The organism is Microcoleus sp. bin48.metabat.b7b8b9.023, assembly GCF_013299185.1.
Taxonomy (GTDB): domain Bacteria; phylum Cyanobacteriota; class Cyanobacteriia; order Cyanobacteriales; family Microcoleaceae; genus Microcoleus.
Genome location: NZ_JAAFKG010000007.1, coordinates 57,672 through 162,478 on the forward strand (window position 1 = coordinate 57,672; position 104,807 = coordinate 162,478).

Here is a 104,807-nt window from a genome sequence, read left to right on the forward strand (position 1 = left end):
TGAGCTTCCATATATTTTACCACGCGATCGCGCGACAGGTATCGCCCGATCAGAAAAGCAAAGGTCGCCCCTAAGGTGGCGGCGATTAACACGTATATCGAACCCCACCACAGCCCAAACAGCACTCCGCCTCCCAAGGTCAGCACGGAACCAGGTATAAATAGTATCGTAGCGAAGTTGTAGGTAGCGATAAAGGCGATCGGGCCCCAGACGCCTAAATGCTCGATTTGGATTAAAACGGCTCTTAACAGTGCTTGAACGTAGGCGGATCTAGTTGCTACAATTAAAAGAGGGACTGCAAGGGCGATCGACAAAAACAACAATCTGCGTTTAAACATATCCCTAGTAGAAATTTTATTGGGTGGTTCTGCCATAATTAATCTGCAAACAGAGACCAACATTATATAACAGTCTTCTACAAACTGATGTAATTCCTAGTCAGCATTCAACGACCAATTAGCAATCATATCGAGCATGACAGCACAAACGCAACTTCCAATCCCTGAGTATTTCGACACCACAAAAATTAGTGAATTCTGGCGAGTACCCTATCAACAACGCGCCGCTGAAGCTCAAAACTGGGCAAAGCAACACAGCATTCAGCCCGCATCCAGCGACGAAAAGCGAATTTGTTTGCTGATAATTGATGCCCAAAATACATTTTGCGTACCGGAATTTGAACTATTTGTCGGCGGGCGTTCCGGTAGCGGCGCAATTGATGACAACTTGCGGCTGTGCGAATTCATCTATCGCAACTTAAACGCCATTACCACGATTGCGCCGACAATGGACACGCACACCGCCATGCAAATTTTCCATCCCATCTTTTGGATAAATGCAGCAGGCGAACACCCGCAACCAGCGGCCACTTCCATTACTTTAGAAGATGTGCAAACCGGAATTTGGAAAGTCAATCCAGCCGTCGCCGACAGCATCGCAGGTGGCAACTTTGACGCCTTGGAAACACACGCTTTCCACTACGTCAAAAAACTCAGCGACGATGGGAAATATCCCCTGACAATTTGGCCATATCACTCGATGCTGGGCGGCATCGGGCACGCCTTAGTCTCGGCTGTGGAAGAAGCTATATTTTTTCATACTATCGCCCGCGAAAGTCAAGCACTTTTTGAAATCAAAGGTGGCAATCCGCTAACAGAAAACTATTCGGTTTTGCGCCCGGAAGTTTTGGACGGATTCGACGGCAATCCGATTGCCGAAAAAAATGCTAAGTTTATGGATAAACTGCTGGAATTTGATGCCGTAATTATTGCGGGGCAAGCCAAAAGTCACTGCGTTGCTTGGACGATTGATGATTTGCTAACGGAAATTTTGGCGCGAGATTCGCAGTTGGCTAAGAAGGTTTATTTGCTCGAAGATTGCACTTCGCCTGTGGTGGTTCCGGGTGTTGTTGATTTTACGGAAGCAGCAGATGCGGCTTATCAAAGATTTGCGGCCGCGGGAATGAATGTGGTTAAATCTACTGAGTTATTTCTGGGCGATTTAAATCTTTAACCTGCGTAGCAGCTAAATTTAATTTAACTTAAATCGAGCCAACACGATCGCCCTGACAAATTTGTATGAGCGGTAGAAAAAGATGAACAGCACCTGGCACAAGGGACAGTCAAGACTTGCGCCACTCACCTACTCAGCCGTCAGACGCTTCGCCATCGATCGCAACTCGCCACCGATCGAGCAATTGGCTTTAAAACCCCGTCCTTGTCTTGAGAGGACGGCTTTTTTCCTAATTTTTGTAATTAAGTAATGTAACATAGTCTTGACTTTGGGGCAAATCAATTATACTCTAAAAATAGATTTCAAAGATAATAAAACAGACTTTGACCAGAGTTTGCAAACTGCAACCACAAGCTACGAGCAAGTCGCCAAAATAGATGACTTGCTCCCGCCTGTGAACTTGGCTTACAAATAGACCAAGCAGCAAGTCAAATCAGAAAGCGAAGTTAAAATGGCTCAAAGCTGCGTCAGCCGACTTCAACAAAAGACTTAAGGCTAAATGCTTAACTAATTTACGAAAAGTAGCAAACACAATTCTCTTTTGTAAATGGGGAAATCAACACGTTTTTCAGATGTTTTGGGTGAGTGAAATCTCTACGATCCGACGGTTAAGCTCATTGCTTAAGTCCAAACAAAACGAATGAAACACCAAGGAGAAAAATCATGGTTGACTCTCACTTCTCAGGGATGACTCCTCCAACTCGCTGGAGTTTCCGCACAGTCAATCCAGGTGACATCGTTAAACCCAATCAGACGCTGGAGGAAAAATCGCACCAAATTGCGGTAGATGCACCTGATATTACAGGCGATCGAGTTATAGTGCCGACTTACTTTGTCGTGGACTATCCGAATGGTGAAAAGAAGGCGCTACACCATGTTCGAGATGCGAAAGAAATTTCTGACGTGATTCGGCAAATGCGACTGCACGAAGAAGCGGACGAGCCCAAATTTGACACCCACCATCCAAATACGCTATCTGGTCTTGGGGTAACGCTGGGCGTGCTGATGCTGATTGTCACCCTGTTCACAGGCGCGATCGCGATCGGCATTTTTTAGACGCTGTGGCAGGGGTTGATGAGACTTCTCCCACAATTCTTGTGGAACAGGCATCCAGCCTGTTCAAAGCTTCGCGGTTCTGGATAAATCTATTGTAAAAACGAGTACGGCAAATGCCTGTACTCTTTGATTTTTGTTGCAAATTGTGCGATCGACAAAAATATCAACTAAATAGACTTCTCGATCCAAACAACTTTTTTCTGATTTATCTTGTTTAGGAGTTATAGCACGATTCACCACGTTTCACTGGCTGTTCGCAACCCGCTTCATGTTGCTGAGGTGGTTGCAGAATTGTGGCAGGGACGGGCAATTCCGTTCCCCAATCATCTATAGCAATCCTAAATGGATTGTAAAACCGCCCTAGGAGGAGAGAATTATGCCATCAGGAATGATGCTCGAAGGCACATGGATTGCCGACTGGAATCAGCGAGATCGAAGCGGTAAGTTCAATGAAACACCAACAACGTTTCGCGATCGCATTACCGCAGATGGATCTAGCGGGTTTAAGGCAGAACCAGGACGCTATCACCTCTACGTTGCCTTGGCTTGTCCGTGGGCGCATCGCACCTTAATTATGCGAGAACTCAAAGGGTTGCATGAGGCAATTTCGGTCTCTATTGTCGATCCGATTATGAGCGACAAGGGCTGGATGTTTTCTGATGCACCGGGAGCCATTCCTGACTCGGTGAATCACGCTCAATATTTGCAAGAGATCTATTTAAAAGCCGATCGCAAATACACCGGGCGAGTTACGGTTCCGGTGTTGTGGGACAAGCAAACTCAAACCATCGTCAACAACGAATCTCGCGAAATCGTGCGGATGTTTGACGTAGAGTTTGCCGAATTGGCTGCACAGAAAATCAACTTATATCCTGGCGATATACAATTGAAGATCGATGAAACGATCGATGCCATCTATCTGCCAATCAATCGTGGTGTATATGGCGCTGGTTTTGCGACTTCGCAAGCCGCCTACGAACAGGCAGTAATTGAACTTTTCGAGAGTTTAGATCGATGGGAAACCATTCTGAGCGAACAGCGCTATTTATGTGGAGATCGACTCACTGAAGCCGATATTTGTATGTTTGTAACGCTGTATCGATTCGACTCGGTGTATCACGGTCACTTTAAGTGCAATTTACGTCGAATTATCGACTATCCAAACCTCTGGAATTATCTCAAGGATCTCTATCAGCGTCCTGAGTTCAAAGCGACTTGCAATCTAGACGATATTAAGCGCGGCTATTACACGAGTATGACCGAGATTAATCCCAATCAAATTGTGCCCAAGGGGCCTATTATCGATTTTGACGAACCGCACGATCGCGATCGCTTCGGCAACGCTTAGTGGGTGTTTTCAAAGCCGGAGATCCCCCCCAGCCCCCCTTGAAAAGGGGGGAGCAAGAGCATTAAAGTCTCGCTTGGATCCGCACCCTACGATAACTACAGAACTCGATCGGCTCTAATTCCGAATCAACTGTATCTGTTTAAGTAATGTCTAGAAAATCTCTTGAACGTGATAGTTGACAGTGGACAATAGACAGCAAAAACCCCGATCAAATTTTCGCTACTAACTGTCAACTGTCAACTGTCAACTGTCAACTGTCAAAGGAGTTTATTTATGACTGAAATAGAAATTTATAGTGCTGTCCTGTGTCCTTTTGCCCATCGCTCGCGCTTGACATTGCTCGAAAAAAAAGTAGATTTTAAGCTAATCGAAATCGACTTGCAAAACAAGCCCGCAAACTTTGGAGAAATTTCGCCGTATGGCAAGGTTCCCGTGCTCAAGCATGGAAATCATCGGGTTTGGGAATCTGCCATTATTAATGAATATTTGGAGGAAGCTTTTCCAGAACCTCCTCTGTTACCCAAACAGCCTATTGGGCGCGCCCAAGCTCGAATTTGGATTAATTTTGCCGATACTCGACTGTTTGCGACTACTGGCAAATGGTTGCACAGCAAAGATCCGCAACAACACACCGATATAGCAAAGGAACTTAGCGAACACTTGCGATTCATCGAACAGGAGGGACTGCAAAAATTGTCAGCGGAGGGGCCATACTGGTTGGGGGCTGAGATTAGTTTAGTAGATCTGACATACTATCCTTGGTTCGAGCAGTTAACGGTTTTAGAGCATTTTCGAGAATTCCAATTGCCAACTGGACTCGATCGGCTCCAGCAATGGTGGCAAACAGTAGCAAATCGCGAATCTGTGCGTGCGATCGCCAATTCTCCAGAGTTTTATATCCAACATTATGCTCGGTTGGAACAGCTATTAGTTTAGTCTCTATTAAACTTATCCTAAAAAGCTGGTTTTGAACAGGTTTTCGTGGCTGTTACACAATAATTATGGGAGATGTCTGTTGACTTGAAATAGATTTCCATCCAACCTCGGTACGCCTTCCAAGAAAGGGCCGCTCAACATTAACTCAGTCATCCTATCTAATTTGCCGCTGACTTTCATTTGTTTATCTGTTTGAAAGCGCTCGATATCTGCTGGCAAATTACCAGAATTATATCCTAACTTAGTCAAATAATCAACAGCTTGCTTGTCACTTAACAAAATATCAGTCGCGGGAAAAATCGGCACGTATTCATTATTCAGCCAAAATCGAGCTAAAGTTGGCCTGTTCAAAGAAAAAATCTTCCCCCGCGCCGGATCGCCAATAATAGCTACACTGTCATTTATCGCCAGCAAAGCCACCGCGTGTGGCCGTTTGATAGCCCCAGTAGCCAGCGATATTGACAGCACTCCGGGGCGATTGATTTGCTGCATTTGCTCCCAAGTCGGCCTCAATTCTATTGCGTTCATTCCCAAGGCTCTTGTTGCTACAATTAACTGTGGCATCGAAGTTCCCAAACGACTTGTACCGGCCAAACGCGCTACACTCGATTCCGTCGCATCCATTCCCCACTTTCTCAATACTGTTGCTAAAGCCGCCGGCGCGCAACTGCTGTCAGAAGTTTGCTGAAACACGCCATTCGGCCGCAAATTATCGATTAAATCAGCATAAATTGGCGCCATAAAATAAGCTTCAGCGCTTGTAAATCCTCCCAAGCCCAACAAGCCAATTAAAATTACTGCGATTACTTGCGATCGCGCCGTCAGCCAACTTACAGTAAACCCAATACCGCAGACTCCCATCAACATCACCCGCAGCAGAGTCCAAGTAACTCGCATCCCGTGGAATCGCCACTCGATCGGCAAAACAGGCATTTGAGGCAGATTTAAGGCCAGCAGCAGCAAGCCAATATAAAAACCCAAAAACAGCAGGGCGATCGAGTTTCGGCCCTTAAACAGATCGTTAGCCGTCACTCCCGATCGCACTAACGCCTTTCCTGTCCGCATTCCCCAGACAAACAGCCCCGAACCCAGCAGCAGCGTTACCAATATTTCCATGAGATCAAAATTTTGTGGCTTAACTACGTTTTAACACGCACGCGCGATCGCCCGTGGGCGCAGGGCGCCAGTCGGAAAATCTCACAGCAGGAAACTGCCAAATAAACAAGACAAGGAAGACATATACCAGCGGACAGTTGACAGTGGACTTGACAGTTACAGAGTAGGAAAATCAAACTGTTTATGCTAAAGGGTTCAGGACTCTATACAACCTAAAACTTGCCATCTGTCAAGAAGTTGAGTAGCTTTTTTTACCTGTTCGGAAAACTCCCAAAAAAGATTTAGCACCGAAAAGAATTTCCCAAACCAATTGGCAAGAACAGACACATCTGTTGTAAGATAGATGGAAGTCACAACGCCTTCAAACAATTAATCAACCCTCTTGTCGCTCAATATATTCACCCTCCAACGAGCCAGGAGTTGTATTGAGCGCGCTGATTCAAGATCGATAAAAGAAAGCTCGCCAAACAACAAAAATCCAGGGAAAATCATGCCACCAAAAGCCGCCAACGATGTAGACGTAGCAGAGCAATATTGGCACTACTTAGAAAGATCCAAAGTTGCAAATCAATTAGAAACCAATCTGGAAAACGGTCTGGATCCAGCAGAAGCAGCCAGCCGCCAACAAAAATTTGGGCCAAACGAACTAACAGTCAAAGCAGGAAAACCAGCATGGCTAAAATTTATCCTGCAATTCAACCAACCTTTGCTGATTATCTTGCTGAGTGCAGGTTTAATCAAAGCAGTAATCGGAGAATGGCTCAACGCCAGCGTCATTTGGGGCGTCACCACCACCAACGCTACTATTAGTTTCATCCAAGAAGCCGGGGCTGAGAAAAAAATCGAAGCCCTAGCCCAAGCAGTCACCACAGAAGCTACAGTAATTCGGGGCGGCAAAAAATTAAGAGTTCCCTCAAAAGAACTCGTTGTGGGCGACTTAGTAACCCTGACTTCCGGCGACAAAGTACCCGCCGACTTGCGCTTAGTTAAAGTGCGCGACTTGCAAATAGATGAATCGGGACTTACGGGCGAATCCGTTGCTGTCGAAAAAGAACTCGGACAGTCGGGAGACTTGGTTTTGCCACAAGAAACGCCCCTGGCAGAACGCGATAACATGGCCTATGCTGGCAGTTTCGTTACCTTCGGCCAAGGTAGCGGTATCGTAATTGCGATCGCCAATAACACCGAAACCGGCAAAATCTCCCAATTACTCGATCGCCACATCGATCTCACCACACCCCTCACCCGCAAATTTAACCAATTCAGTCAAAACTGGCTGCTATTCGTCCTGGCAATGGCAACCTTAACCTTCGCCGTGCGCTTGGGAAAACCAGTCCCAGCGGGAGTTTCAGCCTTTAAAGAAGCCGTCGAACCAGCAGTCGCCCTCATCGTCGGCGCCATTCCCGAAGGACTTCCCGCCGTCATCACCGTCACCCTCGCCGTCGGTGTTTCCCGAATGGCCGCCAAACACGCGATCGTCCGCAAACTCCCCGCAGTAGAAACCCTAGGTGGCGCCACAGTCATTTGTTCCGACAAAACCGGAACTTTGACAGAAAATCAGATGACGGTGCAAGAAATCTATTCTGGTGGCAAATCCTACTCAATTACAGGTACAGGGTACAGTCCAGAAGGCGACATTGAACTCAACCAACTGCCAATTAGTGTCACTCAATCTCCAGCTTTGCAAGAATGTTTGCAAGCCGGAATGATCTGCAACGACTCTCACTTAGAATTCAAAGATAATGATTGGATTGTCGTCGGCGATCCGACAGAAGGAGCTTTAATTGCAGCAGGTAAAAAAGCAGAATTCAGCCAACAAGTCTTGGAAAAATCCATGCCGCGCCTAGATTCAATTCCCTTTGAATCTCAGTTTCAATACATGGCGACACTGCATCGAACTCCGACAAGCGACAAAATTTTGTATGTCAAAGGTTCTGTCGAATCAATTCTCACCCGCTGCGGTTCCAGTCTCGATACTGAAGGAAATCCGACAGAAGTCGATCGCCAGCAAATCCACCAGCAAGTCGATGCAATGGCCGATCGAGGCTTGCGCGTCCTAGCTTTTGCTAAAAAAATCGTTCCCCACGAACAGAGTTCCGTTGCTCACTCAGACGTAGAATCAGGGCTAGTTTTCCTCGGACTCCAAGGCATGATCGACCCACCGCGGGCCTCTGCGATCGCCGCCGTCCAAGCCTGCCAAACCGCCGGCATCCAAGTTAAAATGATTACCGGCGATCACATCGCTACCGCCAGGGCGATCGCCCGCCGCATGGGATTCCGCAAAACCAAACACAATAGAGAACTTGTAGCCTACACCGGCGCCCAACTCGCCGAAATGGACAAAAGCACCCTAGCCGAAGCCGTAGAAGCCGGCTCAGTTTTTGCCCGCGTCGCCCCAGAACAAAAACTGCGCCTTGTAGAAGCTTTACAGCAAAAAGGCGAAATAGTCGCCATGACAGGAGACGGCGTTAACGACGCCCCCGCCCTCAAACAAGCGGATATCGGCATCGCGATGGGTAGCGGTACGGAGGTTTCTAAGGAAGCCGCCGACATGATTTTGACCGATGATAACTTTGCGTCGATCGAGTATGCGGTAGAAGAAGGGCGATCGGTCTACAAAAACCTACTTAAATCCATCAGCTTCATTCTCCCAGTCAACGGCGGAGAATCAATGACAATTTTGCTCAGCACTCTACTGGGCAGAGAATTGCCGATTTTGTCGCTACAAATCCTCTGGCTGAATATGCTCAACTCCATCACCATGACTGTGCCCCTCGCCTTCGAGCCCAAGTCTCCCGGAGTGATGAAACAGCAGCCGCGCCCAGTCAACGAACCTTTCCTGACTGAAAATCGGATCAAACGCATCTTAGCTATTTCTCTGTACAATTGGACGATAATTTTCGGAATGTTTGAATGGGTGCGTCAAGCCGAGTGGGGAACTTTGCCGCTAGCCCGAACAATGGCGATTCAAGCTTTAGTAATGGGCAGAATTTTTTACCTGCTGAGTCTCAGCCAATTGTTGCCTTCTTTAATGGCTAAATTTAGCGGTTCTCAGGAAAAAGTTAGCGGAGCTCCCGCCCTCGGTGTCGGCATTGTCGTAGCTGTAATTTTGCAGATCATCTTTGCTAATTCTCCGTTTATCAATCGCATCTTCGAGACAGCCCCCATGAACCTAGATCAGTGGCTGATTTGCTTCGGCGTCGCCCTACCAATGATCGGTGTTGCGCTGTCTGTCAACCGTTTCGATCCGCCCAACTAACTCGATTCCGCATTCCCTAAAGGTTCGTAGTAAAGTTCGTAGTGAGGACTTTAGTCCGCAAAAATTAGAATTAAAGTCCTCACAAACGTTCGTAGTGAGGACTTTAGTCCGCATCCATGACAAAGGTTCGTAGTGAGGACTTTAGTCCGCATCCATGACGCCTAACTCGCATTCCTCACCCTCAAACCAATTATGGTTTACGATCAAAAGTGCGATCGCGTAATATCAATTCCATTAGCATCGCTATTATTCATCTCTCTCTTCACTCCCTCTGCATCCTCTGCGGTAAATTATTCCGATAAAAAAACAATTATTGTTCTATACATACACCGAAGCCAAAGTCAAGATCAGAATCAAGAATTAATACTCAAAATAAATTATAAATATCAACCAAATTAAAAAAATCCTGATATACTGCAAAGCAGTTGTAAAGATAATGAAGTTTCTGCTTCAGGAATCATTTTCTTGTCTCTACTCCATTAGGTATCTCTACATTCAGATCCATCAGGTCTGACAAATTCAGCAACTAATATCATGTCCAGTCGATTCGTGCTGGTTGAAATCGTGCATCATTTTCAACAATCTGTAGGGGCAGATTCATCAATATCCCAAAGCCCGCAAACAGGTTAAACAAACCCGCCTCTAACCACAAAAAAGTCCCGAACTATATTAGTCTACAATTTAAAATTCAACAAATCAAGCATATATTTAAACCGATTAACATCAATTTAAACAATGGTTCAGCAATTGATTTGCGTCGCGGGTTGCTCCGCCAACAGTTACCGCAAAGAATTGGTTTAAAGCCCCAAGCCCGATCGAGAGAAATTAAAATCAGACTATTCATTCCTCCAATTATCTTCCTTCCTTTGTCAAGTGCTATCAACTATCAACTATCAACTATCAACCGTCAACCGTCAACTGTCAACCGTCAACCGTCAACCGTCAACCGTCAACCGATTAACTACCATGTCTAAACCCGTTATTTTGTGTGTTGATGATAAAACTGTAATTTTGGAAAGTTTGAAAGCCCAATTGAGAAAAGCACTAGGCAGTTCCTATGCTTATGAATTTGCCCAAGATGCTGAAGAAGCACTAAATATTATTGATGAATTAAATATAGCGGTTATCAGAAAGATGAGGTATGTTGTTGGGCTTAAGCCCTCTTAGTCTAAGCGGTTATACCAGATCTCAGACGTACCTCATCTTTTTGAGAAAGGCTATAAACATCATATTAGCATTTTATTGGTTGTCTCTAATTGGCTAATGCCCGGAATGAAAGGCAACGAATTTCTAGTTTCAGTTAATGAGAAAATTACTAAAATTGTCAAAATCTTATTGACAGGACAAGCAGATAAAAAAGCTATCGAGCGGGCTTATGCAGCAGCTAAGGTAGATAAATGTTTGTTTAAACCCTGGTCGCCCAATCAGTCGATCGATATCGTCAAGTCTGGATTAAAAAAACTATGACAAAAGTTGCAAAAAAACCTGTCATTATTTGTGTAGATGATGAAATTATCATTTTGACGAGTTTGAAAGCGGAATTGAGAAAATCATTTGGAGAAGAGTATCGAGTCGAGATCGCTGAAGGGGGAGAGGATGCGTTAGAATTGCTTGGAGAATTACTTGAAGATGGAGATGAAATTCCCTTAATTATTTCCGATTACATTATGCCGGATATGAAGGGAGACGAACTTTTGCGCCGCGTTCACGAACTTTCCCCAAAAACGCTGAAAGTAATGCTGACGGGTCAAGCTACTATTGAAGCGGTTACTAATGCGGTCAAATACGCTAAACTCTATCGATACATCGGTAAACCTTGGCATAATGAAGATTTAAGACTAACGGTAGCAGAAGCTGTTCACAGTTACATTCAAGATAAGAAACTGGCAGAAAAAAATGCTAAACTTCTAGAAATGAATCAAGAGTTAGAAGCGCTGACTCGCCAGCAAGCTAAACTAATTGCCGAACTTCAAGAAAAAGAAAGTTATTTGCAAGCACTCAATGAATCTTTTTTACGGTTTGTACCCCGTCAGTTCCTTCAGTTATTGGAAAAAAAGAGTTTTCTTGATATTCAATTAGGCGAACATATTCAGCAAGAAATTTCGGTGTTGTTTTCTGATATTCGAGATTTTACAAGTCTATCAGAAAGGATGACGCCGGATGATAATTTTAAGTTTATTAATGGTTATCTCTCTCGGATGGAACCAGCAATTATTGAAAATCATGGGTTTATTGATAAATATATTGGTGATGCAATTATGGCTTTATTTAGTGGAGATGCAGATGGGGCAGTTAGGGGTGGAATTTCGATGCTACAAAGACTAGCTGACTATAATATCACGCGCACGAGACCGGAACGTCCGCCAATTAAAATTGGGATTGGTATTAATACTGGGACATTAATACTAGGAACTGTGGGTGGTGCATCTCGGATGGATGGTACTGCGATCGGGGATGCGGTGAATTTAGCATCTCGTTTGGAGGGATTAACCAAACAGTACGGTGTGCCTTTGTTGATTAGCAATCGCACATTTATGGTATTGAAAAATCCGGGAAAATATCACATTCGTTTGATCGATCGCGTTCGAGTCAAGGGGAAGTCCGAACAGGTAGCTGTGTATGAGGTTTTCGATGCAGATGTACCCGAATTGCGAGAGGGGAAGTTAGCCATGAAAAGCACTTTTGAACAGGCGATCGTTTTCTATCATTCCTCGGATAAAGAGACTGCCTTTCAACTGTTTGAGAAATGTTTGCAAGCTAATCCTGGAGATATGGTTGCGAGGATGTATCTGCAACGCTGTCGGTAATGTGGATTCAAGGGGCTGTGCCAAGAGGGCCCGCCTGGGTTGTTGGTGGCGACAAACCAGACTCGACTACTACTGCTGTTGGGTCGCTTTGTACAGGTTTTGACGATCGCCCTTAGGGATTGAATTCCCGATCGCCATTTCCATCCCTAAGGGCGATCGACTGTTTTTGATGATAAATTTTCCCTACAACATTATTGTACGATAATTCTGTATCGCAGAATACTTCTTTTCGGTTTTGCCAAAAATTAGAGATTTATTAAGCAATATTAATGACTGGCGGCAGCCTAATTTCCGGCTTATTGACAATGAGGTGGCATCCCCCCCAGAGGGCCTTACGCTAAAACCCTTATAAACAAGAGACTTTTATATGAACACTTCCCGAATTCAAACCCGACCTGCAAAAAACAGCTACTTATTGAGAACAACCGCCTAAAACATTTACTTATAATTTAAATTTAATATTTGTTTTATAATCACAACAAGAGTACGGTAAACTGAATAAACAAGCCAATTAAATGTAGAACTCGCTTTTGGCGAGTTAACACAACTTGGCCGATCGCAATATTGAGTTAATCAAAAGAGTCAAATCAGCAGGGATATCATAAAAGCTTATGGTAACAATAAGTTTTTTCATCCTTACTGCCAACCCGCGCTTAAAACAGTTCCCTAAGCCAAATTTAGCGAACAGCAAAAAGTGCTTTGATAAACTTCAGTGATGTCGTTACAGAAGATTATGTATTGGAGCAAGGCTAGGCTATGACCAAATTTTCTGAAAATTTTTCGCGGCGCAAATTTATAGTTACAGCAGGTGCATCTGCCGTCAGTTCCGTACTGCTCAAAGGCTGTTTGGGAAATCCGCCCGAGCCCGGTGGAACTGCTGACGGTGGTGCTGGTAAGGCTGGAGGCGCCCCTACTGCCACATCAGCAGTTGCGGTGGCAAACGAGAAAAGAGTAGAAGGCATCGAAAGCACGAAGATTACATTGGGATATATCCCGATCGTCGAATCAGCACCATTAATTATTGCCCAAGAAAAAGGCTTCTTTGCCAAATACGGGATGGTAGATGTCAAAGTCGCCAAACAAGCCAACTGGGGTTCCGCCCGAGACAACGTAGAAATCGGCTCAGCAGGCGGCGGCATTGATGGCGGCCAGTGGCAAATGCCCATGCCCTACTTGATTAGCAAAGGCCTGATCACCAAGGAGAAAGCCGGCATCCCGATGTACGTGCTGTTACAGCTAAACACTCAGGGAAATGGAATTGCGATCGCTGCCAAACATGAAGGTAAAGGCCTCGGACTCAAACTAGAAAAATCCGCCCAAGACTACATCCTCGGACTCAAGAAAGCAGGTACGCCCTTCAAAGCAGCCTACACCTTTCCCAAAGCCAACCAAGATTTGTGGATTCGCTACTGGCTAGCAGCTAACGGCATCAATCCCGACGTAGATGTCGAGTTGCTAACAGTACCAGCCGCCCAAACCGTGGCCAACATGAAAACCGGCAGCATGGACGGTTTCAGTACAGGTGACCCGTGGCCCCTACGGATTGTCAAAGAAAAAATTGGCTTCTTGTCCGCTTTAACTGCCGAAATGTGGAAAGGACATCCAGAAGAATACCTCGCAATTCGCGGCGACTGGGTAGACAAACACCCCAAAGCTACCGAAGCGCTGTTAGCAGGAATAATTGAAGCGCAGCAGTGGTGCGACAAACCAGAAAATCGTGCGGAATTGGTGTCGATTGTTTCTGGTAAAAACTTCTTTGACGTAGCTCCTGGAGTGTTGCTTCCTCCTTATGAAGGCAAGTATATCATGGGCGACGGCAAGCCCGAAATCAACGACTTCAAAATGAGTACGCTGTACTGGAATGATGGAGTCGGCAACGTTTCCTATCCCTACAAGAGCCATGATTTGTGGTTCTTAACTGAAAGCGTCCGCTGGGGTTTCTTGCCAACAAAAACTTTGGCAGATTCTAAGGCAATCATCGGCAAAGTCAACCGCGAAGATTTGTGGAAAGCAGCGGCTAAATTAGCCGGAGTTCCTGATGCTGATATTCCCCAAAAACCCACTCGTGGCGTTGAGAAGTTCTTCGACGGCAAAGAATTTAACCCGGACAAGCCCGAAGATTACCTCAAGAGTTTGGCAATTAAAAAAGCGTGATGGGTTAAACAGTTGACAGTTGACAGTTGACAGTTGACAGCGAGATTTTGTAATAGTTGACAGTTAATAGCGTGATGGGGTTCTAGCTTCCCATAATTCAGTCTCGAAAAATTAGTTCTGAAAAAACACCGCAGAAATAGAGGAGATTAGCAGAATGGCTGTAAGTACAAGTCGGAAAGGCAGCGATATCCAAGGAGTTTTTGGCGAGTTTTGGAAAAAAAATTCGTCAAATATATTGCCGCCAATTTTAGGACTGTTGGGGTTTCTGCTAATTTGGCAGTTCCTGTCGGGTACAGGAATCATCAAGTTGCCACCCCCAACTAGCGTTTGGACTGACGAACGGACGCGGATTTTGTTGATGTATCCTTTCATGAACTCCAAAACCTACGGAGTCGGCTTATTTTGGCAGACTATGGCTAGTTTGGAACGGGTAGCAAAAGGCTACACTCTTGCGGCCGCTGTGGGCATTAGCATGGGAGTTGTGGTAGGTACTAATCCCTTCCTGAACAAGGCTTTAGACCCGATTTTCCAGTTTTTGCGGATGGTAGCACCTTTGGCTTGGGTACCCATTGCCTTGGCTGCACTGCAACAAAACGAACCTGCTGCTTTGTTCGTGATTTTCATTACCTCTGTTTGGCCGATTTTAATCAACACGGCTGAAGGTGTCCGCCAAATTCCTGACGATTACAACAACGTAGCCAAAGTATTGCAACTTTCTCGGAAGGAATACTACATCAATATCTTGTTTCCGTCGGCGCTTCCTTATATCTTCACCGGATTGAGAATTGCGATCGGTTTGGCTTGGCTGGCGATTATTGCAGCAGAAATCGTGATGTCGGGGATTACAGGTATTGGCTTCTTTATTTGGAATGCTTACCAACAAAACTACATCAGTGAAATTCTATTAGCGGTGTTCTACATTGGGGCTGTTGGTTTGATGCTCGATCGCCTGATGGCATGGTTGCAGCAAAAAATTGCTCCCTCTCAAGGCAAATAACAACAGTTGACAGTTGACAGTTGACAGTTGACTGTTGACATTTGACATTTAAGTCGTTTTCAGGCTCTGCCCATTCGTGACAACTTAGTGTCAAACCGATCGTCTCTCTTGTTTGTAGCCAACTGCGAGATCCCCCCTAACCCCCCTTAAGAAGGGGGGAACAAGAGTGTAGTCAAAGTCCCCCTTCTTAAGAGGGGGCAAGAGTGTAGTCAAAGTCCCCCTTCTTAAGGGGGATTTAGGGGGATCTAGACTCGACTAAAAGCGACATTATCTATCGAAATAACAAACCTACAAAAAAGGCAAGAAAACCATGTCAGTTTTGATTGCGGTAGAACAAGTTGGAAAAACATTTAATTTAACAGACGGCGGCACCTACGTAGCCCTCAAAGGCATCGACTTAGAAATTAAAAAAGGAGAATTTATCTCCTTAGTCGGACACTCAGGCTGCGGTAAATCTACGCTACTAAATATGGTGGCAGGTTTGGATCTGCCCACAGAAGGATTGGTGACGATCGACGGACAAAGAATCACTCAGCCGGGCCCCGATCGCATGGTGGTGTTTCAAAACTATTCCCTGCTACCTTGGCGGACTGTCAGAGAAAATATTACCCTCGCCGTAGACTCAGTAATGAGCGGGTTAGCTAAAGCCGAGCGCCTCGAAATCATCCAAAAACACATCGACATGGTGGGCTTGACGCCCCACGCCGAGAAGCAACCCGCACTCCTCTCCGGCGGACAAAAACAGCGCGTGGCGATCGCCCGTGCCCTAGCCCTGCGTCCCAAACTGTTACTCTTAGACGAACCATTCGGCGCCCTAGACGCTTTGACTCGCGGCAACTTGCAAGAAAAGTTGATGGAAATCTGCCAAGAGTACGAAATTAGCGCCCTGATGGTAACGCACGACGTAGACGAAGCAGTGCTGCTGAGCGATCGCATCGTCATGCTCACCAACGGCCCAGAATCGAAAATTGGCGGCATCCTCGAAGTAGACATCCCCCGCCCCCGGGTACGCATGGAAGTGGTCTCGCACCCCAGCTACTACGCGCTGCGGAGCGAAATGATTTACTTCCTCAACCAGCAGAAACGGGTGAAAAAACTGCGCGCGCGCAAAGTACCGGCGATCGCCCGCCACGGCCTAGAAAAAGTCAACCTGGAACTCGGCTTTATCCCCCTCGCAGCCTGCGCTCCCCTAGCCGTCGCCAAAGAAAAAGGCTTATTCGCCAAACACGGCCTCGATGAAGTGCATCTCGTGCGCGAAACAAGCTGGCGCGGCATCGTAGACGGCATCGCCGCCGGATACCTAGACGCAGCCCAAATGCCCTCTGGGATGGCAGCGTGGTTGAGCTTGGGAGGGCACCAAGAGAAGCCCGTACCAACCGTTACAGCCCTCACCATGAGCCGCAACGGCAACGGAATTACCCTGGCCCGTCGTTTCTACGACCAAGGGATTTACACTCTGGCAGATTTCAAAGAAATGCTGCACAGAACTCCCGCCCAAACCCACCGCATGGGCATCGTTCACCCTTCATCGATGCACAACCTGTTGCTGCGGTACTGGCTGGCTTCCGGCGGAATTGACCCAGATCGTGATGTTTCACTAAAAAACATCCCTCCAGCCCAGATGATCGTGGACTTGCAAGGCGGAACGATTGACGGTTTCTGTGTCGGCGAACCTTGGAACTTGCGCGCGGCGATGGAAGGAGTCGGCTTTACCGTGGCTACGGATTTGGAACTGTGGCCTGGACACCCAGCAAAAATTCTGGGAGTTCGGGAAGACTGGGCAAATGCTTACCCCAACACTCACATTGCTCTGGTGAAAGCTTTGCTAGAAGCTTGTCACTATTGCAGCGATCCTGCCCACGCTCAAGAAGTTTCCGAAATTGTGGCGGGACGGGAGTACGTCGCCACTGACAAGAGTTACATCCAAATTGGCGATCCCAAATCTAGTGCTTGCAATTTGGAGACTCCAATGCGGGAATACGCTCACCACTTGTTTGCCGGCGACGGGGTGAACCGCCCAAGCCGTACCGAACAGTTGTGGCACATGGTACAGATGGCGCGTTGGGGCGATACAGTCTTCCCCCGCAACTGGGTAGAAATTCTGGAACGGGTGGTGCGAGTCGGCCCCTTCAGTACAGCGGCGCGCGAGCTGGGAATGTCTGATATTACTTACACTCGGGGTTCTCTCCGCTTGTTTGATGGCTCGGTGTTTAATGCTGAAGATCCGATCGGCTATCTCAACAATCTAGCGATTAAACGCGATTACACGATGGCTGAAGTGATTCTGGATTCGGGCCGCAGAGCTGCTTAGGATCTGTTGAGTCTCCGCCCCAGCCGGTGGACTACTGTCCACCGGCAAAATGTCTAATGGTGCTCTGCGAGTTTTGAGTTATCAAAAGGTGAAAAAATTGCTTAGTTCTCGATCGCCCTGTCAAAGACTTATTAACTCAGAAGTCAGACAAGAGGAATCAGAAATCACAGCGATTGATTGCATTGTTGAGAGCGAAGCGGCACAATTATATAATTGATGCAAAAGTCTTGCAATTTAAACTCAATACTCAAAATATACAGGGAACTCGCAAATCTACAGTCTCGACTCGCAGCTCACCATTCAAAACTCCATTATTTGCTATCGCTAATCACCTACTAACGGCTTCTCAAACCCATGATTAATACTGCTGTCAACCAGACGAACACCAAAACCCAGAGCCAGCAACCAAACGATCGCCGCCAGCCGTTTTTGGTGATGGACAATGTTTATAAAGTATATCCAAACGGTTACAGAGCATTAGAAAACGTTAACTTGACCGTAGCTGAGGGAGAGTTTATTACTCTGATCGGACACTCCGGCTGCGGTAAGTCAACACTGTTAAATATGGTGTCCGGTTTTAGCCATCCCAGCGATGGCACCGTGTCGATTAACGGGCAGCGGATCGAAAAGCCAGGCCCCGATCGCATGGTAGTGTTTCAAGGTTACGCTTTATTGCCTTGGCGGACTGTGTTTGAAAATGTTTACATTGCCGTTAATGCTGTATTTCCAGAGAAGTCGAAAGCCGAAAAAAATGCGATCGTCAAAGATCATTTGGCAATGGTGGGACTGACAGAAGCTGCTGAGAAAAGACCTCCGCAAATTTCCGGTGGTATGAAACAGCGGGTTTCCATCGCCCGCGCCTTAGCAATTCGTCCCAAGGTGCTGATTTTGGACGAACCCTTTGGTGCTCTCGACGCAATTACCAAGGAAGAATTGCAGGAAGAGTTGCTGAAAATCTGGAACGATCACCGCTGTACAGTGTTGATGATTACTCACGACATTGACGAAGCGCTGTTTTTAGCCGATCGACTGGTGATGATGACCAACGGCCCGTCAGCAACGATTGGCGAAGTTTTGGAGATTCCTTTCCCACGTCCGCGCGATCGGGTACAAATGATGGAAGATCCCGAATATTACAACTTGCGGAACTACGCCCTAGACTTCCTCTTCCGCCGTTTTGCTCACGATCACGACGCTTAAACCCTTTGAGATTGGGGATTGCTGGCAAAACAAAGCCCCAGCATTTCCCCAATTGCAGGGAAACATCGCTGCGTGCGAAATTTTCCCGATCTGCTTGGGTAAACTGAGGCTTAATAGTTGGGGATAAGTTTTTCCGGAAGATTAGGATCTTTTTCTCAACTTTTACGTCAATCCGCTAAGAGACCCAATTGCCTAGCTGTCGGTAAGCTGGCATGAATTTAGCCCACCTTTGACTGAAGGCGGGCTTCTTTCTTATCTTATTAACAGTTTTTCCTAAATTGATCGTTTGTGCATTCCACCATTTTAACTGGCACAGCGTCAATGTTGATTAGTGTTTTATGGATTAAGACGATCTAAAATCTTTAAGTTTGGACGCTAAATTGCTCTGGCTCGATATCCCAATTTACCCAACTAATTGCATCTTTAGCTGATTCTAGAGCGGGAGGCACTCGCAACGCGTGAATGTGTCCCGTACTCGGACAAGTCATTTTTAAAAGGTAAATCGGCTCGACATCGGCATTATCGATTTTTAAGAGCGTGTATTCTTGCCAAGAATCTAATTCTACTGCTTGGAGTTGTTGGCAAATGCGATCGTATCCAATTCTCTGGATTAACAATCGACGCAGTTCGGCATTTTCTTCGGATAACAGCCATTCTGCTTGCCACAAATCGGGGTGTACTTTTCCGTATTGTTCCGGCAATTTAACGCCGTGGTGAAAGTATAAACTGTAGCCGTCCGCAAAGGCGATCGCACTTTCTCCTTCAGCGTGCAGCCGATTTTCCCTGTCAAAGCGGATGTGCAAAGGGCGATCGCAAATTAGGCAAATTTTCTCAAACGGGAAGATCCACCCGCATTCCTCGAACAACTGTTGCTTGCAGCGAAATAGTTCTTGCGATCTGAGATCGAGAGTCATGCCAAATTTCGCGATCAAAAATTCAGTCAAATGGATTTCTTTCACCATATCCCTAGAGGTTAGTGGCTTTAGATAGTTAGAATCCGAGCGGAACTCATATTCCAGCGATTCTGGGTAATCTTCTAATAATTCCTCAAATTCTGACACGAGAATGCGATCGGCATTCGGTTCTAGTCTTATTTCATCGCATAGAACCTTCCACAACACCCGACTCAATCCTACATCCACCGATTGAAATAACTCCTTTAACAACCCATCTTCCGCACCCCCCAACAGCCACACTACGAATTTTAGGCATTTGAGTATCTTAGACTGCCGATCGTCAAAAAGATTTCTTTGTACTTTGTATAAAAAATCACTTAATTTCTGCTCAAACTTCCGATCGAACCGATTGTGACAGCCTAGAGTGCGGAAGGTGGGTAACAACGACTTTCCCCATCCTAAATTACCAGTCGCGATTTGCGATATACAGTCAATTTTGAGTGGTTCGATAAAATTTAAATAAGCTATCTGCGGACTGCTGCAAACAATAATTCGAGGTGCTTCGCGACCAATGGTTGTGTAGATTTTTCTCACGAGTTCTGTAGTTTTTTCAGAATCAATTGGCGCCGTGGAGAGGGTCAGGTACTTTTGTGTAAGTTCGATCGACAGATTTAAGTCAGTAATTGGATTGTTGTAGAGAGACAGTACGTTCAGATTGGTGAGTCCCAACAGCGGAGTTATATCAATAATTTGATTATTGCTGAGCTCCACGTATGTCAGATTGGTGAGTGCCGATAGCCCAGTGATACCGATAATTTGATTGCTTTCGAGATACAGTGTGTTCAGGTTGGTGAGTGCCGACAGTGGAGAGATATCGGTAATTTGATTGTGCCTGAAATAAAGTTGTGTCAGGTTGGTGAGTGCCGATAGCCCAGTGGTATCGGTAATTTGATTGCTGCAGAGATGCAGTGTGTTCAGGTTGGTGAGTGCCGATAGCCCAGTGATATCGGTAATTTGATTGTTGCAGAGATTCAGTTCGGTCAGGTTGGTGAGTGCCGATAGCCCAGTGGTATCGGTAATTTGATTGTTGCAGAGATTCAGTTCGGTCAGGTTGGTGAGTGCCGATAGCCCAGTGATATCGGTAATTTGATTGCTTTCGAGATTCAGTTCGGTCAGGTTGGTGAGTGCCGATAGCCCAGTGATATCGGTAATTTGATTGCAGTAGAGATGCAGTGTGTTCAGGTTGGTGAGTGCCGATAGCCCAGCGGTATCGGTAATTTGATTGCAGTAGAGATGCAGTGTGTTCAGGTTGGTGAGTGCCGATAGCCCAGCGGTATCGGTAATTTGATTGCAGTAGAGATGCAGTGTATTCAGGTTGGTGAGTGCCGATAGCCCAGTGATATCGGTAATTTGATTGTTGCTGAGAATCAGTGTTGTCAGATTGGTGAGTGTCGATAGCCCAGTGATATCGGTAATTAGATTGTTTCTGAGATCCAGGTATGTCAGGTTGGTGAGTGCCGACAATGGAGTGATATCTGTAATTTTATTGTTTTCGATATAAAGTTGTGTCAGGTTGGTGAGTGCCGACAGTGGAGTGATATCGGTAATTTCATTGTCGATGAAATAAAGTTGTGTCAGCTTGGTGAGTGCCGATAGTGGAGTGATATCGGTAATTTCATTGTGGATGAAATCAAGTTGTGTCAGGTTGGTGAGTGCCGACAGTGGAGTGATATCGGTAATTTCATTGTGGCAGAAATAAAGTTGTGTCAGGTTGGTGAGTGCTGACAGTGGAGTGATATCGGTAATTTCATTGCGGGTGAGATTTAGTTCAGTGAGTTTTAAAAGTATTTCCTCGGCTTCATTAGCGTCAGAAGTGCCAGATTGTTCTAATAACACTTCAACTGTATGTCTTGCCGCTTCTGAAAGACTATCTTTGTGCTTGCACCATTCGGCAAAGCTACTGAAATTAATTGGTTGGTTTGCTTGTAATTCTGACATGGTAAATTCCGATTCTATTTCTATTTTGGTAAAATTTCAGTCTGTGTGTCCGTCAGTTCCGCAGTCCGGCAGGGGTTTAAACCCCTGCCTCATAGCTTAAGTCGGTTGAAACCGACTGGAATTACATGATAACAAAGCGATATCGCACATAATACTTGCTGTCAATTTAGGCATTTATTCATTGTTTTAATATCCACAGTCAGTTTTAACTGACTTCAGCTTTGAGCCAGGGGTTTAAACCCCTGGCGGACTTTCGGGCTAGCGGGCTGGCGGCCTGTGCGGCAATGAAAAATCTTCATGTTTGTACGCTAAACTCCTCCGGCTCAATTCCCCAATTTACCCAATGAATTACCTCAATAGCCGTTAGCGAAATCCTCGAAGAGGATCACACTTCAGGAGGTACTCGCAAAGCGTGAATGTGTCCCATACTCGGACAGTCATTTTTAACAAAAAAACTGGTAACGGCTGCCCAGATTCGTCGAAATCGTCCTCAAAATCCATTTTTAACAGGGTATATTCCTGCCAAGTGTCTAATTCTGTGGCTGCTAGTTCTTGACAAATGCGATCGCACCCGAGGCATCGAGATGGATTGTTGGTAGTTGATGTGATTGATTGTTGAGTGGGATGATTTATTTAAAGAAACGAGACAGAGCCTTTGAATATGCGTTCCCAGGCAGAACCCGGGAACGAGGGATATCTAAAAACGCAGGATTTAATTACCCGCCAAAATCTCTGCTAGAGCTAACTTTAGCGTCGGATACTGATATTGAAAACCGCTAGCCAAAGTTTGTTTCGGCAAAACTTTTTGCCCTTCCAAAACAACTTTAGCGCCGTCTCCCAACAGCATTTCTAAAGCAAAACTTGGCACCGGCAACCAAGAAGGCCGACTTAAAACTTCCCCTAAAGTTTGGCACAATTCATTCATCCGCACAGGATTAGGTGCTGTCGCATTCAAAACGCCTTGAACTTGCGAATTTTGCAAACAATACAAAATTAAATCAACTACATCCTCGCGGTGAATCCAAGAAAACCACTGTTTTCCTGTGCCAATTGGGCCGCCAGCAAATAGTTTAAAAGGTGGCAGCATTTTTGCTAGCGCGCCTCCCATTCCCAAAACTATTCCCAATCGCAAAATTGCTAGCCTGGTGCCCGCATTTTTGGCAGGTTGGGCCGCAGCTTCCCAGTCTTTGCAAACTTCTGCTAAAAAATCGTTTCCCGCAGGGCTGTTTTCGTCAAACTCAGCGGTTTCGCTGGTTCCGTAATAGCCGATCGCCGATGCGCTCACAAACACCGATGGTTTAGGATTAGCATTGACGATCGCCTCTACTAATTTTCCTGTCGTCAATCTGCGACTGTCGAGAATCGCTTGCTGGCGGGCTTCCGTCCACCTTTCCTCCGCAATCGGCACCCCAGCTAAATTAACCACAGCATCGCAGCCCGCGATCGACTTTTGCCAATCACCAGACTCCGCCGGAGTGTAGGCGACAACTTCCAAATTCCGATAAGCCGAAGCCGGGAAAACTCGCCCAGCTTTCGCCGCATCCCTACTCAAAACTACCACTTGATGTCCGGCTGCTTGCAGCTTCTCCACCAGCCGGGTACCGACAAATCCCGTTGCTCCCGCGATCGCTACTTTCATCTTTCTTTCCGCACTTGATGTCAACAGCAGTTTACACGATCGCCCAAACCCGTTTTAAATTCTATAAAAATAAATAGCTTGTTCGATCGCCTCCCCACAAGCTCAGTGGATTTTCATTAAACTGATAAAGGACGCGAGGATCGAAAACAATGCCTGCAAAAAAACCAAAGCTTCTAATTGCTGCCGCCATCATCGCAGCAGGTAGCGCCGCGGTGTACCTTTACTTCCACGGTTTGAGCCAACAAGTATCCAACCCCCAAGACAGCGCCAAAGTTGTACCCGACGAAGCAATGATGGCCGCCTTCATCTCCCCCAATCCCCAAGCACTGTCACAGTTGCAGCAATTCGGCACCCCGGGCGCTCAAAAGTTGGTCGGTGCGGGTTTGAAGGCCTTTCAAGAACAAAGCTTGGCAGGCACTCAAATCGACTTTGAGAGAGACTTAAAGCCCTGGCTGGGGGGCGTGATGGTGGCTTTGTTACCCCCAGATGCTACGGCTAAAACAGAGCCTCCTAAACTGCTCGTTGTAGTCAGTGTCAAAAATAAAATTAGTGCTTGGAATTTTGCTAATAAATTAAAATCTCAGGAAGGTGCCACAACTCAAGAAACCGAGTACAAAGGAGTTAAAATTTCTGAAATTGCAGAGCCAACCGGCAAGCGCTACAGTGTGGCTTTGTTGAACGACCAATTAGTGATGGCTCCTTTGAGAAAGCCTGTGGAATTGGCGATCGATACTTTTAAAGGCTCACCCTCCCTTGCTACCCAGAAGAGTACAAGTAAGTATTTTGCTGAGAATGCTGGGGTGCCTAATCCGATCGCAACTGTTTACATTGCTGACTATCCTGCCGCGATGCAGCAATTGAAAGCTAATTTTCCAGATGATTTTCAATTGCCTTCGACAGTGCTTTCACAGTTTAAACAAGTCAAGTCTTTGGTAGCGGGAATAGGGGCCGACAGTTCGGGATTGAGGGTGAAAACTATCGCTCGGTTAGATCCTAAATTCGGACACCAAAAGCCGCCAGTCGGATCGAAATTGTTGCCCAGATTTCCCGGCGAAACCATTGCTTTAGTAGGCGGTAAGGGACTCGATCGCATTTGGTTGCAGGCGACGGCTGAAGCAAAAGATAGCCCGGAAGTTGACAGGGGCATTCAGCAAGTGAGGAGTAGTTTTAAGCGGTTGGATTTGGATGCAGATCGTGAGGTTTTTGGCTGGATGAATGGGGAATTTGCGATCGGGGCGATCGGTTCGGATCAAGGTATTTTGTCTCAGTTGGGGATGGGGGCGGCGATGATTTTTGAAACGAGCGATCGCCCCGCAGCCGAAGCAACCCTCAAAAAACTCGATGCGATCGCCAAAAGCAATCCTACAGTCAGCGTCGCCCCCAGACAAGTTCAGGGAAAAGAGGTTACAGAGTGGCAAATACCGCAGCAAGGCACTTTATTCGGGCACGGTTGGCTGAATGAAAATTCTGTATTTGTCGCTTTCGGCGGCCCTTTAGTTGATGTCATCACCACAGCGCCACCGCAACCGTTAAGCAGCAGTCCGAGTTTTCAGGCGATCGCCACTGCTGTACCGCAGGCCAACCAAGGTTACTTTTATATAGATATGGAAAAAACCATGTCATGGGCTAACCGTTATTTGCTCGCTGTACAGCCCAATTTAGTTTCGCCGCCCGTCGCTGAATTACTCAATTCTCTCCGAGGAGTCAGCGTAGCTACAACTTCGACAGAACCGACAACTGCTCAGCTCGATCTGCTTTTTGCCTTCAAATCTAGCAATTAGGCGATCGGGAATTGGGAACCGGGAATTGGGAATTTTTCTATCCGTTAAATCCCATACATTGCTCCTTGCTCAATATCTTCCGGATGAATGATGACTAATAACTGATATCATGTGCCGTCGATTATAATAACAATGAAAGTTCGTAGTGCGGACTTCAGTCCGCTCTTAAGTGGCGGACTGGGCGTTGTTGATTTACGGTATGAACGACTCAATGTGAAAAAATAAAACAAGCCAGCCAGTCAATCTTCTAAATTTTCAAGTTATCCATTTTCATACCCCGATTAAGCAACACCGCGGACTGAAGTCCGCACTACAAACGAATCTGATTGCGATCAATCGATCGCATACCATATGATGACTAATGACCGATCAAAAAAAAGTTGCTGCCTCTCCAGGGAGGGCAGCTACTCAAATAAAGCATTTTAATGTCTCTCAAAACTTCTGGATTAACCTTCAGACATTCCCGACTTATTCGGCAATTGTAAGTCATCAGGATCTACATAATGACAAACTGCTTTGTCCATGCAAATCAACGCCCAGCCGGATTTATCGATGCTCATCAATTTGTAAGAAGCAGGCTGAATAAAGAAACCTTTGTGGTTGCGGGTTGCTGGTTTGATGTTAACGTGGCTGTCAGTGCTCATGTTCTTACAACTCCTAGTATTTATGTTAGTCAAGTCTGAAAACCGCTGTGCCGGTTTGTCGATCGTCTAAGTTTTCAAATACTAGCACTGACTTCCTGAGTTTTCCATAAAGTTATTTATTGATTTATTACGAGATCGTAATAAACCACAAACCCGATTTCCTTGATCCCCACCACTAAATCGACTTGTTTGCGGGTTTACGGTTCCAGAAGCCACTGTTTCACGCGGGCGAGACTCTTCCAGTCCGGTTTGCGGCTTAATCCTTCTTCAAAATTTTTTGTAACTTCCTCTAACAACTCTTCGGAAGCCATCAGGAGTTGCTGAGCAACTTCTACGTGGGGGCGCACCCCTTTTTCTTTGAGATCCAGAATCGCGACAGCTAGGTTGATGCGAGCTTGGGGGTCGTGAGGGTTCAATTTAACGGCGGTTTTAGCTGCTTTTTGAGCCGATCCGGGTTTATTTTCCAAGAGGTAGAGCCACGCGAGGCTAGCCCAGGCATTGCCATTTTTGGGAGATTTCTCGCACAATTCTTTGAACACGGGGATCAAATTAGCAGGGGCTTCGCCAGCTTGGTAGCGATCGAAACCGTCTTTAAACATTTCTTCAGGGGTCATTCGATTTTGGATTTTGGATTTTAGATTTTAGATTGCTCGAAAGCATGGGTGCGGGACAAAGGAAACGGATCGGAAGCTGATTGTCGATCGCTCACGATCGCGAAGCAATTAGCTGGAGACCAATTACCAGAAAGAATTGGTTGAAAGCCGGAACCCTTCGAGGAAGGAATTAAGATCGGACTATTCATTACTCAATTCCTCGGACTTAAGGGTAGAGGTCGCTCTCAAACTGTCAACCGTCAACTGTCAACGAAGAGGGCGGGCCCGCACCATCCACCGCCCCTACAACTGTCAACTGTCAACTGTCAACTGTCAACTGTCAACTGTCAACTGTCAACTGTCAACTGTCAACTGTCAACTGTCAACTGTCAACTGTCAACTGTCAACTGTCAACTGTCAACTGTCAACTTTAAGCAGAAAAAGAACTGCCGCAACCGCAAGTTTGAGTAGCGTTGGGGTTGGTAAACTTAAAGCCGCCGCCGATCATCGAATCGCTGAAGTCGAGCACCAAACCGTAGAGATAAAGAATGCTCTTGCGATCGCACACTACCTGAAAACCCTCGTAGTCGAACACTTCATCGTCAGATTTCACAGTGCTGGGGTCTGCGAAATCCATCACGTAAGACATACCAGAACAGCCACCCTGCCGCACCCCTACGCGCAAGCAGAGGTCTTTACCTTGTTTTTCTCGAAGAGCTAAAACTTGACGAACAGCAGAGTCCGTCATTTGAATGCCCCGCTGTTGGGAAATCGCTTGAGTCATAATTTGTGGAACTCCTGAGACTGTCGAATGTTAAGAGTTTAATCTTATTCCTCCATTGTACAGGGAAGAACGAAGTCATTAAGTCATCAGTCATTAGTCAGAAGTGCTGTCCCCGCTCGCGAACGTTATCAGTCATTAGTCATCAGTGCGATCGTCCCGGTTCCCGAACATCCCGGTTCCCGAACGTTATCAGTCTGTCAACTGTCAACTGTCAACTGCCAACTGCCACAGGTCAACTGTCAACTGCCAACTGCCAACTGCCACAGGTCAACTGTCAACTGTCAACTGTCAACTGTCAACTGTCAACTGTCAACTGTGTTCCCAAGCTTGATGTCCTCTCCCCCTATAGGGTTTATGATTGAGAAGCAGCGGTTGACCCTTTGTGGCACCGCAACAATGCTTCACCCAACGGGCTTACTCTATGGCAGCGCTGAATCGCTCTACTCTTCGTCGGCTACAAAACTTACCTCAAATTCCCAGCGTGTGGGAGGGCGACCGCCGACCGTTATCAAATGCTGACTCGCACATGATGCTAGAGGACGACGACGATCCAGAAGCCGGTGGCGAGTGTATTCTCTGGGTGGACGGCTCTGAAGGCATCGTCAGAGCAATGGACATGGTAGGCCCAGATGCCGGCCCAGAGGCGATCGTCCGAGCTCTGCTGCGGGCAATGGAACATCCCCAAAGTCCGGCTCCCGCAGTCCGCCCCCAAAAAATCGTCGTCAAAAACCGAGAAATTCAATTTTACCTGCGGGGCGTGCTTCAAGATTTAGGCATTTCCATTGACTACGTACCGGAATTGCCCTTAATTGATGAAATCTTTCGGGGCATGGAAGAGGTCGCTGTGAATCGGCCTCCCGAATTACCGCCTGAGTACGCCGAAGTGCTAATGGAAAAAGCAGCTCAAATTTGGCACGATGCTCCGTGGCGGACTTTGAGCGAACATCAAATTATATCTATTGAAATCAATCAGTGGGATGTCGCCAGCCTCTACGTGTCCGTATTGGGCCAAGGGAGAATGGATTACGGAGTTTTGCTGTACCGTTCTCTAGAATCCTTGAAGCGGTTTCGAGAGCGAGTTGTCAACGATGACTCTTTTGAAGATTTAGAACAGGCTTTTTTAGGGCAAGACTGTTTGTTTCTCACCTTTGAAAGCGCCGGCGAGCTTGATGAGGATGACGATGACGAAATTGATTTAGCCGATTTGCCTCCATCGGAAATTGAACCGAATTTTGGCAACCTACATCCTTTAGAAGGATTGCGATCGATTCTTTACGAAGAAGAAGCCCTGACGATGTTAGTTGCTCTCGAAGCATTCCACCGCTTTTTCCACAACGGCCGCCGGAAATTGGCAGCAGACACATTTCCCGCTCTCAACAGTCGTTACCGCATCCCTGTTCCGCAGTCTGATGGAGAAATTCAACAGGTATCGGTTAAAGTTTCGACGATGCCTGAGGTGTCTGACGAATTATTACAGATGCTCGGTGATGACGATGACGATGACGATGATGAATTTGAAATGCCACGGCTGCGGGACGATTTGGTTCCGCAAAATTCATTCTTGAGTCTGGGTGCCGTACCTTGGGAAACGGTAGATTTTCTACGCGGAAGTGTCCAGTTTCACGAAGGTGCAGAAGTCGATATTAATACCGCTGGGGATGGTTTGCCTGTAGTGATGATTCAAACTTCCAATCCCAAGGCTAAAACTATGATTCAAGATTTGAAAGAAGCTGGAGGGGTGAAGGCAATTTGTTTTAATCCGGGCGAAGATCCTTTTCAAGACGAGCAATACGACTTGGGTATTTTGCAAACAAAAAATGGGGAATTGTATTTGTTTGGCGAGTTTAATGAAAACGACCCGGTGCATCAGGAAGCTCGCAAAAAGTGGGAGCGCCGCTGTAAATCAACTAACGGTTGGTGCGGTTTGGTGATTGCTAAAGGGTTGATGGGTGCTTCTCGCGGTCAGCCTCAGTTTAAGGATATGGTCGCTTTGTTTGAGGTGCGCTGGGTTTCTCCTAAAGACTTAGGAATTGGGCCACTTCAGTTGATGCCGATGTTTTAAAGTCAGTTATTAGTTGTTAGTTATTTGTTATTTGTTATTTGTTATTTGTTACTCGTGTGATGCTGCTAATAACCAATAACTAACAACCAATGATATTAGTCACCAGTCAACAGTTAGCAGTCATTTTTTTTAATTTGAATTAGGAAGGAGAACGAACGTGTCAAATTCTACTCAAAAGCGAGAAGTGTTAGTCGCCCTTGATGCCGAATTCGCTGAAAAAATAGACCAGTTGACTGATAATTGGACGGAGGCGATAGAACAGGCACTCCGTCTCGCATCTTAATTCCGGCTGGTGAGGGAGGATTGCAAGCTGATTCTTTAGCTGTTTGTTAAAATGTGTCTGCTTGGCGCCAAACTTATCTGGAACAAGGCCCTTACGGTGAAATTAGTGCGGATTTTTTGGCAAGAATTCAGAGAGGGGTGCAAGTGGCGATCGGCATTTACGCACTTTAGAATGTTTCGGAAACTCTAAAACTTGTTACAATTTGTAAAAATACTGGATAAGGATAGGTAAAATGCGGGTTGCGATCGCAGGTGCGGGACTGGCTGGAATGACCACAGCAGTGGATTTAGTGGATGCCGGCCACGAAGTAGAAATTTTTGAGTCCCGCCCTTTTGTCGGCGGCAAAGTCAGCAGTTGGGTAGATCCCGACGGGAATCACGTTGAAATGGGTTTGCACGTATTCTTCGGCTGCTATTATAACTTATTTGCCTTAATGAAAAAGGTGGGAGCTTTTGACGATTTGCTCCTCAAAGATCACGTCCACACTTTTATCAATCGAGGCGGCGAAACTGGTTCTTTGGATTTTCGCTTTCCCGTGGGTGCTCCTTTGCATGGTTTGAAGGCATTTTTTACGACATCCCAGCTAACGGTACAAGACAAAATTCAAAATGCGATCGCCCTGGGAACTAGCCCCATCGTCCGTGGTTTGATCGACTTTGACGGAGCAATGAAAACCATCCGCAATTTGGATAAAATTAGCTTTGCTGACTGGTTCCGCAGTCAAGGCGGCAACCAAAACTCCCTCAAAAGAATGTGGAACCCGATCGCCTACGCACTAGGTTTTATCGACACCGAAAATATTTCTGCTCGGTGTATGTTGACAATTTTCCAATTCTTTGCATCCAAAACCGAAGCCTCTGTCATGCGGATGCTGGCCGGTTCTCCCAACGAATATTTGCACAAACCAATTGTCGAATATTTGGAAAGTAAAGGAACCAAAATTCACACGCGGCGCAGAGTGCGAGAAATTCAGTTTCAAGAAGGTGCAGAAACTCGTGTCACAGGCTTAGCAGTAGCCAGCGGCGAAACTGAAGAAATTATTACCGCCGATGCTTATGTTTTTGCCTTAGATGTGCCTGGAATACAAAAAATATTGCCCCCAGCTTGGCGCAAATGGTCGGAATTTGACAACATTTATAAGTTAGATGCGGTACCTGTTGCGACAGTACAATTGCGGTTCGACGGTTGGGTAACGGAATTGGAAGATGAAGCCAAGCGCAAACAGTTGAGCCACGCTGTCGGAATTGATAATTTGCTATATTCAGCAGATGCAGATTTTTCTTGTTTTGCCGATTTGGCGCTGACAAGTCCCAAGGATTATTATAAGGAAGGACAAGGTTCTCTCTTGCAGTTGGTGTTGACTCCCGGCGATCCATTTATTAAACAAAGCAATGAGGCGATCGCCCAACACGTACTCAAGCAAGTTCAGGATTTATTCCCCTCAGCACGGGAATTAAACATGACTTGGTTCAGTGTGGTTAAGTTGGCTCAATCTTTGTACCGGGAAGCACCGGGTATGGATGTTTACCGCCCCGCTCAAAAAACGCCGATCGGCAATTTCTTTCTAGCAGGAAGTTACACTCAGCAAGACTATATCGACAGCATGGAAGGTGCGACTCTTTCCGGCCATCAAGCGGCGAAGGTAATTCTGGAAGCTTACAATCATTAGTCCATTGTTTCTCTGGATTCGATCACCCTGGCACCCCCCTTAATAAGGGGGGGACAAGAGTGTTTTCAAAGTCTCCCTGGATTCGATCACCCTGGCACCCTCCTTAACAAGGGGGGACAAGAGTGTTATCAAAGTCTGCCTTAATTAAGTGGGGGGATAAGAGTGCTCTCAAAGTCCCCCTTTTTAAGGGGGATTTAGGGGGATCTAGACTCGACAACAAACGAGAAATCGATAAACAAGAAATCCAAAATTCCAAATCCCAAATCTAAAATCCTATGACTGATTGGTTAGAACACAGCGTACAAGTAGAAGTAGCAATTCCTATCGAATTAGCGTGGGAACTTTGGTCTGACTTAGAGCAAATGCCGCGCTGGATGAAGTGGATAGACTCAGTTAACATTCTAGAAGAAGATCCAGAATTATCGCGCTGGAAACTTGCAACGGGGGGGTTAGAATTTAGCTGGCTTTCTCGGATTCTCAAATTAGTGCCAAATCAGATAATTCAGTGGGAATCGGTAGACGGTTTGCCCAATCGCGGTGCGGTGCGGTTTTACGATCGCAAAAACAGCAGCATTGTCAAACTAACGGTGGCTTACGGAATTCCCGGTTGGTTGGCAAAATTGATGGACAATTCATTTGTAGGGCGAGTTGTTGAATCGACTATTCAGGCTGATTTGGAAAGGTTTAAAGAGTATGCTCTGAATGTTAAAGCTAGATCTTAAATGCTGCGGACTGAAGTCCTCACTACAAACCAGTTTGTAGTGAGGACTTCAGTCCTGATAATTTTAAATTGTAATGCGAGAGATAAGACTCGGCGGTTGAAACCGCGACTACACAAACGATGTCCGCCTCCGCGGACTAAGAAATAAAGGGGATATTTAAGTCGGATTTGGTATTGCCTCAGTATCATAGACATATGCTGCTGATTGCCTCCCGGTTCAGTTATGAGTTATTGCCTAAACCCCGCCTGTCAAAACCCGCAAAATGCCGATCGAACTCAATTCTGCCTGAATTGTGGCACCAAACTGTTGCTCAGAGAGCGTTACCGCGCCATCAAACCCCTCGGTAGAGGCGGTTTTGGCCGTACTTTTTTAGCCGTAGACGAAGACAAACCCTCAAAACCGCGCTGTGCAATCAAGCAGTTTTTCCCGCTATCCCAAGGAACCAGCAGCGCCGAAAAAGCAGCAGAATTATTCAACCGAGAAGCCGTGCGGCTGGACGAATTGGGGAAACACCCGCAAATTCCCGAGTTGCTGGCGCACTTTCAGCAGGAACGCTATCAGTATTTGGTGCAAGAATTTATAGAAGGCGAGAATTTACAGCAAGAATTGGCGCGGAGTGGGCCTTTCAGCGAAAGTCAGGTTCTCCGGCTGCTGAAGGATTTATTGCCAGTATTGCAGTTCGTGCACGATCGCAATGTAATTCACCGAGACATCAAACCACCAAATATTATCCGCCGCCGCGTTTCTCAAACTCCGATTATTTATACTTACCCAACACTAACCGGGGAATTAGTTTTAGTTGATTTTGGTGCTGCAAAACTTGTGGAGGGTTTGAGAGAAACAGGTACAGTGATTGGTTCGCCTGAATTCGTGGCGCCGGAACAAATTCGAGGTCAAGCGGTTTATGCTAGCGATTTGTATAGTTTGGGCGTAACTTGCATTTATTTACTGACTCAAATATCTCCGTTTGATTTGTTCGATATCAATCAAGATGTTTGGGTTTGGCGAGATTTTTTGAAGGTTCAAATCGATCCGAAATTAAGCCGCATCCTCGACAAAGCGATCGAACCGAGTCTCAGTCGCCGTTACAAATCTGTAGCTGAAGTTCTCCAAGATTTGCAGCCGCAGCAGTCGGGGGCGGGCACGGGGGCACCGCAGCAGAGGGCGGGCACGGGGGCACCGCAGCAGAGGGCGGGCACGGGGGCACCGCAGCAGAGGGCGGGCACGGGGGCACCGCAGCAGAGGGCGGGCACGGGGGCACCGCCCCTACAAGTGCCAGTGCCGGCAACGATTGCAGGCACTATTATACCTGTGCCACCGATGCAGCGGGTTGTTCCTGTACGCGCGCCTAGTTGGAGGTGCGTTCATACTCTGGTAGGGCATTCCCATGCTGTCACGTCAGTAGCTTTTAGTCCCGATGGCGCGACTTTAGCTAGCGGGAGTGAGGATAAGACAATTGAGATGTGGAATTTGCACGGGGGTAAGCGGTGGTACACTCTCACAGGTCATTCTGACTGGGTGACTTCTGTGGCTTTTAGTCCTGATGGCGCGACTTTGGCTAGCGGCGGCCGGGATAAAACAATTCAAATTTGGGATTTGAATAAGGGTAAGTGGTGGTACGCTTTGCGCGGTCACGAGGATCGGGTTTATGCTGTGGCCTTTAGTCCCGACGGTCAGGTTTTGGCTAGCGGGAGTCGGGACAAGACTGTCCAGTTGTGGAATTTGAATAAGGGTAGGCCGATGTCGGCTTTAAGCGGTCACGCTGGTGGGGTGGAGGCGGTGGCTTTTAGTCCTGGTGGGGAGTTTTTGGCGACGGGGAGTCGGGATAAGAGTTTGCAGTTGTGGGATTGGCGCAATGGTCGATCGATTTGTACTTTAGCAGAGCACGGGGATTGGGTGCGGGCGATCGTTTTTAGTCCGATTTCCCTTGCCGGTCAGACCCCCCCCAGCCCCCCCTTGGTAAGGGGGGGAGCAGGAGCAGGATCATCGATTTTGGCGACGGGGAGTCGGGATGGTACGGCGAAGCTGTGGCGGGTGGATGCACAAGGGCAAGGTACGCTGTTGCGGAGTTTCAGGGACAATTCTGGGGATGTTTTGTGTGTGGCTTTCAGCCGGGATGGTGGTTTTTTGGCGACGGGGAGTCGGGATGGTTCGATTTATTTGTGGGATACGGCTACAGGCGGTTTGCTGGAACTTCTGACGGGGCACGGGGGGGAGGTTTTGTCGGTGGCGTTTAGTGCTGATGGGGGGTGTTTGGCTAGCGGTTCGGGCGATCGAACTGTGAAGATTTGGCGGGTTGGGAATTAGGGCGGTTGCTGTGGGTGGCTGGAAAAATTTTATATTTATGCTTGACAGGCGATCGAAGGTTGTGCTAAGTTAGTAATTCGTGAGGACGCATAGCTCAGTTGGTTAGAGCACTACGTTGACATCGTAGGGGTCACTGGTTCGAGTCCAGTTGTGTCCATCTTATAAAACCCGCTGGTTGTAGCGGGTTTTGTTGTTTTTGGTGTAACAAATTATTTGTCACTGATAAAGTTTTATAATTAAATAAATTGTTTTATGATCGGCTTGTGTAGAATAAATTGGATGCAGAATACTTTGTAAAGCCTGAAGATCCTTTCGATACACTCAGTAACACAAGTAAGGAGTAAGGAAATAATTTGGTGTCCCCAGCTCAAGAAACTAACTCTGGTAGCTATTACGTTGGCAAAAGTGAACATATACTTAAGACTCCCTCTTGTCAACAGCTAAACGGTCAAGTCAATCTAATTATGACATCTCCACCTTTTCCTCTTAATAGTAAAAAAAGCTATGGCAATATGTTAGGAGATGAATATCTTAAGTGGTTTACTGAGTTAGCACCAATCTTTTCTGAAATGCTGACAGACGATGGCTCTATTGTTATCGAACTTGGTAACAGTTGGGAACCAGGCCGTCCTGTTCAATCTTTACTACCTTTACAATCTCTATTGAATTTTGTTTCTCATCCCGAATGTCAACTTCGTTTAATACAAGAGTTCGTCTGCTATAATCCATCCAGGCTTCCCTCCCCAGCTCACTGGGTTACAGTTAAGCGAATTAGAACTGTAGATAGTTATACTCGCCTTTGGTGGATTGCTAAAAGTGATTTTCCAAAAGCAAACAACTCTAAAGTTTTGCGTCCTTATAGTGAACGCATGAAATATCTCCTTTCCACAGGACGCTATAATTCAGGTAAAAGACCTTCTCAACATAAAATTGGTGAAACAAGTTTTCTAAGAGACTGCGGAGGTTCTATTGCTCATAACTTATTTGAGCTAGAAAATATGGACGATAAAAGACAAGTTCGCTTGCCTCACTTACCAAATTGTTTTTCTTTTTCCAATAGTAACTCTAATGATTTCTTTTCACAAACTTGTAAAAAAAAAGGAATTACTCCTCATCCTGCTAGGATGCCAATGGGTTTAGCGGCTTTTTTTATTGAATTTCTAACAGACTCGGGAGATTTAGTCCTAGACCCTTTTGCGGGAAGTAATACTACTGGATATGCCGCAGCTCGACTAGATCGTAAATGGATAGCCATAGATGCTGAGGAAAAATATGTAGAACAGTCTAGAATTCGCTTTCAAGATCCTGCCCTTACCAACCAACATCAGTAATAACATCATGAGCATTAGCCAACAACTCACACAGACTAAAATTTTTAAGCGCAAGTCAAATGGAGATTGGGATACGGGATTTTTTGTTGGTCGTCCCTTCCGACTTAGCTATAATAAAGCAGAAATTTTAGTAGCCGATGCTTGGAAGCAGAGAGCTAAAGGCATTCCTCAAGGTTGCTTCCTTCTGGCTTACTATGACAACGAACTTGACAACAAGAATAATGCCGAAGCAATTCTTCTTCGTGTTATTCAACCAAGTAAGCTACCAACTGACCAAAACGTTATTAGTAGTATGGTGGAATATTACAAGGATGATATTAAAACAGGAGAGAATAAACACTCCCAGCTAGATACTTTTACTCGTTACGAATTTTCTTTCAGTGGGCTAGAGTGTTCGGTTCTAGGATCTTTCTACGTTGATATAGATGGAAGAACTCGCTTCGGTGCTGACTTAGAAAACTTCTATAGCGCCCATAATTACTCAGTAATTAAACCATCATCTGATATCTTAAAGGCGATTGTTAACTATAGAGAAAACGGGTCTCCTGGAGGATCTGGAGATATCAAAATCGGAAAAGTTCGCTACAGTTCCAGCCGTCGCTTTCAGCAAACTGAACAGGAAGTTCCTGTGTATGTCCAAGCACCAGATTTTGCCGGAAAACGGACAGCTCTTTTTGGTATGACTCGAACAGGTAAATCCAACACGGTTAAGAAGATTATTCAGGCTTGTGTTGACATGAGCAACAATGCACCACTGAAGCTAGACGAAAGAAAAGAAACTCCAGAGGAAGTCCTTAATAATCTTACAGAAGATAATAATCCTAAGTATCCCATTGGGCAGATTATATTTGACATTAACGGTGAATATGCCAACCCAAATTTACAGGATCAGGGAACTGCAATTTTTGACTTATATCAAAACCAGACTGTTCGATACTCAACTGTACCAAAACCAAACTTTTTGGAAATGAAAGTAAATTTTTATCGAGAAATTGAAAATGGTTTTGGACTAATTAGAAGCTATCCTAGTGTTGCAAATAATACTAGCAACTATATAAGAAGTTTTACATCCATAGATTTTACTAAACCCGAAGATTATGCTACTAATAGATCTGCTAAAGCACGGTACGATCGCCGAGTCGCAGTTTATCTGTGTTGCTTATATCGAGCCAAGTTTAAAGTTCCATCTAATTTCCCTCCAGTCTGTTTTACCGCCAATCAGGATGTTCGTAATATTGTACAAGAAAATGTCGATCCCAATTCAGGGTTAGATTTGGAGCAAGCTGCAAACTGGTGGGAAATGTTTTGGGATGTTTATGACGAAGATCCTGATGAAGTTTTCTCTAATTATAGACGACAAAAAGGGCACGAATGGGCCGACGAGGATTTAAAAGCTTTGCTAGTGATGCTCACTCGTAAAAGTAGATCGGGTGCAAATGCTAGCGTTTCTGGGTTTCGTATTCTTAATCCGATTCATGAGCAACATACCAGTACCGTTCAAAAACCTTTTGACCAGGATATTTTAAGTAATCTACGACAAGGAAAGATAGTCATTGTTGACCTTTCCCTGGGCAATCCTGAGATACAAGTAATGTTTAGCGAAAAAATTTGTCAATGTATTTTTGCTGATGCGATTAATCGTTTTACTAGCACTCATCCAAATAATTTCATCCAGTTTTACTTTGAAGAGGCTCACAATCTATTCCCTAAGAAAGATGATAAAGATTTATCCCAAATCTATAATAGGCTGGCAAAAGAAGGAGCAAAACTGAACCTGGGTTTAGTTTATGCTACTCAAGAAGTTAGCTCGATTAGTAGTAACATCCTTAAAGCGACTCAAAATTGGTTTATTTCTCATTTAAACAACGAGGATGAGATTAAAGAGCTAAGAAAGTATTATGACTTCAGTGACTTCACTGAAAGCCTAATTCGCTTTAGCCAAAACACCGACAAAGGTTTTGTTCGGATGAAAACCTACAGCAACCCCTTTGTTATTCCAGTCCAGATTGATCGCTTTCCATCTGAAAATTAGCTTACTTTACGAGAGTTTTTCAAAAATATGGGATATACCAGTAAAAACAATCGGCGACCTTTTGAGGGTGCGAGTAAGGCTTCGCATCATCACATCATTAATGACCCTGAAGTTCAAACCACAATGGAGCGTATTTATAAGCCTCCAAAAGATGCTGGTATTTCATTAATAGATATGACTTTAGATTTTGCTCCTCCTCAAAATAACCCTGTAGAGGCGGTTATTGCTGTGGATGGCGGTTATACAGAGGTTATTCTAGATAATGGATTTCCTTCACAAACAATGCACTTTCTACAGTTTGGTGCACTCTATTTTGAGATGGATGATCTTGCCGAAATTGATGCTGCTGCTTTTATTGCTCCAGAAGATATGGCAAAGCTCAGAAAGATTAAACGATTAAAACTAGCTCTACCAACTAAGAATCTTTGCTTTAAGGATAAAAATACTCTAAAAGCCACTGTTCTTACAGCGATATTCGAGTTTTTCAGTAATAATAATTTAGGAGAAAAACATAGCTTGGTAGATACTCTGGCGTGGTTTATATTCCGTCGCTATAAACAAGGAAATACAACCGAAAAGGATCGGCGCTGGAATTTAGCAACTAACCCCTTAAGTCCAGTCGGAAATCAAGTTGTCTTGTCAGAGACAGATATGGCAAATTATATGTTTAAATGTCCAGAAACAGGAGAAAAAATTTATTTGACTGATATTTTTAGGCTCCATGAAGTTATTGACGAGGAAACCGGAGCTGCTGGAATTTTGGGTTATTTACTGAATGTTATCGAACATATAATTATCATTCATCTCATCCGTCAGTTGCTACGTATTCAACCAGAAATGCTCAAAAAAGTTCTTTTTATCAAAGATGGATCAACTGGATTTTTTGGGCAAACAGCTCTACTACATGACCCAATGAATGATTTAGTTAATTGGCTTCTAGATAAGCACAATATTCTTTTAGCTGGTTTAGAGAAAAGTGGTGCTTTTGTGGATCATGCCCACGCAATCCAAGAGAAGCTAAAGCCGGGGCAGGCAGTCATTCTTAATGACAATTACATCTACCGCTACATCTTACCAGGTACAGGAGATCCTAACAATCCCTATGCTTATACAAGCAACTATGGGCACAAGATTATTTTTAAGACGAGAGGAGGGCAGATGCACGTTGTTTCTATGCCTGTTCGTAAACTTAAGAAAACTCCCAACCCTACTGATTTACCTAACTTACAGGTAATACTAGAGAATGTAGAAGGTTTACGCTGTGATATGTATGATTCTGCTCTTTTTCCCGTGGCACTTGTTAATAAGTTAGTTAGCTTGTCCGCTCATCCTAGCCAAAATATTCTTCAAAAATTTGCTAGTCAGAATGTTCAGGGATAAAAATTATATACTTGTCATACGATTGTCATACGCTCTAAATTAGGAAATCTCAAGATTTTACGGTGATCCAGCCTACCACTCATAACCGTGTTCTTTTCCCCATTCTATCCACGCTTGAGTCATTTGCGACCTTCGATCGCGCTGTTCAGGTTTTACCGGATTATCACCAGTAATTGCCCTCAATGCCCAGAATCCACGATCTGGTTTTTGTTCGAGATCGCGCAAAATCAGCGGGACAACAGCCGGGCCCATACCAATAATTCTCTGATAAGCTGCGTGCATTGACTTCTGTGCAACCAATGACAGCATCCTCGTTTCTGCACGCCATTCTTCGGCGAGGTTATTAAACTCCGCTTCTAGTTCGAGCTTACTTTTAGTCGGGTATTTATAAGCGGTAATAACAAATTATCTCCCTAAAACGCGGAAATCTTAAACTTTTCCCACAGTTGGGATATTTCGATCGCACTTTTAACCAATCTCGATACTAATATCGTAAGCGAAGGAGACCGAAGGTATCGCCCCAACATCCCCAAATCATGACAACTCCCATCACCCAGTAGGGACACGACACAGCGCCGTGTCCTCGATCGTAGCTTATCGGCGACAGCCTTCGGCGATCGCCCTCAACACCGCTAGCCGCACTTCAGGATGCGATTTTTCAAGCCCGTTAGCCCGAAAAATCCAGTGCCCGCCGCCCGCGTGTTCGATGGCAATCTTCTGTCCGTCTGGCAAAACGATTTGCCACCAATTCAACACAGTGGCTTTAATCAGTTGGCACTGAATCTCGGTCAATTGAGCCTCCATCAGCTTCAGTTGACGCATGATTGGGTTTTGGGCAGATGACTTCATTATTTTTTTCCTGAAATAAATTGGAGAGTTTCTCGACTGGAATTTCTGTTTGCTGACTTTTCAGCTTAATTTCACTTGCAGAGCTTTTCGCTTTTACTTTACCTTCCGAACTTTTCGCCTTCACCTCCCTTGTACCACCTTTCGGCTCATTTTTTACTCCAAAACCTTTAGATTTAACTTTGGCTGGAGCAGACTTTGAACTCTGTTCCGCTGCGGGCTTCTTAAACTCCGCGTCCAATTGGTCTAAAATCTCCTCTTGTTCGGGAGTGTGTTCCGCCGGCTGCTCTACATTTCTGGGGTTGTATTCGTCAACCAGTCGCCCCAAAAATTCCGAAATTGACATTCCCGCAGCGGCTGCTTTTTTGGTCAACAGGGCGTAGGTGTCGGTTTTGATCCGAATTTGTTTTAACCTGAGGTTAGGATTGTTGTCAACTGTTTCGGCTATCGTTATTGCTGTAATCCTTTCTTTGGGGATGACATCCACAACTTCTTGCCACTTTTCTTGTAGAGCACACTCGCCGTATTGATCTGTGACTGCGTGTTTGAACAAGGGGACAACTTGAGCGACGCAGCTAGGCAAAATCTCAAATCCGGCTTTTATTAAGCGGAGGCAAATTGCAGCAGATTTAATAATTTGCGTGCAATAAAAATACTGCCTGCCTAAGGCTTGTTCGCAGTAACTTTTGAAAGTTTTGAATTTGTCTTTGTACAAGCGCAGTTTTCGGATCGCGTCCAGCATGATCCCTTGCCGCACGTAGTCGAGGAATCCTCTTTTTATTTCGCCTGTCAGGTAGTCTAAGTCGTGAAAGGGCGATTGATTCTGGATTTCTTCTTCAAAGTCTAGCAGCGGGCCTGCAAAGTGAAAGTTGGAGGCGACATCGCCTAGGTAGAAGTTGTCGGTAGATGTAGTCATGATCGGGAAAGGGTCGAGAAAGGGAACGATAGCACGGAAGTTGGGCGATCGCAAAGTTGATGTTTTGGTCGGGATTTTTGGTACAATTTTGAGTTGGGCTGTGTTGTAAGGTCGATCGACCTTTTACATCTCATCACCTCCTGGAGAGGTTCAGGGAAAGGAGCTTGAGGTATGCACTCAAGCCCCAAAAATACTAAGGGTATGCAGGTGCATAATTGATAGACACTACAAATAAGGCGGTTATTCAAACCTGCATTTTGATCAAAGGAGGCTTGCCCGGCCGCCTTTGTTTTGCCTATCTACATGAAGTGTACTTCATCTTTCGGCAGAAGTCAAGAGGTTCACTTCATGAAACAAGCTTCGTGTATTATGGAAGAAAATTCGCAAGAAAAGGAAAAGTCTCCATTAAGGCTTCTCAGAGAACAAGCTGGGCTAACCCGCCCTCAAGTCAAACAACATATCGGCGTTTCTGAGCGGATGCAAGCTGACTGGGAATCAGGAAAGTCTATGCCAACTGTGGAAAACGTGGCTGCACTGGCTAACCTATACCAAGTTTCTCTAAAAACTATGTTTGAGCTTTTAGGATTAGACGTAACTAAAATTCCCGATGACTTACCAAGTCGTGAGCCCTCACGCTCCGACAACTAACCCGCAGGGGTTAGCCAATCTCTAGGGAAAGGAGCTTGACTATGCGCCCAAGCCCCGAAAATACTAAGGGTTATCAGGACACCGGGGGTTTAAAACCCCGTCCTTTTAGGACGGCTTTAATTGTAAATCTTTGTTGCAACACAGTCAGTTTTGTGCTAGGAAGTCTAGCATAACGTAGGAGGTAAATGCCATGCTAGTTTTTGAGTTTAAAGCCTACGGAAATAAGAGTCAGTTTGCCGCAGTAGATGAAGCAATTCGTACAGCTCAATTTGTCCGTAATAGTTGTTTGCGCTATTGGATGGACAACCGGAAAATAGATAAGTACGATTTAAACAAATACTGTGCGGTACTGGCGCATGAATTTCCGTTTGCTTCGGAACTTAACTCTCAAGCAAGACAAGCCAGTGCAGAAAGAGCCTGGTCTGCTATCTCCCGATTTTATGATAACTGCAAGAAAGGAGTTCCTGGTCAAAAAGGATATCCAAAATTCCAGAAAGATTGTCGCTCAGTTGAGTATAAGTCAACTGGATGGAAACTAGCTCTCGATCGAAAGTCAATCAAATTCACCGACAAAAAAGGAATTGGCAAGCTTAAACTAAAAGGAACACGAGACTTACATTTCTACTCCTTCAACCAAATAAAACGGGTGAGATTGGTGAAACGGGCTTCGGGCGTATACGTTCAGTTTTGCGTTGATGTTGACCGAAAAGAAAACATAGAACCCTCGGGAAATACCATTGGGTTAGACGTAGGACTGAAGGAATATTATACCGATTCCAACGGAGTGATGGTTGAAAATCCGAGATTCCTCCGCAAAGGCGAAAAAATCCTCAAGCGTTGTCAACGTCGTATTTGTCGAAAAGTTAAAGGTTCAAAGAATCGAGGCAAAGCTAGACAGATTTTAGGAAAATGCCACCTCAAAATAAGTAGGCAGCGCAAAGACCATGCAATCAAATTAGCACGGTGCGTAGTTCAGTCAAACGACTTGATAGCCTACGAAGATTTGAGGATTAAAAATATGGTAAAAAATCACTGTCTGGCTAAGTCGATTAACGACGCTTCTTGGTATCAGTTCCGGATCTGGATTGAATACTTTGCCAAAGTATTTGGGAAAGTAACGGTTGCGGTAAATCCGCAATATACTAGCCAAGAATGCTCTAGTTGCGGTGCAATTGTGAAGAAAACGCTATCTACCAGAACACACGTTTGTAAATGTAGTTGTGTAATGGATAGAGATTTCAATGCAGCTAGAAATATCCTCAGTCGAGGATTGGGTACGGTAGGGCATACCGGAACCTTTGCATTAAATGCAAGCAACGCTTTGGGAGATGAGTCCTCTACTTTAACTGGAGAAATCCTGTTTAAGCAAGTCATGTCGTAGATCAAAGAATCCCCGTGCCTTTAGGCCCGGGAGTGTCAAGCAGGCATAATTGGTAGAAACTACAAATAAGGCAGCTCGCTATAAACCAAAGTGTTTTCACCGTCCGGCTAAATCAGCCGCCTTTCTGTTGTCTCTACTTAAACAACCATAGTTGTAAAAAAAAGTCAACAACTTTGGTTGTCAATTTTTATGATATGCCCAGAAATAAACAAACTCAAGAGTCGAAAAATATACCAGCACTGCAAATCTTGCGGGAGGCTGTTGGTTTGTCGCAATCGGCCTTAGCAAAACAAATTCCCGACAAAACCCGCACAAAAACCTTAAGTCAGCAAGCCATTAGCAAGTGGGAACGAGGATTAGACGAACCCGAATTGACTATTGCTCAAATGAAAGCCCTGTGCAAAGCTTTGGGAAAAACACTTAACGATTTACCTGACAACTTGGGCGCACCAAATCCCGACTGACAACTAAAAAGTCAAAAAGGTCGATCGCACCTGGCACAACATAGAGGTTAATTCTTAGGTACGTAGTTGCGCTTCAGCGCTCTTTCCGATATCCCAAAAAGAGCGCTGAAGCGCAACTACGTACCTGTACGAGCCCTTTGCTCCCTCAATCCGTAATTTTCCCTCTCAGAGCCTTAATCTGACCCCGCTTGGTTTTGCTGTCAAGACGCTTGCGCTGGGAACTGCGAGTCGCTTTGCTGGGTTTGCGCCTTTTCGGGATGACGATCGCACTTTTGATCAATTCTTGCAACCGTCTCAAAGCTTCCTCGCGGTTTTGTTCCTGGCTGCGGTGTTCCTGTGCTTTGATGATAATCACACCTTCGGAGGTGATTCGCCCATCGTTGAGTTGCAATAAACGCTGCTTGTAGCGATCGGGCAATGAGGAAGCTGGGATATCAAAGCGCAAGTGAATCGCACTCGCCACCTTATTTACATTTTGCCCCCCCGCGCCTTGAGATCGAATCGCACTAATCTCGATTTCGCGATCGGGAATCAACACAGTGTTGGAAATTTGTAGCATGATTTATTGATAATGCTTAGCTGTGAGTAGAAATTCGATTAGTTCTTTTCGATCCCATAACTCTACCTCGTTAGATTTAGCAAGTTTGTAAGCATTTTCTGTAAATCTATTGTTGGTGATTACTCTGCCTTTATTTCCTTTGTAATGTCTGACGGCTCCGGCTACTTCTTGAACTGCTTTAATCCCAACTGGATTTTTACTTCTTTTTGCTTGAACAACAGTTTTTAAGCCATCTTTGTACAAAATTAGATCGGCTCCATAATCTTGACTGTCTTGAGTTAAATTAACATTATAGCCACACTGTCTAAAATGGACATATAGAAAATTTTCAAACTCTTTGCCAGTCATTGTATCCACTTCCAGAATACCACTGTCTGATAAACGTTTTCTTTGCTCTTCTTCTTTCAATGTATCAAATGCCAATGCTGCAATATCACCGATAATGCCAGCGGCTCTTACTATAAAAGATTTCATGAAATTACATTTATTTTAAAGGAGGAGTTATAATTGTACCAGATTTGATCGGTACAGGCTCAACTAAACTCGATCGACCCATGCCATCATCAGGAGTTCAATACTTAATTATCAATGCCCTGGAAACTCTCGACTTGTTGAGATGGAGAATATATGATGAAGAAAAGGGATTTTGGTACATCGAAACCCCTAGTCGAGTTTTACCAAGGGCTGCTATACTACAAAGTCGCGAGTTGTTCGTATAGACGAGGTTGAAGACTATGACGAAACCGCATGATATTAGAATAGAACAAGACCGGAGATTGGGAGAATTAATGGCGATCCTCTTCGAGGGCTTCGCTAACGCCCGTCAGCGATTCCTGGATGCAGGCGGCGATCCCCGACACCCGCCATCAGGTTTAAAAGGCGATGATTACATGACAGACGCAGAAAGAGAAGAAGCACTGACGATCGCCCGATCGCTCTTTAACGACGAATATATTAAAAGCTATCTCAAAAACAAACGTCAAAACAATTTGCAACCCCAGATTAATTAGTAAGGTGCGCCGAAACGCACCCTACAAAAACTAATTAATCAGCAGTTCCAGTTTGCAGCGACTCTTTGGCAGCCTGAGTCCACTCAGAGTGGAAGAATTCGCCGCGCGGTTTGTCGGTGCGCTCGTAGGTGTGAGCGCCGAAATAATCGCGCTGAGCTTGTGTCAGGTTTTGCGGGAGTCGATCGCGCCGGTAGCTGTCGAAATAGTCCAGGGACGCGCTGAAGGCCGGTACAGCGATACCCAGCAGGCTAGCGGTAGACAACACTTCGCGCCAAGCTGATTGGCGATCGAGAATGCTCTGTTTAAACTCTGGCGCTAACAGCAAATTCGGCAGTGCGGGATCGTCCTTGAAAGCTTTTTTAATCTTGTCCAAAAAGCCAGCCCGAATGATACAGCCGCCCTTCCAAATGCGGGAAATTTCGCTCAAACTCAAGTCATAATTATACGACTTTGAGGCCGCGCTCAACAGCGCCATACCTTGGGCGTAGGAGCAAATTTTCGAGCAGTAAAGCGCATCCCGAACTTTGTTCACAAATTCCTTAGGATCGCCTTCATACTTGGTGGTAGGCCCCGTCAGTTGTTCGGAAGCTTTAACGCGCTCTCCTTTGTAAGAAGACATGATTCTCGCATTCACAGCAGCGATAATTGTAGGAATGCTCACGCCCAATTCCAAAGCACTCATCACCGTCCAGCGACCAGTACCTTTTTGACCGGCGGCATCCATAATTACCTCAACTAAGGGTTGCTTAGTTTCCGGGTCAATGTATTTGAAAATATTAGCCGTAATTTCAATCAAAAACGAGTTGAGTTCGTCCGTGGTATTCCATTCGGCAAACACTTCCTGCAACTCTTGACCGCTGAGCCCACCGACGTTTTTCAGCAAATCGTAGGCTTCAGCAATGAGCTGCATATCCCCGTACTCAATACCGTTGTGCACCATTTTCACGTAGTGACCGGCACCGCCAGGGCCGATGAATGTGACGCAGGGGCCGTCATCTACTTGAGCCGCAATTTTAGTCAGAATTGGCTCCAATTCCTTGTAGGCTGCTAGGGTACCACCTGGCATGAGACTAGCACCGTTGAGGGCGCCTTCTTCGCCGCCGCTGATGCCCATACCGACAAATCCCAGTCCGGCTGCTTCTAAATCTTTGGTGCGACGTTCGGTGTCATCGTAGAGGGAGTTGCCGCCGTCAATAATCATGTCATTGGGGTCTAGCATGGGTTTGAGCTGGTCAATTACCGCATCTACGGCTTTGCCAGCTTGTACCATGACTAAGATTCTGCGGGGACGTTCTAGAGCTTCGACGAATTCCGCCAGAGTCTTAGTGGCTACAATGTTTTTGCCGGGGGCGCGTTTCGCCATGAATTCGTCGGTTTTGGCTGCTGTACGGTTGTACACGGCTACGGAGAAGCCTCTGCTTTCGACGTTGAGGGCTAGGTTTTCGCCCATAACTGCTAGACCGATTAAACCAAAATTTTGCTTTGTCATGCTAAGTAATCCGCTGGTTCCGTTTGATGATAGGTTTGCGAGAAAGGAAAGCGAGGCGGGGTGTAGCGCTTTCGTGTGGACTAAAAGTATTGGACAATAGACCTAGGTGGTTTACGTTTATTTTTATATTCTAAGAATTGCTGTTTGGTAAATCAGTAGGGTTTTTTTAAGATTTAAGAATTATTAATGACGCGGGCAGGTGATGATAAGGCAGGTATTATGTCGATCGCAGTAACGATAGATACAGATAAGCGGACATTTTGAGGAAAATTTAGGAGACTGTTGTAATTATGGAAGATTTGCAGTATCTCGCGGCTTGGGTGAAGGAGCAACACGCTCGGGAGTATATTTTGACTTGGCTGCTGAGTCAACAGGGGTTGTGGTGGTCGGATGGGGAGATTTATCAGGCGGTTTTGCAAAAGTCGGGAAAGCTGTTGAGGGCTTACGTTCAAAAACGGCAGGCTGGAGAGTTGTTTGAGGGGATTTCTGAGAAGTTGGTGGGGGATGAGAATTGGGATGATTTGGTGATCAGTTTGGGGCGAATTGTTGCTGTTTATCAGGAGGAGTTGGTGAAGTTGCAAGAGCGCGATATGCGGGGGGATGGGCTAAAAAAAAAGTCAATTAGCCAACCTGTAAGTGGAGATTCTTTGTCGGTGTTGGAGGTGCAGCAAGCTTTGCCCGATCCTTACGCGGATACGCTGACTGGGAGATAGTTATTTGTTATTGGTTATTTGTTATTGGTTATTTGTTATTGGTTATTTGTTATTGGTTATTCGTAGCAGGCAACAAATAACAAGTAATATTGTTTCCGGTTGGATCGGAATAGTCAGTGCGAGCGTCCCCGCTCGCGATTTCGGTAGCGAGCGGGGACAGCACTAGATAATTGCGATGTCACCGGATTTCTAATGACAAATAACTAATAACAAATAACTAATAACAAGTAATGACTAAATATAGCTGCTAGCTTGACGGGTGAACATGGAACAGTAAATTCCGTTTGATGCGATCAATTCGTCGTGAGTTCCGATTTCGACTATTTTACCGTTTTCCATCACGGCGATGCGATCGGCAATTTTGGCCAATCCCAACCTGTGGCTGATGACAATCGTGGTTTTCCCGGCGGCGATTTGGCGGAAGATGCTGTAAATTTCGTGTTCTGTCTTGGGGTCGAGGGCGGCGGTTGGTTCGTCAAAAATTAGGACTTCGGCTGTAGAAAGCCGCATTAAGGCACGGGCGATCGCAATTCTCTGCCATTGTCCTCCCGATAAGTCGATGCCGTCTTCTAATTGTTTGCCCAGCGGCGTTTCTAAACCTTGTTCTAAACTGTTGACTTTAGCTGCAATTCCTGCTTCGGAAATAGCTTCGTTAATTGCGGTGTCATCCGACAGTGAAAGCAAGTCGCCGAAACCAACGTTTTCTCGAACTGTGGAGGGGAAACGGGCGTAATCTTGCATAACTACTGCGATGCGCGATCGCACGTATGCTAGAGGGTACGATCGCAAATCTTGACCGTTCCAGGCGATCGTACCACTTGTCGGGTCGTACAGTCTGCCGAGGAGTTTGCCAAGGGTGGTTTTACCCGCACCATTTTCCCCGACAAGCACAAGCATCTCACCCGGATTAACCGTTAAGTCGATATTTGCGATCGTGCTTTTAGTGCTACCGGGATAGCAAAAAGATAAATCCTTAATCTCGATACCAATTTTATCTTTTGTAGGGCCGGAATCTTGCACGCCATCTGGTAAACTAGGCAAGCGAGACGCCACATTCACCAGCGGAGACTGCAACTCAGGTTTGAGATCCAAAAGTTGAAAAATCGGACTGACGCCGAGGGAAATATCGTACAAATTAGTGTAATTCCCAATCAGTAATTGCAAACTCGTCTCTACTTGAACAATCAAACCAGAATACAGCGCCAAATCTCCCAAAGTGTAGCGCCCTCCCAAAGATCCCATGACCACATAAACAAATGGCAAGGCTACACCTATCCTACTAAATATCGACCACAAAAGTACAGCAATCGCTCCTTTTTTTCGCACTTGCTGCATCTCGCTAAAAAACTGCAAATACTGACCCTGCCACCGTTTCAGCCAAAGTTCCTGCAAGCCAAACAAACGCAATTCTTTAGCATATTCTTCCCCTGTCAATACCGTAGCGGATAAGTTCATCTCGCGAGTGATTTTAGCTTGCTTTTTTTGAACTCTCCAGATAAGTTTGAGATATTTTCTTTCAATGTGAATTGAGGGAAGTGATGAAACCACCATCACCACAGGAACCCACCAAGCTATTGATGCAGCCAGGCCGATCGAGGGAATGAAGATACAAATTCCCGTGATTGTCATGCTGATAGTGAATGCTAGTTGCTGTACTTGTTTAACTCCGGTTTTGGCAAGTTCTAATATATTTAATAGTTCGGGGTTTTCAAACAGGGCGATATCGTCGAAATTGGCGACTTTTTCGAGAACTTTTCCTTCAACTCCGCCTTGAACGCGATCGCGCAAAGATGTTGCTGCAAATGAACTCATGGTTTCGATAGAATCGCTGACTAACTTGAGAGTTAAGACTCCGACAATACTCCACAGCAATATGGGCTGGGAAAGCATCAAAGCTAAGGGCTGTGCAGTTCGGGTTTGCGACAGCAACCGAGATACTTCATCAATGATTAATTTATCTAAAAATAGGACGCAAGATGGGGCTGCACCGCGAACGATGTTGAGTATGATTAAATTGCGAAGTTCGATCGGTGCGGCTTTGACTATGAGGCCGAGACTGCGCCGCAGAGCTTGAAATGTGGTAATTTGAATGGGCTGCATAGTTTGTGAATCGGTGTCGGGTTTACTCATCCCCGGACGGTTTATTATAACAAAGGTGCTTTTAACGCTCTATTCTTACATACTCAACTCTGGTATTCCCCATATCCGAATAGTTCCATCACCATGACTACTAATAATTTGTTTTCCATCTGGGGTAATTGCAAGATAACAATTGCAATGATAGCTTGTGAAATACTCTTTGATAGAGTGAAGTTTTTCTCCAGTATTTAAGTCCCATATTTCAATAAAACACTCATAGGAAGAGTAATATTTTATGACTCTATAACCAGCCGATACAATTCTTTGACCATCTGGTGTAAGTGTAAGAGCTTCGACTGTTTCAGCATAACTCTTTAAAGTCAGCCGAACCTCTGGATATTTCTTCGCCGTTAAATCCCAAATTTTTATCGTGTTCTTATCATAGCTACTGATAAGTGTTTTACCATCTGGTGTAATAGCCAAATCATAAATCTGTCCTAAATTTCTTCCTATAATAGTTCGCAATTTTCCGGTTATTAAATCATAGGATTTTATAATTTTCCTTCCCATAATTATTCTCTGTTGGTCTGGAGAAATAACAATACACTTACTATACCGCCAATAAAAATAGCTATAGCCTGATGAATAAGTTACCAAATTTTTTAATATTTCTGGGTTGCTTAAATCCCATATTTGAACAATTTTGGAGTCTTCAATACTAATTAACTTTTGCCCATCTGGTGTAATGGCCACTAAATAAACTGGCTCTGAACAATGCAGAGAGTGTAGTAACTCGTTACTATTTAAATCCCAAATTTTAATGGTGCTATCCGCACACCCACTAACAAGCGTTTGCCCATCTGGAGTAATCGCAACACAGTGAACACAGGCTTCTAGCGTACTAAGTAACTCTCCGGTGTTTAAATTCCAGATTTTTATGGTATCGTCAAACCAATCACCACTAACAAGTCTCTGTCCATCTGGTGTAATAGCCAAAGAAGTATGAGTCAATACCGAATTACGATCTAAATCACTATCAAAATGACCATCAAGGACATTAAGACACTCAAAATATTGATAGGGATTGTTTTCAACAGCCAAAACAAAGACATCAGCAGAAGCGCTTAAGTTTGCACTCGCTTCATTAAAACAGAAACGACTTATAGAGAAGAAAACCCTACCTACTAACTTTTGCAGCTTTTTCAAAAACCATCCGTCTAAAGCTGCATAAAAATCTAATACATTTGGATCTACTGTATCAATATCTGTTGTTTGATCTACCTCTATATCTAGTTGTTCGTCAGCTTCTACTATCGTATCCGTCTCTTGAATTGCCTCGAATTCCTCTGTACTTCTATCTAACTTTTGTGTCTCATCAACTATTGAATCATCTAAATTTTCCTCGGTATCTGTTGAACCTGAATCTAAAGCAAATATTTCTTGGAGCAGCATTTCATAGGAAATTAAGTAAGATATTATTCTGCTAGAAATTCCAGTATATAAAAACAGCTTTCTTATATTTTGCGTATACTTGGGAGCTAATTGAGATGTTGCAGTTACTTGAAAATAACCTTGCTCATTCTGGGTAAAATTTAATGTACCATCTCGATCGATTTCACCTCCGGTTGTTTCCCAATCAACCTCACCAGGCGCGATTGGACAGCCGAATTGATCTAATCCTTTAACAACAAAGGTTTGTTGTTCGCTTGATTTAAGATAAACAAAACCCGGTTGAACTTCTAAACGTCTTAAAACAGGCAGGAGAATAACTTTAGCTGTATCGCTAAATTTTCCCGATTTTGCGGTGACAGTAACTTCGCGCTTTTGATAATCGCCTTTAAAAGCTCCTTTATTGGTAATTAAGCCGCCAGTTGTACTGTTCCATCTAACATTCGTTATTTCGTAAGAATCGCCGACTTGATCGAATCCAGTTACAGTAAAAGTAAATGCTTCTTCTGGTTTAATTTCTACCTGTTCAGGAGATATTTTTATCCCTCTCAGAACAGGAATAACAGTAACTTCAGCGTTAGCGCTTAAATGTCCTACATTGACGGTTACTTGAGAATCACCTTTTTGCTGTTCTCCACTGCAAAAATTACCATTTTGATCGATTGAGCCCTCTGTTGCATTCCATTCTATATTGCTGACAGATATTTCTTCACCTCGTTGATTTAAAGCAACCAGGTTAAATCTTTGGCTTTGTCCTGGTTCTAAAGTAACAGATGAAGGTAAAATCTCTATATATGTTAACCGAGAAGGTTCGTAAACTTTAACTTCTGTGCAAGTGTTAATTGTCCCTACACTGGCTTTAATAATAACAGTGTCTTCTCGGTCGCCCGCATAAAATACACCCCGATTATCAATGTTTCCACTAATTGCTGACCAAGTAACTTTTCTAGCTTTTATATTGTTACCATACTGATCTACTCCCTTAACTTGAAACTGAAAATTCTGACCAAACTCTAGTTGAGGTATTGAGGACGTAATAATTAGTTCTGTTAGCTTCGGAGGTTCAATAATCGTAATTGGGATAACTCGACGAATTGAACTAACTGAAGCGATAACTTCAAAGTTTCCTTGCTTGCTTCCAGCTATAAAATTGCCATTTTGGTTAATTGTTCCACCTCCGCTACTTGCTGACCAAGTAATTCTCCCAGTTTGTATGCTGTCACCATACTGATCTACTCCTTTAACTTGAAACTGAAAAATCTGACCAAACTCTAATTGAGGTGTTGAAGATATAATAATTAGTTCTGCTAGTCTCGGAGGTTCAATAATCGTAATTGGAATAACTCGACGAATTGAACTAACTGAAGCTATGATTTCAAATTTACCTTGCTTGCTTCCAGCTATAAAATTGCCATTTTGCTCCATTTTCCCCCCTCCGCTTACTTCCCATAATACAGTTTCCTGCATGGGATTTCTGCGTTGATCTAAAACTTGTGCTGTGAATTGTTGCGTTTTACCAAACTCTAAAGTAATACTAGAGGGAGCAAAAGAAATATCAGTGATTCTCGGAGTCTGAATAATAGTAATTGTGACAGAAGTCTCAAAAATGCCTATCTTTGCTTTAACTTCAAATCTTCCTTCTCTTTGACCTGCGGCAAATAAACCCTGTTCGATTTTACCACCCGTAGTTTCCCATGTAATATCTTGATCGTTAAAGTTCATCTCTCTATTATTCTGATCTAAAACTTTAACAATAAAATGCTGCTCTTGACCACAAAAGAGTGCTTGGAAAGTTTCATAAATAACAATTTTGCTTAGTTTAGGATAAGAACATCCCTTAATAGCATGAAGTGGTTTTCCGGTTTCTGCCTCCAACAATGTTACCCAATCTTTACCTGCAACAGCAAGAGTTTTTCCATTAGAGCTAATTGCTACAGAGCTAATAAAACCAGACTCTTCTGGTAAATTATAGATGATTTTATTATAATTATCTCGTAAATTAAATATTTTAATTTTTTGGGAAAATCCTACTACAAGTATATTTTGATTGACATGATAAGCTAGAGAATTAATTGATTGATTGTGAGAGTAAGTATTGGTGCATTCTAAATTTAGAAGAGGTAGTACAGAAGCATCTCCATTATCTGCTGCGGCAACAATAATTCTACCTAAAACCCAAGCCCCTACAGCTATAGGCCCTCCTAATGAAAATCCCGCTACAGTAGCTGCTACATCTACTAAACCTTTACCCAAAACTGAACCTGATTGATTTGAAGATTCTTCTCCAGATTTTGATTGCCAAAATTTGACAACACCATCACGACTTCCACTAATTAAGGTTGTGTTGTCTGAAGTAATAATTAAAGATTGAATCCAAGCTGAATGTCCTTCAATACTGCGTATGAGTTTACCGCTATCTAAATTCCATAAGGTGATTTTATTATTAGTGCTTCCACAAGCGATAACTTTTCCATCATGGCTAATACATAAGCTCAAAACGGAAGATAGTTCCTTTGAATCTTGTAGAGTTTCCTTTAAATTCCCCGTATTTAAGTCCCATATTTTGATAGTTTTGGTGGTGCTACCGCTCACAATGGTTTTTCCATCAGGAGTGATAGCAACAGCAGTAACCCAACTAGAATACCAACTCAGATCGATTAATGTATGAATAAGCTGCCCTGTTTTTAAATTCCATACCTTAATATTTTTATCTGCACTTCCGGTAACTAATGTATTGCCATCAGGACTAATAGCAACTGACAAAACCCAGTGCGAATGTCCTTCAATACTACGAATTATTCCCCCCGTTTGCAAATTCCATACCCAAATCTTTTTCCAACTCCCTCCTACTAAAATAGTATTATCTGGGCTTATTGCCAGAGAAGTAATAACATCTGTTGGGCAAGGTGTTAAGCTTTCTGGTGCATTTGCCCTCAGACAATAATTATCAGCACGAAAAACTCTGTATGCAAATTGTTTAACTCGATCGGATTTATCTTTGATAGACTGTTCAATCAATAGTTCTAAGCCTTGTTGACCATAATTGAGAGTTTCTGATAAAGCAGCAAGTCTTTCTTGCTCACTTGGACTAGATAACTGCTTCTTAACTTCTTCAATTCTTGTAGACATTCTATTTTTCTCCAAATTATTAACTTTCGGATTTTTTGCCAGCCACAAGCAACAAATTAGCTAGGTGATAGGGTTCTCCCGTAAATGTGGTGGTAATAAAATTTTATGTAGATTATAACAGATTATGAGTTAATCATTGTAGATGCGGAATGAATCGAGAAAGTTTGACTTGCCGCAGGCATTCGGGCCTACCAGAAAAACGCGATCGCGCAAATCAACATTCACTGACTGAAAATTGCGCCAATTTTTCAGAGCTATATGGGAGATAATCATTATTTTAACCTAATCAAGAAATACTTAATCATAGAGTTAATTTTTACTAGCGTTTTAGTGAGAATCAGAATTGTCAGGATTGATTACTGAGTAGCTGCTTTCAAAAAGATCCAGATAGGGTTTGTAACGATAAAGTCTGTTGCGTTGCCAACCTGTGACTTCATCAACTAAAGCAATTTCTACAAATTTATCGACTATTTTTCTAGCTGTTGCGTAACTACATTGCAATTCGTTTTCTACTAAACGAATATTCACAATCGGACGCTGGAAAAGTATATCTAGCAAGCGCAAACCATAACTGCTACTGGAAATTTGCTGACCGATAATTTCGCGGTGTTTTTCGCGCATTTCCAGAATAGAACGGGCTGTAGTTGTTGCTGACTGGCTGACTTCAAAAATACCTTGAAGAAAAAACTTTAACCATCCTTCCCAATCACCATGAGTGCGAATTGCCATCAGGCGATCGTAATATTCTATTCGGTGAAGTTTTAGATAATGACTGAGGTATAGTAAAGGCTTTTGTAGGATTCCTTGCTGACAAAGTAGAAAAGTAATTAGCAATCGTCCAATCCGTCCATTTCCATCTAAAAATGGGTGTATTGTTTCAAATTGAGCGTGAGCTAATCCGCAATGAATCAGTACAGGTAAAGAATTGGTATCGTGCAAAAATCTCTCTAGGTTGTCGAGAGATTGGTGCATTTCTGCAACTGTTGGAGGTACATAGGCCGCAGTACCCAGGTTACAACCTTGAGGGCCAATCCAATTTTGACTTTTCCGAAATTCTCCCGGTGTGCGATCGCTTCCTCGCACGTCTTTGAGTAATTCTGTATGAATTTCTCGCAGCAAGCGCAGACAAAGTGGAAATTCTTGAAGCCGCTTTAAACCGTAGTTCATGGCGTTAACGTAGTTAACAACCTCTTGCACATCTTTAAAGCGTTCTTGACCCTTGACATCAATTTCATATTGAAGTACGTCCTCTAGGGTGCTTTGCGTTCCTTCAATTTGCGAACTAAGAACGGCTTCCTGACGGACGTACATCGCTACGAATAGGTCAGGGTTGGGCAAAATAGAGGTAGCACCGTCTAGTCTTCCCAAAGCCCGATCGGCATTGGAGAGCAAACGATGAAGCTCTGCGTCCATTTTAATGGGCGGTTCGGGAGGGAGGGGCGCTGGAATGAAGGCGCTGTATCCTTCAATTTGTTGGACGTATCGACCAGATCGCATCATTGGGTGACGGAGGGACAAAGGTTGAGGTCTTGTTATCTTATGTTATTCCAGTGAAATAAGACGGCGGTCGCGGAATCTTATTATAGCAAAAGTCTTTTTAGTATAATAAGATTGCCAGGACAGGCCAACTCGATCGCAATACGAGGATACAGCAGTGCTGTGTCCCTACGGATATGGTTGAGACAGGAGGACACAGCAGTGCTGTGTCCCTACGGACATGGTTGAGAATCTTGCTTAAAATATCAAACGCCGCACCGTACCATCATCTGTAAATTGCTGTTCGCCAATACCCACAACTTCGACAGTAACTTCGCGTTCCGAAATGGCAAACTCTCCCTCCCATGCCGCTATTTCCACTATCACTTTTTCCCCTTCCAAATACACATTGTAATTAGTCGTTGCCCACACACCTTTTTCATGTTCAAAACTGTGTCCGTCATCCTCATAAAGCGTCCATTCACCAGTTCCGGGCCAAATTCGCATTTTCAAAGAATCGATCGCCCGTTCGCTCACAAATTGCCTCACAGGCGCGATCCTCTTCGAGGGCTTCGCTAACGCAATTATCCCCCCACCCCGAACATAAAGCGGCATTCTCTCCAAAGGCGCATGGGCTAAAATGTGCGTCGGGCCGTGATAGCATTCGCCCGTCCACCAATCGTACCAAGTACCCTGGGGCAAATACACGGCACGGTGCTCGACTCCCGGGCGGTAAACCGGTGCAGCCATCAGCGACGGGCCGAGCAATACTTGATCGTAAAGGTGATAAGTTGTGCGATCGCCCGCAAAGTGATAAAGTAACGGTCGTAAAATCGGCGTTCCCGTCGTTGCAGCTTCCCAAAACAAGGTGTAAATATATGGCAATAACTGATAGCGCAAATTGATGTATTCGCGGCAAATCTGCTCGGTGCGATCGCCGAAAACCCACGGTTCGTGCTGCGCTGTCGTCATCGCCGAATGACCGCGCATCAACGGATACAGCATCCCCACCTGCATCCATCGCGCGAACAATTCAGCGGTTGCATTCCCCGCAAAGCCGCCGATGTCGCAACCGACAAACGCCACGCCGGAAAGTCCCATGTTGCAAAGCATCGGTAGCGACATTTCCAAATGATCCCACAGCGATTGATTGTCGCCCATCCACACCGACGAGTAACGCTGTACTCCCGCAAATCCCGATCGCGTCAGCACAAAAGATCGATCGTTCGCACGCAACTTCTGCAACCCCTCAGCACAAGCTTTCGCCATCATCAACCCGTACAAATTGTGCGTTTCCGCGTGGGTGGTGCGATCGCCATCCGGGCCCTGCGGCGCATCCAGCGGAAACCAGATGTGTTCGCCGCCGTCACCAAAAGGACGTTCCGCGATCGCAGGTTCGTTCATGTCGTTCCAAATCCCCGCAACGCCGATATCTGTGAGGCTTTTGTGCAATTCCCCCCACCACTGGCGCACGTCGGGGCGCATGAAATCTGGAAACACGGCTTTGTCCGGCCAAACATAGCCGTGGAAAAGCTTTCCGTCGGCGGTGCGGACGAAATAGTCGTTTTCCACACCGCGATCGAATATTTCGTAATCTGCTTCCGGTTCGTACTTGACGCCGGGATCGATAATCGTGACAACTTTGAAACCGGCTGCTTTCAAATCTGCAATCAGTTTCGCGGGATCGGGGAAACGCTTGGGGCTCCAAGTAAACACCCGGTAGCCGCGCATATAGTCGATGTCGAGGTGGATAACATCGCAGGGAATCGCGCGATCGCGAAATTCCTTAGCCAACTCCCTCACCACGTCCTCGGATTCGTAGCTCCAGCGGCACTGGTGGTATCCCAGCGCCCATTTTGGCGCGAGCGGCATCCGGCCGGTTAACTGGGTGTAGGTGGCGAGAATTTGGGCGGGTTCGGGGCCGTAAATGATGTAGTAGTCGAGTTCCGCGTCTCTGGTTTCCATCCGCAAAACCCCCGGTGTTTCCGCGCCGATGTCGAATTGACTCCAAAATGTGGTGTTGAAAAAGATGCCGTAAGCGCGATCGGGATTCAGGGCGATGTAAAATGCGATCGCCTGGTACATTTCATCTGTCTGCGAATTGTAGTCAAGGGCGTCAATCGTCCAGTTTGTCTTGACTTCGGAGAGTTTGTCGAGGAAGCCGGTGCGTTGGCCGAAACCGTAGAAATGCTCGTCTGTTTCAATGCGTTTCCAGGCGGCGGTTGCGCCCGCGCGCCATCCCATCGGGCGATCGCAGTCGCTAGCAAAGGGTTTTCCCGATTTGTCAAAGCATTCGATGGAAGTGCGATCGCGCTTGACAGAAACTGTGATTTGTGCTGTTTCTATTTCGATTTTTTCGTCTGTTTCTCGGACTTCAAAAGGTACAATTTCCCACTGTTCGTCTGGGAGAGTCACGGAGTGCGATCGATCTTTGAATTCACCTGTCGGGGACATTCGCACTCGGATTAAATTTGGGGCGAGGATGCTGATTTTGAGAGCGGAATTGGTACAGTTGAAGTGAATTGCGCGATCGTCGGTTTTGTCGATCGATTGTACGGAGCCGATAATTGACCAAGGCTGTTCGGTAGTTTGGAGTTTTCCGAAGTATTGCGGCATATACTCTGACTCGAAATATTATCGATTTTGGTTTGAGCAGTTAAGGGTTGTCATCTGACAAAAGGCTGAACTACAAATATATAAAAGGAATATTTTAACATATCGATCCAATTACTTTACATAGCAATCCTAAATCAGTCGCAAAATCGATTGAGACCAGAATCCTTGCAGTGTAAGCATCTTGCTAGGGTATAATGCAAGGAAATCATTTAGGATTGTTATAGAACCCATTTGACATCTTTGAGGCTGCAAGCCTTTTAATCATCACCCTCATCAAACATAGATTAACTTTTGAATTTCATCCCTCACCGAAGAGCCAGGGTTTGAAGCCCCAGCATGAAGGCAGATTGTGATAAGAACGGAGTTTAAATCTCCGTTTTTATCACTTCGCTGTCAACTGTCAACTGTCAACTGTCAACTGTTTAACTACTACCTCCCAAATACTTGCAAAATCCTCTGCACTCCTGCCTTTTCTAGCCTCTCAAACTGCTGCCGTTCATCAGCAGTAAAAACAGTTGTCACTTCTTTATCTGACATCTGTGCTTCCAAAACTCCACGGTTGAAGAAAACAACTTCACCCGTACCAAAAAAGACGATCGCCCTAACCCGATCGCTTTTTAGCCAAAATCCCACTCCATCTCCCACTTCCACGATGGCTTCCGATGCACTGACAACGGTTTTACCACCATTGGTAGAACACATGATGTAGCTCATATTTTTGACAATTTTTGTGGCTTTTTGGCAGGATTGAGCCTGAAGTTGTTTCAACTCTCGATCGTAATTTTCCCGATTCAATGCAGGCTTGATTTGATTCAGCAAACAGCGATCGGGTATACCATCACCATCATCGTCCATGCGGATGTCGTCTTGTTGTCCGTCGCTATCGCAATCGATCGCCGGCCCGATCTGTCTGCTGGGTTTCGCCGATTGTGCTATTGCATCGATTGGGATGACATAGCTGAATAATAGCAGGGCGATCGGCAATAATTTGAAAAGCATTATGTTGAAAAAATATCCTCGCTCAAATTTTAGCACCATGCTGTTTTAATAGCTCAATAATTTCCAAATTAGAAGATTTATCGGCAATACTTTAGATGCTATAGCAATCCTAAATGATTGATTAAGATTTGTAGGGGTAGTGCCCCCGTGCCTACCCCCTATCTATCGGGTCAACCTGGATCTTTAAGATCCCGTACAAAAAGTATGCAAATGATTGAGGACTTCTATATACCATTTATCAGAAAGATGAGGTATGACTGTAAATGGAGTTTTTGATGCGACTTCGTTTACTATATAATCAATATAAGAGGGCTGAAGCCCAACAACGTACCTAATCTTTTGCTGTTAACTCTGCCGGCAATTGGAACTTGCCATCTGCACCCGCCGCCAACTCAAAAACTTGCAACACAGCATCCACATTTAGCGGCCCGTAAATGTGCGGGTAATCCTCACCGGCGGCAAATTCATACTTAAGTTCAGATTCTACTTTTTCCGAGTCAATCGACAGCAGCAGCAATCCTGTTTGTCCTACAAAAAATTTATTGGCAGATTTCAGAACTTGCGGTAGAGTCGAACAGTGGATAAATCCTTCTGTATCTAGCGTATCTCCGCGATAGAATTGCACTTGTTTTGCTTGTTCCCACTGTTGGCTGCGGGTGATGTGAAAGATAACGCTCATAGTTTAGATAGGTTTTAAGTGCGATCGCCAATGGGCAATAAAATTGGCAGTAAAATGGGCAGTAAAATCTGAGAAGGACAACTCCCGCCACAACTTACTGTCAGCGTCATAATTTTAGCATCAATTAACCGCGCTGCACCCGGAGGCGCACAAGTTCCCGGATTCACGTCATAAGCTGGAAAACAAGCGGCACTCAAACTGAGACGCAAAGCATTACCTCGGGCAATTTGCATACAAGTTGGTTGCAGCAAAATTCTTACAGGTATCGATCAGGTTTGTAGTGAGGACTTTAGTCCTTTTTTTTCAGGTTTGTAGTCAGGACTAAAGTGCTTTCCTTTATTTTCCTTTATTTTCCTTTATTTTCTTTTGCGGACTGAAGTCCTCACTACGAACCTAGCGCATTTAGTCGTTTATTTTGCGGACTGAAGTCCGAACGATCAAATCTAGCACGGCACGAGTACATCCGATCGCCCGAGAACCCTCATATCTTCCTCATCGAGTTCGACTGGCGTACCGCTGCGAATTAGTTCCACAAAATCCTCGTTTGGCACCATAATGCACAAAGTGTAAAGACGTTCGCTGCCCGTATTTTCAATGACGTGAGTGCCAGTTGGAGGCACTAACAAACTATCACCCGGTTTAATACTAACTGTTTTGCCGTCGCAAGTCGCTTGCCCTCTTCCTTTGAGTACAAAAAACATTTCTACCGCAAATTGATGGCGGTTGGGAGGAGTTTTTCCGCCCGGATCGAAAATCTCGATGCAAACAGTTAATGAGGCATTCGCGGTTGCCGGATCGAAAACTATGGCTAATCTATTAGTATCGCCCGGGCTGATGCGAAATGCTTGGTAGTCTTGAGGCGATTTCATTACAGGAATCATGCACTGGTTTGTCATTTTTTTATTGTTAGTTGTGAGTTGTTATAGCTGAAGGAAGTTCGGCAACGGATTCTGTAACGGATGTAACGGATGTAATGGATGTCACTCCAAAGGAAGAGAGAAGAAGGAAGAAGGAAGAAGGAAGAGAACCCAGGATTTTAGCAATTAAGAATTTCCTGACCGTCACGGACGGTTTCTATATGTTTCTGCTATCATTACTGAGTATTCACGGTCATTAGTAAGTGGCTCAACCTCCCAAGTTTATTACTAATGACCAATGACCAATGACCAATGACCAATGACCAATAACCAATGACTAATTCCCTAGTTATTTAATTGCTTCTAACATAGCCTGAGAATCAGACAAAAACCCAAAACATTGTTTAACGTTATAAAGAGTAGCCTGCCAACAAAACTCTGGAGATGTAGTAGCTGTACAATCTTTGACTAAAATGCAGTCGTAGTTGAGAAAACAAGCATCTTGTAGGGTAGCCATGACACACTGATCTGCGTTGACTCCTCCAAAGAAAAGTGTAGTTCTTCCCAGGTTGCGGAGGATACTATCTAAAGGAGTATCCCAAAAGGCACTCATGCGATATTTATCAATGCAAATATCCTCTGGTTTCTGTTCTAATTCATCAACAACGGCGGCCGCCCAACTCCCCGCCATCAAAACAGATGCGCCGTTTTTGGGTAGCGGATCTCCCAAACCTACGCCCTCGCCCGTGGGATTGTAAACGTGGCGCGAAGCTGCGCTAATATTGAGCAAATCGGGGCGGTTTCCCCAGTTTATCCAAATAATGGGTACTGCGTGCGATCGCAATTTTGGCAGCAAATTTTGCAAAGGATTAATTGGAGTGCGCGCAGGTGTTACATCGACGCCGATGTGTGATAGCCAACCGTCGGGGTGACAGAAATCGTTTTGCATATCTATCACCAGCATCGCTGCTTTTGCTAAGTCCAATCGCAGGGTTTTCGTTTCTGTTTCTAGGGTAACAGGTTGAGGCGCGATCGGCGATCGGGTGATGTCCGCAATTTTAGCATCAACTTTCCAAGCATTTGGCGCAACGCCCAAGGTGCGGAGGGATTCCAGATTCATATTAATTGTGATTTGAAAACAACTTCAATCTTATAACTTTTTGATTGTTGCTAACTTGTCATATCTTAAATCTTTGCTAAGATTCAGTAAAAATATCAAACGTAACTGTTTCGAGTTACTTGATGCTTGATTAAAATTAACTAAGCTTAGGCAAAAAGTTTCTAGTTTTCATGCTATTTTAGCGTTCCCAGCCATAGCCTGGAAATTCTTTGCAGGATGCTCTACCTCCAGTAAACAACAGGCGAGTAGGGTGGTTTTATACTCGTCAGACAAATTAGGTATGTAGTTGCGCTTCAGCGCTCTTTATAATATTAGGAAACAGCGCTGAGATCGCAACTACGTAACTTGGCTAGCGATACTTTTGGTAATTTTATATATCGTATCCTGACAATAAAACTGCCCTGCCAGTAAACCACAGGCGAGGCTCTTCATCGCTTATATGCGTTACCAGCCATAGCCTGAGAACGAGATTCAACCATATTTAAAAGGCTGAGAACGAGATGAAAGAAGATGATTTAGTCCTAAAATAGAAATAGATGTGAATTCACCAGAAAAGCTAAATCTATGAGTTTTACAATCCAAAATGCTTTGATTCCGGTTGAGAGTGGTTATGAAACGGCAGACGTGCAAGTGGCGGATAATTGCATAAGTGCGTTAGCGAAGCCCTCGAAGAGGATCGCGCCCAATTTAGCTCCTACAGGAACAGCAATCGACGGCAAAAATAAGCTGCTTCTGCCCGGTTTTGTCAACGCGCACACGCACTCTTCTGAAATGTGGCAGCGCGGGATTATTCCGCCTTTACCGCTGGAGTTGTGGATTGGCGAACTGTACGATTTCACGCCTCTCGAACCCGAACAAGTTTACTTGAGTGCCTTGGGAACTGCGGTAGAAACATTGCTCTCGGGCGGTACAAGTGTAGTCGATCATTTAGTTTTGATTCCGGGGCAAGAATTAGAGACAATTGCCGCCGCAGTTCGCGCTTATCAAGAAATCGGTATCCGGGCTTTTATCGGGCCGTTAATTCAAGATGAATCCCTGACAGCGGGAATGCCTGCGGGCGATGGCGGCATCGAACACGCGGCTTACATTCGCTCTACAAAGGCAACTTTGGAACTCATGGAAGCAGCAATAAAACAGTTTCACAGACCCGAAAAAGGTGTTAATATATTGCTGGCACCGACGGGAATTCAACTGTGTTCTGATGCTTTGTTTGAAGGCTGCATCGATTTGGGCGATCGCTACAATCTTTGCCTGCACGCCCACCTCTTGGAAACGCCCGCTCAAAAACAGTTGGCTCACGAAAAATACGGCTGTAGCGCTGTCAAACATTTGCAACAAATCGGTTATTTAAGTCCGCGCACTTCCTTAGCGCACTGCGTGTGGCTGGACGATTCCGATATTGCAATTATGGCAGAAACTCAATCGACAGTCGTACACAATCCCCTCAGCAACCTGCGGCTGGGAAGCGGGATTGCACCAATTTTAAAATACCGCCAAGCCGGAGTAAACGTATCTTTCGGCTGCGACGGCGCCGCTAGCAACGACTCTCAGGATTTGCTGGAAGCAATTAAAATTGGTTCGATTCTGCACAATATTACGGATTTGGATTACCGCCACTGGATTACACCGCGTCAGTCTGTAGAAATGGCATCGCTGGGCGGAGCAAAAGGCTTGAATCTCGGCGATGAAATGGGTTCGCTGACTGTCGGCAAAAAAGCGGATTTTGTGCTGTACGATTTAACCAGTTTATCATTGTTGCCGCGCACCGATCCGATTGGCTTGCTAATTTTGGGACGCCCGACAAATGCGGTAGACAGTGTTTGGGTAAACGGCAAACAAATTGTCGCTGAAGGGAAGGTGAAAACGATCGATGTTGATGGTTTGAGGCGGCAATTATTCGATCGCAGTGAGTGGAGTAGCAAGCGCCAATCACCAATGGTGGGCGAGATTGAATCGCACTACCGCCAAGTGATGAAATTGCCACTCGGCGGTTGAAACCAGGCTTATACAAACAAAACCTGAGGAAGCGGGTTGAAGAAAGACTCGGCGGTTGAAACCGCGACTATACAGACAAAACCCGCCTCCGCGGGTTGAAGAATAATTGTCAGGTTTGCAATGCGAACGTTACAGTATGATGTTAAATTGTGGTGTTTGCGAAAAATCGATGATTAAACTGCACAAATGGCGGCGGATACTGGCTTTAATAGCTATTTTTGCGATCGCACTTAGCTCCGCCGCAATTTTCTCCCCCCGAATGGAAGCTCAAACTGCGCCCAAAACCCCAACAACCGAATTGCGCGGCATCTGGCTGACGAACATTGACAGCGACGTTATTTTCTCCCGCAGCAACATCATTGACGCTGTAAACCGACTGGACAAACTCAACTTTAACACCATTTATCCTACGGTTTGGCAAGGAGGCTACACGCTTTATCCCAGCGCTGTAGCCAAACGAGTATTCGGAAAGTCGATCGACCCATCACCCGGATTGCAAGACCGAGACATTCTCAAAGAAATTATAGCACAATCCCACAAAAAAGGTATAGCAGTAATCCCGTGGTTTGAGTTTGGTTTCATGGCCCCCGCCGAATCGGAATTAGCCAGACTTCACCCCGACTGGCTGGCGAGGCGGCGCGACGGTTCAACTATTTGGAAAGAAGGCACGCACGATCGAGTTTGGCTGAATCCTTTTCATCCAGAAGTCCAGAAATTTATCTTAGATTTAATCTTAGAAATCGTCGATAATTACGATTTAGATGGCATTCAATTTGACGACCATTTCGGTTTGCCCGTAGAGTTTGGCTACGAGCCGCAAACAGTGTTAATGTATGAAAAACAAATCAAAAGTCCTCCCTCCAATGACGCCCGCGAAACCTTCTGGATCCGCTGGCGCGCCGACAAAATCAACGACTTCATGGGACAAATTTCCCGCGCCATCAAATCCCGCAAACAAAAATGTATTATTAGTGTATCTCCCAATCCCTTGCACTTTGCTTTACCCGCCCACTTGCAGGACTGGTTTACCTGGGAAAGACGCGGTTACATCGAAGAACTTATAGTACAGGTGTATCGCAACGACATCAAGCGTTTTAATGCCGAACTAGAACGGGAAGAAGTCAAACTCGCTAAAAAGCACATTCCAACTGCGATCGGTATTTTAACAGGCTTGAAAAACAGTTCTATTCCGCTGTCACAAATTCAAGAGCAAGTGCAAGAAGTCCGAAACAGAAATTTTGCAGGAGTTTCCTTCTTTTTCTATGAAAGCTTGTCAAATTGGGCAAAGGAAACTCGCGAACAGCGAAATTCTGCCCTGCAAGAATTCTTTCCTGCAAAGATGCAACGCCCGCCAATTTAAAACCTTTCGTAACGAGGACTTCAGTCCTTATTCGTTCGTAGTGAGGACTTTAGTCCTTCTTTTTCAGTCATTCTTCGTTCGTAGTGAGGACTTTAGTCCTTCTTTTTCAGATTATCAAGGACTTCAGTCATTCTTCGTTCGTAGTGAGGACTTTAGTCCTTCTTTTTCAGTCATTCTTCGTTCGTAGTGAGGACTTTAGTCCTTCTTTTTCAGATTATCAAGGACTTCAGTCATTCTTCGTTCGTAGTGAGGACTTTAGTCCTTCTTTTTCAGTCATTCTTCGTTCGTAGTGAGGACTTTAGTCCTTCTTTTTCAGATTATCAAGGACTTCAGTCATTCTTCGTTCGTAGTGAGGACTTTAGTCCTTCTTTTTCAGATTATTAATGACTAAAGTCATTCTTCGTTCGTAGTGAGGACTTTAGTCCTTCTTTCTCAAATTATTAAGGACTAAAGTCCTCACTACGAACCTTACAAAGAGATATAATGTTTAACACTAAATTAATTTGCCGCATTTGTATTTTTAATTTATGTCTGATTGCTGTCCTTGCTGCAATCGGCTACCTGACTCCCCGAAAGTGGGGAGACACCTCGCAAAAAAATCGCACAGTTAGCGTACAAGTTTCTAACCAAGGCATCCACACCGAAATCATCGTTCCAGTTAAAAATCAATATTTTAACTGGAATCAATATTTACCAATTACAGAAATAGGACGGGAAGCAAATTATGATTATAAATATTTGTCTTTTGGGTGGGGAGATCGAGCTTTCATGTTGGAAACTCCCACCTCAGCAACCATCAACCCAGTTATAGCTTTCAACGCGCTATTTCTCCCTACTCCGTCTACCCTCCACGTTCAAGGTTATCGAGTTTTTCCCCAATATATAGAAACTAAATGTGTTAAAATTAGTGGGGAAAATTATCGGAGGCTGGTAAATTTTATTAAAAATACATTCCAATTAGACGCAGCAGGTAATAAAATAAAAATCAGCTACGGCTACTACAACAGTGACAGTTTTTATGAAGCAAAAGGCAGTTACTCGATTTTGAGAACTTGCAATGACTGGACGGCAGAAGCTTTGCGAGAAGCTGAGATTGATACTCCTTTGTGGTCAACTCTATCGTCATCGATTATGTTTCATTTAAATAGCGGTTGCGAATGTATTTAAACAGTTGACAGCGTTAATCAGTTGACAGTTGACAGTTGACAGTTGACAGTTGACAGTTGACAGTTGACAGTTGACAGTTGACAGTTGACAGTTGTTAGTAGGAATCACCAATTCCCAATTCCCAATTCCTGATGCCCGATGCCCAATTCCTGATGCCCAATTCCCAATTCCCGATGCCCAATTCCCAATGCCCAATTCCCAATTCCCAAATATTATGAATGTAATTCCAGCGATCGACCTTTTGGACGGAAAATGCGTCAGACTGTATCAGGGAGACTACGCCAAGTCCCAAACTTTTAACGAAAATCCCGTCGAAGTCGCCAGACAGTGGGTAAATGAAGGCGCCACAATGCTGCATTTGGTAGACCTCGATGGGGCCAAAGCCGGTCATCCTGTAAACTTAGCAGCCATTGAGGCGATCGTCCGTGCAGTAGACGTTCCCTGTCAATTAGGAGGCGGAATGCGCGATCGCCCTTCTGTCGCGGCAATTCTCAAATTAGGCGTTCAGCGCGCCATTCTCGGCACTGTCGCCGTCGAACAACCGCAATTAGTCGGTGAATTGTGTGCCGAATTTCCAGGTCAAATTCTCGTCGGAATCGATGCCAGAAACGGTAAAGTTGCGACTAGAGGCTGGCTGGAAACTTCCGAAGTGTTAGCGACAGAATTGGCGCAAAAAATGACAGAATTAGGGGCGGCTGAAATTATTTACACCGACATTCACCGCGACGGTACCATGGAAGGGCCGAATTTGGAATCTTTGCGGGAAATTGCTAGCGCCATCTCGATTCCGGTGATTGCTTCCGGCGGCGTCAGTTCGATCGCAGATTTGTTGAGTTTGTTGGCTTTGGAACCAATTGGTGTCAAAAGTGCGATCGTTGGTAGAGCAATTTATACCGGCGATATCATACTAAAAGAAGCTATTCAAGCCGTTGGACAAGGGCGGTGGCAGGATGTACCGCCAGATTTGGGTTCTTCCACCTTTGCATAATCGTCTGAATCCGCATAACCCGCCTTAACAAAACCACAACCCTTGAGTTGGTCTGCTTCCGAAACTCTCTGATTTGAATGTCTTTCTTATCATCATCGTACCATGTTTTTGAACCCTACAATTACAGCTTTTAGTTCAGGAATAGCATCGCTAATTGCTCCCATACCTTTGCTAGCAGCAGTCGATCCCGAAAATTCTCCGATCGTCCTCAGCGGAGTTTTGCTCAGTTTAGTAGTGATTTATATCGCCAGTAAATTAGGCGCAGAAGTAGCTAGAAACTTCGATTTGCCCCCGGTTTTGGGTGAATTGGTAGCAGGGGTAATTGTCGGGGTGTCTGCTTTACACCTGATCGTTTTTTCCGAAAGCGGGCTGTCAGCTTCAGACTCCGGGATTATGAGTGTTCTGCAATCGCTCAACCATCTATCCCCTGCCGCCCTTACCAGTGTCTTTGAGTCGCAGAGTGAAGTCATTTCTGTGCTCGGTGAATTAGGCGTAATTATTCTGCTGTTTGAAATTGGCTTAGAGTCCGATCTCAATCAATTAAAACAAGTCGGAGTTCAAGCCGTCGTTGTCGCCTGTGTAGGCGTGGCTGTTCCCTTTGCAGCGGGTACCGTTGGGTTGATGGTGCTGTTTCACACTCCGGCAATTCCAGCGATTTTTGCAGGTGCGGCTTTGACAGCAACCAGCATCGGAATTACCTCAAAAGTGTTGTCTGATTTAGGACAACTGACATCTAAAGAAGGTCAAATTATTGTCGGTGCGGCGGTGATTGATGATGTGCTGGGAATTATTGTCCTAGCTGTTGTCGCTAGCTTAGCTAAAACTGGTGAAATTGATGTTGTTAATGTCATCTATTTGATTGTCAGCGCCACTGTATTTCTGTTAGGTTCGATTCTGTTGGGTGGTGTCTTCGACAAAACCTTCTCGGCGGTGGTTTGCCAACTCAAAACTCGCGGCAATATTATCATCCCAGCTTTTATTTTCGCCTTATTCATGGCATTTCTGGGCAACGCAATTCATCTGGAAGCGATTTTGGGTGCGTTTGCGGCTGGTTTGGTGTTGGATAAAAGCGATGCGCGCAATGAGTTGGATGAATTGGTGAAACCCATCTCCGATGTAGTTGTGCCCATCTTTTTTGTGACGGTGGGAGCACGGGCGGATTTGGGAGTTTTGAACCCAGCGATAGCCGACAATCGCGCCGGCCTTTTAATCGCTGCTTTCTTGATTGTGGTGGCGATTATTGGCAAAATTGTGACAGGTTGGGTGGTGTTCGGTGTGCCCGGAATCAATCGATGGGCGATCGGAGTTGGGATGATTCCTCGGGGCGAAGTCGGTTTGGTTTTTGCCGGAATTGGTTCGGCGAGTGGGGTGTTGGATAAGCCGTTGGAAGTCTCGATTATTATCATGGTGATTCTGACGACTTTCTTGGCGCCGCCGTTTTTGCGGATTGCTTTTGGCGATTCAGTAGTACCTCCTGGTACGGGGGAACCCACGAGCAAACAAATCGTTTGATTTAGGGGAATTTGAGTTCAGGGCGATCGGCTGATTTGGAGACACAAATACAGCAGCAAGATACCGGAATTATTCAAAAATTCGGGTATCTTGCATCAACTTGTTTTACATTAAAATATTATCTAGAGCATCGGAATTATGTCCCGCCTATCTTCCACTCTTTTGTTTGCTTTTTTATTACTATTTCCCACGGTCACTCTCGCTCAAATCGTCCCCGATAATACCCTTGGTTCTGAAAGTTCCCGTACAGTTTCCGACACCATCAATAACCTACCATCCGATCGCATTGAAGGCGGTGCAACTCGCGGCCCTAACTTATTTCACAGTTTCCGCGAATTTAACGTGGGTGAAGGCAGAGGCGCTTATTTTACCAATCCTAACGGCATTGCTAATATTTTTACCCGCGTTACAGGTGGCAATTCTTCCAATATTTTAGGAACATTAGGAGTACAAGGAAAAGCCAACTTATTCTTACTCAACCCGAAAGGAATTATCTTCGGTTCCAATGCGCGGTTAGATTTGCGCGGCTCGTTTATCGGTTCGAGTGCGGATAGTATTGTTTTTAACAACGGCTTTGAATTTAACAGCAACAACCCCCAAACAGTAACGTTATTAGCAATTAATATTCCTGTAGGTTTGAGATTTCGAGAAAATCCCGGTACAATTGTCAATACTTCGCAAGCAATCGGCCCCACACCAACCTTACCGCCACTGCCCGTACAAATTCCCGTTTCTAACAAACTTGGTTTAGCAGTAGACCCCGGGCAAACTTTAGCCTTAGTTGGTGGAGATATTCAACTACAAGGAGGGAATTTAACAGCTTATACTGGACAAATATTACTAGGAAGTGTGAAAAGTCCCGGTTTAGTGCAATTTGAACCAACAGCTTTAGGTCTGAATTTAAACTATGGCAATATTCAGAACTTCGGCAACATTCAAATGAACGGTGCATTTATAAATACCAGCGGATTAGGAGGTGGAAAAATTGATATTAGAGGTGGAAATGTCACTGTCAGTAGTTCGGGAATTTATAGCCTGACGCTGGGAAATATTGATGGCAGAAGTATTGATATTAATGCTCAAAACTTGCGAGTAGATAAAGGGTCGCAAATTGCCACCGCCACACTGGGAGATGGGAAGGGGAACAATTTAAACATCCGCGCTACTGACTCAGTAGAAATGAGCGGGCTGGGAATTGAAGGCTATCAGCGGTTGTACGGCCAATATCTAGCCTCTGGATCCTTCAACCCTTTTGACCCGCAAATTATGCTGAGTGCTGGTACTGCTGGTAGTGGAGCCGCTGGAAATATTAACATTGACACTCCTCGGCTGCTGCTGCGCGATGGGGCACTGGGCGGCACCAGTACCTTTAGTGCTGCAAATGCCGGAAATCTGAATATCCGTGCTAACACCGTCGAATTGATCAGTTCAGTGCTCAACAGCGGCACAACTCGCGGAAGTACCGGCCAAGGCGGAAATATAACTGTTGACGCACAACGGTTAATCATGCGCGATGGAGCCAGTCTTGTCGGCATCAGCCGTAGTGATGGAGCATCGGGGAATATCGCGATTAAAACGAATGAATCTGTAGAATTGTCGGGGAGTCTGGGTGGAGTTACGGCGCAAACTACTCTGGCTACTAGCTCTTTCGATGGGAATGGGAAAGCTGGGGATATTACGATCGACACTAAGCGGCTGAGTGTTTCGGATGGATCTGTAATTACTTTATCGACGGGTGCGATTTTTGGTGAAAGCGTGTTTTCTGCCCGTGGGGGGCCCGGAGGAAATTTAACTGTGAGAGCGTCAGAGTCGATCGAAGTGAGTGGCGAATCAGGAGTTTTGGGGACTGCGGGCTACAGACTTAGTGTTATTGGCTCTGAAACTTCAAGCTCTAGTCGGGGTGGAGATATCCGCCTCTCTACACCCAGGCTCACTGTGCGAGGTGGGGGCATTATTACTGCGGGTTCTTTGAGTGCAGCAGATGCGGGAGATATTACGATTAATGCCGATCGTCTAGAAGTGCAAGGCATGGCGAGTAACGGTGGCTTCAGAAGTAGAATTGAGGCTTCGACTGGCAAAGCGTACACTGTTGTCAATCCCAACGCTACGGGGAATGCAGGTTCGCTAAATCTGAATGTTAATCGATTGATTGTCCGGGATGGAGCCACAGTGACTGTTCAGGCTTTGGGAACGGGAAGGGCTGGTAATATTAATGTGGTTGCAAAGTCGATCGCCCTGGATAACAAAGCCAGCATTGACGGTACAACTGTCTCCGGTACTGGGGCAAATATTAATCTGCGATCGCGAGATATCCAGTTGCGGCGTGGCAGCAGAATTACAACGGATGCAGGTAGTTCTGACGGTGGAAACATCAGAATTAATAGCGATATTTTGGTAGCTTTACCGCGAGAAAATAGCGACATTACAGCTAATGCTCGCACAGCTACTGGAGGACAAGTTGCGGTGAATGTACCGAATATCTTTGGTTTTACGAGCGTTAATCGCGAAGAAGCTAGAAGCAGTTTAGGACTGACTGATGCTGAATTTGCCAACTTACAAGTGAATCCAACTTCTTTAATTCCCACTAGCGACATCGCAGCTATTTCTCAACAGGCTGGCCCGGCTTTGCAAGGGGCAGTAACGTTTAGCACTTCTGGTGTCAATCCGGCTCAAGGATTGGTAGAATTGCCACAAAATGTTATCTCTCCAGAGGCATTAATCGTAGCTAATCCTTGCACTCAAGGGGCGGTAAGTGAGTTTACTATTACTGGTAAAGGAGGAATACCTGCGAACCCAAATGATTTGCTCAGCAGCGATTCTACCCAGTTTAGTTGGGTGGAACCGGCCGTAGGTGGAAGTCAGAATCTACAGGCTACAAAGGCAGAAATAGAAATTCCGCCCCAGCCAGTGATTCCCGCTCAAGGCTGGGTGATGAATGCTGATGGACAAATAACGCTTGTAGCATACAATCAAACGGCTCAGGTTCGGCAGCGATTGAAACCTGCTTTGCCTGTTTGCCCGGAGCGCTGAAATGCTTTATTCTCCCTCTGCGTTCTCTGCGGTTAAATCATCGCCATGCAGGAAACGACATAAAAGGACACTCCAAGAGCCTTTCTTCGTGTCAACTTAAGCCTGAAACCTTTGATAAATATCGTTTTTACCATGGTTCAGATCCCCCTAAATCCCCCGCATCGTTGCGGGGACTTTGAGAAGAATCTTGTCCCCCCCGACTATCCGGGGGGTTAGGGGGGATCTAGATTTAATAGTCAAATAACAGTCTCTGACTAGGTTTGACCTTAAGTTGACACCAATAGGCTCTTGGAGTGTCCCGACAAATCTCGCCCGAAATTAACCAGGTTTGCGATTACTTAACAAACAGCATTTCTTGATAAGTAGGCAGCGGCCACAAATCATCAGCCACTTCAGCTTCCAAAGCATCAACATACTGACGAACCTCATCCATCAAAGGACGAATGGTTTGCGAAGCAAACTGCATATGCTCTTCAGTTGTAGCAAAATCGTGCTTGCCCAAAGCATCACTCAACTTGCTCGCAGTATCCATCATCGACTTAACCAGCGTCGCGACTTTTTCAGCAGTTGCCTTTTCTAATTCAATGCCAATCTCTTTCAAGCCAGCAATTGTGTTAGAAAGATCCGACAAATATCTCACCGCTGCCGGATAAATCATTGTTTTGGAAATGCTGCCGACCAGTTTTGCTTCGACTTCAATAGCCAGTATATACTGCTCTGCATACACATCAAAACGGCTTTCCAATTCAACCGGAGTCAGAACGCCTGTCTTTTCAAACAAGTCCTCAATGTATTCTGCCTTCAATACGGGCAAAGCATCGGCGGTAGTCCGCAAGTTAGCTAAACCGCGTTCTTCAACGGCCATTTTGTGCCATTCTTCAGAATAGCCGTTGCCGCCAAATACTACGGCGCCGTGTTCGTCCATCACTTCTTTCAAGAGTGTTTGGATGGCAGCATTCAGTTCAGTTCCCTTAGCCAAATCGCTTTCTAATTTGTTAGCAACCCAGTCTAAAGAATCGGCAAGAATTGTATTCATCGCGACCAGCGGGCCGGAAACAGATTGACCCGAACCTACTGCGCGGAATTCAAAGCGGTTTCCAGTAAAGGCAAAGGGCGAAGTCCGGTTTCTGTCACCGGCATCTTTTATGAAAGTAGGCAGTGTTTCTACGCCTAAATTCATGATTCCGCGACCTTGAGAACCCTTAACTCCGCCCTGGCGAATTTGCTCGAAGATATCTTCTAATTGCGAACCCAAATAGACAGAGATAATCGCTGGCGGAGCTTCATTTGCACCCAAGCGGTGGTCGTTGCTAGCAGTTGCAACTACTGCGCGCAACAAGGGGCCGTATTTGTGAACGCCGCGAATTACAGCGCCACAGAAAACTAGGAATTGGACGTTCGAGTGGGGTGTATCGCCGGGGTCTAATAAGTTGCCTTGGGTGGCGTTACCGACTGACCAGTTGACGTGTTTGCCGGAACCGTTGATTCCTGCGAAAGGCTTCTCGTGCAGCAAGCACATAAAACCATGTTTCTTCGCTGTGTTGCGTAGAATTGTCATGGTCAATTGTTGGTGGTCGCTGGCGACGTTTGCTGCTTCAAAAACTGGTGCAATTTCAAACTGACCGGGTGCTACTTCGTTGTGGCGGGTTTTGGCAGGAATGCCCAGGCGGTACATTCTTTCTTCAACTTCTTGCATGAAGACTTGAACGCGCTCTGGGATTGCTCCAAAATAGTGGTCGTCAAATTGCTGACCTTTGGCTGGAGGTTTGCCGAACAGGGTGCGACCTGCTAATAGTAAATCGGGGCGGCTGTTGGCGAAGTTGGAATCTATTAGGAAGTATTCTTGCTCGGAACCGCAACTGGAATTCACGGGAGCTACTTCGGTATTTCCTAACAGTTTTAAGACTCTGGTTGCTGCTTTGTTCATGGCAGCAATGGAGCGCAAAAGCGGGGTTTTCTTGTCTAGGGCTTCACCTGTCCAGGAGATGAAAACAGTGGGAATGCACAATGTCATGCCGTTGTCTGTTTCCATGACATAGGCGGGGCTGGTGACATCCCATGCTGTGTATCCGCGAGCTGCTGCGGTGGAGCGAATTCCGCCGTTGGGGAAGGAGGAACCGTCGGGTTCGCCTTGTACTAGCAGTTTACCTGCAAATTCTGAGATGACGGAGCCGTCGCTTTGGACGGAGATGAAACCGTCGTGTTTTTCGGCGGTGCTGTTGGTTAGCGGGTAAAATACGTGGGCGTAGTAGAGGGCTCCTTTGGAAATCGCCCAATCTTTCATTGCTACTGCCACGACATCGGCTACGGAAGGATCGAGTGTTGTACCTGTTTGAATGGTATTTTTTACTGATTTGAAAATGCTTTTGGGCAGGCTTTCTTGCATTTTGCTCAGACTAAACACGTCTGTTGCCCACATTTCTTCTAACCGCTTGGGAGGCTTTGCAGGAGTTATTTGGCGGTTGACGATTTGAGAAATTGCTTGAATGCGCGATTCGTTTCCACTCATGGTTATTTTTATGCGAATTAGGGACAGGTAGCTGTGAAAAAATATAGGTTAGCGCAAGTCTAACCGTTGACGAATATGTTGGATTTACCAACATTTTTAGTCTGACCTAACTTTTTGGAGAATGCCTTGTTTGGCAGGCTCTCAAAGATTGGAGGAGCAAGGCGGAATCTCTTCGCCGTCCGTGTTGGTGAGAATCCGGTGTTCGATAGATGCGGTTGGATTTCGATTATTAGCAAGCAAATAGATGACTGGAGACTGTACTAATTTGAGTCAACATCGTAGATGTCGGCGCTGCACAGATTTACTGGCTAATTTTCACCCTGGTAAGCTCAAAAATTTTGTGCGAGTTAATTCCTATGAATTCTGGTCAAAACTACTTATGGTTTTTAATGGTTCGACGATCGCTAAATCGCAGTCCAGCAAACAACGCACTCGTTTAGCGTTTTGGGGAATTATGGAGAGTACACAATCTACACTTGGAAATTGTAAACAATCATTAAGGAAATAAATGTATCGTAGACTACAGAATTTTAGTTTTTTTTGCCAACGGACGATCGCCCGATCGCGCATAACGGCAGAATTTGAGTTGTAGGGTGTGTCAGCAGCGCGTTATTTTATCCAGAATTGAGGGTTCAAAGCTGACGCACCTACTTCATGTCATGTCTGTTAAATTGCGCGCGATCGAATTTTGTCGTGTGGTGGGGGCGGGTTTATGGATATTGTTGGTTTGAGTCAGAGATTGTTTGTGAACGCCCCTACAAGCATTTTGATTCATTCACTGGCTCTGATATCAGATTATAAAATAAACTTCTATTGAATTGCGCGCGATCGAATTTTGTCGTGTGGTGGGGGCGGGTTTATGAGATTGTTGGTTTGAGTCAGAGATTGTTGGTTAACCGGCCCCTACAAGCATTTTGATTATTTTACTAGATAAACCTCATTTGATTTTTGCTTTCGCCGCCCTCGACTCGATTGTAAATCCGGGAATATCTTGTAATTCTGTGGCGCTCAAACTGTACTGTTCGCAAACCAAACTTAAGCGAGTCCCGCTACTTTTTACGGCGTTGACTGAGTGTGTCAAATCTCCTTGAAAATAGATCAGTGAATTGACTTGTGGCTTAATCTGTCCGACTTGCTGTTTGTTGCGCCGGAGTATCAATTCTCCGCCTTGCAAATTTGGGGGAACTTGTACGTACAAAACGCTGACGGCGGCGGGAGGTTCAACCGTTTTGCAGTACGATCGCAAAGATCGATCGATATGCGGATCGACGCGGGAACCTTCGCCCAGAAGCAGGGGATTGAGGTAAAAAGCGTTGCATTCCGGCTGTAATGCTTGGTCTAGATAGGGTTTGAACAACGGGAATCGGCGCTCGACTTCGGCGATTTGAGCGCGCCCAAATACCACGGAAAAGCCTTTTGTGCCGATGAAATCGCGGTTGAGGTTGTTGGTTGCAAAGTAAGGTGAGGCGAGAATTGCTCCTCGTAAGTCGTTGAGATAGTCGATCGAGAAAGCGTTAGGATGTTGGCTGTAGTATTTCAAGGCGCTCAAAAATCATCAAAGTTTAAAAGTTTAACGGAAACAGCGGATAGGAATGCAGCAATTGCTCAGACTTGGGAAAAGCTTAGTTCCTCGCGCAGGATATGCGGAAGTTTTGCGAATTAATAGTAACACGAAGGGAACAATCAGCACAAGCTCCAACGGGAATGGCCGGACTTTGCTGGATCGAGGTTTTTGCATTAGTTGTTGTATGTAATATCGTTTCCGCTTGGATCGGAATGATTTAACCGCAGAGAATACAGAGAAAGGGAAGAGAGAGATAAATACAGGACGATGTTAACGGATTTGATATAAATCGTCGATCGAGAACGACTATTACAACTCTAGCTTGCAGTAAATTTTGCCGATCGTCCAAAACGCGATTGTTGTTTGCTAATTCCCAAAGTGCGATCGATTGACATAGGTTAAAAGTTATATAGAAATCCTAAATCATTTGTGAATTTCTTACTCCCTCCCCTTAATAAGGGGAGGGTTGGGGTGGGGTAAAAAAACTTTACGAGTCATTTAGGACTGCTATAGTCGATCGCATAAGCTACCTTAAGAAAATTATGCGTTTCTTTCGTTTTGGCTGTCTTGGTATTTTAGGCTTGTTAATTATCCTCTCGGTTGCCCCCGGACAAATTATGAAATTGGGTATTCGCACGGCCGAATTTAGTCCTGATGGCAAATATTCGATCGCGATTCTCAGATATCCAATGCTGTTTTCTATGCCCGGTGGAGGAAGCGATGCCCCCTGCGATGTATTTCTGTTCGATGCGGCTGGAAGAGAGTTGAATAGTAGAAGTGTGGAGATGGTGCAACTTGTGTCTGTGCACTGGCAGGGCGATCGGGTGAGAATTGGGGATATGTTAGATGAATGGAAATTGCCCAAAATAGATAATATCAACATTTTGCTGTTTAGTGCTGCTTACACGGGCGATCGCGCAGCAGTCGAAAAGCTCTTGGCAAAAAATGCAGATATCCATTTCAAGACTTATTTAAACCAAACACTGTTACACGCGGCTGCTTTTGGCCCGAATCAGGCAATTGTACAGTTGTTTCTCCAAAAAGGATTGGATGTAAGGGCTCTCGACAAATCAGGACAAACGCCCCTGCACGCGGCGGCTGCTGGACGGGGTAGCGGGGCGATCGACCTTTTAATCGCCAGCGGTGCAGACATGGAGGCGATCGATCTCCCCCGTCACGATACTGGACAAACAGCACTCAACATCGCAGCAGATAGGGGCAATTCTCAAGCAATGAAAGCCTTGATCGAGCGAGGCGCCAAGGTGAATGACAGCACCTTTTTTTCTGTAATCAAGAGGTTTAAGTCTGAAAAAACGAAGCAAGAGATAATTGAATTACTGCTCGATCATCAAGCTGAAGTACCATCAGGTTTACTTTACAGCGCTGTCTCCCATCGAAATATCGAGATTGTAAAATTATTGATCGATCGCGGTGCTGATGTGAACGAACCAGATCCTTACGATAATACTACTCTGTTGATGAGAATTGTGCAACCCCATACTGGTATCTCTCCGCAATTAAAACCTGCCTTAGTGAAGTTATTTCTTGCAAAGGGTGCAGATGTGAACGCTCGAAATAAAAATGGTGCAACTGCCTTAAGTATTGCTTACAAATCATCCACTCCGGAGATTGTTAAGTTACTCCAACAGCACGGAGCTCAAAGATAAATCTGCGGTTTAAACCTATAGCGGTTATCAGAAAGATGAGGTATGTTGTTGGGCTTAAGCCCTCTTAGTCTAAGCGGTTATACCAGCTCTCTGACGTACCTCATCTTTTTGAGAAAGGCTATATTCTCAATAAATTTTCATCTGCCCAGGCGGATTTAGGAATAAACGAGATATGAAAGTCGTATTTTGTATGCGGTAGTCAGAGGGCTAAAGCCCAACAACGTACCTCATACCTCATCTTTAATCTGCCGAGGCGAATTTAGGAGTCAACGAGGTTTCAAAGTCGTATTTTGTATGCGGCAGTCAGAGGGCTCGCATCCCAACAACGTACCTAATCTTTCTGATAACCGCTATACATTTTAGGGATTTGTATTTATATCAAATCTGGCTGTACCGCAACAAAGTCTGACGCCAATTTCAGGGCATCTTCGCGAGTCGCAATTCTCCCTTCCACCCGCGCTAATTGAATCTCCATTAACAATTGACCGATGCGCGGACTTCTGGGAATATTCAAAGATTCCATTAACTCATTGCCGCTCACTAATTGTGTGGGATGGGCGACTATATCACCGGCATCGAGATAGCGATTAATTAACAGTGCAATCTCCTCAACCGCAATTCCCGCTGCCATGGCTAAAACTGCTAAAATTGGAAATACTATTCCCACGTCGCGAAACAAGAAATACTGTTCTCGTAAGGACATTTCTGCAATCGGTTGTGCTTGAAGTTGTGGCAAATATTTCAAAAGCTCGATCGCACTTTTAATCTCTGCATTGCTGTACTTCAACCGCAGCAACTCGGTTTCAGCAATTGTCGGGTCGGAATTTGCCAAAACAGCCAACTTCCCGATCGCCAACAACGGCGTTTTAATTGTATCCCGAATCGATCGCCCAAACTCTTTCCCCAACTCCGGGTAAATTGCCGCCAATTCAGCAGCACACGCGTCGATTTTTGTCAAAATATCGAAACGGTCGATCGCACTTGCAAACCAAATCGAAAATAACCCATCTTCGCAACCCTTACAAATCCAAGGAACACCGTTATTATTGCTCAACAAATAACCCAATTCTGTCCGCACCCGTTCCACCGCCACCCGACTCAACAGCGGCGCCAATTCCCGAATCGCCTGCAAAGTTTCCGGTTCGATCGCAAAACCCAACTGTGCTGCTTGGCGGTAAGCTCTTAATAACCTCAGCGGATCGTCCTCTAAATTCGATCGCGAAATCATCCGCAGCAAACCCAACCGCAAATCAGTTTGACCGTCCAAAGGATCGATGATTTCTCCGGTAAAAGGATTGCAGGCGATAGCATTACTCCGAAAATCCCGGCGCAGCAAATCCTCCTCCAGACTCCCGCCAAAAGCCTGGGCAAAATCCACCGTACCGCCCGCAAACACCACCCGCGCAATCTGTCGTTCCGCATCCAACAACACAAATCCGCCTTTCGTGCGATCGGCAATTTTTCTAGCAGTTTTCACCGCCCGTGCTAACATAACGAAATCCAAATCAAAATAGTGCGATCGGCGGCCCAGCAGCGCATCCCGCACCGCGCCGCCCACCAAATAAACAGGCGGTGTCAGCAGTTCCAAATCGAACGGCCAAGTCTCAGGAGATAACGCAGGTGGCAAATTCATCGGCATCGCAACAAAAATCTACTTTCCTTACAAACAATAAAACTCTTGCTACGCTAGATTAACAGAAAGCTCAAAATTCACCAATCTTTTTGAAATGCACAGAGGATATCAAGAATGTGTATTTGTATTAACTGCCACTATGTAGACCGCTGCTTCACCTACCACGCCGTAGAAGGACAGCACGAACAAATCCACCTCACCGAAACACCCGATTTCGACCCCGTAGAACCCACCATCAACGTCAACATCCGCCCCCGTCAAGACGAAGTAGAAATGGAATGGGATGTAGTCGGGTGTCAAAGTTTTAAGCAAGAGACCGGCAAATGGGCCAAATTGCGGCCCGGCGAACTTGTACCAACTTGAGTCAGTTGACTGTTGACTGTTGACTGTTGACTGTTGACAGTTGACTGTTGACAGTTGTTAGTTATTAGTTATTAGTTGTTAGTAGACCGTAGACATTTGACCTGTGGTAGGGGCGGTGCCCCCGTGCCCGCCCTCTTCGTTAACAGTTGGTATTTTTTAGTTCCAATTCCCGATGTCCGATGTCCGATGCCCGATGCCCAATTCCCAATTCCCAATTCCCAATTCCCCATTCCTAAATCTAAAATCTAAAATCTAAAATCTAAAATCCAATGTCCTATTGCTTAAACCCAACTTGTCACAATCCGCAGAACCAAAGTGATGCAGAATTGTGCCAAAGTTGCGGCTCAAAATTGTTGTTAGCTAACGAACAATCGCCATCAGCATCTCGCTACCGTAGCATAAGGGCGATCGCACAAGGAGGCTTCGGCAGAACTTTCCTAGCAGTTGATGAAACCAAACCCCAGAATTTTGCACAGTGCGTCATCAAGCAATCTTTACCGCCCAACACCGCAGCCGAAAAAGCCTCTCAACTATTTCACCAAGAAGCAGCCCAGCTAGAAACCTTGGGGAAACATCCCCAAATTCCCGAATTAATCGCGCATTTTGAACAAGAGGGAAGACAATATTTAGTACAAGAATTTATAGACGGCAAAAATTTAGCTCAAGAATTAGAACAAAAAGGAGCATTCACCGAAACCCAAATTCGGCAAATCCTCAACGATTTATTGCCAGTGATCCACTTTGTCCACAAATCCAAAGTCATTCACCGCGATATCAAGCCCGAAAATATCATTCGCCGCCGCCTATCTCCCGCCCCTTTACCCGCCTTAGAAAATTCCTATCAACCCTCTCCTTTCCAAAAAGATATCGTTTTAGTAGACTTTGGTGCAGCAAAGAAAGTAACAGCAACCGGATTGCCACAAACTGGTACAATCATCGGCAGCGCTGCTTATACAGCCCCAGAACAATTGATGGGAAAAGCAGTTTTTGCTAGCGATATCTACAGTTTGGGTGTTACTTGCATTCACTTGCTGACTCACATTCCTCCCTTCGACTTGTTCGACAGCGCCGAGGATTCTTGGGCTTGGCGAAATTATTTGAAGAGTGCTGTTAGCGACGATTTCGGCCGCATCCTCGATACGATGCTCCAAAGTGCCACAAACCGGCGCTACAGTTCAGCATCCGCAGTCATCCGGCAGTTGAACCCCAAGCCGGTCTATTTAGACGTGCAGCCCGTGTTGGATGCGCCGGAAACAGGCGCAGAATCCAAGCCTGCACTGGCGCCCGCACCTGCGCTTTTCAGTCGGGAACAGCAAGCCGAAATTCAGGAAGCTTTACAAGAGGCGATCGCCCCGTACAATGTTACAATCCAAATCAGTCAAGCCAAGCAAAAGCTCAATATCGTCATCAACAGAACCGAAGACAATCCCGTTTACTATCCGCACTTATCCCAAATAATTGCCACCAAACTCACCGCTTTGCAGTTAAACAAAGTCGCAGCCATTAAGCTGTTGGGAAGAGTCAACAATTCTCGCGTCCCCGAGTGGAAGGAAGTATTGCAAATCGATCCCAAAATTCAATTGAAAAACAAACTCCTGCGGCTGCAACACAATCAATTAGCCAAGAAAATCGCCCCAGTTGTTACCCAAGAATTTTGGCTTCCGAAGTTGAAAACTCAGGATTTCTGGCTCGATTCGCTCATGTTTGCTTTAGTTTGGTTTATATTTGGCTCTCAAATAGTCATTTTTAATTCTTGGTTCGCGCTCATAGTTGCATCCGGTTTTATGGTTGTCAAACATCAAGTTTCTCAAGACAAAGAATTTGCGAACAAGAATTTATTTGCAAGTTTAGTAGTGCTGTTTTTACTAACTGGTGGCATGGGCAATTCCAGGATTTTAAACACGGGAATATTTGGCATTTTATTGGGTTGCTTGGTTGTGGCATTGCCACTGTTTTTTGTGAAGGAAAATTATCAGTAATCGTGAATAGCAATCCCCAAGACGGAACATTAGTAAAAAAATACGGCTTAGCGTTGCACACCTCAACACCCGAATTAGGTTTAGCAATCAGCAATTTTTCCGGCGATTATCGCTGCCAAACTTGGAATTTGGGCCGCAGTTTAGCAACGGATTTACACCAGCATTTAGTAGAGTTTATCACGCCACAAACTTGGGCAGATTTGGCTTTTATTGCAGTGGCAAAGGGGCCCGGAGGTTTTACGGGGACTCGCATGGGTATGGTGACAGCGCGAACTTTGGCTCAACAGTTGAATATTCCGGTTTTTACCATTTCAACTTTGGCGGCTGTTGCTTGGTTGCACCCCCAATCCAGGGCGGGTACGGGGGAGCTTTTGGAATTAGAACCCCCCCAACCCCCCCTACAATCGGGGGGGCTTTTGGAATTAGAACCCCCCCTACAATCGGGGGGGCTTTTGGAATTAGAACCCCCCCTACAATCGGGGGGGCTTTTGAGAGAAGATATTGCGCTGCAAATGCCTGCACAGCGGGGGCAATTATTTGGCGCTGTTTATGCAGTTAACAGTAATTGGGGTGTAACAGAGTTGTTTTCTGATGCAGTAATGACGGCGGAATCTTGGCAGGAAAAGTTGGCAAGTTGGGGAAGTTCCTATCAGTTGATTGAAGTTGGCAGCGAGTTGGGTTCGTCGGTTGCTGGCGTGTTGGATTTGGCTTATTTGGAGTGGCAACAAGGAAGTCGCCCGGATTGGTGGGATGCTTTGCCTTATTACGGGCAACATCCCGTACAGGGGCAATGAATATTGGGAATAGGGCATTGGGAATAGGGCATTGGGCATTATTTCGTTTCAGTTAAATCAACTTGTAGAGTGCGTTTTTTTTCGGACTATGCCCGATGCCCTCTTTGCCCGATGCCCGTAAATGATTTATAAGCAATTAAGCAGACTTGATATCATTGTTTATTTAAGGGCGATACAAAGTTCGAGGCAAAATGTTAATGTCAGCGGATCTGGGTTTTCGGTTCGCAATTGGTCGATTTCATCAGGATTGCAGCCGCGAGATTCCATAAAAGCGAGCATCCAGCTAGTTAGTGTATCAATATCAATATATTTTGCTCCGAGACATTCGGGACAAGTTTCTCCGTTGACAGTACCTGTGCCTTCGCACTCAGGGCAATCCCAGTGGGTGTTTATCGGATTGGATTCGATTAGGCTGTTGCTCATTTTAGGCAAAAGTTCGATCGCACTACTCGTTCAGTTTAGCAATTCCGGCAAAATGTCGATCGCCCTCACTTCTTCCTACCTTTACACCAAGCGGGCTAAAGACTAAGATCGAAGCAAATACAAAAGGGGTATTTATGTTCGATCGCGCTCAATGGTTTTTGGCTGGAATGTCGCCCAATAATATGGCGGCTTTTCTGCTGCAAGGAGAGTGGAAATGATATAATAGTTAAAGGTTCTCAGAGGTAAAATCCATGAAAATTACTCTCAAGCCCGATCAGGAAAAGTTCATAGAAGCACAAGTTACAAGTGGCAGATATCCTTCACCGGAGGAGGTAATCGCAGCGGCATTAGAACTATTAGCCGAAAACAGCGAGACAAAAAAAAGCAATAGCTATCAAAAATGGGTTGAAGAAACTCGCCCCAAAGTAGCAACAGGGATAGCTCAACTCGATCGCGGTGAAGGGATTGATGGAGAAATAGTCATCGCAAAATTGCAGGAAAAATTTCGCAAAATGCGGGAGAATCAAATATGAGTCGCTACATTGTTTCTCCAGAAGCTAGTCGCGATTTAGATGAAATTTCTGATTACTTTGCAGCTACCAATATTGAAGCCGGAGAAAAGTTTGTTGGGGAGTTCAATCGAAAGTGTCGCAATTTAATTAACTTTCCTAATATGGGTCGTAGTTACGAGGAACTAGCTGCTTCTGTGCGGGGGCTTCCTCTCATGGGTTACATTATTCTTTATCGGGCGATAGACAGTGGAATTGAAATTATCAGGGTGGTGAGGGGAGAACGGGATTTACCGCCGCTATTTTATGATGAGGATGAGTGACACAATGATTCGATCGCACTATTGGTTTAGTTTGGCAATTTAAGAAAAATATTGCTCCCTGACTTCTTCCTGCATTTACACCGAGCCCGCTAGTTATTAAGATTGAAAAAAATACAAAAGGGGTGGTTATGTTCGATCGCGCTCAATTGATTTTAGCTGGAATGTCGATCGCGCTTTCGCTTCATTTAAGTCAGCCAGCAGCAGCGATGCCCGTTGGCAAAGTCGAACAAACAGCACAAACTAACAGTATTGATGCTGCCTACTCAGCATTAAAAGAGGGACGGCTGCTCTACCAGCAAGGAACGGTAGAATCGAAAAAAAGTGCTTTAGCCCAGTTTGAAATAGCATTAAAATTGTTTCGGGAAGCGGGCGATCGTTCTGGAGAAGCTGTTACCCTCAGCAACATCGGTTTAGTTTACTCAGATTTAGGGGAACCGCAAAAAGCTTTAGAATATTACGATCGCTCCCTGCCCTTAAGTCGTGCCGTTGGCGATCGAGCGCAGGAAGCTGTTACCCTCAACAACATCGGTTTAGCTTACTCAAATTTGGGAGAACCACAAAAAGCTTTAGCAGCTTATAACCAATCCCTGCCTCTGAGTCGTGGCGTTGGCGATCGCTTTCAGGAAGCTATTACCCTCAACAACATCGGTGTAGTTTACTCAAACTTGGGAGAACAACAAAAAGCTTTAGAATATTACGATCGATCGCTTCCCCTGAGTCAAGCCACCGGCAATCGATTGCAAGAATCTAATACCCTCAACAACATTGGTTTAGTTTACTCAAAGTTGGGAGAACAACAAAAAGCTTTAGCAGCTTATAACCTATCTCTGCCCTTAAGTCGGGAAATCGGCAATCGCTTTCAGGAAGCTATTATCCTCAGCAACATCGGTTTAGCTTACTCAAATTTGGGAGAACCACAAAAAGCTTTAGCAGCTTATAATCAATCCCTATTTTTGAGTCAGGCCGTCGGCAATCGAGGGCAGGAAGCTATTACCCTAAATAACATCGGTTTAGTTTACTCAAATTTGGGAGAACCACAAAAAGCTTTAGCAGCTTATAACCAATCCCTACCTCTGAGTCGAGCCGTTGGCGATCGAGCGCAGGAAGCTATTACCCTCAACAATATCGGTTTAGTTTACTCAAATTTGGGAGAACCACAAAAAGCTTTAGCAGCTTATAACCAATCCCTACCTCTGAGTCGGGCTGTTGGCGATCGCTCGCAGGAAGCTATTACCCTCAACAACATCGGTTTACTTTCCTCAAATTTGGGAGAACCACAAAAAGCTTTAGCAGCTTATAACCAATCCCTACCTCTGAGTCGGGCCGTCGGCAATCGCTTTCAGGAAGCTATTACCCTCAACAATATTGGTGTAGTTTACTTACAATTAGAAGAACAACAGAAAGCACTAAAATATTACAGTCAGTCGCTTCTCCTGCGTCGGGCAGTAGGCGATCGCTCTGGAGAAGCTCTCACCCTTTACAGTATAGCTTTTCTCAAACGGACTCTCGGAAATCTTCCCGAAGCCATCAATAACATGGAATCTTCTATCCAAATAATCGAAAATCTCCGCACCAAAATTACCAGCCCAGAACTTCGCACCTCATACTTTGCCACAGTACAAAACTACTACGAATTCTACATCGATTTGTTAATGCAACTGCATAAAACTAATCCTAAATTCGGTTACGATACCAAAGCCCTAGAAGCCAGTGAACGTTCGAGGGCCCGCAGCCTCCTAGAACTCCTCCAAGAAAGTAATGCCAACATTCGCGAAGGCATTTCTCCCGATTTATTGCAACAAGAAAAGAGTTTGCAACAGCAATTAGACGCCACAGAAAAACGGCGCATCGAATTAATCAGCAGCCCCAATCCCAATGCAGATTTAGTTGAAGCGACCGACAAAAAACGCCTGGAATTACTGCAACAATACCAGCAAAATCAAACCCAAATTCGCAGCACCAGTCCCCGCTATGCTTCCCTCACTCAACCCCAACCTTTAACGCTGCCAGAAATCCAAAAACAGATTCTTGATGACAATACTATTTTATTGCAATATTCCCTCGGCGAAGACCGCAGTTATTTGTGGGTTGTGACAGCTACTGGAATCACCAGCTACGAACTTCCCAAACGCGCCGATATTGAAACAGCAGCCCGGAATTTCCGAAACACTGTAACTGACGGCCGTTACAGAGAGATACCGAAAAGAGTTGCCGAGGCAAGTACAGCTTTGAGTGAGTTAATTTTACAGCCAGCCTCCGCGCAGTTAGGACAAAAACGCCTATTAATTGTTCCCGACGGCGTGCTGCACTATACTCCTTTTGCAGCTTTATCACTGACACAGGCAGCAGAACAAAATGCTAGTAATTTCTTAATTGCCCGACATGAAATTATTACCTTGCCTTCCGCATCAACTCTCGGTATTCTCCGGCAAAATTACGCGGACAGAAAACAGCCAAGTCGAACTTTAGCAATTTTAGCCGATCCGGTTTTCAGTCTAGATGATGAAAGAGTCAAAGGTAAAGTTACTCAAGCAACGACCGAAAAGTTAGAATCAAATAACCTCGGTTTAAATCGATCCAGCCGCGCTTCCAATCTAGCATGGCCGCCCACACGCCTGCCTTTTACGCGCAAAGAAGCCGACATAATATTAAGTTTAGTACCTTCAGTTGCTAGAACTCAACAATTTGATTTTGCAGCCAGTCGCACTACCGCTACCGATCGCAGTTTAGCCAATTATCAAATCGTTCACTTCGCCACCCACGGCATCGCCAATAGCAAAAATCCCGAACTGTCAGGAATTATGATGTCGATGGTGGATGACAAGGGCAATCTTGTAAATGGCTTCTTGCGACTGAATGATATTTTCAACTTGAAACTGGCAGCAAATTTAGTCGTTTTAAGTGCTTGTCAGACAGGATTGGGGCAGAACATTCAAGGTGAGGGAATGGTGGGATTGACAAGGGGTTTCATGTATGCGGGGGCGCAGCGGGTAGCGGTGAGTTTGTGGAATGTGGACGATGAAGGAACTTCTTTATTGATGCAAAAATTTTATCAGAAAATGCTGCTACAAAAGTTACCACCTGCCGCAGCTTTGAGGGCGGCGCAGATGGAAATGATGCAGCAGGAACCATGGAAGTCTCCCTATTATTGGGCTGCTTTTACCCTTCAGGGCGAGTGGAAATGAAGTAATAGGAGATTTGAGATTGTAGGTGTGTTATGAACTTGTTAAGTTTAGCTGGAATGTCGATCGCGCCTACAATATGACTTTTATGAGTTCAAAGTTGTGAAATTTATGAATAGACTTTAAGTTCAGCCTGCCCTACAATGACGATCGAGTGGTGCGATCAGGTAAATCAACCGCATCAAAAACTATTATTGGGTTGCGACTTATGGAAAATCGATTGACTGAGACTCAACTAACGCAAATAGTAGGTGAAGTAGAACGCCTTTCTAACCTCCAAAAAACTCAGCTTGACTCTGCAGAAGTCAAAGAAATTTTGCAGGAATTGAATTTGCCTCCAGAGTTGCTAGATGAAGCTTTAATCCAGTTGCAGCGTCGCGAAGCGTTGGCTCGACAGCAGAAGCGAAATCGTTGGATTGCAGGAGGATTGGCTGCGGCTGTGGCAGGGGCGATCGCAATTACCGGATTTTACATCCAACAAAGTCAACAAGCCCTCGATCGCATTTCGGTGCAACAAAACCGCATAACTTCCGTGCAGGATGATGGCGGCAATTTGACTGTTATTTCCCGCCAAAACAATCCCGAAATCTTTTACCGTACTACATTAAAAGATGCACCATTAGGCAAAAAACTATCGATATCCTGCGATTGGATCGATCCTAGTGGTCAAGTTGTCAAACAAAACCGCTATCAAACTCGCGAAATCGACAAACCCATCTGGAATACTCAATGCCGCCACCAAATTGGTACTGCTGCTGCTACCGGAAATTGGCAAGTTAAAATGTTTCTTGAAAATCGCGCGATCGGCAGTAAATCCTTTCAAGTCAAATAATCATACATAACACAAACTCTCTTCTTTCTCCCACTCTGCGTTCTCTGCGCTCTCTGCGGTTAATAAAAAAAATTAATTCCCATAGTATCTTTCCTATGACAATCACCAAACCGCGTCAATTTGTCGGATACTGGGGCTGCGACTCTCGCCAGAAATTAGAATCGCTGCTGGCGAAAATTATCAACCAATCTGGGAGACAAATTCCTGTTCCAAAAGTTGAGAATTCCTCCAATTTTACCACAGTAGACAGCCCAAATCCCCCTATTTGGAATGTTGCCAGTAGCGAATGCGATCGCCCGCAGCACTTGCCAACCCAAAAAAGCGCTAAAACTTGGCAGATCTCTGCCCTCTCAGCATCTGGACTATCTACCTATCCATCAACCAACGGCTTGCTATTACCCGATGCCTGGGCAAACGTCCGCGAAAATTGCCTAATTTTGGGACGAGAACCCTTTGGGCGAGTAACACTTTACTGGACGCAAATCGAGCAGAGTATTTGGTTCTCATCGAATATACAACTATTATTAAATATTTGCAAAAAACCAGATATTAGCATTCCTGGCTTGTACGGGTATAGCTGTTTTTCCTACGTTCCAACTCCCTTAACTCCCGTAGAAAATGTGTTCGCAGTTCCCGCCGGAACCGAATTGACATGGGAGTGCGATCGAGATACGGGTGTCATTCTTGAACCCAAATCAAAACGCTTGTTAGAATGGCGAGAAAGTTCAGAAGAAATACAAGACGAAGTAGAAGCAATAACACAATTGCAAAGCTTACTTAAAGATGCCGTTGAACGTCAAATTTCGGACATCAATAGCAATGAAACAGTCGGAGTATTTCTGTCAGGCGGTTTAGATTCCTCAGTAGTCGCAGCATTATTAATCAAAGCCGGAGTCAAAGTCCGCGCTTATACTCTCGACTTCGGCGATGCTGGAATTCCCGAATATCCTTGGGCTCAACAAGTTGCTTACTTTCTGAACATTCCCTTAGTCAAGGTAGATGCGAGTCCGCGCCGGATTAAACAAGCCTTGCATTCTGCGGTGAAAGCTTTAGATTTGCCCTTTGGTGACGGAGTGACAGTCCCGCTGTACCTGTTAAATGAGGCTGCAAGTCAAGAATGTGCGATCGTTTTTAACGGCGAAGGTGGCGATCAGTTATTTGCGGGCTGGACGAATAAACCTCTGATTGCAGCGGCTGTTTATCAAGCAGCAAATCCCGCCAAAGACCAAACTTTTGCCTTGCAATACTTGCGAACTTTTCACCGTCTGTCGGGATACGAATCTAAAGTTTATCAGCCGGAATTTTACACGGAAATTCAGAATGTGCAGCCTCAAGATTGGCTGTTAGAGGCTCTTAATCCTTCTGTGGGCGCGTCTTTGCTGCACCGCCTCCGCCGCGCGGGTTTGATGCTGAAAGGCGCGCAGAACATCCATCCGCGGGCTGCTAATTTGGCTTTGGCTTTTGGTCTAAAAGTACGATCGCCCTTTTGCGATTTTGCCCTCACAGACTGGACATTTCAACTGTCGGGAGAACTGTGTTTGCGAGGTGCTTGCGAGAAATACATCCTCAAACGGGCGGTAGAACATTGGCTACCTGCGGACATAGTGTGGCGGGAAAAGCGCGGTATGGGCGTGCCCTTAACTTCGTGGTGTTTTAACGAATTTTGGCATGACATGGGCGATTGGTTGAATCCTGCCGTGTTACTGTCAGAGAAACACTGGAAACCAGATTTAGCGGCTCAAATTATGTCCGGCAAATTCGCAGCCGGAATTCAAGGCAGACGCATTGGCGAAATGATTTGGCTGTTGGTGATGTGGCAAAATTGGCGATCGCAAATTTTAGGTGAGGATGTGAAAAATAAATCTTGGAATCATCCGTTTTGGTTGCCTCGACAGGTTTGGAATTACCGCCAGCGGTGGCAAGAATAAAAGCAACATTTTTTGTGAATCCTTCCTCTTCTCTTACTTCGCGTTCTTTGCGTCTTCGCGGTTCGTTAAAAAAATCTTATTTGCAACTCAAATCAAACAAATATATGCCAACAATTACCGATCGCAAATCAATCACCACAGCACCTCCTTTGACTCTTTCCCTAGCCCAAGAGCTATTAGCTACCTACGGTTCGCCACTTTACGTTTATCAAAGCGACATTTTGCGCCGGACTATCACCCGCATTACTAACGCAATTTCCTATCCGCGAACTCAATTTTGCTTCGCCAGTGTTACCAACGGTAGCATCGCATTGCTGCAAATCTTTCGGGATAGCGGGTGGGGATTGCACGCCAATACACCGGGAGATATTTATTTAGGAATTAAGGCAGGTTTTGCACCCCAAAATATTGTTTACAGCGGCAGTAATCTGCACCGAGATGAGATGGAACAAGTTCTCAAATGGGGTGTCAAAACTCTGAATTTCGACAGTCTCGCTCAATTGCAGTTGTGCTGTGAAGTGTACCAATCTCTCAGGGAAAGCCAGCAGGCTTTAGAACCGCCCAGTCTGGGTTTGAGGCTGAATTTGCCCGAATTAACGGGGGAAAGTCGCATTGGAGTGCGATCGCCCGAATTTCCCGCAGCAATTGCGATCGCCAAAACAGCCGGATTAAAGCTAAGTGGCTTGCATTTTTATCGCGGTACCGGCACTAATTCTACCGCAGCCTTTACTCAAGTAATTGATACCATAATTGCCGCAGCCCAGCAATTGCCAGATTGGGAATATCTCGACTTTGGTGGCGGCTTTGGCTATCCTTACCACAGCGGGGGTACAGCCTTTGACTGGGAACTATTTGGGGCAGAATTGACCAGCAGAATTTGTCAATTAGACCGCGCAATTGACTTAATAATTGAACCAGGGCGATCGGTTGTAGCAGGATGTGCTACTTTGCTCGCTCAAGTTGTTTCCACAAAATGGCAGGAAGCTAAACAAATTGTCGGTGTAGATACGACTGTTGCTAATCTTTCAGTACCATCGGTTCATGGTGGTTATCGAGAAATTTGTACCTGGAATTGTCGGGATGCTCTACATTTTACTGATGTTTGTGGCAATACGACTTATTCGCGGGATTATTTGGGGAAAAACTGTCAACTTCCGGCTTTGACTATTGGCGAAATCCTTGGTATTTTAGATGTGGGAGCTTATGGTTATGCCATGTCATCGCACTTTTTGCACCGCCCCAAACCTGCGGAAGTGCTGTTAGAAAATAGCCAACATCGCCTGATTCGCCAAAGGGAAGATTACAGCATTTTGCTAGCAAATCAAGTTTTTTGAATCATCACTAGGAGCTTTTTATGAAGTGCATTAACTGCCAAACTGACAATAAGTTAAAAGATCGCACGGCTAATAGAGGTCGCTGTCTACGATGCAGCCATCAGTTTGCTTTTGAACCGACGGCTATGACTGGTGTCAAAATAACTGACCCGATGTTTGCCAGGGCGATCGCAGATATTTCGGTTAACGACACGCTGTTCTTTACCCCTAAGCAGTTATTTTACCTTTTAGATAGGCGATCGAAACCAAAAATTTCTAATTTTTTATTAACAGTCCCAGGATACCTATTGCTTAATTTCTGTTTGGGTATCTTTGGTTTTATCTTCACAGCAAGTTTTCTTTCTGAAGGAAGTATAGTTTGGATTGCGGTCGTGTTTGTAATCAATAGTTTATTGATTAAAGCAACTTTTACTGCTAGCCGTTCTAGCAAGTATCCGTACCAACAACGACAGAAATTTGCAAAGACTTTGCAAGTTTGGGGAGGAATAGTTCTGGTGTTCGGAATCGGTTTTAATCTGTTATCAAGTTCCTTTCCGTTATTTTTAGCTAGCTCTATTCTCGGACTAGCTTCTATCTATTTGAGTCGTCTAGAAATTGACAATAAACCTGCAAATAGTCAAAAGTTTACGATTGACTCAAATCAGTTTCAAGGCTGGATGAATACTTGGACAAAAATTAACTCTCTGGCTAAAGTGCTGCCATCTCCCCGCGAGACAAATGAAAATGTCGCCGTTAGTCCCGATGTCAGCGCTTACAGTTTTGACAGATTAGTTGTGTGCGATCGCCCGGAAATTGCCCAATTTTTAATCGCCAACAATTTTCACTTTGAAAACAACTGTGCAGTCCTCAGCATAACTGGATATCCTCAAAGTATCTTCGACATAACTATGCAAATGCTGCGCCGAAATCTAGACTTAAAAGTGTATGCTTTGCACGATTGCACTCCCAAAGGAATTGGTTTGGTTGACCACTTGCGTACCAGTCCTAATTGGTTCCCAGATAACAGTGCGATAATTATTGATATCGGACTGCTACCCCGGCAAATTATGGCGGGTGGTGATAATATGTTTGTCTTAAGTTCTGAGCAAAATGCACAAGATGCTAGACAATTATTAGCCCAAATCCGCCAAGGTTTATCTGCTGAAGAATTGGAGTGGTTGGAATTAGGTAATTATGTAGAATTGGAATCCTTTAGTCCTCAAAAACTCATTCAAATTTTGAATCGAGGAATTGCTGGAAGTCGAGATTTAGGTAGCGATGACAGCAGTTTGATTCTGCTAGGCGGTACGGAGAGTTCTATCTATGTTGTTGATAGTTTTGGTTGAGGTTTTTATACCATATCCCCGCTCATTCAATATCGCAACTAAATAGGTTCGTAGTGAGGACTTTAGTCCTTCCTCATCAAATTCAGAGGGAGCATCTCAGTTTTGATTTTATAGTGCTGTCCCCGAAGAGCGAGCTATCCAACACTCGCTCTTCGGGGACGATCGCACTGTAAAGAAATTGCTTTTTTCCAAAAGTGAGATGCTCGCAATTCTGAGGACTGAAGTCCTCACTACAAACGTTATTTGATATTACTTATTACCTTGCAGCCAAAGTTCCAAACTCACCAACAACCACAACTTAACACCATAACGCCCCCAGGTATCTCCTTCATAATCTAACCATTGACCTATCAAAGATTGATTGAAATAAGGAGCGATCGCAGCTTTTTTTGACAGCAACAAACCCTTAGCTTCTCGTTGCCAAAACTTCTTAAATCCCAACTGCACCGGAACCAACATTCCGCTTTTTGGTCTATCTAAAATTTGAGCGGGTAAAAGGTCGGCAACAGCTTGTTTGAGCACAGCTTTTTCGACAACTCCCGACAGTTTGTATTCCGGCGGAATCGTCATACTCAAGTCAACTATTCGCTGATCAAACAAAGGCGATCGCCCGTGCAAGCCCGCAGCTTGAGTCAAATTGTTCACTTTGGTCAAAATCTGGTCTGCTCCCTTAAACTTGATATTTAACGCCATTAATCGATTCAGATAATTGCCGCTAGCATTCAAATCCGCACTAAATACCGAAGGTTCTGCTTGCATCGCTGCCCAAATTTCCGGTTTTAAAAGTTGAGGTAAATCCGCCGCGCACTTTTGAAATGAAAGCAAATATGCTGGCAGTGCATCCAAATTTGTGACAGAATTGTACAAGCTGTTCATTAACATTGGTTGATTTTTCGGACCACCAAAACAAGGATCGCCACCTTCGCCGTTCAGAATTACTTCGACAGATTCTCGCGCCATTCTTCCTAATAGCAAATTTGGCACTGTCAGCGGGTCGCCGATCGGATCGTCTAAGTAACCCATAGTTTCTGGCAACTTTTCCCACATATCCCGAAAGCTAATTTCTAAAATGTGGTGTTCAGTTTGGCAGTGTTCGGCGACTAAACTGGAAAATTCTAATTCGTTGGCGCATTCTTCGCCAAAATGAATTGAGTAACTGTGAATTGGCCGATCGCAAAATTGAGCAGCTAAAGCCGCGATGCAGCTAGAGTCTAACCCGCCGGAAAGAAAGACGCCTACAGGTTGATTTGCTGGCAAATATTCCCGGACAATTTCGTCTAAAATAGTTCGCAATCTCGCGCCGTGCCATTCTAAAGATTGTTCCGCCTCGACAACTTGTTCTCGCAGTTCCCAGTATGCCGAAATTGTCTCGTCAGGGAAGCTTAAAACGCATCCTGGACGCAGTTCTCGGACTTGCTGCCACAGGGTACGATCGCCCGGAACGAACGAACAGCAGAGGTAATCTCGCAGGGCTGTGAGGTCGATCGCCCTTGAGTGGTATTTTGCGATCGCCCGCAGTTGAGGCGCAATCCAGCGAGTCGCGCCAACATTAGTGTAGTAGAGAGTGCGCGCGCCCGTGCGATCGCGCGCCAGCCGCAAAACCTGCGATTGACGATCCCAGACAGCAAACGCAAACATACCCGCCAACAGCGGCAAACATTCAACGCCCCAGCGTTCCCACAGTTGAGCGACTAATTGGCGATCGCAGCCCTGCCAACTACTCGCAGAAATGCCCAATTTTTCCAGCAATTGCGATCGATTGCTGAGCCAAATATCGCCAACAATCACAAATTTTTGAGAGGGACTGAGAATTAGCTGAACGCTTGGGTTAGAGCAAATAATCGCAATTTGACCATCTCGCCACGCTGCATCATCTGCGATCGCATCTATTTTCCCCCAAGCTATCCGCCAACTTGAGGCAAATTCAACCAGAGGACTTGGAGGAACTGAAATTTTTTGTTTTTGGCTACTCTTGTAATTCAGTAATGATTTTATATTGTTCATTCTGGCAAGCTTAATATTATTTAGAATAATATCAAGCTTAACAGAAACGTACACCCTGCGATCGCTTTATTTATTAGGATCGCGAATTAAATAATTTACACAAGCTGGTGGGATGGGCATCCCGCCCGTCTATAAATAACGGGCGGGACGCCCATCCCACAATAATGAAAATTGTAAGTTATTTAATTCTCATTCCTTAGTCGGCGTCTGGCGGACATCGTTTGTATAGGCGCGAATGACCTTCGCCGACCAACTCGCCGCCGAGTTAGTCGGCGGCGAAACAGATTTATCGCCCGCCAGCTAAAACCGATCGCAAATTGCGATCGCGCTGGGATTTATCCCTAAGTTCAGGAGTTGCCATCCGCAACACAAAATCGAGCAGCCAAGGCGCAATTCTGTGACACCAAACTGCTAAATGACTTTGATATCCTACCAAGATTTCCGGCGCATCTTTGTGCAATCCCTCCACCAGTGCGAGGGCAACTTTTTCGGGAGTTGTGGGCACTACCCACCGGAATTGCTCTAAGTCTCGCACCATGTCGGTATCTGTTAGAGATGGGAGCAAAGCAGTTACCCGAACATTATACCCTGCTAACTCGCTGCGTAAAGCTTGGGTGAATCCCAAAATGGCAAATTTAGTAGCAGAATAAGTTGCCATTGTCGGAGCCGCAATTTTACCCATCAAGCTCGAAACATTGACGATTGTTCCGTCTTTTTGGGCAGCCATTCGCCTCGCTATTAACCGGGTGATTGTGTAGGTTCCGAGCAAATTCAAGGCAATTTCTTCCTGAATTAATGGGAGTGGCGATCGCAAGAATGATGCTTGGTGCGCGACGCCGGCACAGTTGACTAGCAGGTGAATTGGGCCGTTATCTCGCCAAGCTTGGGCGATCGCAATATTCACCGCCACTGACTGAGTTAAATCTAAAGCTAATGGCACTACTTCTACACCAAAAACATCGATTTCCTCTGCCAATTCAATTAATTGCTGGCGGTTGCGCGCCACAATCAACAAACGTTTGATGCCTTGTTTGGCTAATTCAAGAGCGATCGATCGCCCAATTCCACGTGAAGCCCCTGTAACAAGAGCTGTTTTTCCTTGAAGCTGCATAATAGATTAAACCTTCTGATTTTGATGCTTGCTGTGGCACGGAGTTAGGAGTTGTGAGTTATGAATTATCAGTTATGAGTTGAATGTTTTCGCGGTAACAACTCAGAATAGATAATTGTGGTAAAGGCTATCTAGTTTAGATATACCTAATTTATTTGTGGAGTTAACTCAAAACTCAAACCTTTTGAATCGTGGACGTGCGCGCAAGCTGAACTAAACTTTAAGTTGCCAGAAATCTGTCAGAAATCTGGTCGTTCAACCTCATTCAAGCAGACAAGCCTGACATGAGAAAACCTAGTCGAAAATCATTGCCAAGCGGGCTTTATTACCGCTTTTTCTTCAGTCTGCGGAGGCAGACTTTGCTTGTGTAGGTGCGAATTTATTCGCCGAGTTATCTTCAGTCTGCGGAGGCAGACTTTGCCTGTGCAGCCGCGAATTTATTCGCCGGATTGGTTATCATTCTTCAGTCTGCGGAGGCAGACTTTGCCTGTGCAGCCGCGAATTTATTCGCCGGATTGGTTATCCTTCTTCAGTCTGCGGAGGCAGACTTTGCTTGTGTAGCCGCGAATTCATTCGCCGAGTTATCTTCAGTCTGCGGAGGCAGACTTTGCTTGTGTAGCCGCGAATTCATTCGCCGAGTTATCTTCAGTCTGCGGAGGCAGACTTTGCTTGTGTAGCCGCGAATTTATTCGCCGGATTGGTTATCCTTCTTCAGTCTGCGGAGGCAGATTTTGCTTGTGTAGCCGCGAATTTATTCGCCGGGAATATTCACCGGGGTTTTATTACCCCTTTTTCTTCAGTCTGCGGAGGCAGACTTTGCCTGTGTAGGCGCGAATTTATTCGCCGAGGATATTCGCCGGGGATTCGTCGAAATTTGCACAGGATATATGAGCAATATAGAGCATAAATTCCACACCTCCTAGATATGAGAATTTCCTATCTACACACACGTTAACAACTCCACCTCAAAGCTGCAACAATTTTTAATAAATCTTCCGCAACACTTCTTTACAATCTTCTCAGACGGCCGATTTCCAAGTACCGTGAAAGCCCAAAGGTATGACACCGGGCAATTCTAGCTGACAAACAGGCGGGCGGGAAAGTCCGTCGCCCTCATATATCCACACTTCGCTGCTATCAGAATTGCCGTCGTAAATAACTGTCAAAATCCAACCTTTCTCCGAGGAAATATCTGGAACGTAGATGGGTTCTGCGGGATAGCGATTTTCGCCGCAGTCGGCAATTGTGAGATTGCGGGTTTGCGCGTCGAAACGGGCGATCGCGCCGTAACGTTCAGCTACAATATTCACATCAGGTCGATACATTGCCAGATAAATATACCGCGACTCTTGCCCGATTTCTGAAGCAGGTACAATCGGAAATTCGCAAGGTTGATTCAACAATTCTTCTGTTGCTATCACTTTCCCCGTCTGCGGATTGAGATGCACTCGACAGAGAATCCCCTCGGCATTGGTGCGAGTTTCACCTGTCGCTACTTCTTTAAGTCGCTGATTGCTTTTAAAGTCGTCCAAGCGTACAAAATCAACCGCCACGGAACCATCTTCCTTGACAAAACCGTTAGCAAAATGCCATTGAAACCAAGGATCGGTTTTGCTGCGACTAACTAAAGATAAAGTTTCTGAATCAACAACTAATATTTCTGTTCCCAACTCCGGTTTCCATTCAAAGGATTCACCATAACTGCTAATTCCAGCTAACGCAGGTAAAAAATTGAGTCGCACTGGTGGCACAAAAAATATCAAATACTTCCCCGCCAAAACAAAGTCATGAATCAGTGGAATTCCATCCAAAGCAATAGTTGCTTTTTGGACGACTTTACCTGTAGAATTACTTTTATAAAGATTCAAATTAGTAGTAGCACCAGGGACAACTCCAAAATTATAAATATTACCACTAATCGGGTCACGTTTGCAGTGAGCCGAATAGCTAAATTCTCCTGATAAAGTTCCTAAGTTGTCTATACCAATAGTTTCTAGGGTTTGTAAATCAAGGCTATGAGGCGGCCCACCTTCCCATAGTGCCAAAAGGCGATCGGGCAAAGCTAAAACAGAAGTATTCGCAGCATTTTTAACAGTTTTAGTCCACCGCAACCACACCGGGCCCGGCGCTGTCATGCCGTAATTACTGTAGAGAAATCGATCGGCTTTTGCTTCAGCTAGATATCCCGCTGTTTGCACGTAGCGATAGACAGCCATAGCACCAACATCAGTAAAATGTACTGCCAAAATTGCACCGTCGCCGTCAAACCAGTGTCCCGCAGCAACACCGCCACGTTCCAAACGTGCGGGCCCGTTGCGGTAGAGAGTGCCGCGCAATCCGTCGGGAATTTTACCAGTTTTAACCGATAGCTGAGTCAGCGGAAACTCGGCCGCAGGACGGGCTAAAGATTTGGCCCAGGATTTTTTAGCTGAGATTTTACTGTCTGTTTTCATGAAATAATCGCAAAATAAAACTAAGCTACTATATAGCGGTTATCAGAAAGATGAGGTACGTTGTTGGGCTTTAGCCCTCTGAGTTTACTGGTTTTGCAAACTGTCTGTTATACCTCATCTTTTTGAGAAAGGCTATACACCTTATTATAGAGTAATATAGCAATAATTAATACGGTTTGGACGTTTTCAATGGCGACTCAAACCATTAATTTTCTTCCTTCTTCCTTCTTCCTTCTTCCTTCTTCCTTCTTCCATAGCACAAATTACCTAACAGTTATGACTTTCGCCCGCCGCTACCTGCTCAGAACTTTTGGGCTGACTGCTATTGGTACTCAGCTTTTACCCGTCGCCCAAACCAACCTATTGTCGAAAAGTGCGATCGAGCCGCGCCGCCTCAAAGTCGGCGATACAGTAGCCTTAATCAATCCTGCCGCTTTCAACTACGAAAAAGAAGTGCAGCAATTTTTCAAAGTGCTGGATAACCTAGGTTTAAAAGTTAAACTAGGAGAGCATTTTTACGATCGCTACGGCTACTTAGCAGGCAAAGATGCCGATCGCGCCGCCGATGTCAACGCAGCCTTTGCCGACGACTCAGTGCAAGCTATTTTTACCGGGATGGGCGGCTGGGGCTGCGGTCGCATCTTGCCCCTCCTGGATTACAATATAATCCGCAACAATCCCAAAATTATTATGGGATTCAGCGATATTACTGCGCTATTATTGGCAATTCATGCTAAAACTAATATAGTTACTTTTCACGGCCCTTTAGGCGTTTCAAGTTGGAGTCCCTTTACAGTAGATTACGTCAAAAAAGTTTTGTTTGACGGAGGTTCTGTGACCCTGCAAAACTCCAAAAGTATGCCTGTAGAAACCATCCGGCGCGGCACAGCTAGGGGAAAACTCATCGGGGGCAATTTATCGGTAATCTCAACACTAATCGGTTCAGCTTATTTGCCGGATTGGGAAAACAGTATTTTGTTTGTCGAGGAAGTTAGCGAAGAGGTTTATCGTATCGATCGAATGTTGACGCACCTCCAATTAGCAGGCATTCTCGATAAAATATCCGGTTTTGTTTTCGGACAGTGTACCAAGTGCGAGGCCGAAAAGCCGCAAGAGTCCCTCACCTTGTCTCAAGTCTTGACGGATCGCATCCGCCCCTTGAATATTCCCGCGTGGTACGGTTCGATGGTGGGACACATTCGGGATAAGTTCACTTTGCCGATCGGCAAAGAAGTCGAAATCGACGCAACTGCTGGTACAATCAAATTATTATCATCAGCCGTAAATTAAATATTGAACCATTCTCAATATTCTTAAGGTACGTAGTTGCGCTTCAGCGCTCTTGATAATATAAGCGTATAGCGCTGAAGCGCAACTACGTACCTAATTACGTTTAACGTTAAGTCATCGCCAATGGGCAGATCGCGAGCAACCATTCAAATACACAATCATAAATACCGTGAATAAAATTCCACAATTCATTAAATTATTAACAGCAATCATCCTGACAATAGTTTGCGTGTTTCCGCTCAATATCGGGGCAGCAGCAGCAAATAAAATCGCCAACCAAGATACAATTTATCAGCAGCGAACAATCCACAACCCCGACGGCACAGGCAAATTTTACATGGGTCGAGAAATTGCCCAAGTCATGGGATATCAAGGGGCTAGTTGGCTGGAAAGACCATCTCGCGGCATGGAAGAAAAATCAGCTCGATTAGTCAACAATCTCGATTTAAAACCAACAGACATTGTAGCAGACATTGGAGCCGGAACCGGATATTTTAGCTTTCGCATCGCCCCCCTAGTTCCCGAAGGAAAAGTTTTCGCCGTTGACGTACAGCCGGAAATGCTCAACTTTATTGAATTGAACAAACAAGAAAAAAATATTGCTAACGTTGAGCCAGTTTTGGGAAGTATCGACAATCCGAATTTGCCGGAAAACAGCGTCGATTTAGTTGTTATGGTGGATGCCTATCACGAATTCGCATATCCCAGAGAAATGATGCAAGGAATTGTCAAAGCACTCAAACCGGGAGGCCGCACGGTATCGATCGAGTATCGGGGCGAAAATCCGCTGATTCCCATTAAAGGTTTGCACAAAATGACGCAGCAGCAGGTTAAAAAAGAAATGGCCGCCGTCGGTTTAGTATGGAAAGAGACAAAAGATATGTTACCCCAGCAGCATTTAATGGTGTTTGAAAAACAATCTCAGATTTAGTAGCAAAGAAAACAAATTTGTTACCATTTTTTCTGATTTTTGTCAAGGGACCTAAGCCGTATTAATCCGAACAAGCGATCGCCCACAAATACTAAGCCTTAAGTAAGCCTTAAGATAGGCATTGTGTTCAAAATGTCAATCTACAATTAAAAATTGACAACCCAGAGGCGCTTCCCTAATTATTCCAGCGAAGAAGTGTCGCTACTAAAAGGTACCAGCGTCAGGAACTCATGGCTAAGTGCCATTGAGCTTGTAAGAAATTGCAAGCTGTTCTGACCAGACCCCTTGTAAAAGGAGCCGTTATTTAGGTCACGATACCGGAGAATGCGACGCCAGTTTTGGGCTCTGTCATCTGCAATTAAACAGTTTGAAAGTCACGCTCAACAGTGTTGCAGGTTTAACAAGCCTTTATAACAGGTCTGCACGAACATTACCCCGCAAGGGAGAAAGGAGACAACCATATCTCCATTTCTAGAGGCAACCATACCTCTCCAACCTCGAAAGGGAATTCAATGCGGCGGTCACTGAGCGCAGTCGAATGTGTTGAAACCGTCGCGTCGTTTTCCTCTCAGGTCTAAAGACTCGCTTCCCACTTACCGGATTTCTTTGTGAACATTCCAAGTTCCATCCTCACCATGCTCGTCGGCATCGGAGTGACTCTGATCAGTCTCTGGTACGGCCAGAATCATGGATTAATGCCGATCGCCGCCTCGGCTCAAGCATCGCAGATAGACGGACTATTCAACACAATGATGACACTTTCCATAGGATTATTTATCCTAGTCCACGGAGTGATCGTCGTTGCTGTAATTAAATATCGCCGTCGTGAAGGAGACAATACAGACGGGCCAGCTTGGCATGATAACTTTCCTTTAGAAATTCTTTGGACAGCCCTACCAGCGGTGATTATTTTAGGTATCGGAGTCTACAGTTTTGAGATTTACAACTCAATGGGTGGCCTCGATCCGATGGGTAATCACGACCACGGTACAATGCAATCGCACTCTAAAATGCGCGGAAGTGCGATCGCAGGCACGCTGTCAGATACACCACAAAAAGCCCCTCAAATTCAGCCAGAAAAACAAATTGCCCTAGGCGTAGGTGCTGCCCCAGAAAACGAAGAAAAACCAGCAGACTTAGTAGTAAATGTCATGGGTTTGCAGTACGCCTGGATTTTTAGCTATCCAGAAAGTGGCGTTAGTTCCGGTGAACTGCATATGCCACTCAACGGCGACGTACAGCTAAATCTTGCAGCTCAAGACGTGCTGCACGCATTTTGGATGCCCGAATTTCGGCTCAAACAAGATGCAATTCCTGGGCGAGGAAGCGAACTAAGATTTATACCAAACAAAGTCGGCGAATACCGAATTGTTTGTGCTGAATTGTGCGGCGCATATCACGGAGCAATGAAAGCTGTAGCATTCGTTCACACACCCGAAGACTTCGACAGTTGGCTGAAAGAACAGCAAATTGCTAGCACTCAAAACCTAGAGCAAGCAGTTGCAGTCAATCCCGACAAGTTGTCCGATGGGGAATTTTTAGCTCCCTACGTCAGGGAAATAAAAATTAATGCTAAAACCTTAGAACAACTTCACCCAACTCATCACTAAAAATAGTCCATACCTTCATCAAAAAGGTTCGTAGTAAGGACTTTAGTCCGTCTCCCAAGGGTAAAAATGACTAAAAGGATTACTACAAAAAGTTTCGTAGTAAGGACTTTAGTCCGTTTCCCAAGGGTAAAAATGACTGAAGTCATTACTACAAACTAAGATTGAAGTTTCCACGGCGAACTAGGAAGCCTTTATTTTGTTGTTATGACACAAGCACAGTTCCAAGAAACTGCCAACCTAGAGGCTCGCGGAACAGCGCCGGCCGACAGACATTGGCGAGACTACTTCACTTTTAACACCGACCACAAAGTCATAGGTATTCAATACCTAGTCACAACTTTTTGCTTCTATCTCATCGGCGGAGTGATGGCAACGATAGTGCGAACCGAACTCGCCACACCCGACTCCGATGTTGTCGCCCCCGAACTCTACAACAGTTTATTTACTGTTCACGCCACGGTGATGATCTTTCTGTGGATCGTACCCGCAGGAGCCGGATTTGCTAACTTTTTGATCCCTTTAATGATTGGGGCAAAAGACATGGCATTTCCCCGGTTAAATGCCCTGGCATTTTGGATTATTCCCGTAGCCGGCGTGTTGCTGTTGAGCAGTTTTTTGGTAGGAGCTCCCCAAGCAGGTTGGACTTCCTATCCGCCTTTGAGCTTAGTTACTGCTCAAATGGGGGAAGAAATTTGGATTCTCAGCGTTTTGTTGCTGGGAACTTCTTCGATTTTGGGGGCGGTGAATTTTGCCGTTACCATCTTTACGATGCGGGTTCCGAGCATGAGTCTCAATGAAATGCCTTTGTTTTGCTGGGCAATGATTGCGACTTCAGCGCTGACTTTAGTTGCTACTCCAGTGCTAGCAGCAGCATTGATTTTGCTATCATTTGACTTGTTAGCAGGAACGGCATTTTTTAACCCGACTGGTAACGGCGATCCCGTTGTCTACCAGCATTTATTCTGGTTTTATTCGCACCCGGCAGTTTACATTATGATCATGCCCTTTTTTGGGGTGATTTCAGAAGTGTTGCCAGTGCACTCGCGCAAGCCAATTTTTGGTTATTTGGCGATCGCCTATTCCAGTCTTGCCATCAGCTTTTTGGGCTTAATCGTGTGGGCGCACCATATGTTTACCAGCGGTACTCCCGGCTGGCTGCGGATGTTTTTCATGATCACCACCATGATCATCGCCGTACCCACTGGGATTAAAATATTTAGCTGGTTGGCAACTATTTGGGGCGGCAAACTCCGCCTAGTGAGTGCGATGTTATTTGGGATGGGTTTTATCTCAACATTCCTCCTCGGCGGCATCACCGGGATCATGGTAGCTTCGGTACCTTTCGACATTCACGTTCACGATACTTATTTTATCGTCGCTCACTTACACTACGTGCTGTTTGGCGGCTCAGTGTTTGGAATTTACGCGGCTTTTTACCACTGGTTCCCCAAAATGACGGGGCGGATGCTTAACGAATTTTGGGGTAGAGTTCACTTTGTTTTAACCTATGTGGGCTTTACTGTAACTTTCTTGCCGATGCACGCTTTGGGGATGCAAGGAATGCCCCGGCGAGTGGCAATGTACGACCCAAAATTTACGACAATTAATGTCATTTGTACTGTGGGCGCTTATATGCTGGCAGTCTCGACAATCCCGTTTATTGTTAACGTGATTTGGAGTTGGAGGTACGGCCCGAAAGCAGGTGACAATCCTTGGCAAGCTTTAAGTTTGGAATGGATGACGACTTCGCCACCGCCGATCGAAAATTTTGAAGGAATACCAGTATTGGCAACCGGGCCTTACGATTACGGGATGGAAAAAATTCAGAACACTGGCGAACGTCTCAGGCTGAAGTTGAGGGAAAATGCGATCGCCAGCGCCAGCGGCCAGAAACGCGGTATTCCGATTGCAGAAGCTCAAGCTTCCACATTCTTTGGCGGTACTGCAACTTTGGTCGAGCCTGAATCGGAGATAAATGTTGATTCTCCTGCTGATGAAAGTCAAGATGGCAATTAGTGATTAGTGATTAGTCATTAGTCATTAATGTCAACAAACAAGTCAAACATAGTAACGATCTGCTGTCTGACGATTAAGCTCTCGATCCCCCCTAGCCCCCCTTAGGTCGGGGGGGACAAGAAGCACTCAAAGCTCCCCTTGAGAATGCAGGAATTGGACATACTCAAAACCCCCCTTGAGAATGCAGGAATTGGACATACTCAAAGCCCCCCTTGAGAATGCAGGAACCGGACACACTCAAAGTCAACCCCTACTCCCCTTCTTAAGGGGGATTTAGGGGGATCGAGCCTCGGCTATAAACGAGAAATACAAAGTTTTTCAGACAATTGTTGGCACGAATATTCTCTTCCTTCTTCCTTCTTCCTTCTTCCTTCTTCCTTCTTCCTTCTTCCTTCTTCCTTCTTCCTTCTTCCTTCTTCCCTCTTCCCTCTTCCCTCTTCCTTCAACTAGCAATTTATTATGCAACAAATTCCAGCGATCGATCCAGAAAAAACGGCTCTAAATTACCACCACAGCGCCGAAATAGAAGCCCACGGCGAAGAACATCCCGACCACAGAATGCTAGGCGTACTTGTGTTCTTGGGATCTGAAGGCATGATATTTATGGGTATGTTTGCCGCGTATTTGATTTATCGGGCGATGGCCCCGATGTGGCCGCCTGAAGGTACGCCCGCGCGAGAGTTATTGCTGCCGGGAATTAACACGGTAATTCTGATTGCTAGTAGTTTTGTGATTCACAATGCAGATGCTGCGATCAAAAAGAATGATGCGACGGGTATGCGAAATTGGTTGCTCGTGACTATCGCTATGGGCGTCGTTTTCTTGTGCGGTCAAGTTTACGAATACACTCATTTAGAGTTTGGGTTGACGACTAATTTGTATGCCAGTTGCTTTTACGTTTTGACTGCTTTTCACGGTTTGCACGTGACGTTTGGAGTGGTGCTGATGGCTGGGGTCGTTTGGCGATCGCGCGCGGAAGGTCACTATTCTAGCGAACACCACTTCGGCATCGAAGCGACTGAGATTTATTGGCACTTTGTCGATGTAATTTGGATTGTTTTGTTTGTGCTGCTGTACATAATTTGACCGTAGGCTTTTCTACTTAGCGGGCAGGCAAGAGGCCTGTCCCACCTGAAATTAAGACCCCCGGTTGGGGGTTTTTTATTGTTTGCGAAGTGCGATCGACCTCTACTCACTTTCTCAAAGCCGATCGCCCTAAATTACGCTAAATTAAAAGAAGCAATTCTCCCATCCACCAGCATTGAGGAAATTATGCAGTGCGAATTGTGCGATCGACAAATGGAAGCATTAACCGCCCACCACCTGATCCCCAAACAAAACACCAAGCGCAAAAACGAAGATCCCAGCGAGACGATCGACATTTGTTCAGCTTGTCACCGCCAGATACACTCGCTATTTGACAACAAACACCTCGCCCTAGAGCTCAACACCCTAGAAAAGCTCAAAAATGACCCCGAACTCCAGAGATTTATCTCTTGGATTAAGAAACAAAAAACCGACAAACGCATTCAAGTACACGGCAAAAAAGCTTGAGTATGCCAGCAATCACCGATCGCCAATATAATTCAATACGGTTGACTTAGGGACTCGCGGATAAATAAAATACCAGTCACAATGGGATAATTGTGATATCCCATTTTGGTAAAGTTTCAGAACGTTGCCATGAGGGCAAATACTGTTTTAACTCATGAGGTAAGACTTTCACTC

Annotated in this window: 84 protein-coding genes, 1 tRNA gene and 3 pseudogenes (1 of these 88 only partly in view); 53 read left to right on the plus strand and 35 right to left on the minus strand. The window is 45.2% G+C overall.

Features of this window, described 5'->3' with window-relative positions; genetic code table 11:
* Positions 1–374, minus strand: the 5' portion of a protein-coding gene (locus QZW82_RS06350; RefSeq protein WP_293146239.1) for a TVP38/TMEM64 family protein. The gene continues 358 nt to the left of window position 1, outside the view; only the first 374 of its 732 coding nucleotides appear in the window; its start codon is at positions 372–374; its stop codon lies off the left edge, out of view.
* A gap of 100 nt (positions 375–474) precedes the next feature.
* Here QZW82_RS06350 and QZW82_RS06355 point away from each other — a divergent pair, with 100 nt between their 5' ends.
* From QZW82_RS06355 to QZW82_RS06375, 5 genes are all read left to right on the plus strand, one after another.
* Entirely contained in the window at positions 475–1,512 is a 1,038-nt protein-coding gene (locus QZW82_RS06355; protein WP_293146241.1) for an isochorismatase, read from the plus strand.
* 82 nt (positions 1,513–1,594) lie between these two features.
* Positions 1,595–1,762 (plus strand): hypothetical protein, encoded by a 168-nt coding sequence (locus QZW82_RS06360; RefSeq protein ID WP_293146243.1) that lies wholly within the window; start codon positions 1,595–1,597, stop codon positions 1,760–1,762.
* A gap of 413 nt (positions 1,763–2,175) precedes the next feature.
* Positions 2,176–2,568 carry a hypothetical protein gene (locus QZW82_RS32190; protein ID WP_363318796.1) on the plus strand — a complete coding sequence of 131 codons (393 nt, stop codon included), beginning with the start codon at positions 2,176–2,178 and terminating at the stop codon, positions 2,566–2,568.
* A 376-nt stretch (positions 2,569–2,944) separates the two neighbouring features.
* A complete protein-coding gene (locus QZW82_RS06370) occupies positions 2,945–3,916 on the plus strand; it encodes a glutathione S-transferase family protein (protein ID WP_293146245.1) in 972 nt (323 codons plus the stop codon).
* A gap of 273 nt (positions 3,917–4,189) precedes the next feature.
* Positions 4,190–4,852 carry a glutathione S-transferase family protein gene (locus tag QZW82_RS06375; protein ID WP_293146247.1) on the plus strand — a complete coding sequence of 221 codons (663 nt, stop codon included), beginning with the start codon at positions 4,190–4,192 and terminating at the stop codon, positions 4,850–4,852.
* A gap of 63 nt (positions 4,853–4,915) precedes the next feature.
* On the opposite strand, the gene QZW82_RS06380 is transcribed toward QZW82_RS06375, so the two are convergent.
* Positions 4,916–5,968: a cysteine peptidase family C39 domain-containing protein gene (locus QZW82_RS06380; RefSeq protein WP_293146249.1), complete on the minus strand. Its 1,053-nt coding sequence runs from the start codon at positions 5,966–5,968 to the stop codon at positions 4,916–4,918.
* Positions 5,969–6,458: 490 nt separating this feature from the next.
* Here QZW82_RS06380 and QZW82_RS06385 point away from each other — a divergent pair, with 490 nt between their 5' ends.
* From QZW82_RS06385 to QZW82_RS06420, 8 genes are all read left to right on the plus strand, one after another.
* Positions 6,459–9,227 (plus strand): HAD-IC family P-type ATPase, encoded by a 2,769-nt coding sequence (locus QZW82_RS06385; protein ID WP_293146251.1) that lies wholly within the window; start codon positions 6,459–6,461, stop codon positions 9,225–9,227.
* 873 nt (positions 9,228–10,100) lie between these two features.
* A complete protein-coding gene (locus QZW82_RS32195; protein ID WP_366664976.1) occupies positions 10,101–10,394 on the plus strand; it encodes a hypothetical protein in 294 nt (97 codons plus the stop codon).
* 105 nt (positions 10,395–10,499) lie between these two features.
* Positions 10,500–10,694 carry a hypothetical protein gene (locus QZW82_RS06395; protein ID WP_293146253.1) on the plus strand — a complete coding sequence of 65 codons (195 nt, stop codon included), beginning with the start codon at positions 10,500–10,502 and terminating at the stop codon, positions 10,692–10,694.
* A complete protein-coding gene (locus QZW82_RS06400) occupies positions 10,691–12,034 on the plus strand; it encodes an adenylate/guanylate cyclase domain-containing protein (protein WP_293146255.1) in 1,344 nt (447 codons plus the stop codon). Before QZW82_RS06395 ends, QZW82_RS06400 begins: the two co-directional genes overlap by 4 nt.
* A gap of 756 nt (positions 12,035–12,790) precedes the next feature.
* A complete protein-coding gene (locus QZW82_RS06405) occupies positions 12,791–14,188 on the plus strand; it encodes a CmpA/NrtA family ABC transporter substrate-binding protein (protein WP_293146257.1) in 1,398 nt (465 codons plus the stop codon).
* A gap of 154 nt (positions 14,189–14,342) precedes the next feature.
* Positions 14,343–15,185, plus strand: a complete 843-nt coding sequence (gene ntrB, locus QZW82_RS06410) for a nitrate ABC transporter permease (protein ID WP_293146259.1) — start codon at positions 14,343–14,345, stop codon at positions 15,183–15,185.
* Positions 15,186–15,495: 310 nt separating this feature from the next.
* On the plus strand, positions 15,496–17,496 hold the full coding sequence (locus QZW82_RS06415; protein WP_293146261.1) for a nitrate ABC transporter ATP-binding protein: 2,001 nt from the start codon (positions 15,496–15,498) through the stop codon (positions 17,494–17,496).
* Positions 17,497–17,850: 354 nt separating this feature from the next.
* Positions 17,851–18,696, plus strand: a complete 846-nt coding sequence (locus QZW82_RS06420; protein ID WP_293146263.1) for a nitrate ABC transporter ATP-binding protein — start codon at positions 17,851–17,853, stop codon at positions 18,694–18,696.
* Positions 18,697–19,058: 362 nt separating this feature from the next.
* Here the strand turns inward: QZW82_RS06420 and QZW82_RS06425 are convergent.
* The 4 genes and pseudogenes from QZW82_RS06425 to QZW82_RS06440 all read right to left on the minus strand — a co-directional run.
* Positions 19,059–19,661: pseudogene (locus tag QZW82_RS06425) on the minus strand (DUF6745 domain-containing protein); the annotation flags it as partial.
* Between the two features lie 609 nt (positions 19,662–20,270).
* A pseudogene (locus QZW82_RS06430) lies at positions 20,271–21,590 on the minus strand (leucine-rich repeat domain-containing protein); the annotation flags it as partial.
* A 295-nt stretch (positions 21,591–21,885) separates the two neighbouring features.
* Positions 21,886–22,166, minus strand: a pseudogene (locus QZW82_RS06435) (hypothetical protein); the annotation flags it as partial.
* A 136-nt stretch (positions 22,167–22,302) separates the two neighbouring features.
* On the minus strand, positions 22,303–23,229 hold the full coding sequence (locus QZW82_RS06440; protein WP_293146265.1) for a TIGR01777 family oxidoreductase: 927 nt from the start codon (positions 23,227–23,229) through the stop codon (positions 22,303–22,305).
* A 149-nt stretch (positions 23,230–23,378) separates the two neighbouring features.
* Between QZW82_RS06440 and QZW82_RS06445 the strand changes: the two genes are divergently transcribed.
* The gene (locus QZW82_RS06445; RefSeq protein WP_293146267.1) at positions 23,379–25,010 is read left to right on the plus strand and encodes a DUF3352 domain-containing protein; all 1,632 of its coding nucleotides are present in this window, start codon (positions 23,379–23,381) and stop codon (positions 25,008–25,010) included.
* 446 nt (positions 25,011–25,456) lie between these two features.
* Here QZW82_RS06445 and QZW82_RS06450 read toward each other — a convergent pair whose 3' ends face one another.
* From QZW82_RS06450 to QZW82_RS06465, 4 genes are all read right to left on the minus strand, one after another.
* On the minus strand, positions 25,457–25,654 hold the full coding sequence (locus QZW82_RS06450) for a hypothetical protein (protein ID WP_006632682.1): 198 nt from the start codon (positions 25,652–25,654) through the stop codon (positions 25,457–25,459).
* A gap of 197 nt (positions 25,655–25,851) precedes the next feature.
* A complete protein-coding gene (locus QZW82_RS06455) occupies positions 25,852–26,268 on the minus strand; it encodes a tetratricopeptide repeat protein (protein ID WP_293146270.1) in 417 nt (138 codons plus the stop codon).
* Positions 26,269–26,288: 20 nt separating this feature from the next.
* On the minus strand, positions 26,289–26,456 hold the full coding sequence (locus QZW82_RS06460; protein ID WP_293146271.1) for a hypothetical protein: 168 nt from the start codon (positions 26,454–26,456) through the stop codon (positions 26,289–26,291).
* A gap of 221 nt (positions 26,457–26,677) precedes the next feature.
* Positions 26,678–27,031 (minus strand): iron-sulfur cluster assembly accessory protein, encoded by a 354-nt coding sequence (locus QZW82_RS06465; protein WP_265238087.1) that lies wholly within the window; start codon positions 27,029–27,031, stop codon positions 26,678–26,680.
* A gap of 145 nt (positions 27,032–27,176) precedes the next feature.
* On the opposite strand from QZW82_RS06465, the gene QZW82_RS06470 reads away from it, so the two are divergent.
* The 10 genes from QZW82_RS06470 (at position 27,177) to QZW82_RS06515 (ending at position 38,817) form a co-directional block, all read left to right on the plus strand.
* Positions 27,177–27,362, plus strand: a complete 186-nt coding sequence (locus QZW82_RS06470) for a hypothetical protein (RefSeq protein ID WP_293146272.1) — start codon at positions 27,177–27,179, stop codon at positions 27,360–27,362.
* Between the two features lie 90 nt (positions 27,363–27,452).
* Positions 27,453–29,093: a hypothetical protein gene (locus QZW82_RS06475; protein WP_293146273.1), complete on the plus strand. Its 1,641-nt coding sequence runs from the start codon at positions 27,453–27,455 to the stop codon at positions 29,091–29,093.
* A gap of 157 nt (positions 29,094–29,250) precedes the next feature.
* The gene (locus QZW82_RS06480) at positions 29,251–29,376 is read left to right on the plus strand and encodes a hypothetical protein (RefSeq protein ID WP_293146275.1); all 126 of its coding nucleotides are present in this window, start codon (positions 29,251–29,253) and stop codon (positions 29,374–29,376) included.
* A gap of 232 nt (positions 29,377–29,608) precedes the next feature.
* Positions 29,609–31,045 (plus strand): 9,9'-di-cis-zeta-carotene desaturase, encoded by a 1,437-nt coding sequence (gene zds, locus QZW82_RS06485; protein ID WP_293146277.1) that lies wholly within the window; start codon positions 29,609–29,611, stop codon positions 31,043–31,045.
* 275 nt (positions 31,046–31,320) lie between these two features.
* Positions 31,321–31,767, plus strand: coding sequence for an SRPBCC family protein (locus QZW82_RS06490; protein ID WP_293146279.1), 447 nt, complete (start codon positions 31,321–31,323; stop codon positions 31,765–31,767).
* A gap of 222 nt (positions 31,768–31,989) precedes the next feature.
* Positions 31,990–34,074, plus strand: coding sequence for a protein kinase (locus QZW82_RS06495; protein ID WP_293146281.1), 2,085 nt, complete (start codon positions 31,990–31,992; stop codon positions 34,072–34,074).
* 83 nt (positions 34,075–34,157) lie between these two features.
* Positions 34,158–34,231, plus strand: a tRNA-Val gene (locus QZW82_RS06500).
* A 307-nt stretch (positions 34,232–34,538) separates the two neighbouring features.
* Positions 34,539–35,405 (plus strand): site-specific DNA-methyltransferase, encoded by an 867-nt coding sequence (locus QZW82_RS06505; RefSeq protein WP_293146283.1) that lies wholly within the window; start codon positions 34,539–34,541, stop codon positions 35,403–35,405.
* 7 nt (positions 35,406–35,412) lie between these two features.
* Entirely contained in the window at positions 35,413–37,437 is a 2,025-nt protein-coding gene (locus QZW82_RS06510; RefSeq protein WP_293146285.1) for a DUF87 domain-containing protein, read from the plus strand.
* 27 nt (positions 37,438–37,464) lie between these two features.
* Positions 37,465–38,817 carry a hypothetical protein gene (locus tag QZW82_RS06515; RefSeq protein ID WP_293146287.1) on the plus strand — a complete coding sequence of 451 codons (1,353 nt, stop codon included), beginning with the start codon at positions 37,465–37,467 and terminating at the stop codon, positions 38,815–38,817.
* Between the two features lie 72 nt (positions 38,818–38,889).
* On the opposite strand, the gene QZW82_RS06520 is transcribed toward QZW82_RS06515, so the two are convergent.
* The 3 genes from QZW82_RS06520 to QZW82_RS06530 all read right to left on the minus strand — a co-directional run bounded on the left by QZW82_RS06520 (position 38,890) and on the right by QZW82_RS06530 (position 40,579).
* Complete coding sequence (locus QZW82_RS06520) at positions 38,890–39,126, minus strand: hypothetical protein (RefSeq protein ID WP_293146289.1); 237 nt, start codon at positions 39,124–39,126, stop codon at positions 38,890–38,892.
* A 285-nt stretch (positions 39,127–39,411) separates the two neighbouring features.
* Positions 39,412–39,639 (minus strand): hypothetical protein, encoded by a 228-nt coding sequence (locus QZW82_RS06525; protein WP_293132913.1) that lies wholly within the window; start codon positions 39,637–39,639, stop codon positions 39,412–39,414.
* The gene (locus QZW82_RS06530) at positions 39,581–40,579 is read right to left on the minus strand and encodes a hypothetical protein (protein ID WP_293146291.1); all 999 of its coding nucleotides are present in this window, start codon (positions 40,577–40,579) and stop codon (positions 39,581–39,583) included. The genes QZW82_RS06525 and QZW82_RS06530 overlap by 59 nt, the downstream gene beginning before the upstream one ends.
* A 348-nt stretch (positions 40,580–40,927) precedes the next feature.
* Between QZW82_RS06530 and QZW82_RS06535 the strand changes: the two genes are divergently transcribed.
* The 3 genes from QZW82_RS06535 (at position 40,928) to QZW82_RS06545 (ending at position 43,072) form a co-directional block, all read left to right on the plus strand.
* Positions 40,928–41,227 (plus strand): helix-turn-helix transcriptional regulator, encoded by a 300-nt coding sequence (locus QZW82_RS06535; RefSeq protein WP_293146293.1) that lies wholly within the window; start codon positions 40,928–40,930, stop codon positions 41,225–41,227.
* Positions 41,228–41,417: 190 nt separating this feature from the next.
* Positions 41,418–42,608 (plus strand): transposase, encoded by a 1,191-nt coding sequence (locus QZW82_RS06540; protein WP_293146295.1) that lies wholly within the window; start codon positions 41,418–41,420, stop codon positions 42,606–42,608.
* A gap of 194 nt (positions 42,609–42,802) precedes the next feature.
* Positions 42,803–43,072 carry a helix-turn-helix transcriptional regulator gene (locus QZW82_RS06545; RefSeq protein WP_293146297.1) on the plus strand — a complete coding sequence of 90 codons (270 nt, stop codon included), beginning with the start codon at positions 42,803–42,805 and terminating at the stop codon, positions 43,070–43,072.
* 145 nt (positions 43,073–43,217) lie between these two features.
* Here QZW82_RS06545 and arfB read toward each other — a convergent pair whose 3' ends face one another.
* Together arfB and QZW82_RS06555 are read right to left on the minus strand one after the other, a co-directional pair.
* On the minus strand, positions 43,218–43,631 hold the full coding sequence (arfB, locus tag QZW82_RS06550; protein WP_293146299.1) for an alternative ribosome rescue aminoacyl-tRNA hydrolase ArfB: 414 nt from the start codon (positions 43,629–43,631) through the stop codon (positions 43,218–43,220).
* A 3-nt stretch (positions 43,632–43,634) separates the two neighbouring features.
* Positions 43,635–44,105, minus strand: a complete 471-nt coding sequence (locus tag QZW82_RS06555; RefSeq protein WP_293146301.1) for a restriction endonuclease — start codon at positions 44,103–44,105, stop codon at positions 43,635–43,637.
* Between the two features lie 260 nt (positions 44,106–44,365).
* On the opposite strand from QZW82_RS06555, the gene QZW82_RS06560 reads away from it, so the two are divergent.
* Positions 44,366–44,641, plus strand: coding sequence for a hypothetical protein (locus QZW82_RS06560; protein WP_293146303.1), 276 nt, complete (start codon positions 44,366–44,368; stop codon positions 44,639–44,641).
* Between the two features lie 34 nt (positions 44,642–44,675).
* On the opposite strand, the gene gnd is transcribed toward QZW82_RS06560, so the two are convergent.
* Positions 44,676–46,130, minus strand: a complete 1,455-nt coding sequence (gnd, locus tag QZW82_RS06565; RefSeq protein ID WP_293146305.1) for a decarboxylating NADP(+)-dependent phosphogluconate dehydrogenase — start codon at positions 46,128–46,130, stop codon at positions 44,676–44,678.
* A gap of 290 nt (positions 46,131–46,420) precedes the next feature.
* On the opposite strand from gnd, the gene QZW82_RS06570 reads away from it, so the two are divergent.
* Entirely contained in the window at positions 46,421–46,843 is a 423-nt protein-coding gene (locus QZW82_RS06570) for a hypothetical protein (RefSeq protein WP_293146307.1), read from the plus strand.
* Between the two features lie 234 nt (positions 46,844–47,077).
* Here the strand turns inward: QZW82_RS06570 and QZW82_RS06575 are convergent, their stop codons facing one another.
* The 9 genes from QZW82_RS06575 to QZW82_RS06615 all read right to left on the minus strand — a co-directional run bounded on the left by QZW82_RS06575 (position 47,078) and on the right by QZW82_RS06615 (position 60,166).
* Positions 47,078–48,943, minus strand: coding sequence for an ABC transporter ATP-binding protein (locus tag QZW82_RS06575; protein WP_293146309.1), 1,866 nt, complete (start codon positions 48,941–48,943; stop codon positions 47,078–47,080).
* 75 nt (positions 48,944–49,018) lie between these two features.
* The gene (locus QZW82_RS06580; RefSeq protein WP_293146311.1) at positions 49,019–53,500 is read right to left on the minus strand and encodes a WD40 repeat domain-containing protein; all 4,482 of its coding nucleotides are present in this window, start codon (positions 53,498–53,500) and stop codon (positions 49,019–49,021) included.
* Positions 53,501–53,629: 129 nt separating this feature from the next.
* Entirely contained in the window at positions 53,630–53,773 is a 144-nt protein-coding gene (locus QZW82_RS06585) for an AAA family ATPase (RefSeq protein ID WP_293146313.1), read from the minus strand.
* Between the two features lie 54 nt (positions 53,774–53,827).
* The gene (locus QZW82_RS06590) at positions 53,828–55,000 is read right to left on the minus strand and encodes a Fic family protein (RefSeq protein ID WP_293146315.1); all 1,173 of its coding nucleotides are present in this window, start codon (positions 54,998–55,000) and stop codon (positions 53,828–53,830) included.
* Positions 55,001–55,234: 234 nt separating this feature from the next.
* Positions 55,235–57,592, minus strand: a complete 2,358-nt coding sequence (locus tag QZW82_RS06595) for a glycoside hydrolase family 31 protein (RefSeq protein WP_293146317.1) — start codon at positions 57,590–57,592, stop codon at positions 55,235–55,237.
* Between the two features lie 429 nt (positions 57,593–58,021).
* Positions 58,022–58,591 (minus strand): hypothetical protein, encoded by a 570-nt coding sequence (locus QZW82_RS06600; RefSeq protein WP_293146319.1) that lies wholly within the window; start codon positions 58,589–58,591, stop codon positions 58,022–58,024.
* A 331-nt stretch (positions 58,592–58,922) separates the two neighbouring features.
* Positions 58,923–59,270, minus strand: coding sequence for a DUF952 domain-containing protein (locus QZW82_RS06605; protein ID WP_293146321.1), 348 nt, complete (start codon positions 59,268–59,270; stop codon positions 58,923–58,925).
* A gap of 14 nt (positions 59,271–59,284) precedes the next feature.
* The gene (locus tag QZW82_RS06610) at positions 59,285–59,521 is read right to left on the minus strand and encodes a hypothetical protein (RefSeq protein ID WP_366664977.1); all 237 of its coding nucleotides are present in this window, start codon (positions 59,519–59,521) and stop codon (positions 59,285–59,287) included.
* Positions 59,522–59,713: 192 nt separating this feature from the next.
* Positions 59,714–60,166 (minus strand): cupin domain-containing protein, encoded by a 453-nt coding sequence (locus QZW82_RS06615; protein WP_293146325.1) that lies wholly within the window; start codon positions 60,164–60,166, stop codon positions 59,714–59,716.
* A gap of 77 nt (positions 60,167–60,243) precedes the next feature.
* Here QZW82_RS06615 and QZW82_RS06620 point away from each other — a divergent pair, with 77 nt between their 5' ends.
* Positions 60,244–60,387, plus strand: a complete 144-nt coding sequence (locus tag QZW82_RS06620; protein ID WP_293146327.1) for a hypothetical protein — start codon at positions 60,244–60,246, stop codon at positions 60,385–60,387.
* An 89-nt stretch (positions 60,388–60,476) separates the two neighbouring features.
* Here the strand turns inward: QZW82_RS06620 and QZW82_RS06625 are convergent, their stop codons facing one another.
* Positions 60,477–61,247: a cysteine hydrolase family protein gene (locus tag QZW82_RS06625; RefSeq protein WP_293146329.1), complete on the minus strand. Its 771-nt coding sequence runs from the start codon at positions 61,245–61,247 to the stop codon at positions 60,477–60,479.
* Positions 61,248–61,811: 564 nt separating this feature from the next.
* Here QZW82_RS06625 and QZW82_RS06630 point away from each other — a divergent pair.
* The 3 genes from QZW82_RS06630 to QZW82_RS06640 all read left to right on the plus strand — a co-directional run bounded on the left by QZW82_RS06630 (position 61,812) and on the right by QZW82_RS06640 (position 65,769).
* The gene (locus QZW82_RS06630) at positions 61,812–63,242 is read left to right on the plus strand and encodes an amidohydrolase (RefSeq protein ID WP_293146331.1); all 1,431 of its coding nucleotides are present in this window, start codon (positions 61,812–61,814) and stop codon (positions 63,240–63,242) included.
* Between the two features lie 169 nt (positions 63,243–63,411).
* Positions 63,412–64,602: a glycoside hydrolase family 10 protein gene (locus tag QZW82_RS06635; RefSeq protein WP_293146333.1), complete on the plus strand. Its 1,191-nt coding sequence runs from the start codon at positions 63,412–63,414 to the stop codon at positions 64,600–64,602.
* Between the two features lie 483 nt (positions 64,603–65,085).
* Complete coding sequence (locus QZW82_RS06640; RefSeq protein ID WP_293146335.1) at positions 65,086–65,769, plus strand: TIGR02117 family protein; 684 nt, start codon at positions 65,086–65,088, stop codon at positions 65,767–65,769.
* Here the strand turns inward: QZW82_RS06640 and QZW82_RS06645 are convergent.
* Positions 65,743–65,964: a hypothetical protein gene (locus QZW82_RS06645; RefSeq protein ID WP_293146337.1), complete on the minus strand. Its 222-nt coding sequence runs from the start codon at positions 65,962–65,964 to the stop codon at positions 65,743–65,745. The genes QZW82_RS06640 and QZW82_RS06645 overlap by 27 nt on opposite strands.
* A 19-nt stretch (positions 65,965–65,983) precedes the next feature.
* Between QZW82_RS06645 and hisA the strand changes: the two genes are divergently transcribed.
* The 3 genes from hisA (at position 65,984) to QZW82_RS06660 (ending at position 71,299) form a co-directional block, all read left to right on the plus strand.
* The gene (gene hisA / locus QZW82_RS06650) at positions 65,984–66,757 is read left to right on the plus strand and encodes a 1-(5-phosphoribosyl)-5-[(5-phosphoribosylamino)methylideneamino]imidazole-4-carboxamide isomerase (protein WP_293146339.1); all 774 of its coding nucleotides are present in this window, start codon (positions 65,984–65,986) and stop codon (positions 66,755–66,757) included.
* A 102-nt stretch (positions 66,758–66,859) separates the two neighbouring features.
* On the plus strand, positions 66,860–68,269 hold the full coding sequence (locus tag QZW82_RS06655) for a cation:proton antiporter (protein WP_293146341.1): 1,410 nt from the start codon (positions 66,860–66,862) through the stop codon (positions 68,267–68,269).
* A gap of 138 nt (positions 68,270–68,407) precedes the next feature.
* Entirely contained in the window at positions 68,408–71,299 is a 2,892-nt protein-coding gene (locus QZW82_RS06660; RefSeq protein WP_293146343.1) for an S-layer family protein, read from the plus strand.
* Positions 71,300–71,633: 334 nt separating this feature from the next.
* Here QZW82_RS06660 and QZW82_RS06665 read toward each other — a convergent pair whose 3' ends face one another.
* The gene (locus QZW82_RS06665; protein WP_293146345.1) at positions 71,634–73,808 is read right to left on the minus strand and encodes a glutamine synthetase III; all 2,175 of its coding nucleotides are present in this window, start codon (positions 73,806–73,808) and stop codon (positions 71,634–71,636) included.
* A 937-nt stretch (positions 73,809–74,745) separates the two neighbouring features.
* On the minus strand, positions 74,746–75,357 hold the full coding sequence (locus QZW82_RS06670; RefSeq protein WP_293146347.1) for a 2OG-Fe(II) oxygenase: 612 nt from the start codon (positions 75,355–75,357) through the stop codon (positions 74,746–74,748).
* Positions 75,358–75,914: 557 nt separating this feature from the next.
* Between QZW82_RS06670 and QZW82_RS06675 the strand changes: the two genes are divergently transcribed.
* Positions 75,915–77,039, plus strand: coding sequence for an ankyrin repeat domain-containing protein (locus QZW82_RS06675; RefSeq protein WP_293146349.1), 1,125 nt, complete (start codon positions 75,915–75,917; stop codon positions 77,037–77,039).
* Between the two features lie 373 nt (positions 77,040–77,412).
* Here QZW82_RS06675 and QZW82_RS06680 read toward each other — a convergent pair whose 3' ends face one another.
* On the minus strand, positions 77,413–78,678 hold the full coding sequence (locus QZW82_RS06680) for a CCA tRNA nucleotidyltransferase (RefSeq protein ID WP_293146350.1): 1,266 nt from the start codon (positions 78,676–78,678) through the stop codon (positions 77,413–77,415).
* Between the two features lie 108 nt (positions 78,679–78,786).
* Between QZW82_RS06680 and QZW82_RS06685 the strand changes: the two genes are divergently transcribed.
* From QZW82_RS06685 to tsaB, 3 genes are all read left to right on the plus strand, one after another.
* A complete protein-coding gene (locus QZW82_RS06685) occupies positions 78,787–79,035 on the plus strand; it encodes a Ycf34 family protein (RefSeq protein WP_293146353.1) in 249 nt (82 codons plus the stop codon).
* Positions 79,036–79,304: 269 nt separating this feature from the next.
* On the plus strand, positions 79,305–81,014 hold the full coding sequence (locus QZW82_RS06690; protein WP_293146355.1) for a serine/threonine-protein kinase: 1,710 nt from the start codon (positions 79,305–79,307) through the stop codon (positions 81,012–81,014).
* Between the two features lie 2 nt (positions 81,015–81,016).
* Positions 81,017–81,808, plus strand: a complete 792-nt coding sequence (tsaB, locus tag QZW82_RS06695) for a tRNA (adenosine(37)-N6)-threonylcarbamoyltransferase complex dimerization subunit type 1 TsaB (RefSeq protein ID WP_293146357.1) — start codon at positions 81,017–81,019, stop codon at positions 81,806–81,808.
* Positions 81,809–81,967: 159 nt separating this feature from the next.
* Here tsaB and QZW82_RS06700 read toward each other — a convergent pair whose 3' ends face one another.
* A complete protein-coding gene (locus QZW82_RS06700; RefSeq protein WP_293146359.1) occupies positions 81,968–82,231 on the minus strand; it encodes a hypothetical protein in 264 nt (87 codons plus the stop codon).
* Positions 82,232–82,482: 251 nt separating this feature from the next.
* Between QZW82_RS06700 and QZW82_RS06705 the strand changes: the two genes are divergently transcribed.
* The 7 genes from QZW82_RS06705 (at position 82,483) to QZW82_RS06735 (ending at position 91,664) form a co-directional block, all read left to right on the plus strand.
* The gene (locus QZW82_RS06705) at positions 82,483–82,764 is read left to right on the plus strand and encodes a type II toxin-antitoxin system ParD family antitoxin (RefSeq protein ID WP_293146361.1); all 282 of its coding nucleotides are present in this window, start codon (positions 82,483–82,485) and stop codon (positions 82,762–82,764) included.
* On the plus strand, positions 82,761–83,063 hold the full coding sequence (locus QZW82_RS06710; RefSeq protein ID WP_293146363.1) for a type II toxin-antitoxin system RelE/ParE family toxin: 303 nt from the start codon (positions 82,761–82,763) through the stop codon (positions 83,061–83,063). The genes QZW82_RS06705 and QZW82_RS06710 overlap by 4 nt, the downstream gene beginning before the upstream one ends.
* A 128-nt stretch (positions 83,064–83,191) precedes the next feature.
* A complete protein-coding gene (locus tag QZW82_RS06715; RefSeq protein WP_293146365.1) occupies positions 83,192–86,248 on the plus strand; it encodes a tetratricopeptide repeat protein in 3,057 nt (1,018 codons plus the stop codon).
* A 205-nt stretch (positions 86,249–86,453) separates the two neighbouring features.
* Positions 86,454–87,077 carry a DUF3859 domain-containing protein gene (locus QZW82_RS06720; protein ID WP_293146367.1) on the plus strand — a complete coding sequence of 208 codons (624 nt, stop codon included), beginning with the start codon at positions 86,454–86,456 and terminating at the stop codon, positions 87,075–87,077.
* Between the two features lie 95 nt (positions 87,078–87,172).
* Complete coding sequence (locus QZW82_RS06725; RefSeq protein ID WP_293146369.1) at positions 87,173–89,005, plus strand: asparagine synthetase B family protein; 1,833 nt, start codon at positions 87,173–87,175, stop codon at positions 89,003–89,005.
* Between the two features lie 80 nt (positions 89,006–89,085).
* The gene (locus QZW82_RS06730) at positions 89,086–90,339 is read left to right on the plus strand and encodes a decarboxylase (RefSeq protein ID WP_366664978.1); all 1,254 of its coding nucleotides are present in this window, start codon (positions 89,086–89,088) and stop codon (positions 90,337–90,339) included.
* 20 nt (positions 90,340–90,359) lie between these two features.
* Complete coding sequence (locus QZW82_RS06735; protein WP_293146371.1) at positions 90,360–91,664, plus strand: hypothetical protein; 1,305 nt, start codon at positions 90,360–90,362, stop codon at positions 91,662–91,664.
* A 249-nt stretch (positions 91,665–91,913) separates the two neighbouring features.
* Here the strand turns inward: QZW82_RS06735 and QZW82_RS06740 are convergent, their stop codons facing one another.
* The 3 genes from QZW82_RS06740 to QZW82_RS06750 all read right to left on the minus strand — a co-directional run bounded on the left by QZW82_RS06740 (position 91,914) and on the right by QZW82_RS06750 (position 97,232).
* Positions 91,914–93,668, minus strand: a complete 1,755-nt coding sequence (locus QZW82_RS06740) for an asparagine synthase-related protein (RefSeq protein WP_293146373.1) — start codon at positions 93,666–93,668, stop codon at positions 91,914–91,916.
* A 286-nt stretch (positions 93,669–93,954) separates the two neighbouring features.
* Positions 93,955–94,779 (minus strand): SDR family NAD(P)-dependent oxidoreductase, encoded by an 825-nt coding sequence (locus QZW82_RS06745; protein WP_293146375.1) that lies wholly within the window; start codon positions 94,777–94,779, stop codon positions 93,955–93,957.
* Positions 94,780–95,798: 1,019 nt separating this feature from the next.
* The gene (locus tag QZW82_RS06750) at positions 95,799–97,232 is read right to left on the minus strand and encodes a carotenoid oxygenase family protein (protein ID WP_293146377.1); all 1,434 of its coding nucleotides are present in this window, start codon (positions 97,230–97,232) and stop codon (positions 95,799–95,801) included.
* 276 nt (positions 97,233–97,508) lie between these two features.
* On the opposite strand from QZW82_RS06750, the gene QZW82_RS06755 reads away from it, so the two are divergent.
* The 4 genes from QZW82_RS06755 (at position 97,509) to ctaD (ending at position 103,079) form a co-directional block, all read left to right on the plus strand.
* Positions 97,509–98,522: an LD-carboxypeptidase gene (locus QZW82_RS06755; protein WP_293146379.1), complete on the plus strand. Its 1,014-nt coding sequence runs from the start codon at positions 97,509–97,511 to the stop codon at positions 98,520–98,522.
* A gap of 169 nt (positions 98,523–98,691) precedes the next feature.
* Positions 98,692–99,453: a class I SAM-dependent methyltransferase gene (locus QZW82_RS06760; protein WP_293146381.1), complete on the plus strand. Its 762-nt coding sequence runs from the start codon at positions 98,692–98,694 to the stop codon at positions 99,451–99,453.
* A 608-nt stretch (positions 99,454–100,061) separates the two neighbouring features.
* The gene (locus QZW82_RS06765; protein ID WP_293146383.1) at positions 100,062–101,063 is read left to right on the plus strand and encodes a cytochrome c oxidase subunit II; all 1,002 of its coding nucleotides are present in this window, start codon (positions 100,062–100,064) and stop codon (positions 101,061–101,063) included.
* A gap of 204 nt (positions 101,064–101,267) precedes the next feature.
* On the plus strand, positions 101,268–103,079 hold the full coding sequence (gene ctaD, locus QZW82_RS06770) for a cytochrome c oxidase subunit I (RefSeq protein WP_293146385.1): 1,812 nt from the start codon (positions 101,268–101,270) through the stop codon (positions 103,077–103,079).
* A 293-nt stretch (positions 103,080–103,372) separates the two neighbouring features.
* Here ctaD and QZW82_RS06775 read toward each other — a convergent pair whose 3' ends face one another.
* Positions 103,373–103,525, minus strand: coding sequence for a hypothetical protein (locus QZW82_RS06775; RefSeq protein ID WP_293146387.1), 153 nt, complete (start codon positions 103,523–103,525; stop codon positions 103,373–103,375).
* Positions 103,526–103,538: 13 nt separating this feature from the next.
* Between QZW82_RS06775 and QZW82_RS06780 the strand changes: the two genes are divergently transcribed.
* A complete protein-coding gene (locus QZW82_RS06780; protein WP_293146389.1) occupies positions 103,539–104,165 on the plus strand; it encodes a heme-copper oxidase subunit III in 627 nt (208 codons plus the stop codon).
* A gap of 78 nt (positions 104,166–104,243) precedes the next feature.
* A complete protein-coding gene (locus QZW82_RS06785; protein WP_366664979.1) occupies positions 104,244–104,633 on the plus strand; it encodes an HNH endonuclease in 390 nt (129 codons plus the stop codon).
* Positions 104,634–104,807 lie beyond the last annotated feature (174 nt).

Excerpts from the sequence above, each read along its gene's own strand:
- QZW82_RS06545 (WP_293146297.1), top strand. The coding sequence starts at position 42,803 with ATGCCCAGAAATAAACAAACTCAAGAGTCGAAAAATATACCAGCACTG.
- hisA (WP_293146339.1), top strand. The coding sequence starts at position 65,984 with ATGAATGTAATTCCAGCGATCGACCTTTTGGACGGAAAATGCGTCAGA.
- QZW82_RS06735 (WP_293146371.1), top strand. The coding sequence starts at position 90,360 with ATGAAGTGCATTAACTGCCAAACTGACAATAAGTTAAAAGATCGCACG.
- QZW82_RS06385 (WP_293146251.1), top strand. The coding sequence starts at position 6,459 with ATGCCACCAAAAGCCGCCAACGATGTAGACGTAGCAGAGCAATATTGG.
- QZW82_RS06515 (WP_293146287.1), top strand. The coding sequence starts at position 37,465 with ATGGGATATACCAGTAAAAACAATCGGCGACCTTTTGAGGGTGCGAGT.
- QZW82_RS06560 (WP_293146303.1), top strand. The coding sequence starts at position 44,366 with ATGACGAAACCGCATGATATTAGAATAGAACAAGACCGGAGATTGGGA.
- QZW82_RS06685 (WP_293146353.1), top strand. The coding sequence starts at position 78,787 with ATGTGTATTTGTATTAACTGCCACTATGTAGACCGCTGCTTCACCTAC.
- QZW82_RS06705 (WP_293146361.1), top strand. The coding sequence starts at position 82,483 with ATGAAAATTACTCTCAAGCCCGATCAGGAAAAGTTCATAGAAGCACAA.
- QZW82_RS32190 (WP_363318796.1), top strand. The coding sequence starts at position 2,176 with ATGGTTGACTCTCACTTCTCAGGGATGACTCCTCCAACTCGCTGGAGT.
- QZW82_RS06415 (WP_293146261.1), top strand. The coding sequence starts at position 15,496 with ATGTCAGTTTTGATTGCGGTAGAACAAGTTGGAAAAACATTTAATTTA.
- QZW82_RS06465 (WP_265238087.1), bottom strand. The coding sequence starts at position 27,031 with ATGACTCAAGCGATTTCCCAACAGCGGGGCATTCAAATGACGGACTCT.
- QZW82_RS06710 (WP_293146363.1), top strand. The coding sequence starts at position 82,761 with ATGAGTCGCTACATTGTTTCTCCAGAAGCTAGTCGCGATTTAGATGAA.
- QZW82_RS06535 (WP_293146293.1), top strand. The coding sequence starts at position 40,928 with ATGAAACAAGCTTCGTGTATTATGGAAGAAAATTCGCAAGAAAAGGAA.
- ntrB (WP_293146259.1), top strand. The coding sequence starts at position 14,343 with ATGGCTGTAAGTACAAGTCGGAAAGGCAGCGATATCCAAGGAGTTTTT.
- QZW82_RS06440 (WP_293146265.1), bottom strand. The coding sequence starts at position 23,229 with ATGAAAGTAGCGATCGCGGGAGCAACGGGATTTGTCGGTACCCGGCTG.
- QZW82_RS06490 (WP_293146279.1), top strand. The coding sequence starts at position 31,321 with ATGACTGATTGGTTAGAACACAGCGTACAAGTAGAAGTAGCAATTCCT.
- QZW82_RS06455 (WP_293146270.1), bottom strand. The coding sequence starts at position 26,268 with ATGACCCCTGAAGAAATGTTTAAAGACGGTTTCGATCGCTACCAAGCT.
- QZW82_RS06780 (WP_293146389.1), top strand. The coding sequence starts at position 103,539 with ATGCAACAAATTCCAGCGATCGATCCAGAAAAAACGGCTCTAAATTAC.
- QZW82_RS06525 (WP_293132913.1), bottom strand. The coding sequence starts at position 39,639 with ATGCGTCAACTGAAGCTGATGGAGGCTCAATTGACCGAGATTCAGTGC.
- QZW82_RS06510 (WP_293146285.1), top strand. The coding sequence starts at position 35,413 with ATGAGCATTAGCCAACAACTCACACAGACTAAAATTTTTAAGCGCAAG.
- QZW82_RS06495 (WP_293146281.1), top strand. The coding sequence starts at position 31,990 with ATGAGTTATTGCCTAAACCCCGCCTGTCAAAACCCGCAAAATGCCGAT.
- QZW82_RS06355 (WP_293146241.1), top strand. The coding sequence starts at position 475 with ATGACAGCACAAACGCAACTTCCAATCCCTGAGTATTTCGACACCACA.
- QZW82_RS06720 (WP_293146367.1), top strand. The coding sequence starts at position 86,454 with ATGGAAAATCGATTGACTGAGACTCAACTAACGCAAATAGTAGGTGAA.
- QZW82_RS06715 (WP_293146365.1), top strand. The coding sequence starts at position 83,192 with ATGTTCGATCGCGCTCAATTGATTTTAGCTGGAATGTCGATCGCGCTT.
- QZW82_RS06750 (WP_293146377.1), bottom strand. The coding sequence starts at position 97,232 with ATGAAAACAGACAGTAAAATCTCAGCTAAAAAATCCTGGGCCAAATCT.
- QZW82_RS06530 (WP_293146291.1), bottom strand. The coding sequence starts at position 40,579 with ATGACTACATCTACCGACAACTTCTACCTAGGCGATGTCGCCTCCAAC.
- QZW82_RS06585 (WP_293146313.1), bottom strand. The coding sequence starts at position 53,773 with ATGATTATCTCCCATATAGCTCTGAAAAATTGGCGCAATTTTCAGTCA.
- QZW82_RS06520 (WP_293146289.1), bottom strand. The coding sequence starts at position 39,126 with ATGCTGTCATTGGTTGCACAGAAGTCAATGCACGCAGCTTATCAGAGA.
- QZW82_RS06725 (WP_293146369.1), top strand. The coding sequence starts at position 87,173 with ATGACAATCACCAAACCGCGTCAATTTGTCGGATACTGGGGCTGCGAC.
- gnd (WP_293146305.1), bottom strand. The coding sequence starts at position 46,130 with ATGACAAAGCAAAATTTTGGTTTAATCGGTCTAGCAGTTATGGGCGAA.
- QZW82_RS06580 (WP_293146311.1), bottom strand. The coding sequence starts at position 53,500 with ATGTCTACAAGAATTGAAGAAGTTAAGAAGCAGTTATCTAGTCCAAGT.
- QZW82_RS06360 (WP_293146243.1), top strand. The coding sequence starts at position 1,595 with ATGAACAGCACCTGGCACAAGGGACAGTCAAGACTTGCGCCACTCACC.
- QZW82_RS06405 (WP_293146257.1), top strand. The coding sequence starts at position 12,791 with ATGACCAAATTTTCTGAAAATTTTTCGCGGCGCAAATTTATAGTTACA.
- zds (WP_293146277.1), top strand. The coding sequence starts at position 29,609 with ATGCGGGTTGCGATCGCAGGTGCGGGACTGGCTGGAATGACCACAGCA.
- QZW82_RS06600 (WP_293146319.1), bottom strand. The coding sequence starts at position 58,591 with ATGCTTTTCAAATTATTGCCGATCGCCCTGCTATTATTCAGCTATGTC.
- QZW82_RS06400 (WP_293146255.1), top strand. The coding sequence starts at position 10,691 with ATGACAAAAGTTGCAAAAAAACCTGTCATTATTTGTGTAGATGATGAA.
- QZW82_RS06755 (WP_293146379.1), top strand. The coding sequence starts at position 97,509 with ATGACTTTCGCCCGCCGCTACCTGCTCAGAACTTTTGGGCTGACTGCT.
- QZW82_RS06740 (WP_293146373.1), bottom strand. The coding sequence starts at position 93,668 with ATGAACAATATAAAATCATTACTGAATTACAAGAGTAGCCAAAAACAA.
- QZW82_RS06570 (WP_293146307.1), top strand. The coding sequence starts at position 46,421 with ATGGAAGATTTGCAGTATCTCGCGGCTTGGGTGAAGGAGCAACACGCT.
- QZW82_RS06665 (WP_293146345.1), bottom strand. The coding sequence starts at position 73,808 with ATGAGTGGAAACGAATCGCGCATTCAAGCAATTTCTCAAATCGTCAAC.
- QZW82_RS06375 (WP_293146247.1), top strand. The coding sequence starts at position 4,190 with ATGACTGAAATAGAAATTTATAGTGCTGTCCTGTGTCCTTTTGCCCAT.
- QZW82_RS06590 (WP_293146315.1), bottom strand. The coding sequence starts at position 55,000 with ATGATGCGATCTGGTCGATACGTCCAACAAATTGAAGGATACAGCGCC.
- QZW82_RS06445 (WP_293146267.1), top strand. The coding sequence starts at position 23,379 with ATGCCTGCAAAAAAACCAAAGCTTCTAATTGCTGCCGCCATCATCGCA.
- QZW82_RS06675 (WP_293146349.1), top strand. The coding sequence starts at position 75,915 with ATGCGTTTCTTTCGTTTTGGCTGTCTTGGTATTTTAGGCTTGTTAATT.
- QZW82_RS06505 (WP_293146283.1), top strand. The coding sequence starts at position 34,539 with ATGACATCTCCACCTTTTCCTCTTAATAGTAAAAAAAGCTATGGCAAT.
- QZW82_RS06460 (WP_293146271.1), bottom strand. The coding sequence starts at position 26,456 with ATGAATAGTCCGATCTTAATTCCTTCCTCGAAGGGTTCCGGCTTTCAA.
- QZW82_RS06635 (WP_293146333.1), top strand. The coding sequence starts at position 63,412 with ATGATTAAACTGCACAAATGGCGGCGGATACTGGCTTTAATAGCTATT.
- QZW82_RS06395 (WP_293146253.1), top strand. The coding sequence starts at position 10,500 with ATGAAAGGCAACGAATTTCTAGTTTCAGTTAATGAGAAAATTACTAAA.
- QZW82_RS06620 (WP_293146327.1), top strand. The coding sequence starts at position 60,244 with ATGGATGTCACTCCAAAGGAAGAGAGAAGAAGGAAGAAGGAAGAAGGA.
- QZW82_RS06680 (WP_293146350.1), bottom strand. The coding sequence starts at position 78,678 with ATGCCGATGAATTTGCCACCTGCGTTATCTCCTGAGACTTGGCCGTTC.
- QZW82_RS06475 (WP_293146273.1), top strand. The coding sequence starts at position 27,453 with ATGGCAGCGCTGAATCGCTCTACTCTTCGTCGGCTACAAAACTTACCT.
- QZW82_RS06660 (WP_293146343.1), top strand. The coding sequence starts at position 68,408 with ATGTCCCGCCTATCTTCCACTCTTTTGTTTGCTTTTTTATTACTATTT.
- QZW82_RS06630 (WP_293146331.1), top strand. The coding sequence starts at position 61,812 with ATGAGTTTTACAATCCAAAATGCTTTGATTCCGGTTGAGAGTGGTTAT.
- QZW82_RS06370 (WP_293146245.1), top strand. The coding sequence starts at position 2,945 with ATGCCATCAGGAATGATGCTCGAAGGCACATGGATTGCCGACTGGAAT.
- QZW82_RS06615 (WP_293146325.1), bottom strand. The coding sequence starts at position 60,166 with ATGACAAACCAGTGCATGATTCCTGTAATGAAATCGCCTCAAGACTAC.
- QZW82_RS06745 (WP_293146375.1), bottom strand. The coding sequence starts at position 94,779 with ATGCAGCTTCAAGGAAAAACAGCTCTTGTTACAGGGGCTTCACGTGGA.
- QZW82_RS06575 (WP_293146309.1), bottom strand. The coding sequence starts at position 48,943 with ATGCAGCCCATTCAAATTACCACATTTCAAGCTCTGCGGCGCAGTCTC.
- QZW82_RS06700 (WP_293146359.1), bottom strand. The coding sequence starts at position 82,231 with ATGAGCAACAGCCTAATCGAATCCAATCCGATAAACACCCACTGGGAT.
- QZW82_RS06380 (WP_293146249.1), bottom strand. The coding sequence starts at position 5,968 with ATGGAAATATTGGTAACGCTGCTGCTGGGTTCGGGGCTGTTTGTCTGG.
- QZW82_RS06450 (WP_006632682.1), bottom strand. The coding sequence starts at position 25,654 with ATGAGCACTGACAGCCACGTTAACATCAAACCAGCAACCCGCAACCAC.
- QZW82_RS06420 (WP_293146263.1), top strand. The coding sequence starts at position 17,851 with ATGATTAATACTGCTGTCAACCAGACGAACACCAAAACCCAGAGCCAG.
- QZW82_RS06595 (WP_293146317.1), bottom strand. The coding sequence starts at position 57,592 with ATGCCGCAATACTTCGGAAAACTCCAAACTACCGAACAGCCTTGGTCA.
- ctaD (WP_293146385.1), top strand. The coding sequence starts at position 101,268 with ATGACACAAGCACAGTTCCAAGAAACTGCCAACCTAGAGGCTCGCGGA.
- QZW82_RS06540 (WP_293146295.1), top strand. The coding sequence starts at position 41,418 with ATGCTAGTTTTTGAGTTTAAAGCCTACGGAAATAAGAGTCAGTTTGCC.
- QZW82_RS06605 (WP_293146321.1), bottom strand. The coding sequence starts at position 59,270 with ATGAGCGTTATCTTTCACATCACCCGCAGCCAACAGTGGGAACAAGCA.
- QZW82_RS06690 (WP_293146355.1), top strand. The coding sequence starts at position 79,305 with ATGTCCTATTGCTTAAACCCAACTTGTCACAATCCGCAGAACCAAAGT.
- QZW82_RS06655 (WP_293146341.1), top strand. The coding sequence starts at position 66,860 with ATGTTTTTGAACCCTACAATTACAGCTTTTAGTTCAGGAATAGCATCG.
- QZW82_RS06555 (WP_293146301.1), bottom strand. The coding sequence starts at position 44,105 with ATGAAATCTTTTATAGTAAGAGCCGCTGGCATTATCGGTGATATTGCA.
- QZW82_RS06625 (WP_293146329.1), bottom strand. The coding sequence starts at position 61,247 with ATGAATCTGGAATCCCTCCGCACCTTGGGCGTTGCGCCAAATGCTTGG.
- QZW82_RS06640 (WP_293146335.1), top strand. The coding sequence starts at position 65,086 with ATGTTTAACACTAAATTAATTTGCCGCATTTGTATTTTTAATTTATGT.
- arfB (WP_293146299.1), bottom strand. The coding sequence starts at position 43,631 with ATGCTACAAATTTCCAACACTGTGTTGATTCCCGATCGCGAAATCGAG.